The organism is Candidatus Poriferisocius sp. (assembly GCF_965219775.1).
GTDB lineage: Bacteria > Actinomycetota > Acidimicrobiia > Acidimicrobiales > Bin134 > Poriferisocius.
Genome location: NZ_OZ244793.1, coordinates 576,715 through 690,984, shown reverse-complemented (window position 1 = coordinate 690,984; position 114,270 = coordinate 576,715). Strand labels below are relative to the sequence as shown.

The 114,270-nt window shown below is 69.0% G+C and carries 108 protein-coding genes, 1 tRNA gene and 1 pseudogene (2 of these 110 cut by a window edge); 51 read left to right on the top strand and 59 right to left on the bottom strand.

Annotation, left to right across the window (positions count from 1 at the left end; all coding sequences use genetic code 11):
• The 3 genes in view from ACOQPQ_RS03110 to ACOQPQ_RS03100 are tightly spaced (at most 3 nt apart) and all read left to right on the top strand, a layout consistent with a single transcriptional unit that may run on beyond the window.
• Positions 1-325, top strand: the 3' portion of a protein-coding gene (locus ACOQPQ_RS03110; protein ID WP_420637984.1) for a CoA transferase subunit A. The gene continues 548 nt to the left of window position 1, outside the view; only the last 325 of its 873 coding nucleotides appear in the window; its start codon lies beyond the left edge, outside the window; the stop codon is at positions 323-325.
• Positions 322-1,119 carry a CoA-transferase subunit beta gene (locus ACOQPQ_RS03105; RefSeq protein WP_420637983.1) on the top strand — a complete coding sequence of 266 codons (798 nt, stop codon included), beginning with the start codon at positions 322-324 and terminating at the stop codon, positions 1,117-1,119. The genes ACOQPQ_RS03110 and ACOQPQ_RS03105 overlap by 4 nt, the downstream gene beginning before the upstream one ends.
• A gap of 3 nt (positions 1,120-1,122) precedes the next feature.
• Complete coding sequence (locus ACOQPQ_RS03100; protein WP_420637982.1) at positions 1,123-1,893, top strand: SDR family NAD(P)-dependent oxidoreductase; 771 nt, start codon at positions 1,123-1,125, stop codon at positions 1,891-1,893.
• Positions 1,894-2,014: 121 nt separating this feature from the next.
• Here the strand turns inward: ACOQPQ_RS03100 and ACOQPQ_RS03095 are convergent, their stop codons facing one another.
• From ACOQPQ_RS03095 to ACOQPQ_RS03080, 4 genes are all read right to left on the bottom strand, one after another.
• Positions 2,015-3,091 carry an ABC transporter ATP-binding protein gene (locus tag ACOQPQ_RS03095; protein ID WP_420637981.1) on the bottom strand — a complete coding sequence of 359 codons (1,077 nt, stop codon included), beginning with the start codon at positions 3,089-3,091 and terminating at the stop codon, positions 2,015-2,017.
• Between the two features lie 99 nt (positions 3,092-3,190).
• Complete coding sequence (locus ACOQPQ_RS03090) at positions 3,191-4,048, bottom strand: carbohydrate ABC transporter permease (RefSeq protein ID WP_420637980.1); 858 nt, start codon at positions 4,046-4,048, stop codon at positions 3,191-3,193.
• Complete coding sequence (locus tag ACOQPQ_RS03085) at positions 4,045-4,959, bottom strand: carbohydrate ABC transporter permease (protein ID WP_420637979.1); 915 nt, start codon at positions 4,957-4,959, stop codon at positions 4,045-4,047. The genes ACOQPQ_RS03090 and ACOQPQ_RS03085 overlap by 4 nt, the downstream gene beginning before the upstream one ends.
• Before the next feature lie 117 nt (positions 4,960-5,076).
• Positions 5,077-6,531 carry an ABC transporter substrate-binding protein gene (locus ACOQPQ_RS03080; protein ID WP_420637978.1) on the bottom strand — a complete coding sequence of 485 codons (1,455 nt, stop codon included), beginning with the start codon at positions 6,529-6,531 and terminating at the stop codon, positions 5,077-5,079.
• A gap of 173 nt (positions 6,532-6,704) precedes the next feature.
• On the opposite strand from ACOQPQ_RS03080, the gene ACOQPQ_RS03075 reads away from it, so the two are divergent.
• The 3 genes from ACOQPQ_RS03075 to ACOQPQ_RS03065 are packed head-to-tail and all read left to right on the top strand — an operon-like array spanning position 6,705 to position 9,764.
• Positions 6,705-8,198, top strand: coding sequence for a mannitol dehydrogenase family protein (locus ACOQPQ_RS03075; protein WP_420637977.1), 1,494 nt, complete (start codon positions 6,705-6,707; stop codon positions 8,196-8,198).
• The gene (locus ACOQPQ_RS03070; RefSeq protein WP_420637976.1) at positions 8,182-8,976 is read left to right on the top strand and encodes a DeoR/GlpR family DNA-binding transcription regulator; all 795 of its coding nucleotides are present in this window, start codon (positions 8,182-8,184) and stop codon (positions 8,974-8,976) included. Before ACOQPQ_RS03075 ends, ACOQPQ_RS03070 begins: the two co-directional genes overlap by 17 nt.
• A complete protein-coding gene (locus tag ACOQPQ_RS03065; protein WP_420637975.1) occupies positions 8,973-9,764 on the top strand; it encodes an inositol monophosphatase family protein in 792 nt (263 codons plus the stop codon). Before ACOQPQ_RS03070 ends, ACOQPQ_RS03065 begins: the two co-directional genes overlap by 4 nt.
• On the opposite strand, the gene ACOQPQ_RS03060 is transcribed toward ACOQPQ_RS03065, so the two are convergent.
• From ACOQPQ_RS03060 to ACOQPQ_RS03040, 5 genes are read right to left on the bottom strand one after another with little or no spacing between them, the layout of a single operon-like run.
• Entirely contained in the window at positions 9,748-10,572 is an 825-nt protein-coding gene (locus ACOQPQ_RS03060; protein WP_420637974.1) for a phosphotransferase enzyme family protein, read from the bottom strand. The genes ACOQPQ_RS03065 and ACOQPQ_RS03060 overlap by 17 nt on opposite strands.
• A gap of 7 nt (positions 10,573-10,579) precedes the next feature.
• Positions 10,580-11,338, bottom strand: a complete 759-nt coding sequence (locus ACOQPQ_RS03055; protein WP_420637973.1) for an SDR family NAD(P)-dependent oxidoreductase — start codon at positions 11,336-11,338, stop codon at positions 10,580-10,582.
• 18 nt (positions 11,339-11,356) lie between these two features.
• Entirely contained in the window at positions 11,357-12,598 is a 1,242-nt protein-coding gene (locus ACOQPQ_RS03050; protein ID WP_420637972.1) for a cytochrome P450, read from the bottom strand.
• A gap of 10 nt (positions 12,599-12,608) precedes the next feature.
• Positions 12,609-13,769, bottom strand: coding sequence for a thiolase family protein (locus ACOQPQ_RS03045; protein ID WP_420637971.1), 1,161 nt, complete (start codon positions 13,767-13,769; stop codon positions 12,609-12,611).
• A 47-nt stretch (positions 13,770-13,816) separates the two neighbouring features.
• Positions 13,817-14,215: a Zn-ribbon domain-containing OB-fold protein gene (locus ACOQPQ_RS03040; RefSeq protein WP_420637970.1), complete on the bottom strand. Its 399-nt coding sequence runs from the start codon at positions 14,213-14,215 to the stop codon at positions 13,817-13,819.
• 120 nt (positions 14,216-14,335) lie between these two features.
• Between ACOQPQ_RS03040 and ACOQPQ_RS03035 the strand changes: the two genes are divergently transcribed.
• Genes ACOQPQ_RS03035 through ACOQPQ_RS03025 form a run of 3 tightly spaced genes read left to right on the top strand, consistent with a single transcriptional unit; the run spans position 14,336 to position 17,133 of the window.
• Entirely contained in the window at positions 14,336-15,148 is an 813-nt protein-coding gene (locus tag ACOQPQ_RS03035) for an SDR family NAD(P)-dependent oxidoreductase (protein ID WP_420637969.1), read from the top strand.
• A 4-nt stretch (positions 15,149-15,152) separates the two neighbouring features.
• Positions 15,153-15,560, top strand: coding sequence for a nuclear transport factor 2 family protein (locus ACOQPQ_RS03030; protein ID WP_420637968.1), 408 nt, complete (start codon positions 15,153-15,155; stop codon positions 15,558-15,560).
• 13 nt (positions 15,561-15,573) lie between these two features.
• Positions 15,574-17,133, top strand: a complete 1,560-nt coding sequence (locus ACOQPQ_RS03025; protein WP_420637967.1) for an AMP-binding protein — start codon at positions 15,574-15,576, stop codon at positions 17,131-17,133.
• 80 nt (positions 17,134-17,213) lie between these two features.
• On the opposite strand, the gene ACOQPQ_RS03020 is transcribed toward ACOQPQ_RS03025, so the two are convergent.
• The 7 genes from ACOQPQ_RS03020 to ACOQPQ_RS02990 all read right to left on the bottom strand — a co-directional run bounded on the left by ACOQPQ_RS03020 (position 17,214) and on the right by ACOQPQ_RS02990 (position 26,610).
• Positions 17,214-20,216 carry a M16 family metallopeptidase gene (locus ACOQPQ_RS03020; RefSeq protein ID WP_420637966.1) on the bottom strand — a complete coding sequence of 1,001 codons (3,003 nt, stop codon included), beginning with the start codon at positions 20,214-20,216 and terminating at the stop codon, positions 17,214-17,216.
• Positions 20,217-20,225: 9 nt separating this feature from the next.
• Entirely contained in the window at positions 20,226-21,770 is a 1,545-nt protein-coding gene (locus ACOQPQ_RS03015) for a sugar ABC transporter ATP-binding protein (protein WP_420637965.1), read from the bottom strand.
• Positions 21,767-22,801, bottom strand: coding sequence for an ABC transporter permease (locus tag ACOQPQ_RS03010; protein ID WP_420637964.1), 1,035 nt, complete (start codon positions 22,799-22,801; stop codon positions 21,767-21,769). Before ACOQPQ_RS03010 ends, ACOQPQ_RS03015 begins: the two co-directional genes overlap by 4 nt.
• A 115-nt stretch (positions 22,802-22,916) precedes the next feature.
• Positions 22,917-23,993 carry a sugar ABC transporter substrate-binding protein gene (locus ACOQPQ_RS03005; protein ID WP_420637963.1) on the bottom strand — a complete coding sequence of 359 codons (1,077 nt, stop codon included), beginning with the start codon at positions 23,991-23,993 and terminating at the stop codon, positions 22,917-22,919.
• Between the two features lie 159 nt (positions 23,994-24,152).
• On the bottom strand, positions 24,153-25,340 hold the full coding sequence (locus tag ACOQPQ_RS03000) for a lipid-transfer protein (protein ID WP_420637962.1): 1,188 nt from the start codon (positions 25,338-25,340) through the stop codon (positions 24,153-24,155).
• Positions 25,340-25,801, bottom strand: coding sequence for a Zn-ribbon domain-containing OB-fold protein (locus ACOQPQ_RS02995; protein WP_420637961.1), 462 nt, complete (start codon positions 25,799-25,801; stop codon positions 25,340-25,342). The genes ACOQPQ_RS03000 and ACOQPQ_RS02995 overlap by 1 nt, the downstream gene beginning before the upstream one ends.
• 47 nt (positions 25,802-25,848) lie before the next feature.
• Positions 25,849-26,610 carry an SDR family NAD(P)-dependent oxidoreductase gene (locus ACOQPQ_RS02990; protein ID WP_420637960.1) on the bottom strand — a complete coding sequence of 254 codons (762 nt, stop codon included), beginning with the start codon at positions 26,608-26,610 and terminating at the stop codon, positions 25,849-25,851.
• A gap of 73 nt (positions 26,611-26,683) precedes the next feature.
• On the opposite strand from ACOQPQ_RS02990, the gene ACOQPQ_RS02985 reads away from it, so the two are divergent.
• The 8 genes from ACOQPQ_RS02985 to ACOQPQ_RS02950 all read left to right on the top strand — a co-directional run bounded on the left by ACOQPQ_RS02985 (position 26,684) and on the right by ACOQPQ_RS02950 (position 37,659).
• Entirely contained in the window at positions 26,684-27,781 is a 1,098-nt protein-coding gene (locus ACOQPQ_RS02985; RefSeq protein ID WP_420637959.1) for a hypothetical protein, read from the top strand.
• Between the two features lie 66 nt (positions 27,782-27,847).
• A complete protein-coding gene (gcvP, locus tag ACOQPQ_RS02980) occupies positions 27,848-30,745 on the top strand; it encodes an aminomethyl-transferring glycine dehydrogenase (protein ID WP_420637958.1) in 2,898 nt (965 codons plus the stop codon).
• 92 nt (positions 30,746-30,837) lie between these two features.
• A complete protein-coding gene (locus tag ACOQPQ_RS02975; protein WP_420637957.1) occupies positions 30,838-31,638 on the top strand; it encodes a crotonase/enoyl-CoA hydratase family protein in 801 nt (266 codons plus the stop codon).
• A gap of 45 nt (positions 31,639-31,683) precedes the next feature.
• Positions 31,684-32,514, top strand: a complete 831-nt coding sequence (locus tag ACOQPQ_RS02970; protein ID WP_420637956.1) for an amidohydrolase family protein — start codon at positions 31,684-31,686, stop codon at positions 32,512-32,514.
• A complete protein-coding gene (locus tag ACOQPQ_RS02965) occupies positions 32,511-34,397 on the top strand; it encodes a peptidoglycan-binding protein (protein ID WP_420637955.1) in 1,887 nt (628 codons plus the stop codon). Before ACOQPQ_RS02970 ends, ACOQPQ_RS02965 begins: the two co-directional genes overlap by 4 nt.
• Before the next feature lie 36 nt (positions 34,398-34,433).
• Entirely contained in the window at positions 34,434-35,129 is a 696-nt protein-coding gene (locus ACOQPQ_RS02960) for an ABC transporter ATP-binding protein (protein WP_420637954.1), read from the top strand.
• Positions 35,130-35,201: 72 nt separating this feature from the next.
• Complete coding sequence (locus tag ACOQPQ_RS02955; RefSeq protein ID WP_420637953.1) at positions 35,202-36,404, top strand: ABC transporter permease; 1,203 nt, start codon at positions 35,202-35,204, stop codon at positions 36,402-36,404.
• A 52-nt stretch (positions 36,405-36,456) separates the two neighbouring features.
• Positions 36,457-37,659 (top strand): acyl-CoA dehydrogenase family protein, encoded by a 1,203-nt coding sequence (locus tag ACOQPQ_RS02950; RefSeq protein ID WP_420637952.1) that lies wholly within the window; start codon positions 36,457-36,459, stop codon positions 37,657-37,659.
• A 55-nt stretch (positions 37,660-37,714) separates the two neighbouring features.
• Here ACOQPQ_RS02950 and coaE read toward each other — a convergent pair whose 3' ends face one another.
• Positions 37,715-38,326, bottom strand: a complete 612-nt coding sequence (gene coaE / locus ACOQPQ_RS02945; RefSeq protein ID WP_420637951.1) for a dephospho-CoA kinase — start codon at positions 38,324-38,326, stop codon at positions 37,715-37,717.
• Between the two features lie 65 nt (positions 38,327-38,391).
• On the opposite strand from coaE, the gene ACOQPQ_RS02940 reads away from it, so the two are divergent.
• Positions 38,392-39,579, top strand: coding sequence for an acyl-CoA dehydrogenase family protein (locus ACOQPQ_RS02940; RefSeq protein WP_420637950.1), 1,188 nt, complete (start codon positions 38,392-38,394; stop codon positions 39,577-39,579).
• Between the two features lie 20 nt (positions 39,580-39,599).
• A complete protein-coding gene (locus ACOQPQ_RS02935; protein ID WP_420637949.1) occupies positions 39,600-40,709 on the top strand; it encodes an acyl-CoA dehydrogenase family protein in 1,110 nt (369 codons plus the stop codon).
• Positions 40,710-40,808: 99 nt separating this feature from the next.
• Here the strand turns inward: ACOQPQ_RS02935 and ACOQPQ_RS02930 are convergent, their stop codons facing one another.
• From ACOQPQ_RS02930 to ACOQPQ_RS02900, 7 genes are all read right to left on the bottom strand, one after another.
• The gene (locus ACOQPQ_RS02930; RefSeq protein ID WP_420637948.1) at positions 40,809-41,849 is read right to left on the bottom strand and encodes a D-2-hydroxyacid dehydrogenase; all 1,041 of its coding nucleotides are present in this window, start codon (positions 41,847-41,849) and stop codon (positions 40,809-40,811) included.
• Between the two features lie 88 nt (positions 41,850-41,937).
• A complete protein-coding gene (locus ACOQPQ_RS02925; RefSeq protein WP_420637947.1) occupies positions 41,938-43,053 on the bottom strand; it encodes a polyamine ABC transporter substrate-binding protein in 1,116 nt (371 codons plus the stop codon).
• Positions 43,054-43,080: 27 nt separating this feature from the next.
• The gene (locus tag ACOQPQ_RS02920; RefSeq protein WP_420637946.1) at positions 43,081-43,962 is read right to left on the bottom strand and encodes an ABC transporter permease; all 882 of its coding nucleotides are present in this window, start codon (positions 43,960-43,962) and stop codon (positions 43,081-43,083) included.
• Positions 43,959-44,864 (bottom strand): ABC transporter permease, encoded by a 906-nt coding sequence (locus tag ACOQPQ_RS02915; protein WP_420637945.1) that lies wholly within the window; start codon positions 44,862-44,864, stop codon positions 43,959-43,961. Before ACOQPQ_RS02915 ends, ACOQPQ_RS02920 begins: the two co-directional genes overlap by 4 nt.
• A complete protein-coding gene (locus ACOQPQ_RS02910) occupies positions 44,861-45,910 on the bottom strand; it encodes an ABC transporter ATP-binding protein (protein WP_420640348.1) in 1,050 nt (349 codons plus the stop codon). The genes ACOQPQ_RS02915 and ACOQPQ_RS02910 overlap by 4 nt, the downstream gene beginning before the upstream one ends.
• 110 nt (positions 45,911-46,020) lie before the next feature.
• Positions 46,021-46,479: an Lrp/AsnC family transcriptional regulator gene (locus tag ACOQPQ_RS02905; RefSeq protein WP_420637944.1), complete on the bottom strand. Its 459-nt coding sequence runs from the start codon at positions 46,477-46,479 to the stop codon at positions 46,021-46,023.
• A 12-nt stretch (positions 46,480-46,491) separates the two neighbouring features.
• Positions 46,492-47,853: an aspartate aminotransferase family protein gene (locus ACOQPQ_RS02900; protein ID WP_420637943.1), complete on the bottom strand. Its 1,362-nt coding sequence runs from the start codon at positions 47,851-47,853 to the stop codon at positions 46,492-46,494.
• 154 nt (positions 47,854-48,007) lie between these two features.
• Here ACOQPQ_RS02900 and ACOQPQ_RS02895 point away from each other — a divergent pair, with 154 nt between their 5' ends.
• The 5 genes from ACOQPQ_RS02895 (at position 48,008) to ACOQPQ_RS02875 (ending at position 54,789) form a co-directional block, all read left to right on the top strand.
• Complete coding sequence (locus ACOQPQ_RS02895) at positions 48,008-49,468, top strand: gamma-aminobutyraldehyde dehydrogenase (RefSeq protein ID WP_420637942.1); 1,461 nt, start codon at positions 48,008-48,010, stop codon at positions 49,466-49,468.
• A gap of 62 nt (positions 49,469-49,530) precedes the next feature.
• Positions 49,531-50,937 (top strand): NAD(P)/FAD-dependent oxidoreductase, encoded by a 1,407-nt coding sequence (locus tag ACOQPQ_RS02890; RefSeq protein WP_420637941.1) that lies wholly within the window; start codon positions 49,531-49,533, stop codon positions 50,935-50,937.
• A 67-nt stretch (positions 50,938-51,004) separates the two neighbouring features.
• Positions 51,005-52,384: an NAD(P)/FAD-dependent oxidoreductase gene (locus tag ACOQPQ_RS02885; protein WP_420637940.1), complete on the top strand. Its 1,380-nt coding sequence runs from the start codon at positions 51,005-51,007 to the stop codon at positions 52,382-52,384.
• Between the two features lie 81 nt (positions 52,385-52,465).
• Complete coding sequence (locus ACOQPQ_RS02880) at positions 52,466-53,356, top strand: SDR family NAD(P)-dependent oxidoreductase (protein WP_420637939.1); 891 nt, start codon at positions 52,466-52,468, stop codon at positions 53,354-53,356.
• Positions 53,357-53,430: 74 nt separating this feature from the next.
• A complete protein-coding gene (locus tag ACOQPQ_RS02875) occupies positions 53,431-54,789 on the top strand; it encodes a mycothione reductase (RefSeq protein WP_420637938.1) in 1,359 nt (452 codons plus the stop codon).
• Here the strand turns inward: ACOQPQ_RS02875 and ACOQPQ_RS02870 are convergent, their stop codons facing one another.
• The gene (locus ACOQPQ_RS02870; RefSeq protein ID WP_420637937.1) at positions 54,790-55,602 is read right to left on the bottom strand and encodes a TauD/TfdA dioxygenase family protein; all 813 of its coding nucleotides are present in this window, start codon (positions 55,600-55,602) and stop codon (positions 54,790-54,792) included.
• Positions 55,603-55,661: 59 nt separating this feature from the next.
• Between ACOQPQ_RS02870 and ACOQPQ_RS02865 the strand changes: the two genes are divergently transcribed.
• The 4 genes from ACOQPQ_RS02865 (at position 55,662) to ACOQPQ_RS02850 (ending at position 59,114) form a co-directional block, all read left to right on the top strand.
• Complete coding sequence (locus tag ACOQPQ_RS02865) at positions 55,662-57,164, top strand: acyl-CoA synthetase (RefSeq protein WP_420637936.1); 1,503 nt, start codon at positions 55,662-55,664, stop codon at positions 57,162-57,164.
• A 106-nt stretch (positions 57,165-57,270) separates the two neighbouring features.
• Positions 57,271-57,507 (top strand): ribbon-helix-helix domain-containing protein, encoded by a 237-nt coding sequence (locus ACOQPQ_RS02860; protein WP_420637935.1) that lies wholly within the window; start codon positions 57,271-57,273, stop codon positions 57,505-57,507.
• Positions 57,504-57,932, top strand: a complete 429-nt coding sequence (locus ACOQPQ_RS02855; RefSeq protein ID WP_420637934.1) for a PIN domain-containing protein — start codon at positions 57,504-57,506, stop codon at positions 57,930-57,932. Before ACOQPQ_RS02860 ends, ACOQPQ_RS02855 begins: the two co-directional genes overlap by 4 nt.
• A 21-nt stretch (positions 57,933-57,953) precedes the next feature.
• Complete coding sequence (locus tag ACOQPQ_RS02850; RefSeq protein WP_420637933.1) at positions 57,954-59,114, top strand: CaiB/BaiF CoA transferase family protein; 1,161 nt, start codon at positions 57,954-57,956, stop codon at positions 59,112-59,114.
• Between the two features lie 41 nt (positions 59,115-59,155).
• Here ACOQPQ_RS02850 and ACOQPQ_RS02845 read toward each other — a convergent pair whose 3' ends face one another.
• The 3 genes from ACOQPQ_RS02845 to ACOQPQ_RS02835 all read right to left on the bottom strand — a co-directional run bounded on the left by ACOQPQ_RS02845 (position 59,156) and on the right by ACOQPQ_RS02835 (position 62,545).
• Positions 59,156-60,679: a class I adenylate-forming enzyme family protein gene (locus ACOQPQ_RS02845; RefSeq protein WP_420637932.1), complete on the bottom strand. Its 1,524-nt coding sequence runs from the start codon at positions 60,677-60,679 to the stop codon at positions 59,156-59,158.
• A 6-nt stretch (positions 60,680-60,685) separates the two neighbouring features.
• Complete coding sequence (locus tag ACOQPQ_RS02840) at positions 60,686-61,648, bottom strand: alpha/beta hydrolase (protein ID WP_420637931.1); 963 nt, start codon at positions 61,646-61,648, stop codon at positions 60,686-60,688.
• A 114-nt stretch (positions 61,649-61,762) separates the two neighbouring features.
• Positions 61,763-62,545 carry an SDR family NAD(P)-dependent oxidoreductase gene (locus ACOQPQ_RS02835; protein WP_420637930.1) on the bottom strand — a complete coding sequence of 261 codons (783 nt, stop codon included), beginning with the start codon at positions 62,543-62,545 and terminating at the stop codon, positions 61,763-61,765.
• Positions 62,546-62,580: 35 nt separating this feature from the next.
• On the opposite strand from ACOQPQ_RS02835, the gene aroC reads away from it, so the two are divergent.
• The gene (gene aroC, locus ACOQPQ_RS02830; RefSeq protein ID WP_420637929.1) at positions 62,581-63,675 is read left to right on the top strand and encodes a chorismate synthase; all 1,095 of its coding nucleotides are present in this window, start codon (positions 62,581-62,583) and stop codon (positions 63,673-63,675) included.
• A 6-nt stretch (positions 63,676-63,681) separates the two neighbouring features.
• Positions 63,682-64,473, top strand: a complete 792-nt coding sequence (locus ACOQPQ_RS02825) for an enoyl-CoA hydratase (protein WP_420637928.1) — start codon at positions 63,682-63,684, stop codon at positions 64,471-64,473.
• Between the two features lie 29 nt (positions 64,474-64,502).
• Here the strand turns inward: ACOQPQ_RS02825 and ACOQPQ_RS02820 are convergent, their stop codons facing one another.
• Positions 64,503-65,321, bottom strand: coding sequence for a hypothetical protein (locus ACOQPQ_RS02820; protein ID WP_420637927.1), 819 nt, complete (start codon positions 65,319-65,321; stop codon positions 64,503-64,505).
• 162 nt (positions 65,322-65,483) lie between these two features.
• Between ACOQPQ_RS02820 and ACOQPQ_RS02815 the strand changes: the two genes are divergently transcribed.
• On the top strand, positions 65,484-66,194 hold the full coding sequence (locus ACOQPQ_RS02815) for an indole-3-glycerol phosphate synthase TrpC (protein WP_420637926.1): 711 nt from the start codon (positions 65,484-65,486) through the stop codon (positions 66,192-66,194).
• 63 nt (positions 66,195-66,257) lie between these two features.
• On the opposite strand, the gene ACOQPQ_RS02810 is transcribed toward ACOQPQ_RS02815, so the two are convergent.
• Positions 66,258-67,217 (bottom strand): quinone oxidoreductase family protein, encoded by a 960-nt coding sequence (locus tag ACOQPQ_RS02810; protein ID WP_420637925.1) that lies wholly within the window; start codon positions 67,215-67,217, stop codon positions 66,258-66,260.
• Positions 67,217-67,846, bottom strand: coding sequence for a nuclear transport factor 2 family protein (locus tag ACOQPQ_RS02805; protein WP_420637924.1), 630 nt, complete (start codon positions 67,844-67,846; stop codon positions 67,217-67,219). The genes ACOQPQ_RS02810 and ACOQPQ_RS02805 overlap by 1 nt, the downstream gene beginning before the upstream one ends.
• A gap of 97 nt (positions 67,847-67,943) precedes the next feature.
• Between ACOQPQ_RS02805 and ACOQPQ_RS02800 the strand changes: the two genes are divergently transcribed.
• Positions 67,944-68,642, top strand: a complete 699-nt coding sequence (locus ACOQPQ_RS02800; RefSeq protein ID WP_420637923.1) for an alpha/beta fold hydrolase — start codon at positions 67,944-67,946, stop codon at positions 68,640-68,642.
• Between the two features lie 34 nt (positions 68,643-68,676).
• Entirely contained in the window at positions 68,677-69,708 is a 1,032-nt protein-coding gene (locus ACOQPQ_RS02795; protein WP_420637922.1) for an aldo/keto reductase, read from the top strand.
• A gap of 15 nt (positions 69,709-69,723) precedes the next feature.
• On the opposite strand, the gene ACOQPQ_RS02790 is transcribed toward ACOQPQ_RS02795, so the two are convergent.
• The 3 genes from ACOQPQ_RS02790 to ACOQPQ_RS02780 are packed head-to-tail and all read right to left on the bottom strand — an operon-like array spanning position 69,724 to position 75,266.
• Positions 69,724-70,053 carry a hypothetical protein gene (locus ACOQPQ_RS02790; protein WP_420637921.1) on the bottom strand — a complete coding sequence of 110 codons (330 nt, stop codon included), beginning with the start codon at positions 70,051-70,053 and terminating at the stop codon, positions 69,724-69,726.
• A gap of 58 nt (positions 70,054-70,111) precedes the next feature.
• Complete coding sequence (locus tag ACOQPQ_RS02785; RefSeq protein ID WP_420637920.1) at positions 70,112-72,976, bottom strand: ABC transporter permease subunit; 2,865 nt, start codon at positions 72,974-72,976, stop codon at positions 70,112-70,114.
• Between the two features lie 49 nt (positions 72,977-73,025).
• Positions 73,026-75,266, bottom strand: a complete 2,241-nt coding sequence (locus ACOQPQ_RS02780; protein WP_420637919.1) for an ATP-binding protein — start codon at positions 75,264-75,266, stop codon at positions 73,026-73,028.
• Positions 75,267-75,399: 133 nt separating this feature from the next.
• Here ACOQPQ_RS02780 and ACOQPQ_RS02775 point away from each other — a divergent pair, with 133 nt between their 5' ends.
• The 3 genes and pseudogenes from ACOQPQ_RS02775 to ACOQPQ_RS02765 all read left to right on the top strand — a co-directional run.
• Positions 75,400-77,115 carry a hypothetical protein gene (locus ACOQPQ_RS02775; RefSeq protein WP_420637918.1) on the top strand — a complete coding sequence of 572 codons (1,716 nt, stop codon included), beginning with the start codon at positions 75,400-75,402 and terminating at the stop codon, positions 77,113-77,115.
• Positions 77,116-77,151: 36 nt separating this feature from the next.
• Complete coding sequence (locus ACOQPQ_RS02770) at positions 77,152-77,622, top strand: hypothetical protein (protein WP_420637917.1); 471 nt, start codon at positions 77,152-77,154, stop codon at positions 77,620-77,622.
• Positions 77,623-77,634: 12 nt separating this feature from the next.
• Positions 77,635-77,913, top strand: a pseudogene (locus tag ACOQPQ_RS02765) (TlpA family protein disulfide reductase); the annotation flags it as partial.
• Between the two features lie 52 nt (positions 77,914-77,965).
• Here ACOQPQ_RS02765 and gcvT read toward each other — a convergent pair.
• From gcvT to ACOQPQ_RS02720, 9 genes are all read right to left on the bottom strand, one after another.
• The gene (gene gcvT, locus ACOQPQ_RS02760; RefSeq protein WP_420637916.1) at positions 77,966-79,030 is read right to left on the bottom strand and encodes a glycine cleavage system aminomethyltransferase GcvT; all 1,065 of its coding nucleotides are present in this window, start codon (positions 79,028-79,030) and stop codon (positions 77,966-77,968) included.
• A gap of 8 nt (positions 79,031-79,038) precedes the next feature.
• Positions 79,039-79,398 (bottom strand): hypothetical protein, encoded by a 360-nt coding sequence (locus ACOQPQ_RS02755; RefSeq protein ID WP_420637915.1) that lies wholly within the window; start codon positions 79,396-79,398, stop codon positions 79,039-79,041.
• A gap of 30 nt (positions 79,399-79,428) precedes the next feature.
• On the bottom strand, positions 79,429-79,923 hold the full coding sequence (locus ACOQPQ_RS02750) for a MerR family transcriptional regulator (RefSeq protein WP_420637914.1): 495 nt from the start codon (positions 79,921-79,923) through the stop codon (positions 79,429-79,431).
• 119 nt (positions 79,924-80,042) lie between these two features.
• Positions 80,043-80,543, bottom strand: coding sequence for a bifunctional nuclease family protein (locus tag ACOQPQ_RS02745; RefSeq protein WP_420640347.1), 501 nt, complete (start codon positions 80,541-80,543; stop codon positions 80,043-80,045).
• Positions 80,544-80,582: 39 nt separating this feature from the next.
• A complete protein-coding gene (gene hpt / locus ACOQPQ_RS02740; RefSeq protein ID WP_420637913.1) occupies positions 80,583-81,140 on the bottom strand; it encodes a hypoxanthine phosphoribosyltransferase in 558 nt (185 codons plus the stop codon).
• Positions 81,141-81,144: 4 nt separating this feature from the next.
• Positions 81,145-81,873 carry a MerR family transcriptional regulator gene (locus ACOQPQ_RS02735; protein WP_420637912.1) on the bottom strand — a complete coding sequence of 243 codons (729 nt, stop codon included), beginning with the start codon at positions 81,871-81,873 and terminating at the stop codon, positions 81,145-81,147.
• The gene (locus tag ACOQPQ_RS02730; RefSeq protein WP_420637911.1) at positions 81,870-82,349 is read right to left on the bottom strand and encodes an FHA domain-containing protein; all 480 of its coding nucleotides are present in this window, start codon (positions 82,347-82,349) and stop codon (positions 81,870-81,872) included. Before ACOQPQ_RS02730 ends, ACOQPQ_RS02735 begins: the two co-directional genes overlap by 4 nt.
• A 5-nt stretch (positions 82,350-82,354) precedes the next feature.
• Positions 82,355-82,741, bottom strand: a complete 387-nt coding sequence (gene gcvH, locus ACOQPQ_RS02725) for a glycine cleavage system protein GcvH (protein WP_420637910.1) — start codon at positions 82,739-82,741, stop codon at positions 82,355-82,357.
• Positions 82,742-82,779: 38 nt separating this feature from the next.
• Positions 82,780-83,403 (bottom strand): CDP-alcohol phosphatidyltransferase family protein, encoded by a 624-nt coding sequence (locus ACOQPQ_RS02720; protein WP_420637909.1) that lies wholly within the window; start codon positions 83,401-83,403, stop codon positions 82,780-82,782.
• Positions 83,404-83,452: 49 nt separating this feature from the next.
• On the opposite strand from ACOQPQ_RS02720, the gene ACOQPQ_RS02715 reads away from it, so the two are divergent.
• On the top strand, positions 83,453-83,851 hold the full coding sequence (locus ACOQPQ_RS02715) for an HIT family protein (RefSeq protein WP_420637908.1): 399 nt from the start codon (positions 83,453-83,455) through the stop codon (positions 83,849-83,851).
• A 43-nt stretch (positions 83,852-83,894) separates the two neighbouring features.
• On the opposite strand, the gene ACOQPQ_RS02710 is transcribed toward ACOQPQ_RS02715, so the two are convergent.
• Positions 83,895-85,418: a DUF2079 domain-containing protein gene (locus tag ACOQPQ_RS02710; protein WP_420637907.1), complete on the bottom strand. Its 1,524-nt coding sequence runs from the start codon at positions 85,416-85,418 to the stop codon at positions 83,895-83,897.
• A gap of 16 nt (positions 85,419-85,434) precedes the next feature.
• Positions 85,435-87,156 (bottom strand): N-acyl-D-amino-acid deacylase family protein, encoded by a 1,722-nt coding sequence (locus tag ACOQPQ_RS02705; RefSeq protein WP_420637906.1) that lies wholly within the window; start codon positions 87,154-87,156, stop codon positions 85,435-85,437.
• A 63-nt stretch (positions 87,157-87,219) separates the two neighbouring features.
• Here ACOQPQ_RS02705 and ACOQPQ_RS02700 point away from each other — a divergent pair.
• Positions 87,220-87,297: transfer RNA gene (locus ACOQPQ_RS02700), tRNA-Pro, on the top strand.
• An 89-nt stretch (positions 87,298-87,386) separates the two neighbouring features.
• On the opposite strand, the gene ACOQPQ_RS02695 is transcribed toward ACOQPQ_RS02700, so the two are convergent.
• Positions 87,387-87,599, bottom strand: a complete 213-nt coding sequence (locus tag ACOQPQ_RS02695; RefSeq protein WP_420637905.1) for a hypothetical protein — start codon at positions 87,597-87,599, stop codon at positions 87,387-87,389.
• A gap of 142 nt (positions 87,600-87,741) precedes the next feature.
• Here ACOQPQ_RS02695 and ACOQPQ_RS02690 point away from each other — a divergent pair, with 142 nt between their 5' ends.
• From ACOQPQ_RS02690 to ACOQPQ_RS02680, 3 genes are all read left to right on the top strand, one after another.
• Complete coding sequence (locus ACOQPQ_RS02690; RefSeq protein WP_420637904.1) at positions 87,742-89,208, top strand: ABC transporter substrate-binding protein; 1,467 nt, start codon at positions 87,742-87,744, stop codon at positions 89,206-89,208.
• A gap of 172 nt (positions 89,209-89,380) precedes the next feature.
• The gene (locus tag ACOQPQ_RS02685; protein ID WP_420637903.1) at positions 89,381-91,003 is read left to right on the top strand and encodes a carbohydrate ABC transporter permease; all 1,623 of its coding nucleotides are present in this window, start codon (positions 89,381-89,383) and stop codon (positions 91,001-91,003) included.
• 47 nt (positions 91,004-91,050) lie between these two features.
• The gene (locus tag ACOQPQ_RS02680) at positions 91,051-91,935 is read left to right on the top strand and encodes a carbohydrate ABC transporter permease (protein ID WP_420637902.1); all 885 of its coding nucleotides are present in this window, start codon (positions 91,051-91,053) and stop codon (positions 91,933-91,935) included.
• Between the two features lie 50 nt (positions 91,936-91,985).
• Here the strand turns inward: ACOQPQ_RS02680 and ACOQPQ_RS02675 are convergent, their stop codons facing one another.
• Positions 91,986-93,059 carry a Gfo/Idh/MocA family protein gene (locus tag ACOQPQ_RS02675; RefSeq protein WP_420637901.1) on the bottom strand — a complete coding sequence of 358 codons (1,074 nt, stop codon included), beginning with the start codon at positions 93,057-93,059 and terminating at the stop codon, positions 91,986-91,988.
• A 103-nt stretch (positions 93,060-93,162) separates the two neighbouring features.
• On the opposite strand from ACOQPQ_RS02675, the gene ACOQPQ_RS02670 reads away from it, so the two are divergent.
• Both ACOQPQ_RS02670 and ACOQPQ_RS02665 read left to right on the top strand, forming a co-directional pair.
• A complete protein-coding gene (locus ACOQPQ_RS02670; RefSeq protein ID WP_420637900.1) occupies positions 93,163-94,068 on the top strand; it encodes an aldo/keto reductase in 906 nt (301 codons plus the stop codon).
• Positions 94,069-94,102: 34 nt separating this feature from the next.
• On the top strand, positions 94,103-95,176 hold the full coding sequence (locus ACOQPQ_RS02665) for an LLM class flavin-dependent oxidoreductase (protein ID WP_420637899.1): 1,074 nt from the start codon (positions 94,103-94,105) through the stop codon (positions 95,174-95,176).
• Between the two features lie 42 nt (positions 95,177-95,218).
• On the opposite strand, the gene ACOQPQ_RS02660 is transcribed toward ACOQPQ_RS02665, so the two are convergent.
• From ACOQPQ_RS02660 to ACOQPQ_RS02645, 4 genes are all read right to left on the bottom strand, one after another.
• On the bottom strand, positions 95,219-96,403 hold the full coding sequence (locus ACOQPQ_RS02660; protein ID WP_420637898.1) for an ABC transporter ATP-binding protein: 1,185 nt from the start codon (positions 96,401-96,403) through the stop codon (positions 95,219-95,221).
• A gap of 77 nt (positions 96,404-96,480) precedes the next feature.
• Positions 96,481-97,590 carry a PP2C family protein-serine/threonine phosphatase gene (locus ACOQPQ_RS02655; RefSeq protein ID WP_420637897.1) on the bottom strand — a complete coding sequence of 370 codons (1,110 nt, stop codon included), beginning with the start codon at positions 97,588-97,590 and terminating at the stop codon, positions 96,481-96,483.
• Positions 97,591-97,703: 113 nt separating this feature from the next.
• Complete coding sequence (gene der, locus ACOQPQ_RS02650; protein ID WP_420637896.1) at positions 97,704-99,113, bottom strand: ribosome biogenesis GTPase Der; 1,410 nt, start codon at positions 99,111-99,113, stop codon at positions 97,704-97,706.
• Positions 99,106-100,506: a DUF512 domain-containing protein gene (locus tag ACOQPQ_RS02645; protein ID WP_420637895.1), complete on the bottom strand. Its 1,401-nt coding sequence runs from the start codon at positions 100,504-100,506 to the stop codon at positions 99,106-99,108. Before ACOQPQ_RS02645 ends, der begins: the two co-directional genes overlap by 8 nt.
• A 49-nt stretch (positions 100,507-100,555) precedes the next feature.
• On the opposite strand from ACOQPQ_RS02645, the gene ispH reads away from it, so the two are divergent.
• On the top strand, positions 100,556-101,593 hold the full coding sequence (ispH, locus tag ACOQPQ_RS02640) for a 4-hydroxy-3-methylbut-2-enyl diphosphate reductase (protein ID WP_420637894.1): 1,038 nt from the start codon (positions 100,556-100,558) through the stop codon (positions 101,591-101,593).
• 21 nt (positions 101,594-101,614) lie between these two features.
• On the opposite strand, the gene ACOQPQ_RS02635 is transcribed toward ispH, so the two are convergent.
• The 8 genes from ACOQPQ_RS02635 to ACOQPQ_RS02600 are packed head-to-tail and all read right to left on the bottom strand — an operon-like array spanning position 101,615 to position 107,948.
• Positions 101,615-102,358, bottom strand: coding sequence for a lysophospholipid acyltransferase family protein (locus ACOQPQ_RS02635; RefSeq protein ID WP_420637893.1), 744 nt, complete (start codon positions 102,356-102,358; stop codon positions 101,615-101,617).
• Positions 102,355-103,029, bottom strand: coding sequence for a (d)CMP kinase (gene cmk, locus ACOQPQ_RS02630; RefSeq protein ID WP_420637892.1), 675 nt, complete (start codon positions 103,027-103,029; stop codon positions 102,355-102,357). The genes ACOQPQ_RS02635 and cmk overlap by 4 nt, the downstream gene beginning before the upstream one ends.
• Positions 103,017-104,300, bottom strand: a complete 1,284-nt coding sequence (aroA, locus tag ACOQPQ_RS02625) for a 3-phosphoshikimate 1-carboxyvinyltransferase (protein WP_420637891.1) — start codon at positions 104,298-104,300, stop codon at positions 103,017-103,019. The genes cmk and aroA overlap by 13 nt, the downstream gene beginning before the upstream one ends.
• On the bottom strand, positions 104,297-105,370 hold the full coding sequence (locus ACOQPQ_RS02620) for a prephenate dehydrogenase/arogenate dehydrogenase family protein (protein WP_420637890.1): 1,074 nt from the start codon (positions 105,368-105,370) through the stop codon (positions 104,297-104,299). The genes aroA and ACOQPQ_RS02620 overlap by 4 nt, the downstream gene beginning before the upstream one ends.
• On the bottom strand, positions 105,370-105,738 hold the full coding sequence (gene aroH, locus ACOQPQ_RS02615; RefSeq protein WP_420637889.1) for a chorismate mutase: 369 nt from the start codon (positions 105,736-105,738) through the stop codon (positions 105,370-105,372). Before aroH ends, ACOQPQ_RS02620 begins: the two co-directional genes overlap by 1 nt.
• A 43-nt stretch (positions 105,739-105,781) precedes the next feature.
• The gene (locus ACOQPQ_RS02610) at positions 105,782-106,516 is read right to left on the bottom strand and encodes a pseudouridine synthase (protein WP_420637888.1); all 735 of its coding nucleotides are present in this window, start codon (positions 106,514-106,516) and stop codon (positions 105,782-105,784) included.
• A gap of 1 nt (position 106,517) precedes the next feature.
• Positions 106,518-107,132, bottom strand: a complete 615-nt coding sequence (gene scpB, locus ACOQPQ_RS02605; RefSeq protein ID WP_420637887.1) for an SMC-Scp complex subunit ScpB — start codon at positions 107,130-107,132, stop codon at positions 106,518-106,520.
• A gap of 6 nt (positions 107,133-107,138) precedes the next feature.
• Positions 107,139-107,948 carry a segregation and condensation protein A gene (locus ACOQPQ_RS02600; RefSeq protein ID WP_420637886.1) on the bottom strand — a complete coding sequence of 270 codons (810 nt, stop codon included), beginning with the start codon at positions 107,946-107,948 and terminating at the stop codon, positions 107,139-107,141.
• Between the two features lie 161 nt (positions 107,949-108,109).
• Here ACOQPQ_RS02600 and trpS point away from each other — a divergent pair, with 161 nt between their 5' ends.
• The 7 genes from trpS to ACOQPQ_RS02565 form a co-directional block, all read left to right on the top strand.
• Positions 108,110-109,096 carry a tryptophan--tRNA ligase gene (trpS, locus tag ACOQPQ_RS02595; RefSeq protein WP_420637885.1) on the top strand — a complete coding sequence of 329 codons (987 nt, stop codon included), beginning with the start codon at positions 108,110-108,112 and terminating at the stop codon, positions 109,094-109,096.
• Positions 109,097-109,132: 36 nt separating this feature from the next.
• Positions 109,133-110,254 carry an epoxide hydrolase family protein gene (locus tag ACOQPQ_RS02590; RefSeq protein WP_420640346.1) on the top strand — a complete coding sequence of 374 codons (1,122 nt, stop codon included), beginning with the start codon at positions 109,133-109,135 and terminating at the stop codon, positions 110,252-110,254.
• A 51-nt stretch (positions 110,255-110,305) separates the two neighbouring features.
• The gene (locus ACOQPQ_RS02585) at positions 110,306-111,676 is read left to right on the top strand and encodes a MurT ligase domain-containing protein (RefSeq protein WP_420637884.1); all 1,371 of its coding nucleotides are present in this window, start codon (positions 110,306-110,308) and stop codon (positions 111,674-111,676) included.
• A complete protein-coding gene (locus ACOQPQ_RS02580) occupies positions 111,673-112,419 on the top strand; it encodes a type 1 glutamine amidotransferase (RefSeq protein WP_420637883.1) in 747 nt (248 codons plus the stop codon). The genes ACOQPQ_RS02585 and ACOQPQ_RS02580 overlap by 4 nt, the downstream gene beginning before the upstream one ends.
• A 79-nt stretch (positions 112,420-112,498) precedes the next feature.
• Positions 112,499-113,446: a nucleoside hydrolase gene (locus ACOQPQ_RS02575; RefSeq protein WP_420637882.1), complete on the top strand. Its 948-nt coding sequence runs from the start codon at positions 112,499-112,501 to the stop codon at positions 113,444-113,446.
• An 85-nt stretch (positions 113,447-113,531) separates the two neighbouring features.
• Positions 113,532-114,194: a hypothetical protein gene (locus ACOQPQ_RS02570; protein ID WP_420637881.1), complete on the top strand. Its 663-nt coding sequence runs from the start codon at positions 113,532-113,534 to the stop codon at positions 114,192-114,194.
• Positions 114,195-114,266: 72 nt separating this feature from the next.
• Positions 114,267-114,270, top strand: the 5' end (the start) of a protein-coding gene (locus tag ACOQPQ_RS02565) for a hypothetical protein (protein WP_420637880.1). The gene runs 458 nt beyond the window's last position; 4 of the gene's 462 nt are visible here — the first part of the coding sequence; its start codon is at positions 114,267-114,269; the stop codon falls past the right edge of the window.

Below are 114,270 nucleotides of genomic sequence, written 5' to 3'. Positions count from 1 at the left end.
GGACAACGAGATCGTCAACGCGGCCACCCGCACGGTGGCCTCCGTCGAGCGGGTGGTGGACACCGCCGAGTTCTCCGGGGCGCCGGAGCGCACCACCTACCCCCGCTTCATGATCGACGCGGTGGCCCCCGCCCTGCAGGGGGCCTACCCCAGCTCCTGCTTCCCCGAGTACCGCCACGACTCGGGGTTCTTCGAGGCCTACTCCCGGGCCGCGCGTGATCCCGAGGGGTTTGCCCGGTTCTTCCGGGAGCAGGTGGTGGAGCCGCCCCACTGGGAGGACTTCCTGGCGGCCAACGGCGCCTCGGCGGCGGGGGCCCGTCCATGAGCGCCCCGGTGCCCGGCTACGACTGCACCGTCGACGAGCTGATGGTGGTGGCCTTCTCCCGGGCCATGGCCAACGACACCCGGGCCTTCAACGGGGCGGTGTCGTTCATCCCCGTGTGCGGCTACCTGCTGGCCCGCCGCACCCACGCCCCCGAGCTGGTGTGGGCGGCCAGCTCCATCGCCGTCGACGCCGACCCCGACGAGATCGGCGACTCCACCCTGTCGGACTCCCTGTGGGGCGGGGCCACCATGCTGAGCAACTCCCCGTTCGACTTCTGGGCCTACGCCCAGGGCGCCCGCTACAACACCTTCGCCTTCCGGGGGGCGCAGATGGACGCCTACGGCAACGTCAACAACACGGTGATCGGCCCCTACGACGCCCCCAAGGTCCGGTTGCCCGGCGGTGGCGGCATGGCCGACCTCGGGGCCATGATCCACCGGATCTTCCTGTGGTCGTCCACCCACAACCCCCGCACCTTCGTGGAGCGCCTCGACTTCCGCTCCGGCATGGGCTGGGGCGACGGCGGCGACCACCGGCAGCGCCTGGGCATGCCGGGGGGACCCCGGTTGTGCATCACCAACCTGTGCGTATTCGACTTCGAGCCGCACACCAAGCGGATGCGGCTGGCCTCGCTGCATCCCGGCGTGACCGCCGAGCAGGTGCAGGAAGCCACCGGATTCGAGGTGACCATGCCCCAGGGGGAGATTCCCGTGACCGCCCGTCCCAGCGACCGGGAACTGCACCTCCTGCGCACCGAGGTGGACCCCACCGGCGCCCGCCTCCGGGAGTTCTGAGCCATGCGGGTCTCGGAATCGGTTGCGCTGGTCACCGGTGGCGCGTCGGGCCTGGGGGCGGGCGTGGTGAGGACGCTCGTAGACCAAGGCGGTCGAGCGGTGGTGCTGGACCTGCCCACCTCGGCGGGCCAGGAGATGGCCGACGACCTGGGCGACGCGGTGGCCTTCGTGGCCGTGGACGTCACCGATCCCGACGACGTGGCCCGGGCGGTCCCGGAGGCGGCAAGGGCCCACGGCCGGGTCGACGTGCTGGTGAGCTGTGCGGGCATCAGCTCGGGCCAGCGAATCGTGTCGCGCGACGGCACCCCCCGGCCCCTGGAGCACTTCCGCCGCCACATCGACGTGAACCTGGTGGGGCTGTTCGACGTGGCCCGCCACACGGTGTCGGCCATGACGGGCAACGAGCCCAACGCCGAGGGCGAGCGGGGGCTCATCGTGAACATCGCCTCCATCGCCGGTTACGAGGGCCAGATCGGGCAGGCGTCCTACGGGGCCTCCAAGGCGGGGGTGATCGGGCTGACCCTGCCCATGGCCCGTGATCTGGCCGTGTGGGGCATCCGGGTGATGGCCATCGCCCCCGGCACCATGGACACCCCCATGCTGGCCACCCTCAACGAGGAGTTCATCGACAAGCTGGTGGCCGACAACATCTTCCCCCACCGCCTGGGCACGCCCGGCGATGTGGGCGCACTGGTGGCCCACTTCATGGAGAACACCTTCTTGAACGGCGAGGTCGTCCGCCTCGACGCCGGCCTCCGCCTCACCACCAACTGAACCGACCGGCCGAAGCGGAACTCGCCACCAACTGAACCGACCGGAGACGAGTCACCGCCGGCAAGCGGCGGCCGAGGCAGGGAGGGGAAATCGCCCCGGCCGCCGGTTGCTGTTCAGCGCATCACCCGCCGATGCGCTCTCCGCCGGGGCCGAAAACGTGGATCGGGCCCCGACACCCCACCATGACGTTGTCACCCCGCTGGATCATCGTTTCCCCTTCGGCCCGAACGACGAGGACCAAGGGGTCGCCCTGATGCTGGATGGTGACGTGGACATACGACTCGGAACCCAGCTCCTCCACCACCGAAACCTCACCCGGAATACCCGCATCGCAGAGGTGAAGATGCTCGGGTCGGATTCCCACCGTGTAGGCGCCCGCAGCGGCAAGATCCCGGGCCACCGTCTCCTCGAGCGAGAGGGCGAGTGACCCAAGGCGGACTGCCCGGCCTTCGCCGACCTCCACCTCCACCAGATTCATGGCCGGCGAACCGATGAAGCCGGCCACGAACAGATTGGCCGGGCGGCTGTAGAGCGTGCGCGGCCGGTCGACTTGCTGCAGGATCCCGTCCTTGAGCACGGCAACCCGGTGGCCCATGGTCATGGCCTCCACCTGATCGTGGGTGACGTACACGGTGGTGACGCCCAACCTGGCCTGGAGATCGGCCAGCTCCGTCCGGGTCTGGACTCTCAGTTTGGCGTCGAGGTTGGAGAGTGGCTCGTCCATCAGGAACACCTGCGGGCGACGCACGATGGCGCGACCCATGGCCACCCGCTGTCGCTGGCCACCCGAGAGGTGCTTCGGCTTGCGCTGCAGGAACGGCTCCAGGTCGAGAATGCGGGCGGCTTCTCGCACCCTGGTGGCCCGGTCCGGTTTGGCGATCCCCTGTTGCTTCAAGGCGAATCCCATGTTCGCCTCCACGGTCATGTTCGGGTAGAGGGCATAGTTCTGAAAGACCATGGCGATGTCACGGTCCTGCGGCGGCATCAAGGTCACGTCCTCGCCGCCGATGAACACGCTGCCCTTGTCGATGAACTCCAGCCCCGCCAGCATCCGCAGCGCGGTGGACTTCCCCGAGCCCGACGGGCCCACCAGCACCAGCAACTCGCCGTCGGGGATCTCCAGGTCGAGCGCCGACACCGCGGCGATGTCGGTACCCGGGTAGATCCGGCTGGCGTTCTCGTATCGGACCTCAGCCATGGGCGCACTCCCTTCGGCACTGGTTTCGGCACTGGCCGGCCACCTCCGCCGCCGAGGCCGACCACGGCGATGACCATGGGGCTCGTCGTTGCGTCCCCCTCATTTGATGGCCCCCATCGAGAGGCCGCGTATCATTCGCTTCTGGGCCACCCACCCGGCCAGCACGACAGGAAGCGTGGCCAGCGTGGAGGCGGCCGACAGTTTGGCCAGGAAGTTTCCCCGGGTACTGACGTTGGAGGTCACCCAGATGGGAATCGTGGAACCGTCCACGGGATTGAGCTGAACGGCGAGAAAGAACTCGTTCCACGCGAAGATCACGCACAGCAACGCGGTGGCCGCCAATCCGGGGGCGACGATGGGCAGGATGACCGAGGTGATTTGCCCTCGGAGCTTGGCTCCGTCGATCTGCGCCGCCTCGATGAGTTCTCTGGGCACCTCGCTGAAGAAGGAACGGAGCATCCACACGGCCAAGGGCAGATTCATGGCGGTGTAGAGCAGGACCAGCACCAGGCGAGTGTTCAGCAGGTCGAGTTCGCGGGCGATGATCCACAGCGGCAAGATGGCCGCCACCACGGGCAGGAACTTCGTGGAGATGAAGAAGAACAGCACATCGCGCCACTTGGCCACCGGCTTGATAGCGAGGGCATACGCCGCGGGCACGGCGAGAATCAGCACCAAGACCGTCGAGATCGAGACCGCCCAGAAGGAGTTCATGAAGGCCTCGCGAAAGCCGAGAAGGCCCTGGGTCTGTGAGGTCACCTCGTCGAAGCGGTCGAGGGTCGGATCGAAGATCAGTTTGGGGTCGGTGTTGGCGTCGATCTCCTCCTTGAAGCCGTTCAGCACCATCCAGAAGATGGGGAAGAAGAACACCAGCGCGATCACCCAGCTCAACAGCCCCAAGACGAACGAGGTCGCCTGGTTGCGACCCACCTCGACCCCGGTGGCACCCGCCCTCACGGCTTCTCCCCCTCGAGAAGGTTGGACAGGACGCGCAGGCCGAAGGTGGCGATGATGATCGAGGCGATGACCACGACGATGCTGTAGGCCGATGCCTGCCCGAATTGCCACCCGCCGCCGATGGAGCGTTGAAACACGAAGTAGGGCACGTTGGTGGAATCAGGTCCCCCGCCGGTGATCACGTCCACGTAGTCGAACACCTGGATCAGATAGATCGATCCCAACAGGATGCCGAGTTCGAGATAGGGTCGAAGCTGCGGCAGCGTGATCTGGAAGAACATGGCCCTGCTGGAGGCGCCGTCCACCCGGGCTGCCTCCAGGACGGACTGGTCCTGGCCCTGCAATCCCGCCAGCACGATGAGCATCATGAACGGGGTCCACTGCCACACCAGCACGGCCACGATCGACCAGAGCGGCCAGCGGGTCACGAACTCGATCCGCTCGAATCCGACGACGTCGAGCAGCCAATTCAACACACCGAAGGAGGAGCTGAAGACCTGCGTCTTCCACACCAGCCCCGCCACCACCGGCATGACCAAGAACGGGGTGATCAGCAGCGTCCGCACAAACCCCTGCCCGAAGAACTTCCGGTCGAGCAGTAAGGCGAGCAGGGTGCCCAGCAGCAGGGAGAGCAACACCGCGGAAACCGTCATCAGCACGCTGGTCCACACCGCCTCGCGGAAGAACCGGTTGTCGAGCAGATCGACGTAGTTGTCGAAGCCGATGAACGTCCGCGGCTCGGGGGGGACGATCTTCCACTCGGTCAGGCTGTACCAAAGGCTCAGCAGAAACGGCACCTGGGTGACGACGATGGTGAACAGCAGTGCCGGGATCAGGGGGAGACGGCGCCGCCATCCCTCTCGCCGCTGCAGCTTCTTGAGCTGCTCCTCGCGATCGGTTGACTGCGACACCAGACCCCCCTTCCCGCTGATTGCGTTCACGTCACCCTAAGCCGTGGCTGCCACCACATTTGCCGGAACCCCACCGGCGGTGTCGCGGGCGGGGTTCCGGCCATGTGACCCAAGTGGCTAGCTGCTCACCTCCGAGGCGATGTCCTGGCAGGCGCTGAGCGCGGCGTCGACACTGATCGACCCGGCGATGGCCGCCGAGAACTGCTCGGTGCAACGAGTGCCCACGTCCTGGAACTCGGGAACCCCTACGTACTGCACGCCGGGCAGGCCGGGACGGGGCGTGGTACCCGGATTGTCAATGGGTGCGGCCAACATGGCGTCCAGGGTCTTCTGGGCGAAGGCGGCGGCCGCAGCCTGATAGTTCGGGTTGGCATACGTGGACTCGCGGGTTCCCGGCGGAACCGCGGCCCAACCACCGGGCAGCGTTTCGCCGGCCGCGTTGATGTACTCCTCGCTGGTGGCCCAGCTCACGTACTCCCACGCAGTGTCGGCATCCGAGGCGTTCTGAGGAATGGCCAGCGCCCAGGCCCACAGCCAGCCGGAGGCGTCGGTGACCTTGGTCGGCGCCAAGGCGAAGCCGTTCAGTCCCTGCACGGGGCTGTCGTCGGCCTCGAGGATGCCGGCCGCCACCGTGGCGTCGTACCACATGGCTACTTCGCCGTTCTGGTAGAGGCTCAAGCACTCGTTGAAGCTGGCGTTGGCGGCGTCGTCCTGCCCGGCGTCCTCGATGAGTTGGACGTAGAACTCCAAGGCCTCGCGGAACTCGGGTCGGTCGACCTGCGCCTCACCGATGGAGCCGTCGGCGTTGGCCAGCCACCACGTGCCCCCGAACGTGTTGAGCACCGTGGTGAAGGAAGCACCCAGATCACCCCAACCCGGCTTGCCCCGGAGGCAAATGCCCGCCATCTCGTCGGAATCCACGGAACGGGCGATCTCGGCCAGCTCTTCCCAGGTGGGTGCGGCGGGCATGGTCAACCCGGCCGCGTCGATGACGTCCTGGCGGTACATGACGAAGGAAGACTCGGCGTAGAACGGCGCGGCGTACAGGCTGCCCTCGAACGAGAGCCCGCCTCGAACCGCGGGGATGATGTCGTCCACGTTCCACTCGGGTGTCCGGGAGGCGAACTCGTTGAGGTCGTAGAGCCAGCCGTTGGCTCCGAATTGGGGAGCCTCGAACATGCCGATCATGACCACGTCGAACTGCTCGCCGCCCGCACCCACATCACGGGTGACGATCTCCCGGAGCGTCTGCTCCTCCAAGAACGTGTAGTTGACGGCGATGCCGGTCGAGGCCGTAAACAGATCGGGGGTGAGGCTGGCGATGTCCTCCATTTGCGGGTTGCCCACGATGGCGACGTTGATCGAGCGATCCTGGTCGACCACGGCGGGTTCCTCGGAGCCCGAATCGTCGTCCGACGGGGCCGGCGCCGCGGGAGTCTCCTGCGAGACGGCGTCACTCGGTGCCTCGGCATCGTCGTCGTCACCGCACGCGGCGGCGATCAGGGCAATCGAGGCCAGCACGCTCAACACCATGAGCCATGCGCCCCGTCCCCTTCGGCTGGTTCTGTTCATTGATCCTCCCCCTTGGGTAGCAACCGGCAAGAGACAACCCTGCCGGCGGTCATTCTGCGGCAGAGTAGTTGGGTTTGCTTGGATTTGCAAGCTTTTGTGTTGGAATAGCGGCCATAACAGGGCGAATAGGTAATTGTGAGACCTTTGTTTATGTTGGTGTAGGCTGCGTGGCCGTGCCCGTGCAACGGACTGCCGTCGCCCTTCGTGCGAACTCGCTGCGCCGCCTGAGCCCGTCGGTGGACGTGCCCACCTATGACCGGAGCCGACTTCAACGCAGCGTGATCCACATCGGCGTGGGGGGCTTCCACCGCTCTCACCTGGCCACCTACATACACGAGCTGTGCCAGGCCGGCCATCGGGACTGGTCGATCATCGGCGCCGGCGTGCTGGCCGACGATCAGGCCATGGCCGAGGTCCTCGGTGCGCAGGATTGCCTCTACACCCTCATCACGCGGGCTCCCCTGTCCACCGAAGTCGAGATCATCGGCAGCATCGTCGATTACGTGCACGCCGTTCCCCGGGCCGACCGCCTGATCGCATCCATCGCCGATCCGGCCACGCAGATCGTGTCCCTGACCATCACCGAGGGCGGCTATCCTGTGGACGACCTCTCCGGCGCCTTCCTGCCCGAATCCCCCACGGCGGGGGCCGATTCCGCCTTCGGCATTCTCGCCGCCGGTCTCCACCAGCGCTACCTGCAGGGTGGCCCCGGCCTCACGGTGTTGAGCTGTGACAACATCGCGGGCAACGGTGGGGTGAGCCGTACCGCCACCCTGGGCGAAGCCCACCGCGTGAGCGACGCCCTGGCGGACTGGATTGACCGTTCGGTCTCGTTTCCCAACAGCATGGTCGACCGCATCACACCGGCGACCACCGACGCCGACCGGGACTGGCTGGCAACCGACGTCGGCGTCATCGACGGTTGGCCGGTGGTCGCCGAGAGCTTTCGACAGTGGGTGCTCGAAGATGAATTCGCAGGCGGTCGCCCACCCCTGGAACAGCTCGACGTGTTGACCACCACCGATGCCCGCCCTTATGAGCTGATGAAGCTCCGACTGCTCAACGCCGCCCACTCCTGTGTCGCCTACCTCGCCGCCCTCGATCGGGCGGAGACGTTGGACGCGGCCATGGCCGTCCCCGAGTTGCACGCCTACACCCACGAATTCCTCACCCGAGAGGCCTGTCCCGTCTTGCCCCCGGTTTCGGGGATCGACCTCAACGACTACATCGACTCGGTCATCGAACGCTTTTCCAACGCCGCCATCGGCGACCAGATTGCCCGCCTGTGTTTGGACGGATCGGCGAAGTTCCCCAAGTTCTTGCTGCCGACACTGCGCTCCCAACTGCAGGCGGGCGGGCCAATTGAGTTGGGGGCCTTGGCCTTGGCCGCCTGGTGCCACTACCTGGGGGGAGCCACGGATGGTACTGAGAATGTCGCAGCCGACCCGATGCTCGAAAGAGCCGTCGATCACGCTCGCCGGGCCCGACACAACCCGACGGCCTTCCTGCAATTCGCCGAGGTGTTCGGGGACGATCTGCCGCGGTCGCCGCGGCTGCTCGATGCCTTCACCCGGGCGTACCGTTCATTGCAGGCCAACGGGGTACGCTCTGCCGTAGACGCCGCCCTCCTCAGAACCAGAGGCCACCCCCATGAACCGGACGAATGATCCGCCCTCCCCCGCCCTGTTCCAGACAGAGCGACAGCGGGAGATCATGGGCATGACGCTGCAGCACGGACGGGTGGAAGTGGGAGAGTTGGCCGATCGATTCGGAGTGACCACCGAGACCATTCGCCGAGATCTGTCCGACCTCCAGCACCAGCGGGTCGTTCGCCGGGTCCACGGCGGGGCGATCCCCTGGGAAACAGCCGGCTTCGAACCCCTCCTGTCGGTGCGCGCCGACCAGCATGACGCCGAGAAGCGCAGGCTGGCCCAAGCGGCCCTGAACGAGCTTCCCGATTCAGGGGCCATCATCATCGACTCGGGCAGCACCCTGACCCGGTTCGCCGAGGTGCTCCCGCGGGGCTGCGACCTCAGGGTGGTGACCAACTCCCTCCTCACCGCTCAGGCGCTGGCCGACCACGAGTCGGTGGACGTCATCGTCATCGGCGGCAAGCTCCGTAAGAACACCCTGGCCATGGTCGACGCCGACGCCATCGGGGCCGTTTTGCCCTTGACCGTGGACACGTTGTTCATCAGCAGCGACGGCCTGTCGGCGGCCAACGGCTTGACCACGCCGTACCGGGAGGAAGCCGCCCTGAAGCAGGCCATGATCCACGCTGCCCGGCGCGTGGTCGCCCTCGTGGATCACTCCAAGGTCGGACACGACCACTTCGTCCGCTTCGCCGATTGGACCGATGTGGATGTGCTGATCACCAACCGCGAGGTGGACCCGGAAGTGGTCACCTCGATCGAGTCGGGTGGCACCACCGTGCTGCTGGCGTGACCCTTTCCGCAGAATCAGCCCGGGCCCGCCATCTCGAGACCGTTGCCATCGAGGTTGCCTCCACGGCCGCGGACTACGTTCGGAGTCGCAGTGGCCAGGCGACGCCGGCCAGGACCAAATCCTCTCCGACCGACGTGGTCACCCACACCGACATGGAGTGCGAGCAACTCATCCGCTCCGAACTCCTGGCCCGCACTCCGGGATCATCGATTGTCGGAGAGGAGTTCGAAGACGACAGTGGCGGCAACAACGTGGGCTGGATCGTCGACCCCATAGACGGGACGGTCAACTTCCTCTACGACCTTCCGGTCGTTTCCGTCAGCATTGCGGCCACCATCGAGGGGCGGACCGTCGCCGGTGCCGTGGCCGACATCCACCGGGACGAGGTGTTCTCGGCCGCCCGGGATGCGGGGGCCCGATGTGCGGGTGAACCCATCTCGCCCACCGGGATCGGCGATCTCCGGAATGCGCTGGTGGCCACCGGCTTCGCCTATGACGCCGAGCTGCGGGCCGCTCAGGCGGTGGTCCTGACCCGCCTGCTGCCCGTTTGCCGCGACATCCGCTGCATGGGCTCCGCCGCCTTGAACCTGTGCTGGGTCGGGTGTGGTCGCCTCGATGCCTACTTCGAGCGTGACCTGAAGCTGTACGACTATGCCGCGGGCATCCTGATCGCCGCCGAAGCCGGAGCCGGTGTCGAGCCCCCCTCCGAGCGGGCCGGCAACCTCACTATGGTCGCCACCCCCGGTCTCTTCGACTCGCTCAGCAGGGTGCTCAACCGGGCCAGGTAGCGGACCTCGGGGTGTGCCTCCCCCTCCACAGGGCCAACAGCGACGAGTCGTCCGCTTCCGCCTCCTCGGCCAGCCGGCTGACCGCGACCACCGCCTCCCACCGGTGCAACTCTTCGGGGCACCCGGCCAGGACATCGCCCATGGCGCCCAGATAGGACTCGTGGAGGGCTCGCAGGACGGGCGGTGCCATCCGAGGCAGGTGGGGCCTCTCCGCCGAATGGTCAAAGGGACGAATCAGGAGCGACGACCGAACGACGTCGGCCACCGGATGACCGACCGCGGCATCGAACCAATCAATGGCCACCGGCCCCGACGGGCTCATGAGGACGTTGCCCGGGTGGAGATCACCGTGCAGAAGGGCCGCGCCGCGGGGAAGCCCCTCCAGTGCCCGCTGGGCCTCGGCCCGCTCGTCGGCGGCCAGTTGCTTGAGTTCCGCGACCTTTGTCGTCATTCTCTCCACCAGGGCAGGCACCTCCAGCGGAAGTCCGGCTCGCAAAATGCTCCCGTGGACGTCAGCCAGCTCTTGGCCGAATGCGGCGGGCGGGCGGGCCTCCTCCACGATCAGCTCCCACATCGACGGCCCCTCCACCCTCTCGAAGACGATGGCATCCCGACCGTCCACCTGCACGACCTCCAAGACCGCCGGGGCAGGCGCGCCCAGTTCGCGCACCGCGGCGGTGAACGCCGCCTCTTGGCGGGCCCAATGCCCGGGCACCGCGGGTCGGGGGACCTTCACCACCGCACCCGGTCCGCAGTGAAACACGTCCGACGTCCGGCCCACCGCCAGTAGCGACCCCGGCCGCATCATCGGTCGCTCAGGCCAGCATGCCGCCGTCGATGACCAGCACGGCGCCGGTGATGTAGGAGGCGGCGGGCGAGGCCAGAAAGGCCACCGGCAGGGCCACCTCGTCGGGGGTGGCCCAACGGCCCAACGGGATGCCGAGGCCGGCCTCGGCCACCACCTCGTCCTTGTCGTAGCTGTCCCAACCGCTGGTGTCCACGAATCCGGGGGCCACGGCGTTGACCCGCACGCCGTGGGGGGCCCACTCCCGGGCCAGGGCCTTGGTCTGCTGGAACAGCCCGCCCTTGGCCGCCGAGTAGGCCGCCATGCCCGGCAGGTGGCGCAACCCCGACAGGGAGCCCACGTTGACGATGCTGCCCGATCCCCGCTCGATCATCGTGCGGCCGAACGCCTGGGACACCAGAAACGGCGCCGTCAGGTTGAGGGCCACTGTCTTGGACCAACCCGGCTCGGCAATGTCCTGGGCCGGGGCGGTGAACCGGGCCCCACCGGCGTTGTTCACCACCACGTCCACCGGGCCGATCGCCCCGGTGACGTGTTCGGCCGCGGCGGCCACCGCGTCGGCGTCGGTGACGTCGCAGGGGGCGATGGCCACCTCGGCCCCGCTTGTTCGCAGTTGCCGGGCCAGCTCTTCCAGTCGATCGGCCCGGCGAGCGATCAACCCCACGCGGGCCCCCTGGGCGGCCAGCACCCGGGCGATGGCCCCGCCGATGTCGCCCGAGGCCCCCGTGACCACCGCGCCCCTGCCCTCCAGCGGGCGTGGCGTGCTCATGTCAGCCTCATGTGACGCTCATGTGAGGCTCACCGGGAGGTGCTCCAGGCCCCGGCTCAGCATGGTGGGGACCCACACCTCGGGTTCGGGGCCCAGCTCCAGGTTGGGCAGGCGGCGGACCAGGGCGTCCAGGGCGATGGTGCCCTCCAGGCGGGCCACCGACGCCCCCAGGCAGAAATGCAGGCCGAAGCCGAAGCCGATGTGGTGGTTGGGCTCCCGGGTGATGTCGAACCGGTCGGGCTCGGCGAACACCTCGGGGTCCCGGTTGGCGGCGTGCTGCACCAGGTACACCATGTCGCCGGCGGGCAACGTCTTGTCGCCCATCTCCACCGCGTCCACCAGGGTCCGCACCTCCATCTTGGACGGTCCGTCGAACCGGAGGATCTCCTCCACCGCCGGCTTGATGAGCCCCGGTTCGGCCCGCAGGCGGGCGAGCTGGTCGGGATGCCCCAACAGCACCCGCATCCCGTTGCCGATCAGGTTGGTGGTGGTCTCGTGCCCGCCGAACAGGAACAACACGCAGTTGGCCACGATCTCGGGGTCGGCCAGGGCATCGTCGCCCTCGGTGGCCTCCACCAGGTTGGAGATGATGTTGTCGGCCGGCCGGCGGCGGTAGTGGTCCACCAGCTCCCCCAGGTAGGCGGCCAGTTCGATCAGCCCCTGCTGGGCCCGGGCCCGCCGGTCTCCCACCCCCCGGGCGCCGAACACCAGGATCATCACGTCGTCGGACCAGTCCTTGAAACGGTCGCGGTCGTCGGCGGGCACCCCCATCATCTCGGCAATGACCACCGCGGGGATGGGGTAGGCGAAGTCCTCGATGAGGTCGAATCCGGACCGGGTGGCCAAACCGTCGATCAGCTCGTCGACCACCTCCACCACCCGCGCCCGCCAGGCCTCCACCGCCCGGGGGGTGAACGCCCGGCTCACCAGGCGGCGCAACCGGGTGTGGTCGGGCGGATCCCGGAACACCAGCCAGTCCATCAGCACGTCGTAGGTGGGTTGGCGCTGGGCCCTTTGTTCCTCGGTCAGCCGGTCGTAGGCCGGCCGGATGCGCTCGGAGGAGAAGCGGTCATCCCGCAGGGCGTCCAGCACGTGGTCGTAGCGGTGGATGAACCACGCCCGGTACTGCTCGTTCCAGTGCACGGGGTCGTGGGTGCGCAGGGCGGCGAAGTAGGGGTGGGGGTCGGCGATTCGCTCGGGCGAGAGAACCTCGTCGTCGGGGATGGCCGTTGGCCGGTCGTCGGTCGGCGGATTGCTCATCGGGCTTCGCTCACGACCGGGCTCCGGGGCCCTCAAGCACGGTCACCACGCAAGCGTTGCCGTCGATGCCCGCCGTGCCCCCGCCCATGGTCTCCACCGCGCCCAGGCGCGCGCCGGGCACCTGCCGGTCGCCTGCCTGCCCCCGGAGCTGCCACACGATCTCGGCGATCTGGGCCAACCCGGTGGCCCCCAGCGGATGCCCCCGCGACAGCAGCCCTCCCGAGGGATTCACCGGCTGGGCTCCCCCCAGGGTGGTGTGGCCGGAGGCCACCAGCGGGCCACCCTCCCCCAGCCCGCACAGGCCCAGGGCCTCGGTGGTGATGATCTCGCCGATGGTGAAGGCGTCGTGGACCTCGAACACCTCGATGTCGCCCGGCCCCACCCCGGCGGCCTCGTAGGCCCCGGCGGCGGTGTCGGCCACGATGTCCCAGCCCCACACCTTGTCGGTGGTGTGGTCCCACAACCGGCCCGAGCGCAGCGCGCTGGACCGGATGACCACCTCGCCGGCCGGCTCCGGCGAGCCCCGCCGGGGTCCGATCACCGCGGCGGCAGCGGCGTCGGCAATCGAGCAGCACTGGAACAGCGTGATCGGGTCGGCCACCAGGCGGCTGCCCAGCACCTGTTCAAGGGTGACGGCCTTGCGGTGCTGGGCCCGGGGGTTGCCCACCGCGTGGCCCCGGTTCTTGACCGCCACCGACGCCATCTGCTCGGGGGTTGTGCCGAACTCGTGCTGGTAGCGGGTGGCCGACATGCCGTAGATGCTGGGCATGGCGAAGCCCTGGGCTCCGTCGGGATCGGAGGCGATGGGGCTGATGGCGCCGTCGAAATGGGCGGTCATGGTCTCGATGCCGAAGGCCAGCACCCGCTCGTAGCGGCCGGTGTCCACCGCCAGGCGGGCCTCGTGGAACGCGGTGGTGCCGCTGGCGCAGGCGTTCTCGATGGTGACCACCGGCACCTCCACGATGCCGATCTGCTGGAGGCTGCGGGTGACGGTGCCGGGATCACCGAACACCGTGCCCGCGTACACCGCCTCAATGTCGCCTGCGGCCAGGCCGGCGTCGTCCAACGCCTCGACGGTGGCCTGCCAGGCCAGCCGGGGGCCGCCCAGGGAGGTCTGCTTGCCGAAGGCCGACGTCCCCACCCCCCAGATGGCCGAATTCGCCAAGGTCATAGCGTCGCGGCGGTCATAGCGTCGCGGCGGTCATAGCGTCGCCGGGGTCATGGCGTCGTTCGGGTCACGACGGGATCGCCGTGGCCATTCCATCCGGCCAACCTCACCCGACAGCCGGGGACCAGGGCCTCGTCGGGGCCGTGGACATGGGCCAGGATGCGGGGCCCGTCGTCCACATCCACGTAGGCCAGGGTGAACGGTGGCGGGCGACCGGGCACCGGTATCCGCAAGACAGTGGAGCTGAAGACCGTGGCGGCGGGGCCGAAGTCGGCGGGCGCCATCACCTCGTGACCGCACACCGGGCACCGGGGCGGTGAGGTGGCCATGGGGTGGCCGCACCGGTGGCAACGGGAACCCACCAACACCACCGCGTCATCGCGGACGGCCAGCTCGGGACGGGGGTCGGCCCCGGTCCGCTCCGGCGGGGTGGTGGTCACCACGGGCACGGGGGCAATCTACCAAGCGCCCTGGCCGGGCTTGCGACTTGGGCTCGCGCCCCTCATCGTTTTACAGCCCCCGCCGTTGCCGCCTACGCTGCGGGCCGTATCGCTCGCCAGGGGGTATCCATGGGCATCGAAGGACTGCGTTTCGTCATCACCGGCTCGGCCACCGGCATCGGGGCGGCCACCGCCCAGGTGGCCGCCGACAAGGGGGCCAAGGTGATGGTGTCGGACCTCAACGACGACCAGGGCCGGGCCGTGGCCGACGAGATCAACGCCTCCGGCGGCACCGCGGCCTACACCCACTGCGACGTCACCGACCCCGCCGAGGTGGACGCCCTGATGGCCGCCACCGCCGAGGCCTTCGGCGGCATCGACGTGCTCCACAACAACGCCGGCATCCACGAGACCGGGCTGGCCTCCCCCGAACAGTGCAGCCTGGAGGGCATGCCCCTGGACGTGTTCAAGAAGGTGGTCGAGGTGAACGCCGTGGCCCCGTGGATCTGCTCGAAGGCCGCCCTGCCCTACCTCAAGGAGAGCGACTGGCCGTCGATCATCAACGCCGCCTCCACCGGCGCCCAGTCGGCCTATCCCAACAACTCGGCCTACGGCACCTCCAAGGGCGGCATCCGGTTGCAGACCCAGAATCTGGCCGTGGACCTGGCCCCGCTGGGTATCCGGGTGAACTGCTACGGCCCCACCGCCATCGCCACCGACATGGTCACCGAGTTCGTCAAGCAGTCCGACGACCCGGTGGCCTTCGAGCGGTCGCTGATCGCCACCTCGCTCATCCCCCGGCTGGGCCTGCCCTCCGAGGTGGGTGAGCTGGTGTGCTTCTTGGCCTCCCGGGAGGCCGGTTTCATCAACGGTGCGTACATCTTGATCGACGGTGGCTCGCTGGCCTGGCGGGGCACCGTGGACCAACTGGGAATGGAGTGATCCAATGGCAGACAAGCAAGCAGTGACCGAGCTGTTGAACCACGCCGGGGTGGCCTACGACGTGGGCGACAGCGACTTTCTGATCGGGATGTTCGCTCCCGACGACCCGGTCTTCGAGATGACCATCGCGGGCGGTGATCCGATCACCTTCGAGGGCACCGAGGCCATCGCCGGCCTGTTCAGCGGAGCCATGGAGGAGCAGACCGACCAGCGCCGCCACGTGGTCACCAACCTCTACTTCGAGAACGAGACCAAGAAGTCGGTGACCGCCGTCAGCTACCTGGTGCTGATCACCGTGGAGAACGGCCAACTCACCGTGCTCTCCAGCGGCGTCTACACCGACGACTGCGTGCGGGTGGGCAAGGAGTGGAAGATCAAGAAGCGGTCCTTGGCCCTCGACCTGCCCTACTAGCAGGGGGCCGGCCATGAACATCGGCCAGATCCCGGCCAAGTGGGCCCGCCAGAAACCCGACGGTGAGGCCGTCATCGACGCCACCACCGGCACGAGGGTCACCTTCGCCGCCTTCGACGAGCACGTGCGGCGGCTGGCCAATGGCCTGGTCGGGCTGGGCCTGCAGCGGGGCGACCGGGTGGGCATCTTGAGCCAGAACTCGGTGGAGTACGCCGCCCTGTACTTCGCCTGCGGCCGGTCCGGCCTGGTGGCCCAGCCCATGAACTGGCGGTTGTCGGCCCCCGAGCTGGCCAAGATCGTGAACAACGGGGAACCCCGGGCCTACATCACGCAGGGGGCCTACGCCGCCGAGGCGGCTGAGCTGTCGGGCCTGGTGGGTTCGGTGGAGCACTGGCTGCAGTACGGCGACGGCGGCGACGGCACCTACGAGGAGCTGGTGGCCGGAGCGTCGGACGCTGAACCCGAGGCCTCCTTCGAGGTGGGCGGCGACGACCCCCTGTTCATCCTCTACACCGGGGGCACCACCGGGGAGTCCAAGGGGGCGCTGCACAGCCACCGCAGCGTGTGGTTCGGGATGCTCAACCAGACGGTGGCCGAGCGGATCGTGCCCAGCGACGTGTACATGCTCACCGGCCAGATGTTCCACATCCCGGTGGTGCTGGCCATGAACTACCTGGCCCACGGTTGCCCGCTGGTGCTGATGAACTTCGACGCCACCTTGGCCCTGGAACTCATCCAGGCCGAGCGGGTGTCGGCTTTTCTGGGCGTCACCACCATGTTGAACTGGATGATGGCGGTGGAGGGGTTCGACACCTACGACATCTCCAGCCTGCGCAACATCCAGTACGGCGGGGGGCCCATGCCCTCTCGGGTCATCACCGAGGCCATGGACAAGTTCCCCTGCACCCTCATTCAGGGGTACGGCCAGACCGAGGGCACCACCATGTGCTTCTTGTCCCAGGAGGACCACATCCGCGCCATCCGCGACGGCCATCGCCCCGAGCGGCTGCGTTCGTGCGGCCGGGAGGGCTTTGTGACGTCGGTGCGGGTGGTGGACGAGAACGGCGTGGACGTGCCCGGTGACGGAAAAACTCCGGGCCAGATCATCGTGCGCTCCGAGGCCAACATGCTGGGCTATTTCCGCCGCCCCGACCTGACCGCCGACACCATCAAGAACGGCTGGATGTGGACCGGCGACATCGCCACCTGGGACGAGGAGCGTTACGTGTCCATCGTGGATCGGGCCAAGGACATGATCATCTCCGGCGGCGAGAACATCTACTCGGTGCAAGTGGAAGAGGCCATCGCCACCCACCAGGCCGTGCTGGAGACGGCGGTGATCGGCGTGCCCGACGACACGTGGGGCGAGTCGGTGATGGCCTACGTGGTGCTCAAACCGGGCACGAGCGCCACCGAGGAGGAGATCATCGACGCCGCCCGCCGGAACCTGGCCTCCTACCAGAAGCCCCGCACGGTGGAGTTCGTGGACGAACTGCCCAAGGCCCCCACCGGCAAGATCCTGAAGCGGGTGCTGCGCGACCCCCACTGGACCGACCAGGAACGCCAGGTCTGACGGCCCGGCCTAGGGCAATTCCCGGCCGGCCTCGGTAGGGGCCCGTCCTAGGGCGGGTTCTGCATCCCTTCGGTCTTGACCTAGGGCAGAATCCGGGCGACCTGAATGTGTTGGTCGGGGTCGAACAGCAGCCCGGCCAGGGCCTGCACATCGGCCAGGTCCAGATCGGCCAGTTCGTCGGTGAGCCGCTGGGGTGTGGGCGGATCCCCGTCGCCTTGCACGGCCCGCCACAGCAACATGGTGATCAGCTCGTCGTTGGTGACCACGTCGTAGTCGTCGGCCACCACCGAGCGGGCCTGCTCGAAGGCCGCCTCGTCGATGTCGCCCGCAAAGATGTCGGCCAGCACCCTGGCCATCTCCGCTTCAATGGTGCCCATCTGCTCGGGGTCACCCGATGCCGTCACCTCGGAGGAAACCCCCTGCTCCGGGGTGAGTTGGAGCCGTATCTGGGCGGACACGGCGTAGCTTTCGCCCCCTTGTTCCTGGATGACGTCGTTCAGTCGGGCGTCCACCAACGCCTCCAGCACGTCGGCGGTTGCTTGCAGGGCGGGGCTCAGCGCCGTGGGGGCCTCGTAGTAGTAGGTGGCCTCCGTCGCCTGGTTGTCGGGGCCGAGCACCACCTCGCGCCGGATCACCCCATCGGGTTCGGGGGATCGCCGATTCACGAAGCTGTCGGCTTCTCCGGCGGGCAGTGTTCCCACGTAGGTGCGGACGAGGAGATCGACGGTGTCGAGGTCCACGTCGCCCACGATGAGCACCACCAGGTCGTCCACGTCGCCCAGGCGTTGGCGATAAAGGTCGAGCAGCCCGCCTGGGGTGAGCGAATCCAGGGTCGCCGGGGAGGTGTCCAGGTCGAACCAGCCGAAAGCGTCGCCGTGGCGGGCCTCCAGGTAGGCCAGGTGCTCCTGCCAGTCCGGGTCGGTCGTCTTCAGGGAGCCGATGATGTCCCCCACGTTGGCCGCCTCGTCGAACGCCTGCTCATCCACCCGGGCCGCGGTCTTGTACAGGTGGACGAGCTGCAGCAGGGTCCGGAGGTCTCCGGAATCGGAGCTGCCGATCACGCCCTCCCTGGTCTCACGGATGAAGGGCTGGACCTGCACATTGCGGTCATCCAGGTAGCGGGAGATCTGGCTCGGGCTCAATTCCCCGAGACCACTGTTGCCCACCGCCCGGGGGGCCAGGTACTGGGCCACCAGTCGATCCCCCTCGGACAGGATCGAATAGCCTCCCCAGGAGAAGGCCTGCACGCTGACCTCGTTCCGGGTGGAGTCGGATTGGACGAACATGGCTCGGGCTCCGTTGGCGAACGACCACTCGTAGGCCTGCTCCAGCTCTTCCGCCACGGACGGGATCGGGCCGGAACTCACAGGGTCGACCGGCGAGGGCGAGAGCACCAGCTCGTCCACCTCGACCACCGCCGCGGGCAGGTCCCCCGGTTCGGCCGCCGCCACCGCCGCCTGCATCTCCTCAACGGTGGGCACGTCGGCCGGATCGGCCCCTACCGCGATGAGGATCAAGCCACTGGTGTCCAGCAGGCCTCGGTAGCGGTCGGTGAGGTCGTCGGCCCGCAACTCCTCGAGCAGGGCGCTGACCCGCTCCACCCGGGCCGACACCGGGCCGATGTCGCCGCCGCTCAGGAAATGGGACGCGTACGACGCGGCGTAATCGGAGTGGAGGGTGCCCGACTCGGCCAGCAGCGCCGATTCCAGATCGGCACGGATGGCAGTCGCCGCCCGAGCCAGATGCTCGTCGGTGAACCCGTGCTCTCGAATGCTGTGCAGGAGGGAGATATAAGCGGTGAGGGCGGCCGAGAAGTCGTCGGCCCGCAGGTTGGTCCCGTAGTACCGCAGGCCCTGGGTGTAGTTGAAGTCGTCCAGGAAGGTCGGGTCGATTTGGGCCAGCATGCCCTGCTCGTAGCCGTCGGCCAGGATGTTCTCCACCATGATGGCCATGACCTCCTCGGTCCACAGCCGTCGGTCGCCGTCGATGGTGCTCGGATCCCAGGACGGCACCCGGACGTCCAGCGAAAGGTAGGAGTAGGCCTGCTCCGGGGTGGTGGCCACGGCAAACTCCGGTGTCGGATTCAGCGCTGAGTCCTGATCGGGGGCCGGGGGCGACTGGCCGCCGGGGATGTCGCAGAAGTACGCCACCACCAGCTCCTCCAGCCGGTCGAGGGGAAGATCGCCGACCGCCACCACCGCCATGTTGGACGGCACGTACCACGCGTCGTAGAAGTCCCGCAGCTCCTCGGCGGTGGTGGTCTCGATGCCTTCCACGGTGCCGATGGGCAACCGCCCCTCGTAGGGCGTGCCCTGGGTGTACACCCGGTCGAAGACGGCCACGATCGTGCCGAAGCCGGTCTCCACCCTCCGGCGATACTCGTCGCGGACGATGCCCCGTTCCTTCTCCACGTCGTCGGGGCTGAGGGTGGCGGCGTGGGCCCACTGGGAGAGCACGTGGAAGGCGGTGTCCACCGATTGCTCGGCCTCGTCAATGACCAAATCGAGTTCGTAGACGGTCTCGTCGTGGGTGGCGCGGGCGTTGACGTCGGGACCGAACTCCACCCCGATGCTCTGCAGTGCCTCGGTGAGCTCGTTGCCGGGGTAGTCCTCGGTGCCGTCGAACAACATGTACTCCACGAAATTGGCGTGGCCCGCTCCGGGGTAGGGATCGTGCAGCGACCCGGCATCCACCACCAGCCGCAGGGAGAGGTTGTCGGCGGGGTACGGGTTGGACCGCAGGTAGAAGGTGAGCCCGTTGCCCAGCGTGCCGATCCGCACGGCGGGGTCGATGGGCAGCATCCCCGCCTCCGCCCCATCTCCCGTGTCGAGGAGATCCACCTGGCACAGTTGGTGAACTTCTTCAGGCGCTTCGGGCTCAGTGGCCCCTTCGGCGCCTGTCGTGGTGTCGCCGGAGCCATCCTCCTCGGGCACGACCTCGGCGGCCTCGCCGGTGTCCGACCCGTCGGCCGCGGCATCCTCACCGCCGTCAGTCGGACCGGCAAGCGGGTCGTCCGAGTAGCTGTCGGAGCACGCGGCCCCAACCAGGGCCGCGCTCAACAACAGGGCCAGTAGCTTCTTCATGCCCACCTCTCAGTGCTGGCTGTAGCAGACCTCGATGATGGCCGGCTCGGTGACGGCATCGCCCTCCAGTTCGCCGACGATGCGCCCTTCGCTGAGCACCAGCACCCGGTGGCAGACGCCGACCAACTCGGAGAACTCCGAGGAGATGAACACCACCCCCTTACCCTGGCCGGCCAACTCCTCCATGATGTCGTAGATCTCCTCCTTGCCGTCCACGTCCACCCCGATGGTCGGCTCGTCGAAGATCAATACATCGGCACCCTGTTCCAGCCACTTGGCGATCACCACCTTTTGCTGGTTTCCCCCCGACAGGAGGCGTACAAGCTGCCGGTCGTGGGGGGTGGCGATGCTCAGGCGGTTAATCTGCCGGTCGGCCGCCTGCTTCTCCGACTGGGTGGAGGGCATCGGTATGCGGGCGCGGCCCCGGTGGCGGTCCAATGAGGCCAGCGTCACGTTGTCACGCACGCTGAAGTCCATGATGTTGCCCTGGGTCTTGCGCTCTTCGGGCAACAGGGCCAAGCCGGCGGCCATCGACTTGGCGGGATGCCCGCCCTCCACCTCGGTGCCGTGGACCCGCACGGTTCCCGTCCGGCGTTGATCGGCCCCGAACACCGCCCGTACCAGCTCGGATCGCCCGCTGCCCATCAGCCCGCCGAGGCCGAGGATCTCCCCCCGGCGCACGTCGAAGGTGCAGTCGTGGATGCCGGTGTCGGCACTCACGCCTTCCACGTCGAGCACCACGTCGCCTTCGGGTCGGCCACCCACGCCGCGGCTGGCCCGTCGCTCCACCGCGGTCTGGGCGTGCTCGTGACCGGTGATGTGCGAGATGAGACCGGAGCGGTTGAGCGAGGCCGTGGGTTCGTCGGCCACCACCCGGCCGTTGCGCATGACCACTACCCGCTCGGTGAGCTCGAAGATCTCCTCCAGGCGATGCGACACGTAGACCACGGTTATCCCGTCGTCCCGTAGCCGTCGCACCACGGTGAACAAGTGCTCGATCTCCTCGTCGGTGAGCGACGCGCTGGGTTCGTCCAGCACCAGGAGCCGGGCGTCCTGGGCCAGGCCCCGGGCGATCACCACCAGCCGCTGCTGGGCCACGCTCAGGTCTCCCACCGGTTGGCGGGGGTCGATGTCGGCCTCCAGGCGGGCCAGGGGCTCTGCCGCGCGGCGGCGCAGTTCCGCCCAGTCCACCAAACAGCCCAGCCGCCGGGGGTAGCCGAGGCCCAGCATCACGTTTTCGGCCACCGACAAATCGCCCACGTCCTGCAGGTCCTGGTGCACGAAAGCCAGCCCGGCCACGGTGGCGTCGTGAGGTCGATGCAGCTCGAGCGGGGCTCCGTGCAAGCGCAGGCTGCCCTCGTCGGCCCGCTCGGCGCCGGCAATGATCTTGATCAGCGTGCTCTTGCCCGCGCCGTTCTTTCCCACCAGCCCGACGATCTGGCCCGCCTGCAGCGAGAGGGATACGTTGTCCACCGCCAGCACACCCGGATAGCGCTTGGTGACGGCGGCCACCTCCAACAGCGGTGCGGGAGCCGCCGGAGCGGTTGCGGTCATCGGCGTTGGGCTCCCAGCCTGGTCAAGAACATGGCCAAGACCAGGATGGAACCCCGGGAGATATTCAGGACGTCGCGGTCGTAGCCCAGAATGGTGAGCCCCGACTGCACGGTTTGCAGGAATATCACGCCCAGCACCGTGCCCGGAATATTGAACTGCCCCCTCCCGGAGGCGGCGGCCCCCAGGAAGGCGGCCGCATAAGCCGACAAGAGCAGCGAAATGCCCACTCCAGGGATGGAGGAGGCGGTACGAGCGGTCTGCAACACGGCGGCTATTACGGCAACAAAGCCGACGATGACGAAACCCAGGGCCCGAAGGGCCTTCACGTTGATGCCCGACAGTCGGGCGGCTTCGGGGTTTCCCCCGATGGCGTACATGTACCGCCCCAGCTCGGTCCGCGACATCATCACCCACAAGATGATGGCCAGCCCGGCGGCAATCCACACCGGCGAGGTGAACTCGGTCCACGGCTCGGGCTTGCCGACGCCGAGATCCCGGTAGAGGTCGGGCATATCGGCGGCGCCGGTGATGTTCCGCCCGTCGCTGATGGCGTACTCGACGCCCAACAGGATGAGGAAGGTGGCCAGCGTGGTGATGAACGAGGGCATCTCCATGTAGGACACCAACAGGCCGTTGACGGCCCCGATCACCAGACCCAGCACCATACCGGCGAGCACGGCCAAGCCCCAGGGCCAGTCGTGGTTCACTATCAGCACCACGATCAGGGCCCCGCCGGCCGAGAGGGTACCGGCGATGGACAAATCGAAATCTTCCATGGCCAGCACCACCGTCAGCCCCAGCGACAGCATCAGCAGGGGAGCGGCCAGCCCGAGCTGGGTCCGCAGGTTGTCGATCTCGGCGAAGTCATTGTCGAGCACCGAGAAGAGCACCACACACCCCACCAGGGTGATGAACACCCCGAAAGTGGAGATGAACGACAAGAGATCGAACGACGACCGCGAACCCTCGGATCCCGGTGGAATTGCCCCAGGCGGCGGGGGTGGCACCCCGGCAGTGCTTGTTTCGGCCATTTCCTACCTCCTGTCGGACGAAACTAGCCCAACAACGCGATTGAGCCGGTGACCGCTCGTGGCGTCACCGGCTCAATCATGGTCTCCATTGCACCAAGGGTGCAGAATCAGGACCTCAGCAGTTGGGCAGACCGCTGTACTGGTCGCACCACTTGTTGCGGAAGTACTCCTCGTAGTCCCCTGGCGGGTCGGGAGCGGGCACCTCGGTGCTGTCGGCGGGCATGGCGTTCACCGTGTCGATGGTGACCACCTGACGGACCGAGAAGTTCCGGCCGTCGTAGTCGGGGGCCCGTTCCTGGCTGGGCATGGTGCCGTCCTCCAGCCACGCGGCCACCGCGTCCACCTGAGCCCAGCTCTGCCACTCCAGCTTCTCGTCCACCGCGGCGTCCACCCGACCGGTGCGGATGTCGTTGACCGTGGTGGGGTTGGCGTAGAAGGTCAGCAACTGCGGACGCTCGGGATCGTCGGCGTCGTACAAGGCCCCGATGGCCTGGGCGGCGCCGATGGAGGCCACCGAGAAGTTGATCCAAACGGCGTCGATGTCGTCGAACTGCTGCAGCTTGGTGGTCACATCGGCCTCGGTGCCGGCCACCAGGTCGTTGAAGTCGCCTTCCCACAGGTCCACGATCTCGATGTTGTTGCCCTGGATAACCGAGTTCAGCCCCTCGATGCGCTTGTCGCTCCACGCAGTAGGAACCTCTTGGGCAATGATGCGGGCCCCGTCGGGGAACTGGTCCACCAGGTAGTTGGCCAACTGGACGCCGAGGTCGGTGTCGTCGGAGGCGAAGCTGGAGATGTAGAAGTCACGGGGCTCCACTTCCCCTCCGGCCGAGAGCACGGGAACACCCTCTTCGGCGGCCCGCTCCAGCACATCGGTGATGAACGCCTCGGGGATGCCGTCGGTGAGCATCACGTCGATGTCCTTGTCCAAGAGCTGGTTGCCGCACACCGGCATCTGGGCCGGGTCGCCCGCCGCGTCGCAGGTCTCGTAGCTCCACCCAAAGAAGTCCACCGCCTCCTTGGCCGCGTCCTCGATGCGCTTGCCCGCCTCGTCGGCGTAGATCCACTGCAGGTAGCCGATGGTGATGTCGGAACCTGCGCTTACGTCGCTGTCGTCGTCGTTGCCGCAGGCCCCGGCGACCAGCGCCAAGGCCAGCAGGCCCGCCGACAGCTTCAACAGAGTGCGTTTCATGCTTGTGTCCCCTCTCTCGCAGCCCGCCGTTCGCGCCGCTGCCCGGTTTCCTCCGGGAATGCTAGGCAGTTCACCCCCCGCCCCACCAATCTCCCTCGCCCTCAGGCACCCCTGCCTCCCTACCCCTGAGCGGCGGCCTTTGCCTATCTCGATTTGCTGCTAGCGGGTGCAGATGACGGAGGAGCCGTGGCCGAACATGCCGTGGTTGACGGACAGGCCCACCTTGGCCCCTTCCACCTGGCGGTGGCCGGCGGTGCCCCGGAGTTGCCAGACCATCTCGCACACCTGGGCGATGGCCTGGGCGGGAACGGCCTCGCCGAAGGCCCCCAGCCCCCCGGAGGGGTTCACGGGGATCCGGCCCCCGAGGGCGGTGTCGCCGTTGCGCAACAGCTTGGCGGCCTCGCCCCGCTCGCACAGGCCGATGTGCTCGTACCAGTCCAGCTCGTAGGCCGACGACAGGTCGTAGACCTCGGCGAAGTCCAGATCCTCGGGCGACACCGAGGCCTCCTCGTAGGCCCGACCGGTGATGTCGTCCTTGAAGGTCATGGTCTCGTCGCCGGCCGCCGCCCACGAGTCCGACGCCAGGTAGGGCAGCTCGATCACGCTGTTGGGGTAGGTGGGGCTCACCGTGGAGATGCCCGCGACCCGCACCGGGTTGTCCACCCCCCGGGCGGCCGCCCACTCCAGGCTGGACACCACCAGTGCGGCACCGCCGTCGGAGGTGGCGCAGATCTCCAGCAGGCGCAGCGGGTCGGCCACCATCGGGGAGTTGGCGATGTCGTCGACGTCGTACTCCTTGGTGTAGCGGGCGTTGGGGTTGAACACCCCGTGCCGGGAGTTCTTCACCTTGACGGCGGCGAAGTCCTCGGGGGTGTCGCCGTACAGCTCCATGCGCCGCCGGGCGTACAGGGCGAAGTACGTGGGGTTGGTGGCCCCCACCAGATGGAAGCGCAGCCAGTCGGGGTCGTCGTGGCGCTCGCCGGCGTTGGGGGCGAAGAACCCCTTGGGGGTGGACTCGGCACCCACCACCAGGGCCACATCGCACACCCCGGCCAGGATCTGGGCCCGGGCGATGCTCAGCGCGGTGGCCCCCGAGGCGCAGGCGGCGTAGGAACTGGCCAACTGGCACCCGGTGAACCCCAGGGCGTTGGCGAACGTGGATCCCGACACATAACCGGGGTAGCCGCAACGCACGCTGTTGGCCCCGGAGACGAACTGGATCTCCGCCCAGCCCACCTCGGCGTCGGCCAGCGCGTCGCGGGCCGCCTTCACGCCGTAGTCCACGAAGTTGCGACCCCACTTGCCCCAGGGGTGCATTCCGGCACCGAGAATGGCGATGTCCTCCATCAGTCGCTCCCGTTCTGGTTCTGGGGGCCCACCGGGGCCCACTTCCACACCAGGTAGTCGTGCTCGTCGTCGGAATGGAGCACGCCCAGCGCCAACTCCATCTCCATGCCCACCGCCAGATCGTCCACCGACACCCCCGGCACCACCTGGCCCAGCACCACCAGGCGCTCCTCGGCCAGCTCCACCGCGGCCACCACGTAGGGCTCGAAGGCGTCGCCGGGGATGACGTACGGCGCCGGCGGGGCGTACTCCCCGGTGGTGAACGACCACAGGCGACCGGTGCGGCTCAGCAGCACTTCGTCGATCTCGTCTCCGAAGCAGGCCGGGTCCGCCCCGGCCAGTTCCTTGGGGAAGAAGTAGGAGCCGCGGCGCCGGGCCCGACCGCCGATCAGCCGGGGCTCGTCGGCGTCGAGGGTGAACAGCCCCTCCACCGCGGCCACCGGCGTCCTCATCTGAGCCATTCCCGCAGCCTAACGGCCCACGGGCCGACGGCCCATGCGCCGAGAGGTCAGCGGCACACCATGCCGCCGTCCACCACCATGGTGTCGCCCGACACCCAGCGGGCCTCGTCGCTGCACAACCACACCGCCGCCTCGGCCACTTCTTCGGGCAGGCCCAGGCGTTGGCCGGGCATCTGCTGGATGACCGCGTCGGCCATCTCCGGGCTGGATTCCCGCCACGCGGCCACCATGGGGGTGTCGATCATGCCCGGACACACGGCGTTGACCCGGATGCCCTCGTTGCCCAGCTCGTCGGCCGCATGGGTGGTCAACCCCAGCACCCCCCGCTTGGCCGCGGTGTAGTGGGGTTGGCCGGGGGCGGGCACAATGGCCGCACCCGACGCGTTGTTGACGATGGCCCCGCCGCCCTGGGCCCGCATCTGGATGATCTCGTGCTTCATGCACAGGAACACCGAGGTGAGATTGACGGCGATCATCTCGTCCCACTGCTCCAACGTCAGTTCGTGGAACAGCCGGGACGGATGGGTGATCCCCGCGTTGTTGAAGGCGCAGTCCAAGCGCCCGAACGCCGACACGGTGGACGCCACCACCCCGGCCACCTGCTCCTCGTCGGTCACGTCCACGGCGGCGAACCGGGCCTCCCCGCCTTCGGCCTGGATCAGCCGCTGCGTCTCGGCCCCGCCTTCGGCATTGCGGTCGGCCACCATGACCCGGACGCCCCGGCGGGCGAACAACACCGCGGCCGAACGTCCGATGCCGCTGGCCCCTCCGGTGACCAACGCCACCTTGTTTTCCATCATCGTGCTCATGGCCACCTAAGGTAGGCGCACCGAGCCGCCGACCGAGGGCAATCCCGAGGCCCCGAGCACCGAAAGGTCACCGATGAGCATTTCGTCGTGGGACGAGTTCCCCGTCCACCAGTCCCCCAACTGGATCCGTCACGCCGCCACCTCCGATCGGAACTTCTACGACCGGAACTACTTCTGCATGCACGCCTCCAGCGACGAGCTGTTCGCCATCTTCGGCATGGGCCAATACCCCAACCTGGGGGTCCACGACGCCTTCTGCTGTGTCCGCCGGGGCGACAAGCACCACGTGGTGCGGGGCTCCCGTCCGCTCACCGACCGCATGGACATGTCGGTCGGCCCCATGCGCATCGAGGTCATCGAGCCGCTGCAGAAAGTGCGCTTCATCGTGGAGCCCACCGAGCACTCCATCGCCATGGACGTCACCTGGGACGCCTCCATCCGGGCCATCGAGGAACCCAACCAGTTCATTCGCAGCCTGGGTCGGGTGGTGTTCAACACCCAGCGATTCGCCCAACTGGGCCGGTGGTCGGGCACCCTGTCGGTGGGTGGTGAGGACTTCGCCGTCACCCCCGACCGATGGGGCGGGGCCCGCGACCGCTCCTGGGGCATCCGCCCGGTGGGAGAGCCGGAAGGCGACGGCATCCGCCAGGGCGTCAACGTCATGTCCGGGATGTGGAACTACTTCCCCATGATGTTCGACGACCACGCCATCTTGTACATGAACAACGAGGCCGACGACGGCACCCGGCGACTGGTGGAGGGCAAGCGGGTGTGGGTCGACGGCCGCCCCGACGAAGACCTGGGCCGACCCGAACACGACCACACCTTCGAATCGGGCACCCGGGTGCTCACCCACTCCACCATCACCTTCCCCGAGACCGGGGTGGAGATCGACTGCCAACCCCTGTTGGTGAACTTCGTGTCGGTGGGCACCGGCTACGGGATGGACGCCGACTGGCGCCACGGCATGTACCAGGGGCCCGATCTGGTGGTGCAGGGCAAGGTCATGGACGTGGACACCGAGGTCAAGCCCATCGGGCAGTACGGGGTGATCGACCACGTGGGCCGCTACACCTACGACGGCAACGTGGGCTACGGCCTCTACGAGCAAGGATTCTTCGGGGCCTTCAACCGCTACGGCCTGACCGACGGCGCCGTGGGAGCCCCCTAGATGGCCCCGCACTCCCCCACCACGGGATCACCGGTCTCGGCGGGCCGGAGCACGGGAGCCCCCTAGATGGCTCCGCACGCTCCGGGCGACCTGGCCACCCTCGAGAATCCCGAGGAGTTCCGGGCCCGCCACATCGGGCCCGGCGCGGCCGACACCGCGGCCATGCTGGCCGCACTGGGCTATGACTCCCTGTCGCATCTGGTCGACGCGGCGGTGCCCCCCAACATCCGCGACCACGATCCGCTGGGGTTGCCCCCCGGCACAACCGAGACGGCCACCACGGAGAAGCTGCGGGCCCTGGCCGACCGCAACACGGTGCTCACGTCGCTCATCGGCATGGGCTACCACGACACCATCACCCCGCCGGTGATACGGCGCAACGTGCTGGAGAATCCCGCCTGGTACACCGCCTACACCCCCTACCAACCGGAGATATCCCAAGGCCGCCTGGAGGCCCTCATCAACTTCCAGACCATGGTCACCGACCTGTGCGCCATGGGCATGGCCAACGCCTCCCTGCTGGACGAGGGCACCGCGGCGGCCGAGGCCATGACCCTGTTGCGGCGGCTCAACCGCAAGGCCCCCGACGACCGCTTCATCGTGGACGCCGACACCCACCCCCAGACCATCGACGTGGTGGCCACCCGAGCCGAACCCCTGGGCATCGAGGTGGTGGTCGCCGACCTGGAGTCGGAGAACGTCGAAGAGCTGGCCGAGGGGGCCTTCGGCCTCCTGGTGTCCTATCCGGCCAGCTCCGGGCGCATCGGCGACCTGAGCGCCGTCATCGCCGCCGCCCACAACGTGAACGCCCTGGTGGCGGTCACCACCGACCTGCTGGCGCTGTGCGTGCTCACCCCGCCCGGCGAGCTGGGGGCCGACGTGGTGGTGGGCTCGTCGCAGCGGTTCGGGGTGCCGCTCGGTTTCGGCGGCCCCCACGCCGGCTTCATCGCCGTGCCCGAATCGGCTATGCGCTCGCTGCCCGGCCGCCTGGCCGGGGTGTCGGTGGACGACGCCGGGGCGGTGGCCTACCGCCTCACCCTGCAGACCCGCGAGCAGCACATCCGCCGGGAGCGGGCCACCAGCAACATCTGCACCGCCCAGGTGCTCTTGGCGGTGATGGCCGCCATGTACGCCGTGTACCACGGTCCCGAGGGCTTGGCCCGCATCGCCCGCCGGGTCCACCGCCTGACCGCCATCGCGGCCGCCGGGCTGCGCCGTGGAGGCCACGACCTGACCGCCGAGCACTTCTTCGACACGGTCACCGTCCGGGTTCCCGGTCGGGGCCCGTCGATCGTGGCCGCCGCCGTGGCCGAGGGCCTGAACCTGCGGGCGGTGGACGACGACACCGTGGCGTTCTCCCTGGACGAGACCACCACCCGATCCACGCTGGCCGCGCTGTGGCGGGCGTTCGGCGTCGACCCCGACGCCACCGACATCGACGCCCTCGACGCCTCCACCCCCGACGCCATCCCCGCCGACGCGTTGCGCACCAGCGCCTACCTGGACCACCCCACGTTCCACCGCTACCACAGCGAGACCGAGATGCTGCGCTACCTGCGCCATCTGGCCTCCAAGGATCTCGCCCTCGACCGAACCATGATCCCGCTGGGCTCGTGCACCATGAAGCTCAACGCCACCACCCAGATGGAGCCGGTGAGCTGGCCCGAGTTCGCCCGGATGCACCCGTTCGCCCCCACCGACCAGACCGAGGGGTACCGGGCGATGATCGCCGAGCTGGAGGAGATGCTGGTGACCATCACCGGTTACGCCGCGGTGTCGCTGCAACCCAACGCCGGCTCCCAGGGTGAGCTGGCCGGACTCTTGGCCATCCGGGGCTACCACGCCGCCCGGGGGGAAACCGGACGCGACATCTGCTTGATCCCCGCCTCGGCCCACGGCACCAACGCGGCCAGCGCGGTCATGGCCGGGATGCGGGTGGTGGTGGTGAAGTGCGACGACGACGGCAACGTGGACATGGTCGACCTGCAGGCCAAGCTCGCCGAGCACGGGGACAAGCTCAGCTCCTTGATGATCACCTACCCCTCCACCCACGGGGTGTACGAGGCCACCGTCACCGAGGTGTGCGACCTCATCCACGCCCACGGGGGGCAGGTGTACCTGGACGGGGCCAACCTGAACGCCCTGGTGGGGGTGGCCCGCCCCGGTCGCTTCGGCGCCGACGTCTCCCATCTGAACCTGCACAAGACGTTCTGCATCCCCCACGGCGGCGGCGGCCCGGGGGTGGGGCCGGTGGCGGTGGGGGCCCACCTGGCCCCGTACCTCCCCAACCACCCGGTGGTGGCCGAGGCCGGGCCGGCCACCGGCGTGGGCGCGGTGTCGGCCGCTCCGTGGGGTTCGGCGGGGATCCTGCCCATCTCCTGGGCCTACATCACCGCCATGGGCGCCGACGGCCTCACCGAGGCCACCGGCATGGCCCTGCTCAACGCCAACTACCTGGCCGCCCGCCTCCACCCCCTGTTCCCGGTGCTCTACACCGGGGAGAACGGCCTGGTGGCCCACGAGTGCATCCTGGATTTGCGCCCCCTCAACGCCGAGGTCGGCGTCACCGTGGACGACGTGGCCAAGCGGCTGATCGACTTCGGCTTCCACGCCCCCACGGTGTCGTTCCCGGTGGCCGGAACCCTGATGATCGAACCCACCGAATCGGAGTCCAAGGTGGAGTTGGACCGCTTCGTGGCCGCCATGACCGCCATTCGGGCCGAGATCCAGCAGGTGGCCGACGGGGACATCGCCATGGGGGACAGCCCCCTGCGCCGGGCCCCCCACACCGCCGCCGCGGTGACCGCCGGCGACTGGGACCGCCCCTACAGCCGCCACCAGGCCCTGTATCCCTTGCCCGAGCTCCACGAGCGCAAGTACTGGCCGCCCATCGGTCGCATCGACGCCGCCCACGGCGACAAGAACGTGTTCTGCGCCTGTCCGCCCATCGAAGACCTGGCCTGACCGGCGCACCGGCCGAACCCACAAACCCGCTGAACGACATCCGCCAACGACCGACACACCACCGACAACCCCACCACAAAGGAGACCCCAACGTGCCTGACGCCATCGTGGAACGAGAGGGCCACTCGATCATCATCACCATGAACCGCCCCGAGCGCTACAACGCCCTGTCGGGGGCCATGCTGGTGCGGATGCTGGACGCCTATGAGGAGGCGTCCAACGACGACGACATCCGCTGCATCATCGTCACCGGGGCCGAGGGCAACTTCAGCTCGGGGGCCGACCTGAAGGCCATGAGCGGCAACGCGGGCAACGCCGACCCCGAGATCGACGTGGCCGCCCGCCAGGCCGCCGACCCCGATCTGCACTGGAAGGCGCTGTTGCGCAACTACCGGCCCACCAAGCCGATCATCGCCGCGGTGGAGGGGGTGGCCATCGCCGGGGGCACCGAGATCCTGCAGGCCATGGACATCCGGGTGGCCGGGGAGAGCGCCCGCTTCGGGGTGTCGGAGGCCCGCTGGTCGCTGTACCCGATGGGCGGCTCCGCGGTGCGGCTGCGACGCCAGATCCCCTACACCCAAGCGGCGGAGATCCTGCTCACCGGCAAGCACATCACCGCGGCCGAGGCAAAGGAGATCGGCCTCATCGGCCAGGTGGTGCCCGACGGCCAGGCCCTGGCCAAAGCCAAGGAGATCGCGGCCACCATCTGCGAGAACGGCCCGCTGGCCGTGGAGGCCATCCTGCGCACCCTGCACGAGACCGACGGCATGACCGAAGAAGAGGCCCTGGCCCACGAGTTCGAGTACGGCATGGCGGTGTTCCGAAGCGAGGACTCCAAGGAGGGCCCGCTGGCCTTCAGCCAAAAGCGCAAGCCCGAATTCAAGCGCCGCTAGGCCCACCCCGGCCCCGCGGGCAACACCCCCACTTGCGAGGTAGCCATGTCCGACCTCTTCGTCTTCGACGTCCATCACCACGTGGGTGACGCCTCGGGTGCGCTGGGCCTGCCTCCCGACGAGACCCCCGATCCCGAGGCCTACGCCGCCCTGGAGCTGGCCAAGCGCATCGAGATCATGGACGCCGGGGGCGTGGACCAGGCGGCGGTGATCCCCGGCCACGGGTACCTGCGGCCCAACGGTCACGCCGACACCCGGGCCACCAACGACGCCATCGCCGCCTACCGCGACGCCACCCCCGACCGGTTCCCGGTGGCCATCGGCATCGTGGAGCCCCGCGACGGCGCGCGCAGCCTGGGCGAGTTGGAGCGAGCCGCCGGGCCGCTCGGCCTGGTGGGCATGAGCTTCCACACCCGCTTCCAGGGGGTGAGCATCGACAACCACTGGGTGTCCACCTACGTGGGGGCCATGGGCGAACTCGGGCTGTTGCCGGTGATCCACGCCCTGGACGAATCGGCCGAGGAGTCGCTGTGGAAGGTGGGCCAGCTCGCCTCCCGCCATCCCGAGCTCACCTTTCTGGTGCTCGACGGCTACGCCACCCACGAGGGCACCAAGCACTGCGGCCACCTGGCCGCCACCTACCCCAATCTGGTGTTCGATTGCAGCCTCTCCTACAATTTCGACTTCATTGCCCACCACGTGCGCCAGTTCGGCGCGCACCGCTATGTCTACGGAACCGACCTGTATTCCTGGCCGCTGGGACGGCGCATCAGCCACATCCTGGGCCAGTTGCTGGAGTCGGACCTGAGCGACGATGACAAAGCCGCGGTAGCGGGAGGCACCGCCCGCCGCCTGTTTGGACTGGTTCAACCATGAGACTCCCCGCCCTCCCCTCCACCCCCCTGCGCCTAGCCGTCGCCTCGCTGGCTGTGGCCTTGGCCATGGTGGCGGCCTGCGGCCCGGCCGCCGACAACGGCAACGAGGTGGCCACCACCGACCCGTCCGAGCTTCTGCCCGACGGCCTGTTCGACGCCCTGGAACGCATCGACGGCATGGACGTCCCCGAGAACCCCGCGGAGCCCCCGGCGACGCCGGCCCCCGAGCCCGACGACAACGCAGCCGAGGACGGCCAAACCCTGGTTCCCGCCCAGGCGGACACCGAGGACGGGCAATCCCCCTCGGAGACGTCGCAGGAGGAGTTGCTCCGGCTGCGCGACGAGGCCTTCGTGGACTTCTCCCGCTGCATCCGCGAGGAGGGGTTCACCGACTTCCCCGACATCGACAGCTCCCAGGTGGTGGACCAGGCCAGCTTCCTGCAGGCCATGCAGGACGCCGGGGTCAGCTTCACCCAGGCCGGGCTGGGCCAGGCCCTCCAGGCCTGCGCCAGTGTGTTCAGCGAGCTGATCGCCCTGGCCCCCCAGCAGGACGGCAACGTGCAGCAGGTGGAGCAGGAGGAGAACGCGCTGGCCTTCGCCCGGTGCATGCGCGACCAGGGGCTCGACGATTTCCCCGACCCCGACTTCAACCAGTTCCCCAACACCGGCTTCAACACGGGGGGCAACAACGCCGCCAACCTGGACGACGAGACCCAGGCCGCCCTGGAGGTCTGCCTGCCGACCTTCGGGGGCGGCGAGCCCAACCGGACGACGGCCACCCCCGGCGAGGCGTCGGGGGCCGACACCCCCGCAACAGCATCGGCCACCCCGGCCACCGCGGCCTCCACCCAAGCGCCCGAGGCCACCACCACCCAGGCCCCGTCCCCCGACCCGGCCACGACCGCCGCCATCTTGCGCGACACCGAGGAGCTGAACACCGCGGAGGTGGTCCGCCGTGACCTCATCGACACCGAGGAGTTCAGCGGCACCCTGGGTTTCGGCGACCCCGAGCCGCTGTACACCAACTCCTCGGGCATCGTCACCGGTCGCCTTCCCGAAGAAGGGGACATCCTCGACGTGGGCGACACCCTGTTCGAAGTCAGCGGCCACCCGGTGATTCTTCTGCGGGGCGACCGCCCCATGTACCGGGACTTCCACCGCGACATGGAGGACGGCCCCGACGTGGAGCAGCTCGAACAAGCCCTGGTGGACATGGACATCCCCGGCTGGGACGGCATGACCGTCGACCACAACTTCACCCCGGTCACCGAGGACGTGGTGGAGGAGTGGCAGAACCGCCTGGGCGTGGAGGAGACCGGCGAGGTCCGGATGGGCCAGATCGTGTTCATCGAGGAACCCATCCGCATCTCGGCGGTGAACGTGACCGTGGGCCAGTCGGTGTCCGCCCAACAGGCGGCCTTCACCGTCACCGGCCAGTACCAGGAGATCACCAGCGACATCGACCCCGGCGACGCCGACATCGTGAACCGCCTCGACCCGGTGGAGGTGGAGCTGCCCGACGGCCGGTTGACCCCCGGCGTGGTGTCGGAGGTGGCCCGGGTGGCCACCCGGCTGCCCAATGCCCAGACCGGGGCGCCGGGCGATCCCACCATCGAGGTCGTCATCGTGTTGCTCGACGACGAGGCCTCCTCCCGCTTCGACGCCGCCCCGGTCAACTGGACCATCACCAAGGAGGTCACCCGCAACGCGCTGGTGGTGCCCGCCTCGGCGCTGATCGCCACCGTGGACGGCGGCTTCTCCGTGGAGGTGGTCCACGACGGATCGACCACCCTGGTGCCGGTGGAGGTGGGCACGTTCGTGGACGCCTTCGTGCAGATCACCGGGGGCGATCTCGACGTGGGCGACCAGGTGCGCATCCCGTAGCGGACCGACTCTCGGCCCCATCCGGGAACCCCAGTGATGTCGTCGCCGCCCCAGCGGGTGCTGGAGTTGCGCCAGGTGGTCAAGCACTACCCGGGCACCCCCCCGGTGCGGGCTCTCGACGGCGTGGATCTGGTGGTCCACGCCGGGGAGCTGGTGGCGGTGGTCGGCCCGTCGGGATCGGGCAAGAGCACCATGTTGAACATGATGGGGGCCCTGGACCGCCCCAGCTCGGGGGATGTGGTGGTGGACGGCCAGACCCTGTCGCAAATCCGTGACCGCGAGGTGGCCGACGTGCGGGGTCGGCGCATCGGGTTCGTCTTTCAGCAGTTCCACCTGTTGGAGGGGCTGACCGCGCTCGACAACGTGGCCACCGGCTGCCTCTACCAGGGCATCCGGGTGCGCCGGAGACGGGAGATGGCCCGCGATGCCCTGGAGCGGGTGGGGCTCGGCCACCGTATGGGTCACCGGCCCGGAACGCTCTCGGGCGGGGAACGCCAGCGGGTGGCCATCGCCCGGGCGCTGTTGGGCGACCCGGCCATCGTGCTGGCCGACGAGCCCACCGGCAACCTCGACTCCCAGACCACCGAGGAGATCATCGACCTCTTCCTCGAACTCAACCGGGCAGGGTCCACCATCGTGATCATCACCCACGACCGGGAGCTGGCCGCCCGCATGCCCCGCTCGGTGGCGATCCTCGACGGCCGCATCAGCCACGACTCGGCGAGGCCCTGAGGTGGCGGGCGGCGAGCGGCGGGCGTCGCGGGGTCGGGAACCTCGTGAAGGACCGCGTGAGGAGCGTCGGCCATGAGCCGCAGCAAGCTGCGGGCGCGCGACTCGCTGTCGCTCGGCACCCTGGGGTTGCGAACCCGCAAGGGCCGCACCTTCATGGCCGCCGTCGGCATCGCCATCGGCGTGGCCGCCCTGGTGGCGCTGGTCGGCATCATCAACTCGGGGGAAGCCGACGCCCAGCGGGACCTGCTGGACCAGGGGATCGACGTGCTGGAGTTGACCCCTGGCACCTCGTTCGCCGATGACCCCGAGCTGTTGCCCGGTGCGGCCGCGGCCATCGACACCCACATGCGAGACCAAGTGCTGAGGGTGGCATCCATCCGCCGGGTGCCCGCCACCGTTCGCAAGACCGACCTCATTCCCACCGTGGAGACCGGGGGCATCCGGCTGTTCGCGGTGGACCAGGACGATCTCGACCTGTTGGTCCCCCTGCGGGGCAGCGTGGCCCACGGCCGCTTCCACGACGCCGCCACCGTGCAGGTGCCCACGGTGGTGTTGGGGTCCGACACCGCCGGAGTGCTGGGCTTCGACCGGCTCTACGCCAACCCCACCGTCCACATCTCCGGCCACGAGTTCGCGGTGATCGGCGTCCTGGACCCCTTCACCATCAGCCAGGGGCTCACGTTGAACCGGGCGGCCCTCATCGGGTTCCCGGTGGCCGAGGAACTCTACGACGCCGACGCCAACCCCGAGCGCATCTGGGTGCAGACCGACCTGGACGTGATCGAGCAGGTCCGTGAGCTGCTGCCCCGCCAGGCCAACCCCGAGGCCCCCGGTGAGGTCTCGGTGTCGTCGCTCGACCTGGAGGCCCGGGAGATCATCAGCGAGAACTTCGAGTCGCTGCTCAGCCTGCTGGTGGTGGTCATCATCGTGGTGGGCGCCATCGGGGTGGGCAACATCATGTTGATCTCGGTGTTGGAGCGTCGGGGCGAGATCGGGGTTCGTCGGGCGCTCGGGGCCCAGAAGATGCACATCGCCGTGCAGTTCCTCATCGAGTCGATGCTGTTGACCCTGCTCGGCGGCCTGGCCGGCATCGCCCTGGGGCTGGGGGTGGTGGCCGCCACCACCCAGGTGCTGGATTGGCCCATGACCGTGGAGCTGTCCTTCATCGCCATCGGCTTGGCGGTGACCCTGGGCGTGGGGCTGGTGGCGGGCATGTACCCGTCGTGGCGGGCGTCGCGCATGGATCCCGCCGAAGCGGTGCGACCGCTGGCCTGAACCCCGTTCTTCGGCGTTACCGCCGTCGGCCAAGTGCACCTAGTCTCTGACCATGACCGTCACCCTGGATGAGTTCCGCCGGCGGGCCGCCGACTTCCTGGCGGCCAACGCCGTGGCCCGCGACGAGCCGCCGGTGGAGTGGTCCGAAACCGAACGGGTGGCCGAGTGCCGTCGGTTCCACGGGGCGCTGGCCGACGCCGGACTGGGGGGCATCACCTACCCGGTGGAGTACGGCGGCCAGGGGCTGGACAAGTCCTACCTGGAGGCGTTCAACCGGGAGCTGTCCGGTTACCAGGCCCCCCTGCTCCCGGTGACCATCTCCCACGGCATGTGCCTACCGGTGATCAACGACTTCGGCACGCCCGAGCAGCGGGCTCGCCACCAGGCCCGCATCATCCGCGCCGACGAGATCTGGTGCCAGATGTTCTCCGAGCCCGGCGCGGGTTCCGATGTGGCCTCCCTGGCCACCCGGGCGGTACGCGACGGTGACCAGTGGGTGCTGAACGGCCAGAAAGTGTGGACGTCGGGCGCCCAGTACTGCGACTTCGGGCTGTGCGTGGCCCGCACCGACCCCTCCCAGCCCAAGCACCGGGGGCTGTCCATGTTCATCGTCGACCTGTCCCTGCCCGGCGTGGACATCCGACCCCTGCGCCAGATGAACGGGAGCTCGCACTTCAACGAGATCTACCTCACCGACGTACAGGTGGGCCACGACTGCCTGGTGGGGGGCGAGGGCCAGGGCTGGAACGTGGCCGTGGCCATGTTGATGTACGAGCGGGTGGCCATCGGCGCCGCCGACAACGGGGCCATGGGCAGCAGAATGGGCAGCACCCTGCTCATCGACGAGGCCCGCCGGCGGGGCCTCCACACCGACGCGGTGACCCGCGACGCCCTGGCCGACCTCTACATCCGCGAGCGCGTCCAGTCGTTCATCGGCATGCGCATCCGCCAGGCCGCGGCGCAGGGCCGGGCCCCCGGGCCGGAGGGTTCCATCGCCAAGCTGAACGCCGCCATCCTCAGCCGCCGCACCGCCGACGTGGCCATCGGCCTGACCGGGGCCTCGGGTCAGGCGTGGGAGGCGGGCGACGACGACGCCGGCCAGTGGGCCGACGGGGTGGTCGGCGCGCCCGGCATGGGCATCGCCGGGGGCACCAACGAGGTACAGCGCAACATCATCGGCGAACGGGTGCTGGGCCTGCCCAAAGAGCCCGACCCCTACAAGGGCCAACCCTGGGAGGCCATCCCCCGCTCCTAGCGGCCCACGCGGCGGCCTGCTCCGCCGGCCCTGGCCGGCCTCCCACCAAGAGCGGCTACGGGCCGACCAGTTGCTGCCACACCCGATCCACCGCGGCGGCGAGTTCTGTGGGGGATCCGTCGTTGGCGATCACGTGGTCGGCCAGCGCCCGGCGTTGGGCGTCGGTGGCCTGGCTGGCCATGCGGGCTCGAGCCTGGTCTTCGGTGAGCCCCCGCTGGATGAGCCGGGGCAACCGAACCGCCTCGGGGGCCTCCACCACCACCACTTGGGTGTAGCCCCGACCGGAGTCCAATTGGCCCAGCCGGCTCTCGGCCAGAACCGCCATGTCCAGCACCACCACCTGGGCCTCTCCCCCGTCGGCCAACTCCTGGAGCCTCAGCTCCAGTTCGGCGTTGATGGCCGGGTGGCTGACCGCTTCCAGGGCGGCCAGCCGGTCGGGTCGGCCGAACACCTCGGCGGCCACCTTGGCCCGGTCGATGTGACCCTGTTCGTCGAGCACCTCCGGGCCCAGCGCGTCCACCACCGCTTGTTCGGCCCGCCCGCCGGGCGCCAACACCTCCCGGCCGATGGCGTCCACGTCGATGACGTGGGCCCCCAGCTCGCCGAATCGGGCGGCCGCGGTGGACTTGCCCGCCCCGATTCCCCCGGTCAACCCCACAACCAGCACGAGGCCCGATGTTAGGCAGGGTGCGGGGGTAGCCCCGAGTCGGTGCCGGCTGACACACTGTGACCATGCGAGTTGAGCTGACCGCCGACCAACTGTCACTCCAGCAGGAGTTGCGCACCTACTTCGCCAATCTCATGACCGACGAGGTGCGGGCCAAGATCCGCCACACCGAGACCGAGGCCAACGAGGATTACAAGGCCCTGATCCGCCAAATCGGCGCCGACGGCTGGTTGGGCGTGGGCTGGCCGGTGGAGTACGGCGGGAAGGGGTTCACCCCCATCGAGCAGTACATCTTCTTCAACGAGGCCTGGGCCGCCCAGGTGCCGGTGCCCTTCCTCACCATCAACACGGTGGGCCCCACCATCCGGGAATACGGCACCGACCGCCAGCGGGAGTTCTTCTTGAAGAAGATCCTGGCCGGTGAGATGCACTTCTCCATCGGCTATTCCGAGCCCACCGCGGGCACCGACCTGGCCGCCCTCAAGACCAAGGCGGTGCGCGACGGCGACGAGTGGATCGTGAACGGCCAGAAGATGTTCACCAGCCTGGCCTACGACGCCGACTACGTGTGGCTGGCGGCCCGCACCGATCCCGACGCCCCGGCCCACAAGGGCATCACCATGTTCCTGGTCCCCACCGACGATCCCGGCTTCGACATCCAGCCGTTCATCACCATGGGCAACAGCCACACCACCGCCACGTTCTACGACAACGCTCGAGTGCCCGACTGGCTGCGGGTGGGCGAGATCAACGGGGGTTGGGGGCTCATCACCAACCAGCTCAACCACGAGCGGGTGTCGCTGTGCGCCTCCGGGGGCATCGCCAACCTGGTGGACCAGGCGGTGGACTGGGCCAAGGAGGCCAAGCTGCCCGACGGCCGCCGGGTGATCGACCAGGAGTGGGTGCAGATGAAGCTGGCCGAGTGCCGGGCCCGGGTGGAGTTCCTCGACCTGTTGAACTGGAAAGTGGCCCACGAATCCACCGTGGGCAACAACGTGAGCCCGGCCCTGGCGTCCACCATCAAGGTGTGGGGCTCCGAGTCGATGCACCTCATCTACTCCGGGCTCACCGAGGTGGTGGGGGCCACCGGGCACCTGAAGAAGGGCTCCCCCCACGCCGAGTTTTCCCACCGCATGGAGGAGTCCTACCGGGGTTGTTGGATTCTGACCTTCGGCGGGGGCACCAACGAGATCCAACGCGACATCATCGGCATGGCCGGTCTCGGCCTGCCCCGCGAGAAGCGCCGCAAGTAGGCGCGGGCCGGAGCACCACCATGGATTTCACCCTCACCGAAGAACAGCAAGCCGTGGCCGAACTGGCCGACCAGATCATGGGCGACCGCTGCGACATGGAGCGGCTGATGGAGATTGAGGCCGCCGGGGAGTGGTTCGACCGCGACCTCTACCGTGAACTGGCCGACGCCGGTCTGGTGGGCATCGGCCTGGGCGAGGACGTGGGCGGCGGGGGCCTGGACCTGGTCGCCGTCGGCCAACTCCTCGAAGCCCAGGGACGTCACGTGGCCCCGCTGCCGTTGTGGAGCGGCGGGTTGGCCGCGCTGGCGGTGGACACCTTCGGCTCCGACGAGCAGCGTCAACGGGAACTGCCGGGCTTTACGGCGGGGTCCAACCTGTTGACCGTGGGCCTGCAGGAGTACCTGAACGACGACATCACCCAGCCGATGTCACGGGTGGTGGACGGCAAGCTGGTGGGCACCAAGGAGGTGGTGGAGTTCACCGCCGAATCGGCCAAGATCGTGGTGGTGGCCGGCCTGGACGACGGCACCGACAACGGCACCACCAGCGGGACCGGGCTGTTCTTGGCCGATCTGTCCGACCCGGCGGTGACCACCGAAGCGGGCGTGTCCACCCGGTTCCAACCCGTACACCAGGTGAGCTTCTACGGCGCACCGTGCGAGCCGCTGGGGCCCGCCGATGGCGCCTCGGCCAAGTGGCTGGCCGACCGGGCGGTGGCGCTGTTGTGCGCCACCCAGGTGGGCGTGGTGGACCGGGCCCTGCGCCTGGCCGCCGATTACACCACCGAGCGCGAGCAGTTCGGCCGACCGGTGGCCACCTTCCAGGCGGTCACCCAGCGCCTGGCCGACCAGTTCATGCACGTGGAGGCGGTGCGGCTGTGCGCCTACGCCGCCCTCTACGACCTGGCCACCGGCAACGACGCCTCCCTGCGGCTGCCCATCGCCAAGTGGTACGCCTCCCACTGGGCCCACGACGTGGCCCACGCCACCCAGCACGTCCATGGCGGCATGGGGGTGAGCGTGGACTACCCGCTGCACCGCTACACCCTGTGGAACAAGCACATCGAGTGCTCCCTGGGGGCCGGTACCCAACAGCTCCGCACCCTCGGCGCGCAACTGGCCGCGAGCTGAATCAGTCCCCGCCCGGCCGGGGATGACACCGACCGACTGCGAGCGGCGCCGGTCCCCCACCCGGCCCCGGAACCGGTGGCCGGGCTCTCGCCTTGGTGCTCAGTAGCCCCGGTCGGGGTCGACCACGTTGCGGAGGGGCTCACCCGCCACGTAGCGACCGAGGTTGTCGCGGAACAGCTCCAGCAAGGCCTCGTTGTAGCCCTCCCGGGCGGTGGAGCAATGGGGCGACAGGTACATGTTGGGGGCGTCCCACAGGGGGCTGTCGGCGGGGAGCGGCTCCTGGCGGGTGACGTCCAAAATGGCGGCGCCCACGTGCCCCGACTCGAGGGCCGCCACCAGGGCGGTCTCGTCGAGAATCGAGCCCCGCCCCACGTTCACCACCACCGCCCCCGGCTTCAGCCGGGCCAGACGGTCGGCGTCCAACAGGTCCATCGTCTCGGGGGTGTGGGGGGCGCACAGGACCACGGCGTCGCTGCGGGCCAGCATGTCGTCCAGCCCGTCGGGGCCGAACAGCTCGTCCACGTCGGGATCGGTGTCGCCGGGTCGAGCCGACCGCCGGTTGGCCAACACCGTCATCTCAAAGGCCCGAGCCCGCCGGGCCACGTCCCGGCCGATGGCGCCGAGGCCCACGATGCCCAGCGTGCGGCCCTTCACCAACAGGCCCTGGTGCATCTGCCATTGCCGGTCGCGCTGTTGGCGCTCCAGGACGCGGATGTCCTTCCAAACCTCCAGCAGGCGGCCGATGGCGAACTCGGCGATGGGCACCGAAGCCACCCCGGCGGCGTTGGTCAAGGCGATGCCGTTGGCCTTGAGGTTGGCGGGCTCCAATTGGCCGACGCCCGCCCCGATGGCCTGCACCCACGCCAACCGCGGCGCCCAACCGATGATCCCCGGGGGCAGGTCGAGGGCCATCAACACGTCGGCCTCGGCGATCACCGCCCGTTCGGCGTCCGACAGCGGCGGCGCGGTGGCCAACAGTTCGTCGGTCACCCGACCCTTGGCCTTGGCGTCCCGCAAGCCGTGGGGCTCGATGTAGCCGATGTTGTCGAACCGCACACCGGGGAACTCCCGGCCCAGCCCCTCCAGGGTGGCCCGGTCCATCCCCGGCGGGAACATCAACACCGCACGACACTCGCTCATCGTGCGAACCCTAGTGGTGCCCGCACCGCCGGCGGTGGCTGACGGAGGCGGTGGCGAGGACGAAGCCCCACCACCGCCTCGCTTGCGATCAGCCCTTGGCCTCGATGAAGGCGTCGGAGTACTTGATCTCGAAGTCGCCGGTGTCCACCAGTTCTTCCAGGACTTCCACCGGGGCCACGTCCCGGGAGGTCACGAATACCCGCAGTTCCTCGTCCAGCCCGTCCACCGCGGCGGTGTTGGGCGTGGCGTAATAGTTGTAGTTCGACAGGGCGGCGCCCTGCTCGCCGTTCAGCAGCCAGTTGATGAACGTGTGGGCCGTACACCGGCTGCCGGCGTCGAACGGGATGGCCATATTGTCGATCCAGCGGGTACCGCCCTCCTCGGGCACGAAGTACACGTACCGGGAGGGGTCGTCGGTGTCTAGGAACTGGGTGAACATGTCGCCGGAGTAGCCGTGGGCGATCGCCGTCTCCCCGGTGGTGAGGAACTCGTCGGCCGAGTCGGTGTTGAACGCGGCCAGCCGATCACGGGTGCTGGCCACCAGGTCGGTGGCCTCCTGCAGCTCGCCTTCATCGGTGGTGTTCAGCGAGTACCCCAGGTACTTGAGGGCGGCGCCCAGCGTCTCCCGGGGATCGTTGAGCAGGGAGATGGAGCCGCTGTACTGGTCGGCGATCGCCGGGTCGAACACCAAGCCCCACGTCCGGGGGAAATCGGCGCCCACCACCGCGGTGTCCACCGCCAGACCGGTGGTGCCCCACTGGTAGGGCACCGAGTAGTCACCGGCGGGGTCGTAGATCAGATTCTGGAAGTCGCTGGAGATGTTGGACAGGTTGGGGATGGCGTCTTTCTGCAGGGGTTGGATGGTGCCCCCGGCGATCAGGATGGCCACCATGTAGTCCGACGGCACGATGAGGTCGAAGCCCGAATTGCCCGCGGCGATGATCGGCTGCATCGCCTCGTTGGAGTCGTAGACGTCCATCGTCACGCTCACGCCGAACTCCTGCTCGAAGTCCTCGAGCAGCTCCGGGTCGATGTACTCGGCCCAGTTGTAGATGGCCAGATCGCCGTCGGTCTCATTGACCTCGCAGGCGGCCGCCTCACCGCCGTCGTCGTCATCACCCCCGCAGGCCGTGGCCACCAGGGCAATGGGCAAGAGCAGGGACAGCAGCCAGAACAGTCGGCTGCGCTTGTGGGATACCTTCATGGAAACTCCTTTGGGTAATGGGTCAGGTTAGGTGGATTGGCGAATACGGAGACGGCGGACCCGGTCGACCAACGACCGGGGGCCGCGATCGCTCATCTGCTGGGCCAACAGCGAGAGGGCCACCAGGAAGATCGACGCCGCCAGCATGATCACCGAGGTGGCGTTGATGAGCGGGGTGACGCCCCGGCGTATGAGGCCGAAGACGTAGACCGGCAGGGTGGTGGCGCCGGGACCGGCCACGAACTGCGTGACCACCACGTCGTCCAACGACACGGTGAGGGCGAGCAGGGCGCCGCCGGCCACGCCGGGGATGATCTGGGGGAAGGTCACGAACAAGAAGGTCTTCCACCGGGTGGCGTACAGATCCAGCGCTGCCTCTTCGAGCACCTCGCTCATGCCCGCCAATCGGGCCCGAACCACCACCGACACGAAGCTGATGTTGAAGGCGATGTGGCTGAGGGTGATGGTCTCGAACCCCTTTTGGAGGTTGAAGCCGAACAGGGCTTCCACCACGTCGAAGGCCTCGGCGAAGAACAACAAGAGCGTCACCGCCATGGTCACGTCGGGAATGATGATCGGCAGGTAGAGCAGGGCGTCGAAGGCCTTCTTGCCCCGGAAGGTGAACCGCTCCAGGGCCAACGCCGACAACGTGCCCAGCACCACCGAGACCACCGTGGACAACACCGCCACCCGGATCGACACCCACAGCGCACTCTGCACCGGCTCGCTGTCGATGAACCCCTGGTACCAGTCGAGGGTGAAGCCTCCCCAGCGGCCCACGTTGCGACTCCTGCTGAACGAGAAGATGAACAAGACGATGATCGGCGCGAAGAAGAACAGGTAGACGAGCCAGGCGTGGGCGGCGAGCAGGGCTCGGGTCGCCCCCCGGGGCTGGGCGGTGCTGCTCACAGGTTCCTCCCGCCGGTTCGGAAGTACACCAGGGTGGCCACCAACATGACCGCCATCAGCACGAAGGAGGCGGACGCCCCCAGCGGCCAGTTCCGGGCGGTGAGGAACTGGGTGACGATGAAGCTGCCCAGCAGGGTGGTCTTGGCCCCACCCAGGATCTCCGGGGTGACGTAGGCCCCCAGGCTGGGCACGAACACCAGGATCGAGCCGCCGATCACCCCGGGCATGGACAGCGGCAACAGCACCCGCCGAAACGTCTGGAACCCGGAGGCGTACAGATCGCGTCCGGCTTCGATCAGGCTGCGATCGATGCGCTCGATGGCGGCGTACAGGGGCAGGATCATGAACGGCAAAAAGCCGTACACCAGCCCGATCATGACCGCACTGGCGGTGAACAGCAGCTCGTTCTCGCCCAGGCCGATGGCTTCGGTGATGTTGGTGAACAACCCGTCGTTGCCCAACAACACCCGCCAGGCGAAGTTGCGGACCAAGAAATTGGACCAGAACGGGATCATCACGAAGACCAGCATCAGGTTGCGGACAACCGGCGGTCGGGTGGCCATGTAGTAGGCGAACGGATAGGCCACCACCAAGCAGATCAACGTGGTCAAAAGGGCCATCCACAACGACCGGTACAAGATGTCGCGCACCAGGGGCTCGCCCAGCTTGCGGTAGGAGTCCAGGTTCCATCCCGAGAGCTCGGTGCTCCCGAACCGGTTGCGGGTGGCGAACGAGTAGATGAACACGATCACCAGCGGGATGGCGAAGAACAGGATCAGATAGCTGTAGGCGGGCAGAGCCAGCAGGAAGCCCCGGCGCGACTTGGCGCGCTCGGCCGCCCTTTCCAGCTTGGGGGTGGCGACCTTGGCCGCGTCCACGTCGGGCTCGTGGACCAGGGTCATGTCCTCACCACCGACACCGTGTCGGGATCCCACGACACCGCCACCGCCTCGCCCACCGAGGGCCGGTAGCCGAGCGCCTGCTGCTCCCGGCGGACCTCGAGTTGCATCCACTCCAAGTCCACCGTGTACACCAAGGCGTTGCCCAGATAGGTCACGCCCTGGAGTCGACCCGACACCGAGGGCCGGTCGGCGGGCACCTCGTCCACCGGGTGCAGTTCCGCCCGCTCCGGGCGCAGGCACACGGCCACCTGGGTGCCGGTGGAAAAGTCCGACGGGCCGGGGATGTGGGCACCGGTGGCCAAACACACCGTGTCCTTGGACACCACGAAGGCGTCGAGAAGGTTGGTCTGGCCGATGAAGTCGGCCACGAACCGGTTCACCGGTCGCTCGTAGATCTCCTCGGGGGTGCCCACCTGCAACAACTCGCCCTCGGACATCACCCCGATGCGGTCGGCCATGGTCAAGGCCTCCTCCTGGTCGTGGGTGACGAACACGAAGGTGATGCCCACCTCCCGCTGCAGGGCCTTCAGCTCCCGCTGCATCTCCTGGCGCAACTTCAAATCAAGCGCGCCCAGGGGCTCGTCCAGCAACAGCACCTTGGGCTGGTTGACCAGGGCCCGGGCCAACGCCACCCGCTGTCGCTGGCCACCCGAGAGCTGCTGGGATCGGCGTTGCCCGAAGCCCTCGAGCCGAACCAGGCTGATGGCCTCCTCGACCCGGGTGGCAATCTGGGCCTTGGGAACCCGCCGCATCTTGAGTCCGAAGGCCACGTTGGCCTGCACCGTCATGTGGGGGAACAGGGCGTAGTCCTGGAAGACGGTATTGACCGGACGCTTGTTGGGCGGCAGGGTGCCTGTCTCGCTGCCGAATATCTTGAGGCTGCCCTCGGTTGGGAACTCCAGCCCGGCAATCATGCGCAAGGTGGTGGTCTTTCCGCAGCCCGATGGTCCCAGCAGGGCGAAGAACTCCCCGTCGTCGATTGTCAGGTCCACCGAATCCACCGCCACCACCTCGCCGAAGCGCTTGGTGATGCCGGCCAGCTCCACGGCTGTCGGCTTCGTGTTCGTGGGCGGTCGGGTGGCGGCCTCGGCGACGGAAGGGCCGGCGGTTGCTGGTGTCCGGTCGCTCACGTGATCATCCCCCCTCGGCTCAACGGTCAGCCCGTGCCCCAGTTGTAGGACTGCTTGACCAACCGCAGGTAGTACAGCGTTTCCAGTCCGACCACCCCGGGGATGGATCGGATGCGGTCGTTGACCACCGACATGAACTCGTCGCTGCCGGTACACACAATCTCGGCCATCACGTCGAAGCGCCCGGCCACCACCACCACGTAGTCGGCTTCCTCGATCTCGGCCAGGGCCTCGGCCACCACCCGGGCGTCGCCCGACACCGTCACCCCGATCCACGCCTGATAGCCCACCCCCAAGGCCACCGGGTCGGTCACGGCCACTACCTGGATGACCCCTCGCTCGATCAGGCGGTTGACCCGCTGGCGGGTGGCGGTCTGGGAGAGGCCAACCATGGGGGCGAGCTTGGCGTGGGGCAGCCGCCCGTCCACCTGCAGCTCGCGGATGATGGCCTTGTCGGTCTCGTCCAGGTCGTACACCGCCGTCATCGCCCCGCTCCCCTACAACACCTGGGCCTGGGCCTCGGTCAACGCGGTGCGCAGAATCTGGTTGATCCGGTCGAACTCGTCGGGACCGGCGATGAGCGGCGGGGAGAGCTGGATGACCGGTTCACCCCGGTCGTCGGCCCGACAGATCAGGCCCAGCTCCAGCAGCCGATTGGACAGAAAGCCCCGCAACAGCCAGTCGGACTCCTCCTCGGTGAACGTCTCCTTCGTTTCTCGGTCCTTCACCAACTCGATGCCGTAGAAGTAGCCCATGCCCCTCACCTCTCCGACGATGGGCAGATCGGTCAGGTCATCGAGGGCGGCCCGGAACCGGTCTTCGTTGGCCTGCACGTGGCCGATCAGGTCCTCCTTCTCGAAGATGTCGAGATTGGCCATGGCCACCGCGCAACTGACCGGATGGCCGGCAAACGTGAATCCGTGGAGGAACGACTCTCCGGTGCCCACGAACGGCTCGGCCACCCGGTCGCTGGCGATCATTGCCCCCAGCGGGGCGTACCCCGAGGTCAGACCCTTGGCGCAGGTGATGATGTCGGGCTGGTAGCCCAGCCGGGCCGAGCCGAACATCTCGCCCAGGCGTCCGAACGAACAGATCACCTCGTCGGACACCAGCAGGATGCCGTGCCGGTCACAGATCTCACGCAGGCGGGCGAAGTACCCGTCGGGGGGAACGAAGCAACCGCCGGCGTTCTGCACCGGCTCCACGAACACGGCGGCCACCGTTTCGGGATCCTGGGCCTCGATGACCTGTTCGATGTCGTCGGCACAGGCCAGGGTGCAGGCTGCGTCTCCGGCGCACCACGAGCAGCGATAGCGATTGGTGTTGGCGGCGTGGCAAGCGCCGGGCACCAGGGGCTCGAACGGCTCGCGGAGCGCCTGCAGCCCGGTGATCGACAGGGCGCCCAGGGAGGTGCCGTGGTACGACAGGTTGCGGCTGATCACCTTGTGGCGCTTGGGCTGGCCCACCGCCTTGAAGTACTGGCGGGCCAGCTTCCAGGCCGACTCCACCGCTTCGGAGCCACCCGAGGTGAAGAACACCCGATTCAGGTCGCCGGGCGTCATGCCCGCCAGGCGGGCGGCCAACTCCACCGCACCGGGATGGGCGTACGTCCAGATCGGGAAGTAGCCCAGCTTGGCCGCCTGGTCCCCGGCCGCCTCGGCCAGTTCCCGGCGCCCGTGGCCCACCTGGGTCACGAACAGGCCGGCCAGCCCGTCGATGTACTGGTTGCCCTGGCTGTCCCACACATGGCAGCCGTCGCCCCGCTCCATGATGCGCATGCCGTCGACGGTGCTGCCGATGGTGGTGAAGTGGCCCCACAGGTGCCGGTTGGCCAGCTCGACCAGCCCGTCATGTTGCATCGCGGCCCGCCCTTCCCTCCGAGGTGTGGCTGCTACGGGTAACCGATTTAGCACATGATATGGGATGGAAGCAACCAAATCTGTTGCTGTTCAAGAGTTTGTAACTGAAATCGCTGCAAAAGGAGACTTGATTGTGCGGGTTCAGCACTGCAATATGTCGGTATCCGAGGAAGGTGACCAGGAGGGTGATCAGATGCTGAAGGACAACTACATCAACGGCAAGATGACACCGGCCATCGAGGGCGCCACCGACACGGTGGTGAACCCGGCCACCGGCGAGATGATCGGTGAGGTGGCCTCCAGTTCGGCCGCCGACGTGGATGCGGCGGTCACCGCGGCGGCGGCCGCGTTCGAGGATTGGTCCACCAAGTCACCCCGGGAACGCAGCGAGATTCTCCACAAGGCGGCCGACGTGATCGAGGAGAACGTGGCCGAGTTGTCCCGATTGGAATGCGAGAACGTGGGCAAGCCGGTGTCCATCATCGAGTTCGAGATGGACCTGACCTGCGACAACTGGCGGTTCTTCGCCTCGGCCGGGCGCTTTCTCGAGGGAAAGGCCGCCGGGGAGTACATGGACGGGTACACGTCGATGATCCGCCGCGACCCTCTCGGGGTGATCGGCTCCATCGCCCCGTGGAACTACCCGCTGAACATGGCCACGTGGAAGCTGGGACCGGCGCTGGCCGCGGGCAACACTGTGGTGCTCAAGCCGTCCGAACTCACCCCCTACACCGCCCTGCGGCTGGCCGAACTGCTGGATGACGTGTTGCCCCCCGGCGTGCTCAACGTGGTGTGCGGACGGGGAGAAACGGCGGGGGTGGCCCTGGTGGAGCATCCCGGTGTGGCCATGGTGTCGCTCACCGGTTCGGTGGCCGCCGGCCAATCGGTGGCCCGCGCGGCCGCCACCACCCTCAAGCGGGTTCACCTGGAGTTGGGCGGCAAGGCGCCGGTGATCGTGTTCGACGATGCCGACATCGACGCGGTGGTGGGCAACCTGCGGGAAACCAGTTTCTACAACTCCGGGCAGGATTGCACCGCCCCCTGTCGGGTGATCGCCGGTGCCCGCGTACACGACCGGTTGGTGTCCGATCTCACCGACGCGGTGGGCTCCATCGTCACCGGCGACCCCATGGACAGCGACACCGAGATGGGCCCATTGGTGTCCGGCAGCCAGCTCGAGCGGGTGTCGGGTTTCGTCGACCGAGCGGCCGAGGCCGGGGCAGAGGTCACCATCGGGGGCACCCGGCGCGACACCGGCGGTTTCTTCTACGAGCCTTCCGTGGTGGTCGGGGTGGACCAGGCCTCGGAGATCGTGCAGCGGGAGGTGTTCGGGCCGGTGATCACCGTGCAGTCGGCCCCCGACGAGCACACGGCCCTGGCCTGGGCCAACGACTGCGACTACGGGCTGGCCTCCAGCGTGTGGACCGCCGACGTGGGGCGGGCCATGCGGATGGCCCGGGGACTGCAGTTCGGCACGGTGTGGGTGAACGACCACATTCCCATCGTGTCGGAGATGCCTCACGGCGGGTTCAAGCAGTCGGGCTACGGCAAGGACATGTCGATGTACGCGGTGGAGCACTACACCGAGGTGAAGCACGTCATGGTGAAGCACTGAGCTTCCCATGGCGAGCCACGGCCACAACGCCAGGCTGACGGTGGCGACCACCATGGGTCCCCATGGGTGGTGAGGGTTGGGCCGCCCAAGCCCTGGCCGCAGCCGAACCGGCGGTGTTCTGGACCGACCGCCCCGACGCTCCCCCCGCCGGTGCTGCCCTGGCCGAGACCATCGAGGTGGACCTGGCCGTGGTCGGCGGCGGCTACACCGGCTTGTGGGCCGCCCTGCAGGCCTTGGAGGACCAGCCCGGCCGCCGGGTGGTGGTGTTGGAGGCGGACCACTGCGGTTTCGGGGCCAGCTCCCGCAACGGCGGGTTCTGCGATTCCTCGCTGACCCATGGCCTGGCCAACGGCCTGTCCCACTGGCCCGATGAGATCGAGACCCTGGTCAGGCTGGGACGCCAGAACCTGGCCGATCTGGCCGCCACGCTGGACCGGTACGGCATCGACGCCGACTACTGGCCGGTTCCCGAAGTCGGAGTGGCCACTGAGCCGTGGCACCTCGAGGATCTGGCCGAGGAGATCGACCACCACCGAGCCGTCGGTGACGACGTGGACCTCCTCGACGCCGATCAGATGCAAACCCTGGTGCGCTCCCCCACCTACCTGGGCGGGCTCATCCGGCGCAACGACGTGGCCCTGGTCGATCCTGCCGCTTTGGGGTGGGGCCTGCGGGCAGCCGCTCAGTCTTTGGGGGCCGAGGTGTACGACAGCACCCCGGCCACCGCCCTTCGTGGCCATCGCCGCGGCATCGAGATCAACACCCCCGGCGGCCGGGTCCGGGCCGCCCAGGCCGTGGTGGCCACCAACGCCTATCCCGGGCCCCTCAAGCGGCCCCGGCGCTACACCATCCCGGTGTACGACCACGTGCTGGTGACCGAGCCCCTCTCCGCCGAACAGCGGCAGTCCATCGGCTGGGGCGGCCGTGAGGGCATGGGCGACGTGTCCAACCAGTTCCACTACTACCGGCTGACCGCCGATGGTCGCATTCTGTGGGGCGGCTACGACGCCACCTACCACTTCAACAACGGGGTGGCCGCCCGCCACGATCAGAGCCCCCCGGTACACGCCAAGCTGGCCGATCACTTCTTCGCCACGTTTCCCCAGCTCGAGGGACTCTCCTTCAGCCACCGGTGGGGCGGACCGATCGGCACCACCACCCGGTTCACCGCCGCCTGGGGCACCGCCCATCGCGGGCGGCTGGTCTGGGTGGGCGGCTATACCGGCTTGGGGGTGGGGGCCAGCCGATTCGGCGCCCGGGTGGCTCTCGATCTGCTGCACGGCGCCCCCACCGAGCGCACCGAACTGGCCATGGTGCGCACCAAGCCGGTCCCGTTCCCGCCGGAGCCCGCCCGGTGGGCGGGGGTGCAGCTCACCCGCCGGGCCCTGCAGCGGGCCGATGCCCGACAGGGCCGACGAGGCCCGTGGCTGCGCCTGCTCGACCGGTTCGGCGTCGGCTTCGACTCGTGAACGCCGAGGACCACCGTGGCCGGATCCCCCGTGGGTGGTACTGCGAACTCCAGGTCGGTGTCCCCCGGTGAGCGATCGCTACCGCAGTCGGTCGTTCTGGCTGGACACTCTGCCGCACCCTTTGGTGCCTCGCCCGGCCCTCAGTGGCGACACCACGGCGGACGTGGCCATCGTCGGGGGCGGCTACACCGGGCTGTGGACGGCCTACTACCTGCTGTCGATGGATCCGTCGCTGCGGGTGCTGGTGATCGAGCGCGACATCACCGGGTTCGGGGCGTCGGGTCGCAACGGCGGCTGGTGCGTGGGAGAGTTGGCGGCCGGGCCCGCCCGCCACGAGAGGGTCGCGGGCAACGAAGGGGCTCGCAGGATGCTGCACGCCCTGTTCGACGCGGTGGACGAGGTGGGCCGGGTGGCCCGCCGGGAGGACATCGACTGCCAGTACGCCAAGGGGGGCACCATCCGGTTGGCCCGCAACCGAGCCCAACTGACCCGCCAGCGGGCCGAAGTGGAGCATCACCAGCAGGCCTACGGACTGACCGATGACGACCTGCGGCTGCTCGATGCCGACGAGGCGGGTGGCCACCTGAGCGCCACCGAAGTGATGGGCGGTCTGTTCTTCGCCCACACCGCCGCCCTCCAGCCGGCCCGGCTGGTTCGAGGGCTGGCCGAGGCGGTGGAGCGGCGGGGAGGCACCATCGTGGAGGGCACCACCGCCACCGCCATGGGGCCCGGTCTCGTGGTCACCGACTGCGGCCGCGTCCGGGCCGAGGTCACCGTGCGGGCCCTGGAGGGATACACCGGTTCGCTTGAGGGGCACCGCCGATCGCTGGCCCCGCTGTACTCGCTGATGGTGGCCACCGAACCGCTGGACGACGCCACCTGGGACACCATTGGCCTGCACCAGCGTCAGACGTTTGCCGACGACCGGTATCTGGTGATCTACGGGCAGCGGACCGCCGACGGGCGGATCGCGTTCGGGGGCCGGGGGGCGCCCTACAACTTCGGATCGAGAATCCTGCCTTCGGTGGAGCAGCGGTCGCGCACCCACGACCGGGTGGCCCGCACCTTGGTCGAGCTTTTGCCCGTGCTGAAGGACACCGCCATCACCCATCGCTGGGGCGGGGTCATCGGCGTCCCCCGCGACTGGTTTCCGTCGGTGGGCTACGACCGCCCGAGCGGATTGGCGTGGGCCGGTGGCTACGTGGGTGAGGGGGTGGCGGCGGCCAATCTGGCGGGCCGCACCCTGGCCGAACTCATCACCGACACCGACTCCCCCCGCACCGACCTGCACTGGGTGGGACACCGATCCCGGCGCTGGGCGCCCGAGCCGCTGCGGTGGCTCGGCATCAACGCCGCCCTGGCCGCCATGGACGTGGCCGACCGCTCCGAGGCCCGAACCGGCAAACCCTCCCGCCTCGCCTCAGTCACCCAGTCCCTCCTCCGCTGATCCCACCCCCGCACACCCAACCTCTGCGAGGAGGAGCTGTTCGTCGGGGAAGTGGTTGCTCGGAGGGGGTAGCGTCGGGGCATGGACACTTTCGAGGGCAAAGCAGCAGTCATCACCGGCGGGGCCAGCGGGATGGGCCGGGCCATGGCCGACCGGTTCGGCGCCGCCGGGGCCCGCCTCATGATCGCCGACGTGGAGGGCCCGGCCCTGGACGCCGCGGTGGCCGAGTTGAGCGACGCCGGGGTGGACGCGGTGGGGGTGCTCACCGATGTGAGTTCCGAAGGGGACATGGACGATCTGGCCGAGCAGGCCCTTTCCCGGTTCGGGCAGGTGAACGTGGTGTGCAACAACGCCGGGGTGGGCAGCGGCGCCCCGATGGAAACCCTCACCACCGCCGACTGGAAGTGGATTCTGGACGTCAACCTGTGGGGGGTGATCCACGGGATCCGGGTGTTCCTCCCCCACCTGTTGGAGCACGGCGACGGCCACATCGTCAACACCGGCTCGGTGGCGGGCCACACCTCCTATCCCAACATCGGCCCCTACAACGCCTCCAAGCACGCGGTGGTGAGCATCTCCGAGACCCTCTACAACGAGCTTCAGGAGCGGGGCTCCTCGGTGGGCGTCTCGGTGCTTTGCCCGGGCCTGGTGTCCACCAACATCATCAACTCCGAGCGCAACCGCCCCGAGTCGCTGCGCTCGCCCATCATTCCGCCCGACCCCACCCCCGAGGACGAGGAGCGGCGGCAGTTCATGCTGGGGCTCTACGAGCAGGCGGTCAAGCCTCCGGAGGTGGCCGAACTGGTGTACCGGGCGGTGCTCGACAATCAGTTCTACATCTGGACCGACTACGTGTACGCCGAGGCCATCCAGCAGCGCCACGAGGACATCCGCTTGGGTCGCAACCCCAGTCGCCGGAGCCAACTCGTGGAGGAGGACCAATCGGTCAAGGCACCACCCTCGTCCGGTTGAGCCCTCCCGTGGCCCTGTCCTTCCCACAACCGGCAACGCGGCCGAACCGCTCTTCGGGCTGAGCGCCGAGGGCCATGGCCGATACCGTCGAACGCTACGACTTGGTGGTGGTGGGCACCGGTTCGGGCAACAGCGTGCTCACCCCCGACTTCGACGGCTGGCGGGTGGCGCTCGTCGAGCGGGACGTGTTCGGCGGCACCTGCCTGAACCGGGGGTGCATCCCCTCCAAGATGTTCGTCTACGCCGCCGACGTGGCCCACCAGGCCGGTCGCACCGGGCATCTGGGGGTGGACAGCTCCCTCGACGGGGTGCGCTGGCCCGAGATCGTTCGCCGGGTGTTCGGTCGCATCGACCCCATCGCCCAGGGGGGTGAGGACTACCGCCACAGCCTCGACAACGTGAACGTCGTCAAGGGTGATGCCCGGTTCTGCGGCCACAAGCTGCTGGAGGTGGGCGGACGAAGCATCACCGGCGACCACATCGTGCTGGCCGCCGGCGCCCGGCCCTTCATCCCCCCGATCCCCGGCCTGGCCGAGGTGCCCTTCCACACCTCCGACTCCATCATGCGGCTGGAGTCTTTGCCCGACCGGTTGGTGATCCTCGGCGGGGGTTACATCGCCGCCGAGCTGGGCCATGTGTTCGACGCCCTGGGTACCGAGGTCACCATCGTGAACCGGTCCGAGCGGCTGCTGCGGGCCGCCGACGAGGACGTGTCGGCGACTTTCACCGACATCGTGTCGGCCCGCATGAGCTGCGTGTTGGGCTCACCCGTCCGGGAGGTGGCCCGCCGGGGTTCGCAGATCGTCGTGCGTACGGAAACCCGTGACGTTGTCGGCGACGCCCTGTTGGTGGCCACCGGGCGGGTGCCCAACGGCGCCCAGCTCGGCGTGGAGCAATCCGGGGTGGCCCTCGACGCCGGCGGCTACGTGGTGGTGGATCGTCATCTGCGCACCGGCGTGGACGGGGTGTGGGCGCTGGGTGACATCTGCAATCCGGCCCAGCTCAAGCACACCGCCAACGAGGACACCCGGGTGGTGGCCCACAACATCGCCCATCCCGACGACCTGCGCTCCCCCGACCACTCGGGCACCCCCTATGCCGTGTTCGCCTCCCCCCAGGTGGGGGCCGTCGGGCTGACCGAACAAGAGCTGCGATCCGGTGGTCGGCGCTATCTGCGGGCCGTGCGGCACTACTCCGACACCGCCTACGGCTGGGCCATGGAGGACACCACCAGCTTCGCCAAAGTGCTGGCCGACCCCGACACCCGCCTGCTCCTCGGGGCCCACATCATCGGCCCCCAAGCCCCCACTCTGGTGCAACAGCTCGTGCAGGGCATGCAGTTCGGCCTGACCGTGGACGAGATGGCCCGAGGCCAGATCTACATCCACCCCGCCCTCACCGAGGTGGTGGAACAAGCCCTGCTGGAGCTCTGATCACCCCAGAGGGGGTGCGGCCACCGGACCGGCCCCGGAGGGGTCGTAGATGGTCACCCGGTGGATGCGGCGGTGGTGGTCGCCGTAGTCGTTGATGGCGTAGTGCATGGTGCAGCGGTTGTCCCACAAGGCGGCGTCGCCGTCGCTCCACCGCCACCGCACGGTGAACTCGGGACGCTCCATGTGGTCACACAGCAGGGTGAGCAGGCGGCTGCTCTCGATGGCGCTCAAGTCGTTGAGCGACGAGGTCCACCCCCGGTTCACGAAGAGAATCCGTTGGCCGGTCTCGGGATGGACGGTCACCACCGGGTGATCGGTGAAATCGGTCAACCCGGCCCGGCCGTGCCGGGCCGTGAGGCCGTCGATGGCCCGGCGGATGGGTTCGGACAACCCCTCATAGGCCGCCTGGGTGTTGGCCCACATGGTGTCGCCTCCCGCCGGAGGGGAGACTTTCATCGACAACAGCGATCCCAACGGTGGCTGGCGGGCGAACGTCACGTCGGTGTGCCAGTAGGCGGCCCGGGTCATGGGTTGGGAGGAGTCCAGCACCAGGATCCGCCCCTCGTCGTCCACCGTGTCGTGACGGCGGTGATCGGTGTCGTCGTTGCTGACCGCGGCCAGATCGCCGAACACCGACCCCAGCGCCAAGTGCTGCTCATCGGTCAGGTGGATGGCGGGGAAGAACAGCACCTTGTGCGCCCAAAAGGCCTCCCGGAGTTCGTCGGCCACGCCGTTGCCCTCCAGGCGCCCGGCATCCAGTCCCTCCACGGTGGCCCCCAGTGCGGCCCCCAACGGTGTCACCTTGATCGTCATGGGCCCATCTTGCCAGATCGAGCCCGGATCAGCGGGCACAAGTGTGGCAGGATCACCCGATGGGCACGGTGGGTGCGTCTGATCAGGTCCACTTCCCCGCCGGGACCGACCCCGCCACGGTGGATCTGGTGGCCGGGACCAGTCTGCCCGCGGTGTGGGCGGCGCGGTGGGCCGACGAGCCCCAGCGGCCGGTGCTGTGGGACGGCCCGACCGGGTGGCTGACGGCAGGGGAGCTGGCCCGGCGCACCGAGGTCGCCGCCGGACGACTCTACGGCGCGGGCCTTCGCAAGGGCGACCGGGTCGTCCTGTCGGCGGCGCCGTCCATCGACCTGGTGGTGGCCCACGTGGCCGCCCTTCGGCTGGGGCTCATCGTGGTGCCGGTGAACGGGGCCTACCAGCAGGGCGAGCTGGCCCATATCGTCGGCGACGCCGCTCCTCGGGCCGCGGTGGTGGATCAGCCCCCCTGGGTGCGGTGGCTGGCGGAGCTGGCCCCCGAGTTGCTGGTGGTCTCCCCTCGGTTGGATCTGGCCGACGCCACCGCTCTCAGTCTGGATCAGCTCGCCGGGGGCGACCCCGCCCTGTTGGGCTACACCTCGGGCACCACCGGTGCGCCCAAGGGGGCGGTGCTGACCCACGCCAACCTGCTGGCCGGGGCCCGGTCGGTGGGCATCGCCTGGCGATGGACCCCCGAGGACCGCCTGGTGTTGGCCCTGCCCCTGTTCCACATGCACGGGCTGGGCGTAGGGCTGCACGGCACGCTGTTGGCCGGGGCCTCCGCGGTGCTGGTGCCGGGCTTTTCGCCGGACGCGGTGCTCGACGCCGCCCAGGCCCATGACGCCACCCTGTTCTTCGGCGTGCCCACCATGTACTCCCGACTGGCCCAATCGCCGCGGGTGGCGGGGTTGTCCCGGCTGCGGCTGTGCGTCTCGGGTTCGGCGCCCTTGCCCGCCGACCTGCATCACCGTCTGGGGCAGAAGGCCGGGGTGCGGGTGTTGGAACGCTACGGGATGACCGAGACCATCATGTTGGTGTCGAACCCCTACGACGGTGAGCGCCGGGCGGGCACGGTGGGGTTTCCCCTGCCCGGCGTGGAACTCCGCCTGGCCCCCGAAACCGGCGAGGTACAGGTGAGAGGGCCCAACGTGTTCCCCGGGTACTGGCGTCGCCCCGAGGCCACCGCCGCTGCCTTCGATGCCGACGGCTGGTTCCGCACCGGCGACCTGGGGGCATTCGACTCCGACGGCTACCTGGTGCTGCAGGGACGGGCCACCGAACTGGTCATCTCGGGCGGGCTGAACGTGTATCCCCGCGAGGTGGAGGACGCCCTGCGCTCCCACCCCGACGTCGAAGACGTGGCCGTGACCGGCACCCCCGACGACGAGTGGGGGGAGTTGGTCACCGCCTGGGTGGTGGCCGCCGGCAAGGACGCTCCCACGCTCGAGCAGCTTCGACACCACCTCGACGGCGTCTGCGCCCCCTTCAAGCACCCCCGCATCCTCCATCTGGTGGGCGAACTCCCCCGCAACGCCCTCGGAAAAGTACAAAAACACCTCCTGGCCTGACCCTCGCCCGAGTGGTGCCCCAGTTGTACAAGGCCTGATGCAAGGCTTGATACAAGGCCTATTGCATGTAGCGCCTAATGCAATACCTTGTACAATACCTTGTATCATGCTGCGCATGCGTCAGACCACTGTCTACCTTCCCGATGATCTCAAGCAGCGACTGGAACAGGCCGCCCATCAGGATCGTCGGAGCGAGGCCTCCATCGTGCGCGAGGCCCTTCAAGAAGCACTTGACCGGCGAGTGGTCACGCCGACGGCTCCGTTGTTCGAGACCGGCTGGGGCGAACCGACCATTGCGGAACGCGTGGACGAGTTGCTCGACGAAACCGGTTTCGGCTCGTGATCCTCGACACGAGCTTCCTGCTGTCGGCATTCGTCCCCGATCAGACCCACCACCACGCCTGCGCTCGAATCCTCGCCTCCCGCAGACCGCTCGTCGTGTCGCCCTTCGTGCTGGCCGAACTGGACTACCTGACGGCCAAGCTGGCCGGCAGCGATGCTCAGTCAAGGCTGTTGAGGGAACTCTCATCCGGCGCTTATGAGATCGCGGTGTTCGATCAGTCGGACCTGCTGCAGTCGAGCCGCATTGTCGAGCGCTACCAGGACCAGCAGATCGGACTGGCCGACGCCTCGCTGATCCTGCTGGCCGACCGGTACGGCACCGATACCATTGCCACCCTGGACCAGCGGCACTTTCGCGTGGTCAGGTCATTGGACGGACGCCCCTTCACCATCCTGCCTTCGGATGCGCAAGCCTCTCAAGGCTGACGGATGGGGTACGTTGCCCCCGTGAGCACGGGGAGGCCGCTGGACGGGGTGTTGGTCGTGTCGGTGGAGCAGGCGGTGGCCGCGCCATTGGCGTCGTGTCGTCTGGCCGACGCCGGGGCCCGGGTCATCAAGGTGGAACGTCCCGGCGGTGACTTCGCCCGGGGCTACGACTCGGCCGCGGGAGACGGTTTGTCCAGCTATTTCGCCTGGCTGAACCGGGGCAAGGAGTCCATCGTCTTGAACCTCAAGGACGACGACGACCGGTCGTTGTTGGCCCGCATGGTGGCCCGGGCCGACGTGTTCATCCAGAACCTGGCCGTGGGGGTGGCCGACCGCTTGGGGTTCGGCTCCGCCGCCCTGCGGGAACGGCACCCCCGGCTGGTGGCCTGCGACATCTCGGGCTACGGAGCCTCGGGTTCCTATGCCCACATGAAGGCCTACGACCTGTTGATCCAGGCCGAGAGCGGCCTGATCTCGGTTTCAGGGGCGCCGGGGCCCCTGGGCCGGGTGGGGGTGTCGGTGGCCGACATCGCCACCGGCGAAGCCGCCGCCCGGGCCATCAGCCAGGCCCTGGTGCGCCAGGCCCGCAGCGGCCAGGGGGCCCGCATCGAGACCTCCCTGTTCGCCACCATGGCCGAATGGATGACCGTGCCCCTGTTGCACCACGACGGGCTGGGTCGGGCCCCTGAGCGGGTGGGGCTGGCCCACCCGTCCATCGCCCCCTACGGCGGCTTCGAGACCGCCGACGGCACCACCCTGCTCATCGCCGTGCAGTCCGACGGCGAGTGGCGCACCCTGTGCCGCCTGGTGCTGGACCGACCCGAGTTGGCCGACGACCCCCGGTTTGCCACCAACCGGGCCCGGGTGACCAACCGGGCCGACACCGACGGGGTGGTGGCCGAGGTGTTCTCCCGACACAGCACCGAACAGCTTCACCGACTGCTGGGCGACAGCCGCATGGCCTTCAGCACGGTCAACGACGTGGCCGGCCTGTCAGCCCACCCCCAACTCCGCCGCAGGGCCGTCGCCCACGCCGACACCACCGTTGACCTGCCCGCCCCCGCCACCACCGCCGACTGGGATGCCTTCGACACCGACCCGCCACCGTCGCTCCCCACCCTGGACCAACACCGAGCTCAACTCCGGGAGGAATTCGCCCAGGACGCCCCGCCGGCGCCCTGACTACGGAGCGCCCTGCTGAAGGCAGGAGCGGTTTCCCGTTCTTACGCCCCGGTGAAGTGTTGGCGCAGGCGGAACTTCTCGACCTTGCCGGTGCCGGTGCGGGGGAGTTTGTCGATGGCTTCGATGGTGGTGGGCAACTTGTAGGGGGCCAGCTCCCCGTCGGTGTGGGCCCGTAGCTCGTCCTCGGTGGGCAGGTCGCAGCCGTCGGCCACCACCACGAAGGCGGCCACCGTTTCCCCCAGCACCTGGTCGGGCCGGGCCACCACGGCCACGTCGGCCACCGCCGGGTGAGTCCGCAGGGCGGTCTCCACCTCCACGGTGGACAGGTTCTCGCCCCCCCGGCGCACGATGTCCTTCTGGCGGTCCACGAAGTACAGGTAGCCGTCATCGTCCACGTAGCCCAAATCGCCGGTGCGGAACCAGTCTCCGGAGATGGCGGCGTCGGTGGCCTCGGCATCCTCGATGTAGCCCCGAAAACCGATGCTGGACCGCAGAAAGCAGATCTCACCCGGCTCGCCGGTGGGGGCCTCCGAGCCGTCGGGCAGGAAGATGCGCAGCACCGAGCCCTCGAAGGGCTTGCCCACCGACCCCGGTCGGCGGGGCTCGTCCAGGCGGGTGTAGGTGCCCGACCCGGCCTCGGTCATCCCGTACCAGTCCATGCACGGCACCCCGTAACGCTCCTCGATCTGATCGATGATCGGGGCGCACCCCAGCGGGATCATCACCCGCAGCGAGTGTGACCGCTCGATGGGGCTCGGCGGCAGCGTCATCAAGATGTTGACGATGGGCACCAGGGTGAGGAAATAGGTAGGGCGGTACAAATCCACCAGATCCCAGAACCGCGACACCGAGAACTTCCGCTGCATCACCACCCCGGCCCCCCGGCTGAGCGCCGACATGGCGCCCCCCATGGCGTTGCCGTGGAACAGCGGGGTCACCACCAGGGACCGGTCGGCGTGGCTCAACCCGAACATCTCCTCGTAGGGGATGGCCCCGCCCGCGAACAGCTCGGGGCTCATGGGCACCGCCTTGGGCCGCCCGGTGGTGGTGCCCGAGGTGTACAGGACGTTGCCCTCCACGAAACCGTCCACCGGCGGGAGATCGAGCCCGGCCCCCTCGGGGGCCTCGCCGATGAGGTCGGCCAAGAGCAGGGCGCCGTCCACGGGCTCGTCCACGCTGACCACCGCGTCCACCGAATCGACGGCAGCGGCCAGGGCCACCGCCCGCTCAGCCCGTTCCGCCTCGGTGAAGATGATCCGGCTGCGGGAGTGGCCCAGCACGAACTCCAGCTCGGCGTCGGACCATTCCGGGTTGGTGGGCACCCCGGCCAGGCCCACCGCCTGCATGCCCAGTTGGCACTCGATGTACTGGGGCCGGTTCCGCATCCAGATGCAGGCCCGGTCGCCCAGTCCGAAGCCGAACCGGTGTTGGAACTGGTGGGCGACGGCGCCGCCGTGGGCGGCCAGTTCCCCGTAGGTGCGATGGCCGTCGTCCTGGGTGAGAATGGCCTGCTTGTCGGGCCACATCCGACTGAAGTCCCGGACAACGTCAAACAGGGTGGGCATGGCCGCTCAGCCGTTCAGCGCCCGGTTGAGGGCCCGGATCGAGTCGGCGTGGTCGCGCCGCGACACGTCCGCGTTGCCGAAGATGGCCGAGCCGTGAAACGTGCCCGGATAAGAGTGCAGCTCCACCTGCACCCCGTCGCGCATCAGATCCATGGCGTACTGAATGCCCTCGTCCCGCAGCGGATCGAACTCCATGGTGGTGACGTAGGCGGGTGGCAGCCCGCTCAGATCCTGACAACGGGACGGCGCGGCGTAGTAGGGCACATCGTCGGCGCCGTAGAGGTCGCCCAGATAGTGCTTCCAACTCCACACCGCATTGGGGCGGTTCCACAGGGGGGTGTCGGTGAACTGGGTCATGGACGGGGTCTGCAGGCGGTCGTCCAGTTCGGGGATCTGGAGGAGCTGGAAGCACAGGGCCGGCCCGCCTCGGTCGCGGGCCATGAGCGCCACCGCGGCCGACAGGCCGCCACCGGCGGATCCCCCGCCCACCGCGATCCGGGCCGGGTCCACACCGAGTTCGCCGGCATGGGCGGCCGTCCACACCAACGCGGCGTAGCAGTCCTCCACCCCGGCGGGATAGGGATCCTCCGGAGCCAGCCGGTACTCCACCGATACGACAACGGCGTCCAATTCCTGGGCGTACTCCTGACAGGCGGCGTCGAACATGTCCACGGAGCCGAGCATGAACCCCCCGCCGTGGATGTACACCAGCGCGCCCCGCAGGCCATCGGCCTCGGCCTTCGGGTGATACACCCGCACCGGCACCTCCGGGTCACCGTCGCGGCCGGGAACGGTGAGGTCGCGCTTGGCCACCCCTTCCCGATCGGGCTGCTCGCCGAGCAAATTCGCCATGCCCGAGGTGCGGGACTCTCGGATGGCGCCGGGATCGCTCAGGTCGCCCAACTGGGTGGGCAATGCGGCAATGAGGTCGGTGAATTCGGGATCGAAGGCGTACTTCAGATTGGCCATGCCCCGACGGTACCGCTTCTCGGGGTGTGGCCGCGGCTTTCACCCATTCGGGGGGCCTCGGCGGGCACAGTACTCAACGGTGTCGGCAGGCCGGGTGCCGCCGGTGCTACGAGGTCAGGTCACCACGCCGGTGGCCCCGCCGTCGATGCGCAGGTGAGCGGCGTTGATCGAGCCTGCCCGGTGCCCGCAGACGAACGCCACCAAGGCGCCCACCTCCTCCACGGTGGCGATGTGCCCGCTCAGCGTGGGCATCTGCTCGGTGGCCACGTGGCGCTCCACCTCGGACCACTCGGTGGAGCGGCCCTCGCGCTCGGCTTGGCGGGTCCACATCTCCACCAACTCGGGGGTGGCGATGGCACCGGGGCTGACGCAGTTGACCGTGACCCCGCTCCCGGCCAGTTCCCGGGCCAGGCTCACCGTCACGGCGGGGAGCGCTCCCTTTGCCGCGTAGTAGCCCGGAATGCGTTCCCCCGGTCGGGTGGCCCCCACGGTGGAGACCAGCACAATGCGGCCCCAACCCTGGGTGCGCATGGCCGGTGACAGCAGCCGCGTCATCCGCACCGCGCTGAGCACGTTGCGGTTGTACGCCTCGATCCACACCTCGGGGTCGTCCTCAGCCCAGGAGGAGCCCACCGGCACCCCGTAGTTGTTGATCAGAATGTCGACGGGGCCGCCCTGCTCGGCCACCGCCGCCGCCCCCGCATCGGTGCAGATGTCACCCCACACCGAGCGGGTCGGAGCCCCCAACTCGGCGCTCAACCAATCGGCCTGCCCGTGCTCGAATCCGTGGACGAGCACCTCGGCGCCCTCGGCGGCCAGGGTGCGGGCGATCCCGCTTCCCGTACCCCGGTGGCTGCCGGTCACCAACGCCACCCGTCCGGTCAGTCCCAACTCCATGCCCCGATGCTGCCAGCCAATAGAGTGAGACGGCAATGGGCAGCACGACCGGGCGGTTCTTCCGGGTCACCACATTCGGGGAGTCTCACGGGGGCGGGATCGGCGCCGTGGTGGACGGGTGCCCCCCTCGGCTGCCACTGACCGCCGAGATGGTGCAGCACGACCTCGATCGGCGCCGACCCGGCCAGAGCCGCCTCACCACCCAGCGGGACGAGGCCGACCGGGTGGAGATTCTGTCCGGGGTGTTCGACGGATCGACCCTGGGTTCGCCCATCGCCCTTCTGGTGGGCAACGCCGATGCCCGGCCCGCCGCCTATGAGGACCTCAAGGACGTCTACCGGCCGTCCCACGCCGACTACACCACCGAGGCCAAGTACGGCATCCGCAACTGGCAAGGGGGCGGACGAGCCAGCGCCCGGGAGACCATCGGCCGGGTGGCCGCGGGCGCAGTGGCCCGCCAACTCCTCACCACGGTGGCCTCCATCGAGGTACTGGCCTGGGTGCAACAGGTGGGGACCATTGCCGCCGACATCGACCCAGAGACGGTGACGTTGGCCGACGTGGAAGCCCATCCCACCCGTTGCCCCTCGCCCGAACAGGCCACGGCCATGGCCGAGGCCATCGAGTCGGCCCGGCGGGACGGCAATTCGCTTGGTGGGGTCGTGGCGTGCGTGGCCCGAGGGGTGCCGCCCGGCTTGGGTGAACCGGTGTTCGACAAACTCGACGCCGATTTGGCCAAGGCCGTGGTGTCGCTGCCAGCGGCCAAGGGCTTCGAAATCGGCTCGGGCTTCGCCGGAGCGGCCTTGACCGGACGGGACCACAACGACCCCTTCGTGCCCGGCGACGACGGTCGGCCCCGCACGGCGGCCAACCGGTCGGGCGGCGTGCAGGGCGGCATCAGCAACGGGGAGGACATCCTGCTGCGGGTGGCGTTCAAGCCCACCGCAACCATCGCCTCGGCCCAGGAGACGGTGGACCGGGACAACAACCCGGTGGTCCTGGCCGCCAAGGGGCGCCACGACCCGTGCGTGCTGCCCCGGGCCGTGCCCATGGTGGAGGCCCAGGTGCTGCTGGTGCTGGCCGACCACTGGCTGCGTCAACGGGCAACCGACGTGATCGCCGGCCCCTGACCGGCCATGGCCGACCGCTCCGACACCGCCGTCACCCCCGAAGAGTTACGGCTGCTGGTCCAGGTGGGCGAGCGCATCGCCACCATCGCGTTGAACCGGCCCGAGGCCCGCAACGCCATGACCAAGCGGATGCGCAACGACCTGTGCGCCGCCCTGCGATCGGCCGACGCCGACGACGGGGTGGACGCCATCATCCTTACCGGTACCGACCCGGTGTTCACCGGCGGCGTGGACCTGCGGGAGGTGGCGGCCGACGGGGCCTCGGGCAACCTCGGAACCGACAAGCGCCAAGCCGAGGATCCGGCCCAGGCTTGTCGGGACACGGCCAAGCCCCTGATCGCCGCGGTGAACGGCACCTGCGTCACCGGGGGTTTGGAGATCGCCCTGAGCTGTGACTTCATCGTGGCCTCCGAGCAGGCCCGCTTCGCCGACACCCACGCCAAGATCGGGGTGATCCCCGCCTGGGGCATGAGCGCGCTGCTGCCGCGGGCGGTGGGCAAACGGATGGCCAAGGAGATGTCCGCCACCGCCCGGTTCGTGCCCGCCGAGGAGGCCCTGCGCATCGGAATGGTCAACCACGTGGTACCGCACCAAGAGTTGTCGGCCCGGGCTCGGGCGCTGGCCCATCAGATCGTGGCGGCCACCACCCCGGCCACCGGGGCCACCATGGCACTCTACGACGACGGCGAAGGGCTGAGCTTCGCCGACGCCAAGGCGCTCGAAGACCGGGTCATGGGGTCATGGACGGTGGACACCGACGACATGGCCCGCCGCGGTCTGGGGCCGCCTGCGAGCTGACGGCAGGCCGCCCCGGCGTGTCAACCCCCTCAGTCGGACACCACCCCCAGCATTCGCTTGCGCCGGTACAGGATGATCCCGGCGGCCGAGAGGGCCGCGGCCAGAAGCCCGAGAATGGCCACGGCCACCGTCTGGCCCAGCCCCCAACCGCCGCCACAATCACCGTGGCCGTCGGTCTGGGCCACCAGCGCGTCCGGAGGATCAAGCAGGTTGACGTCCCAGAAGAACGTGGTGGCGTCGCACGCGGTGCGCACCCGGTCGGCGTTGTGATCGAGGGGCCCGCCCGGCAACGTGGCGTTGACCATCAGCGACACGTCGAACAGACTCGTGAACGCTCCCGCCAACTCATCGGCTGCACCCGACCCCAACGCGTCATCGCTGATGTCGTCCATGGGCAGCACCAGGCTCCAGCCGTCGGGTCCGACCCGCCGGATCAGGATGTCCTCCCCAGCGGACATTTGCTCGAAGGCGACATCGGCGGATTCCTTGGACCAGGCGACGCGAACGGTGGCGCCGCAACGCCCGCCGTCGTCGATGAGAGTCGATTCCACCTCAACCCCTTCCGGCGGGGCGTCTGAGCCGTCGGAATCCCCGGCGGCATCCAAGTCGAATTCACCCAGAAGTTCTTCACAATCCAAGGAGAGGGAATCCTCGTCGCCACCCGGCTCCTGGCCCATCCCTCCGAATGCACCCAGGGTGTCGAGGAACTCCTGGGTCACCTCGAGGCCGACCTCGTAGGAACCACTGCCGTCCTCGTTGACGACCAAGTCCAGGGTGGCATTCAGGCACCCGGTGGCCCCGATCACCAGTGAGGCCACCAGCACCGACATGCCGACGCTCTTCCTCACTCGATGCTTCCGCACTCGATGCATGGTCCTCCCTCGGTTCAGGTTCCCCGCTCGGGTCCCGGTCATCACTCGGAGCACCCTACTGGCCGGTGAGGACCGTTCCCGGTCATCCCGGTCCGTTGCCTTCTCCGACCTGGGGGCGTGGTCGTATCATCGCCCGTCATGGCAGCCGAGGACCAGCAACGCGCCGGGGGTCGATTCAAGCAGGCCCTGGTGGCCGGAGACGAGGTGGCCGTCATCGCCGAGATCAAGCGCCGGTCGCCGTCGCGGGGTGATCTGAACGCCGACTTGGACCCCGCCACTATGGCAGTGGCCTACCGTAACGGGGGGGCTGCCTGCTTGTCGGTGCTCACCAACCAGGCCATGTTCGGCGGCTCCGGCGACGATCTGGCCGCTGCGGCCCACGCCTCCGGGTTGCCCGTACTGCGCAAGGACTTCATCGCCACCGCCCGAGACGTCCGGGAGTCCCAGGCCATGGGGGCGGACGCGCTGTTGTTGATCGTCGCCGATCTCTCGGCCCCCGATCTGGCCGAGTTGCACCACCTGGCCGTGTCGCTGGGCTTGGACGTGCTCACCGAGGTCAAGTCGGAATCCGAGCTGGCCACCGCCCTCGAGGCCGGGGCCGACATCATCGGGGTCAACCAGCGGGAGAAGCCCAAGAGTGCGGCCTTCACCATGGACTACCAACGGGCCGAGCGGTTGGCACCCCTGATTCCCGACCACGTGGTGAAGGTGGCTGAATCAGGGATCGCCGTGCCCGGCGGTACCACCATGGCCGAGGTGCGCGCCGCGGGCTACGACGCCGCCCTGGTGGGCGAGGCCCTGGTCACCGCCGACGATCCGGTGCGGGCGCTGAAGCAGTTGTTGGCCTGAGCATCTCTCCGCTCAGGGCATCAGAACGCTCCGGGCACCAGCACACCAGGGAATCCCGAACTCTCAGGGCACCAGCACGATCTTGCCGAAGAAGTCGGAGCTCTCCATCAGCCGATGGGCCTCGGCAATCTCCTCCAGCGGAAACACCGCCGCCACCACTGGGGTGACCTCGCCCCGCTCGATCATGGCCAGAAGAGCCCGCATGGTGGCGGCGATGCGGCCGTTGTCGGGGCGGCCCACCCCCATGAGGCTGATGCCCTTCACGAACAGTTGGCCCAGGTGCAACTCTCCCTTGTGCCCCGCGGTCACCCCGCAGGCCACGAACCGGCCCTCCGGGGCCAACGAGCGCACGGCGGCGGCAAGCACCGGGGCGCCCACGTGGTCGAGCACCACATCCACCCCCCGGCCACCGGTGGCAGTCTGCACGGCGGCGGCAATGTCCTCGGCGTAGTGGTCGATGGCTACTTTGGCCCCCAACTCCCGCGCCTGTGCCCGTTTCGGGGGTGTGCCCGCGGTGGCGATGACCCGGCACCCCGCTGCTCGGGCGATCTGCACCCCGAAGCTGCCCACCCCCGATCCCGCCGCCGTCACCAAGACCCACTCACCGGCCCGAATGGCCGCCTTCTCCACAAGGGCCTGGTGGGCGGAGCGGCCTGCTGTGGGTGTGGCCCCGGCGGCCTCGAAGCTGATCCCCTCAGCCAGGGGGAACACCAGCTCGGCCGGGGCCACCGCCAGCTCGGCGTGGGCACGATCCCCCGATGCCACCACCCGGTCGCCCACGGCCACCGACGCCACCTGGGGGCCGACGGCGACCACCTCCCCGGCGATGTCCCGGCCTCCCACGTGTTGCGGGCCCCGCAGGCGCATCCCGTGCGACCCCTCCCGCCAGTACACGTCCACCCGGTCGAGGGAGGTGGCCCGCACCCCGATGAGCACCTCCCCGCGGCCGGGCTCGGGATCGGCCACCTCCCCCACCCGCAACACGTCGAGGCCCCCTTGGGACTCGTGATAGGCGGCCCGCATCAGCGCACCCGCACCCGGGGCAGGTCCTCGTCCCGGCCCCGCAAGTGGGTCAGGAACTCCCCCACCGGCGCTGGTTCGGCCACATCGGCGGGTCCGTCCAGCCGGGCCTCCCAAAACTCCCGATACGTCGGCCAGAAGGTGTGCCACGCGCCCTCGTAGGGGGCCTCGTCGGGCCAGCGCATCTTGTTTTCGCCGATCGGCGGGGCGTTCAGATCGGTCGCGTACCAATACAGGGGGAGCCGGCGGCGGAAGTACCAGCGACCGTCGATGCGCTCGTAGTCGTCCCAGTACATCATGGTCATGATCACCCACGCCTCGCCGGTCTCGTGCTCGTTGCGGGAGTAGACCACCCCCCGGGCCCGATCGGGATGGTCGAATTCGATGATGTGGTTACCGGTCACGTGCGCGGTGCCGGTGAAGGGACCGCCCATCGTCTCCCGGAACCACTCGGCCAACGCCGCCCGGCCGGACCGCCCCCGGCCCACCTGCACGTCGGCGGGAAACAAGCCCACCCAGGCGTCCACCGCCCGCATGTCCAGCGCCAGGCAGTAGCGGGCCACCAGGTTGCGGATCTCCTCGATGGACTCCAATCGTTCAAGTCGCTCTTCTGGGGCCGGCACCGCTTTCATGGCGGGCAACCTACCCGCCCGACGCCCCTCCCGGTGGCCTGGCCGACATCCCCGCCTCCTCAGTGAACGGGGCGACGCTCCGCTAGAGTGCGGCGGAATGACGGCCGGCGTAGTGTTCGCCCACGGAGCCTTCCACGGCCCGTGGTGTTGGGAGCGGGTGCAGGCCCTGCTGGAGAACCAGGGCGTGGCCACCCACGCATCCGACCTGGGCCGCTACACCACGGCCGAGGACATCGCCGTCTTTCAGGAGAACGTCGACCACATGCGATCCCGGCTGGACGGCCAGGGGCCGGTCATCGCCGTCGGTCACTCCCTGGGGGGCTTGGCCCTGTCCGGACTCCGAGCCGACACGGTGGATCACCTGCTGTACGTGGTGGCCATCCTGGGTGGCGACGACAGCGGCGAGGACAACCCGCCCGACATCAGCGAGGCGGTCATCCCGGAGAACTTCTACCCCGCCCTCGAACCCGGCGAGGACGGCTACACCTCGGTGAATCCCCTCATGGCCGGGGACCTCTTCTACCACGACTGCTCGGCCGAGGATGTCGCCCGAGCGGTAACCCTGCTCCGTCCCCAGCGCTTGGGCCAGCCGCCGCACCCCTGCGCCCGGGCGGCCTGGCGGGACGTGGACGCCACCTACGTGGTGTGCAACGACGACCGCACCCTGCGGGCCGAATACCTGTGGAGCTGTGCCGAACTGGTCGGCAACACGGTGGAGTTCGAGGGCAGCCACTCCCCGCCGCTGGCCCAACCCGAGACCTTGGTGGCGTTGATCACGCGCATCGCCGGGCAGTAGCCCAACCCGAGCCTGCCAACCCAGAGGAGTACCCATGGAATACCGCACGCTGGGAGCCACCGGAGTCCAGGTGAGCACGTTGTGCCTGGGGGCGATGATGTACGGCCCCATTGGCAACAACGACGAGGCCGAGTGTGCGGCCATGACCCACCGGGCGCTCGACGCCGGGATCAACTTCATCGACACCGCCGACCGCTACAGCATGGGCATTTCCGAGGAATTCGTGGGACGAGCCCTCAAGGGGCGGCGCGACGAGGTGGTGGTGGCCACCAAGTTCTACGGCCCGATGGGTGATGATCCCAACATGCAGGGTGGCTCCCGTCGCTGGGTGGTCCGGGCGGTGGAGGACAGCCTGCGCCGGCTCGACACCGACTACATCGACCTGTACCAGATGCACCGGCCCGACCCCCGCACCGACTTCGGCGACACCCTGGCCGCGCTCACCGACCTGGTCCGCGACGGCAAGATCCGCATGATCGGCACCTCCACGTTCCCCGCCGAACTCATCGTGGAGGGCCAGTGGGCGGCCGAGCGTCGGGGATTGGAGCGGGTCCGCTGCGAGCAACCGCCCTACTCCATCTTCACCCGTGAGATCGAGCGGGCGGTGCTGCCCACCTGTTTGGCCTACGGCATGGGGACCATCGTGTGGAGTCCGCTCAACGGCGGCTGGCTCGCCGGGAAGTACCGCAAGGACGCCGAGTGGCCGAAGGACTCCCGGGCCGCCCGCAACCTGCTCCCCGCGGCGCGTTGGGACCGCACCAACCCGGTGGTGCAGCACAAGCTCGATCTGGTGGAGGAACTGGATGCGCTGGCCGCCGAGGTGGGCTGTTCCATGGCCGGGCTGGCCTACGCCTTCACCCTGGCGCACCCGGCGGTGACGTCCACCATCATCGGCCCCCGCACCCCCGAGCAGCTCGAAGCCGCCCTGGAGCACGCCGACCTGCGCCTTTCGTCCGACGTGCTCGATCGCATTGACGAACTGGTCCCGCCGGGCACCGACCTCAACCCCGACGACGCCTTCTACGTCTCCTCGGCTATTGCGGAGGCCACCCTCCGCCGCCGCTAGCGGTGTACCAGCGAACTAGGCCGCCTTGGCCTCACCGTCGCCGTCGGGCGGCGAGATCCTCAAGTGGCCCTCGATGCGGGCCACCCGCTCGCGAAGATCCCCCAGGCTGTGGCCCAGTTCCCTGAAGTTCCCATCGCAGTCGGATCGCAACTGGTCGATGCGATCGCGCAGATTCTCAATCGAGAGGTCGATACGGTCGATGGTCTTGGTGCTGTCCACGTGCTGGTAGCGCATAATGGCGACGCCCATGGCGAGCACCGGCCCCAGCACCGCAGCCAACACCGGCGCCAGGTCTCCAAACGTCACCGTTTCCACGTCCCCACCGTAGCCCCCCAACTCGAACACTGCAACTATTGTGCTCTTTCAGTATATTCCAGTTTTCTCTGCTGCCCGCGAAACGCCTCTACGACGTCGAGGTGCGCTTGCCAGAGCGTTCGATGGCGCGTACGTCGGTGCCCAGGTAGGAGGCGATGACCAGGGGGTCGTTACGCACCTCCTCGGGGGTGCCCTCGGAGATCACCGCCCCGGCCTCCAGGCAGTACACCCGGTCGGAGATGCTCATCACCAGCGGCATGTCGTGCTCGATCACCACCACGGCGGCGTCCAACTCGGCCTGAATGCGCCGGATGAGCGGCCCGAAGGCCTCGCTCTCCCGCTGGGCCACCCCGCCGGTGGGCTCGTCCAACAAGAGCACCTTGGCGTCCACCGCCAACAAGCTGGCCAACTCCACGATGCGGCGGGTGCCAGTGGACAAATTGGCGATGAAGTGGTCGGCGTAGCGCCCCAACCCCACGAAATCCATGAGGTTGTCCACGTCGGACCGTTTGCGTCGCTCCTGGCCGGGCGACGGCGGCAACCCCAACAGCGACGGCACCAACAGCGACCGGTCCCGGGCCTCCATGGCCACCATCAACGCCTCCCGCACCGTAAGGTCGGGATACAGCCGAGCGTGCTGGAAGCCCCGGCCCAAGCCGCCCCGGTGGCGGCGGTAGGACGGCAGCCGGGAGATGTCCCGACCCAACACCTCCACCTGACCGCGGAAGGGCACGAACCCGCTCACCGCGTTCATCAGGGTCGACTTCCCGGCCCCGTTGGAGCCGATCAAGCCCACCAGCTCGCCCTGGTGCACTTCGATGGACACGTCGTCCACCGCCACCTTGCCGCCGAAATGCACCTGCACGTCTCGCACCGCCAGCCACGGCCGGCCGGAGGCCAGCTCCACCGATCGCTGGGTGGTGAACGGCACCGGCTTGGTCAGCGCCGGGGCGGGCTCGACGATGTCGCTGTCGGCCAGCCGACGGTCGGCCAGCTCCAACAGAAAGTCACGCAGCTTGTAGAGCAACTGCATGATCCCGCCGGGGAAGTACATCAACAGCAACAACAATCCCACCCCGGAGGTCAACAGGCGCACCTCGTCGCTGGCCCCGAAGATGGCCGGGATGCCCTTCACCCACAGGACGCCCAACAACGGCCCGGCAATCGACCCCAGCCCGCCGATGATGGCGATGGCGATGACGTTGACCGACTCGTTGGCGTTGAACAGCACCTGAGGATTGATGGTGGGCTCCCCGGTGATGATCAGCCCCCCGCCCAATGCGGCCAATCCCCCGGCCAGCGTGAACGAGATGAGCTTGATCCGACTGCCCGACACGGTGGACGCCGCTGCCATGTCCTCGTTGTCGCGCACCGCGATCATCATGCGCCCGATACCGGTCTTGCGCAGGTGGGCCACCAGTCCCACCGCCAGGGCCAAGAGCACCAGCACGAGGAAGAAGTACGACTTGCGGGAGGCGGTGAAATCGAACGGCCCCCACACCGGCGGCACCACCTTGGGGGTGTTCGTGGACCCCTGGGTGAACACGTCCTGCACGAAGATCCACGACATGGCGGCGATGGCGAACGCCAGGGTGGTCACCGCCAGCATCAGTCCCTTCACCCGCAGGGCGGGGATCCCGATGATCAGGGCGGTGAGCATGCCCACGGCCACCGCGATCACCATGGCCACCCCCCAGGGCAGGTCGAACGACCAGTCCCACCAGTCGAAGGGAATGGGAAGGTCGCCGCTCTCGGTCAATGTCACCACGGTCAGGCCACCGACCCCGGCAAAGGCGAACTGGCCAAGCGAGAGCTGGCCGGCCCATCCGGTGAGCATGGACACCGACAGGGCAACCAGGGCGAACCCCAGGATGCGGGTCCAGGTGTAGAGGTTGGAGTTCTTGGTCAAGAAGGCCCCGAGCAGCACCAAGCCGCCGAACAAGGCCGCGAACCCGAACACCGGCAGATTGCGGATGTACCACAGGCGGCGGAGTCGCTCGGGAATGGCCTTCACCTTGGGCGACAGCGACCACTCCCCTTCGTCCTCGGTACCCCGGCGGGCGATGAGCACGGTGATCACCAAGATGGCGACGAAGAAGATGACGTCCACCGCCTCGCGGATGTCCCGATCCACGTTGCCCTGGAACAAGCGTTGGAAGATCCCCAACCCCACCCCGGCGATCAGAGTGACCCACAGCGACCGCATCCGGGCGATGAGGGCCACCAACAGCACCCGCAACAACAGTCCCGGCCCGAGGCTGGCCGTCCCGGCGTCCGCGGCGCTCACCCGGAAGGGAGCCAACAGGATGAGCGTGACCCCGGCCAGCGCCCCGCCGATGGTCCACACCATGGTGGACACCCGCCGCACGCTGATCCCGAACAGCCGCCCGGTGTCGGCGTTCTCGGCCGAGGCCCGGATGGCCAGCCCGTAGCGGGTGCGGCCCAGGAACAGGGCCAGGATCACGATCACCAGGGGCACCACGATCACCACCAGCAGCTCCCGGCCCCCGATGCGCAGGTGGTCGGTCACCTCCCAGCGGAACTCCTGGGCGGTGAGCTTGGGGGGCAGGGGGAACGGACCCGGTCGGGACACGTCGGGCAGCTCGATGGCGGCGAAGACGGCCAACTGGGCCACCCCCAGCGTGGCGATGAACAACACCAGGCGCGGCGAGTTGAACAGCCGCCGCACCACCACCAGCTCGGTGACCATGGCAAACCCGGCGGCCGCCCCGATGGACAAGAAGAAGGCCAGCCAGTAGGGCACGTCGTAGCGGAAGGTGAGCATGGCCATCAGGGCCACGCCGAAGCTGCCGATCTCGGCGTGGGCAAAGTTCAGCACCCCGGTGGAGCGATAGATGAGGACGAAGCCCGCGGCCAACGCGGCCACGATGAGGCCCTGCACGGAGCCGGAGAACAGGTCCTGCTGGGATATCTCCCAGCCGATGTCGATCACGGCCCGCCCACGCGACGACGGCCACGACCGGAGTCAGCCCAGCCCACGCTCAGCCGCCCTCGGCCCCGAGGAACACCGCCCGGACCAGATCGTCCCGCTGGGCCAGCTCCTGGGCCGGCCCCTCGAAGCGCACCCGGCCCTTCTCCATGAACACCGCCCGCTCGGCCACGCTGAGGGCCACGTTCAACGACTGTTCCACGATGATCATGGTCAACCCGGTGGCCTTCAGGTCTTCCACCACCTCCAGCAATTCCTGCACCACCACCGGGGCCAACCCCAGCGACAACTCGTCGATGAGCAACACCTCGGGGTCGTGCATGAGGCCCATGCCGAAGGCCAGCATCTGCTGTTGCCCCCCCGAGAGCTCGCCCGCCGGTTGGGAGCGCTTCTCCCGCAAGGCCCCGAACACCTCGTACACCTTCTCCACCCGCCGGAACACCTCGGCCCTGTCCTGCTTGGTGCTCAACATGGCAGCCAGCAGGTTCTCCTCCACCGTCAAGCCGGGAAACACCCCGGTGCCCCCCCGCACCTGCACGATCCCCTGCTTGAAGCGCAACTCAGCGTCGGCGTAGGTGATGGTGCGCCCGTTCAGCCGGATGGCCCCCCGATCGGGCACCCCCAAGCCGCTGACCGCCCGCAACAGGGTGGACTTGCCGGCGCCGTTGGTGCCCAACAGGGCGAGCGTCTCGCCCCGACGCACTTCCAACCCGCAGTCGAACAGCACCTGCACCGGGCCGTAGCTGTAGTCCAGCCCGCGTACCTGCAGCACGGGGATGTCGTCGGGGTGCTCCGACATCCGGCGCATCTCCTCCTGTTCCTCCATCAGCTCGTTCACCGCCAGCGAGATGTCGCGCTTGATGTAGCGGGAGCCGTAGGCCACCAAGAGTCCCCCGATGATCGACGCGGGCGGGGCCACCACGCTGATGGCCAGTCGCTCGCCGTGGGCGTCGCTGATGGTGCCCGCGATGATGCTGCCCATGAAGCCGCCCATCAGGAAGATGAACACCGGGAGCAGGGCAAAGGCCTGGGCCCGCATCCGGTAGGGGGCCACCGCGCCGATGGTGGGGGCGGCGGCCACGAAGGAGGCCGATGTGCAGCCGTTGGCCAGGCTGATGCCGAAGATCATGATGACCGGATCGTGGAAGCGCATGGCCATCAGCACCAACACGCCCGACATGATGATCAGCGCGCCCGCGGTGCGCACCATCTTGGCCGGGTCCTCCCGGAACATGCCGTCGAAGATCACGCCGGAGATGGGGATGGCCACCAGACTGGCCAGCCACACCAGCGAGGTCACCCAGCCCCGCTGAAAGGCCTCGTAGCCGTACTCGTCCTCCAGCATCAGGTTGAGCTGGCTGGGCAGGGTCACCAGGGCAAAGCCCAGGGTCCCCACCCCCACCGCCAGGAAGTAGAACGTCTTGACCTTCTTCAGACGGGCGAAGGCGGTGGACATTGACACCGGCAGGTCCGACCCGATGGGAGGCATCTCGTACTGCTCGCCCAGGATGGCCTGCTGCTCGTTGCCCGCCCGAGGGGGCTCCTTCAACAGGAGGGCCACCAGGGCCAGCACCGCCGGGGGCAGGGCGAAGATGAAAAACGCCCACCGCCACCCGTCGTCCCCGCCCGCGACAGAAGCGATGGTCCCGGCCAGCACCGGGCCGATGAGCAGGCCAATGGGCCGACCCATGCCCTCGAAGGCGAAAATCCGGGCCCGGGCGGGAATGGGGTAGGTGTCGGTCAGCAGCGAGGAGTGCACCGGGAGGCGGTTGGCCTGGCCCACCCCGGTGAGCACCCGGGTCCAGAAGTACTGGAACGGATTCCTCACCAGGCCGGTGAGGAACACGCTCACCGCCCACCCGGCGGTGGCCACCGGCACGATGAGGGTCCGCTTCACCCGGTCGGCCAGCCAGGCCAGCGGCACCGCCCCCAGCACCAGGGCCACCCCGCCGAACGAGGAAATGCCCAGAATCACGGTGTCGGACACCCCGAAGGCGTCCTGGAGGTCGGGCAGCAACACGGCGATGGCCACCCGGTCGAACTCATCGATCACGTTGAGGGCGAACAGCACCAGCACCATGCTCAACCCGCCGGCCCGGATGCCCTGGCGCAGCGTCATGGGCTCGTCGCCCACACCGGGCAGCAGATCGTCGGGCAGCACCACCACTTCCGACTTGGCCTCCTGCTCGGCCAGGCGTTTGGCCTCCTCCTCGAAGACGGCCGAGGCAAGGCTGGCCGGATCACCGCCGCCGGGTCGGTTCAGTCGGGACGTACCGACCTTCGACTCATCCACTGTTGCCCCTCATCGGGCCCAGACCCTAGGGCATGGGTGCGACACCCTGCACGAACCCGGCTCGAGTGGGTCGGTACCCATCGGGTTCTTCCATCGGCTACGGTCTCGCGCCAGGATTCCGAGAGGGGTAGCCATGACGAATGCAACGCGGTGGCAGAAGACACTGAAGATCTGGGCAGCACTGCTGGCCCTGGCCATGGTGGCCGCGGCCTGTGGCGGCGGCAACGACGATGACGACAGCACCGCCGACCCCGCGCCCGCCGAGCCCACCGCCGCCCCGGCGACCGGCGACGGGGATGCGCCCGACGATGCCGGAGACTCCGACCAACCGGCGCCGGCGGACACCGATGGCCCGGCCGACCCGGCACCGGACGACTCCGGGGACCAGGCCGACGAACCGGCCGACCCGGCCCCGGCCGAGCCCGTGGACATCGGTTTCGACGAGCCCCGCGGCGATTTCTTCGTGGACTTCCACCGGACTATCGATCGCTCGCACCCGTTCCAGCCGCTGAACACCTTCTGCACCGCCACCCCCGATCCCGACTCCCCGCCGCAGGCCACCGATGTGGGCATCACCGAGGACGCCATCACCGTGGTTCACCTGCGCACCAAGCTGGAGGAACTGGAGGGCATCGGCTTCGCCGTGCCGGTAGGCGACACCATCGACATGTTCGAGGCGTACACCAAGGTGATCAACGAGGACTGCAACGGCATCTGGGGGCGCAGCATCGATCTGCAGTTGGTGGAGGTCTCCGCCCTGGGCGGCGGCGGTGAGGACATCGACACCCTGCGCAACCAGGCGTGCATCGAGGCCACCGAGGACAGAAACGCGGTGATCGTGGTCAACACCACCGGCTTCCAGGGCTCGGCCACGCTGTGCATCGCCGATGACCACGAAACACTGTTCCTCACCACCCAAGGCAACCCCCGCCAATTCCACGAGCAGGCCGACGGGCGCCTGTACTCGCTCAGTCCGGTGGCCGAGGACTCAGTGGTCAATATGACCCGAGCCATCATCGACACCGGCGCCCTGGACGGTAAGACCATCGGGGTGGTTTGGCCCGACACCCCCGGGCAGCCGGAAACCATCCAGGCCGGCATCATCGACATCCTGGAGGGGGCCGGCTACGAGGTGGCCGTGGCCGAGCAGATCGGCTGCGACGGGGCCACCACCTGCCGCAACGGCACCGACATTGCCGTGGAACAAATGCTGGACGAGGGGGTGGACGTGCTCTTCCCAGCACTCAACGTGCTCAGCCTGCCCATCTTCATCGGCGAGATGGTCAGCCAGGGCTTCGCCCCCGGCGACGTGCAGTTCTTCAACTCCGACTTCAACAGCCAGGCCGGCGATCTGGTGTCGGGCAAGGTGGCCGAGTTCGGGGGCGACGCCGCCGGCGCGATGTACAACGGCACCATCATCATCGACGACGCCCCTACCGGTAACTTCCGGGTCACCGAGAATCCGGCGTTGAGCTTCAACGCCCCCCTCAACATCATGTGCAATGAGACCTACGCGGCCAACAGCCCCCGCGGTTACAGCCACCAGCGGGAGGTGTACGGCAGCTACGACAGCTCCTACGGCATGACCTCCTCGGTGTGTACCGAGATGCGGATGGTGGCCCGGGCCATCTACGACGCCGGCCCCAACCCCACCCGCCAGGACATCTACGACGCCTTCGCCAACCTGGGCCCGGTGGACATTCAGCATCAGCTTCCGGCCAGCTACGGTCCCGACAAGTTCGGCGCCCCCGACGTGGTCACCCAGTTGATCTTCCAGTACCCCTGCCCCCGTGATCCCGACATCCCCACCTGCGTGGAGCAGACCCATCCGTATCGGCTCATCGACTGACGTCGCTACCGGCCGTAGCAGGGGTAGCATCACCGCGTGAGCATTCGCCGGTTTCTTCCCCACGGCTACGGCCGTCCGATGGCCTTAGCCTTGGCGGTGGTACTGCTGGTGGCGGCCTGCGGGGGGAGCGAGCCGTCGGCCACCGATCGGGCACCCTCTGCGGGCGCGGCCAACGCGGACGCAACCCAAACGGACGCGCCCACCACCCCGTCGTCGCCCTCGGCCGCCCCGGCGGAGGGCGGCTCCTCAGGGGCCAGCCAGACAGCTCCTGACGCCGACCCTCCGGCCACCGCCGCTACCGGGGCCGAAACCGGCGAGGCCGCGCCATCAAGCGACGCCCCCACCACCTCGGCGCCGGCCGCTCCGGCCCCCGAACCGACTCCCCTGCCGGCGTCGGAGTTGCCGTCGGTGACGGTGGTGAACGTGGCCACCGGGGCCGACACCGACCTGGCCGACCTGGCCCCCGCCGACCGGCCCCTCGTGTTGTGGTTCTGGGCGCCCCATTGACCCACCTGTCGCCGGGAAGCCCCCGGCGTCGAGCAGTTTGCTCGAGACAACGCCGAAACCCTCACCGTGGTGGGCGTGGGCACCCAGGACGACCTCGAGCTGGCCGAACAGTTCGTGGAGTCCACCGGGGTGACCTTCACCATGCTGTGGGACCCCACTTTCCAGTCGTGGGGCCAGCTCGGCATCACCGGCCAACCGGCGGGCATGCTCTTGAACCGCTACGGGCAGATTCTCGACCAGTGGCGGGGGGACATCCCCCACGACCGGGTGCTGGAGGCCATCGGGGCCTAGGGGTGCCTTGCGGGCAATCCTGTGGCCGAGGGCAAAGGCCCGACCGCCCCTGCTAGCCCACGAACGGGAGCTTCACCACGGTGGCGGGCACCGGCGTGCCCCGCAGGTCAACGGCCAGCTCGTCGCCGATGGTCACGTCGGGGGAAACCAAGGCCAACGCGATACCGGCCTCGAGCACCGGCGAGAAGTTGCCCGACGTGACCTCTCCCACCACGTCGCCGTCCCGCAACACAGCCTGGCCGGACCGGGGCGGGCGCCGACCCTCGATGCGCAACCCCCGCAGCCTCCGGGCCACACCCCGCTCCCGTTCGACGGCCAACGCCGCCTTGCCCGCAAACGACGGCTTGTCCCACCGCACCACCCAGCCCAGCCCGGCTTGCAGTGGCGTGATGCCCGGCCCCAATTCGTGGCCGTGCAGCGGCAAGCCTGCTTCCAGGCGCAGGGTGTCGCGGGCCCCCAGACCGGCCGGGGTGATTCCCGCGGCGGTCACCGCATCCCAGAGCGACCCGGCGTGGTCAGCAGGCACGGCGATCTCCACACCGTCTTCGCCGGTGTACCCGGTGCCCGCCACCGTGAGGGCGATACCGTCCCACCCCACCGCCTCCACACAATTGCGGGCCACTGCGGCGGCCTCCGGCGAGATGGTCGCCAGTCGACCACGGGCCTCGGGGCCCTGCACGGCCAGCACCGCCCGGTCGGCGGTCACATCTTCGGCCCGGAGGCCCCCGTCGGAACCGGCGCCGGCCAAGGCGAGCCGTACCCGGTCGGTGTTGGAGGCGTTGGGCATCACCTCGAAACTCTCATCGTCCACCCACCACACGATGATGTCGTCCAGCACCGAGCCGTCCTCGTCCAGCAAGTGGGTGTACTGGGTACGTCCGGGGCCGATGCGAGCCAGATCGTTGGTGAACGCCTGCTGCAGCCGGTCGTACGCCTCCGGCCCGGTCACCCGCAGCGTGCCCAAATGGCTCACGTCGAAGACCACCGCATCGGTTCGACAGGCCCGGTGCTCGGCCAGGGTGCCCGTGGGGTACGACAAGGGCATGTCCCAGCCACCGAAGGGAACCAACTTGGCCCCCAACCGGCGATGGCGGTCCTCCAGGGGTGACGAGCGCACGGTACCGCTCAGCCGGCCCCGGCCCCGGTGCGGGTCAAATCACCCTGGCCTCCCGAGGCATCCTCGAAGCCGTACTTGCCGAGCAACCTCCGGTAGTCCCGCCGACTCAGCACCACCACGTCCACGTCGGGATAGCACTCCCGCAGCCGCCGCACCTTGGCGTTCTTGCCGGTGATGTGCTTCTGGTGGACCGTGGTGATCTCCACGTAGCGGTCGAATCGGGGCAGGTAGAAGTCGGGGGAGAAGGCCTCGGTCACCTCGCCCGACGCATTGCGAGCCAGCACGAACGTCCGGGGTTCGTAGCGCCACTCCACCCCGTAGAAGTCGAGCAACTCGGCGAACTGCCGCTCGGAACGGTGGGCGAACACGCGCCTGCCGGCCTCTCCCGAGTACCGCTCCTACGTGCCGGTCCGGGCGACGCTGTCGGATTGCGGCTCGGAGGAACCCACCGGCAGAGCCTCTTGAACGGGCAACTCCCGCACGGCGGCGTCCACCTCTTCCACCAGGCCCTCCATCCGAAGGTAGAGCGCCCCCTGCCCTTGGCGCAGCGCATCCAGCAACTGCTCGTCGGTTCTGACCAGTAGCGAGCGGTTGCCGTGGATCACCAGATCGGCGCTGGCCACGTTCTCACCCAATTCCTCGCGCAGATACTCGAACACCTCGCGCACCCGGCGAAGGCCGATCCCCTCGTCCAGGAGCCGCTTGATGAGCTTCAGCTCCAGCAGGTCGTTGTAGGAGTACCGGCGGCGGCTTCCGCTGCCGTCGGCCTCTTGGGCCGTCGACCGCACCAAGCCGGTGCGGGTCCAGTAGTCGAGCTGACGGTAGGTGATGCCGACGATCTCGATGGTCTGCGGTGAGCTGAAATCGCCGACTACCGGTCTCTGATCGCTCATCTGATGCTCCCATGCCGGGGCGCGTCACCCACACGGACTGTTACACCGGGGAAACTACGCCATTGAACTTCCACAGCCTACGACTCACCCTGTGGATTGTCAAGGATGGGGGCAATCGGTCAGCCGTTGAAATCCTCGGGGCTCACCTGGTCCAGGAACTCCCGGAACTCGTCCAGGACCTCCTCGGCGGGCTGCTCCTCCCCCGTGGATTCCCCGGCGTCCACGGTGTGGCCGGCCGCCTCCAGCACGGACTCGTCGGCGAAGATGGGTGCTCCGGTCCGCACGGCCAGTGCCACCGCATCCGAGGGGCGACTGGAGATCCGCCGGGCCCCATTGTTCCCGGCCAACTCCAGCTCGGCGTAAAACGTGCGGTCGCGCAACTCGGTCACCACGATGCACTCCAGCCGCACGCCCAGGTCGTCCAGCACGTTCTTGAACAGATCGTGGGTCATGGGACGGGGCGTCTCCACTTCCTCCATGGCCAGGGCAATGGCCTGCGCCTCGGCGCCACCGATGAAGATGGGCAACAACCGGCCCGCGCCGTCGGTCTCCCGCAACAGAACGATCGGGGCGTTGGAGGGCAACTCGATCCGCACCCCGATCAACTCCATCTTTTTCATATCGTCCTTCTTCATTGCGCCGCCCTCAATGCGCCCACGCTAGTAGAGCATAGGGACATAGTGGTCGGGATCGTGGGCCAGACGGTCCGGATCACCGATGATCAGCCGGTCGAGGTTCCGGTAACGACCCGCCCAGTCCAGGCCGTATCCCAAGAAGAACTGGTCAGGGGCTTCGAATCCCACGTAATCGGGCTCGATGGGCAGGATGCGTCGAGCCCGCCGATTCAACAGGGCGGCCACCGCCACCGAGGCGGCCGACCGGCGGTGCAGCTCTCCCATCAGGTAGCCCAGGCTGAGCCCGGTGTCCACCACGTCTTCCACCAACACCACCTGGCGTCCGGTCACGTCGCAATCCAGATCCTTGACCAGCTTGACCCGGCCCGAGTCCGGGGCGAATCGGGAGAGGGCCATGAAGTCCACCTCCACCTCGACGTCCAGCCTGCGCACCAGGTCGGCCAGGAACGGCACGCTGCCCTTGAGCACGGCCACCAGCACGGTCCCCGGCGAGCACCTCTGCGACATTTCCGAGGCCACCCGGGTCACCGCCTGTTCGATGGCCTCCCGCCCGGCGAACAGCTCGGGCTCCACCCGGCCCACGCCGCTACTGGTGCGTCCGGGTGTGATGGGCCAGCGCCCCCCGAAGGAGAGCAAGCCGCAGTTCGGTGCCCAGGTTGGTCATCTCCCCCAACGTGTCCTGGGACAGTCGGCGGGCCTCGGCGGTGCGCTGCATCACCAGCGGCATGATCCGCTGTTCCATGAGCCCCGCCTCCCGCTCGGCGGCCGACTTGTAGGCCCGCAGATGGCGAGGCTCCACCCCGTGGGCCAGGAACCCGGCCGCCACCGTGGCCACGTCCAGGGCCTCTCGGCCGTAGTGGGCCAGCGCCCCGTCGTCCAGAGGCTCGATCAGGCCGAATTGCTGCAGCTCCAGGAGCTTGGCCGGGCTCAGGCCGCTGGCCGAGGCCAGTTCGTCCAGGGTCAGCGATACCGGGGCGGCACCCGGATCGAGCGGGTTCGGCTTCCGACCGGCCCGGGCGGCCGAGCACGCCCCCCCGGTGGGGGCCGCGTGGCCGCCGTCGGACGGGGGGAACTCCTCACGCTCGATGCGCTCCTTGATCACCTTCAGGGGCAGGAAGTGGTCCCGCTGCTGTTCCAGGATCCAACGCAACCGCTGAACATCGGCTTCGGTGAACTTCCGGTAGCCCGACGGGTTGCGCTGGGGGTCGATGAGGCCCTGGCTCTCCAGGAAGCGGATCTTGGAGATGCTGATGTCGGCGAACTCACCCTTGAGCACGTCCAACACCTGGCCGATGGACTGGTGCTGGTCGCTCATGGGCCGGTCCCGTCGTAGTAGACCAGCTTGAAGCGGCCCACCTGGAGTTCGTCGCCGTTCTTCAACCCGGCCTCCTCCACCCGGCGGCCGTTCAGATAGGTGCCGTTCAACGAGCCCTTGTCCCTCACCCGTCGGACCAGGCCCTCGCGGGTCACCTCGGCGTGGCGGCGCGACACGGTGATGTCGTCCAGGAAGATCTCCGAGTCGGGATGGCGACCCACCGTGACCGGGGAATGCGACAGCTCGAACCGGCTGCCCGCCGCCGGTCCCTGCGTCGCCACCAGCACGGCCGGGTGCGCCGGCAGGTCGATCTCCAGGACCAGTTCGGTGGTCGGCTCATCCGCCGAGGCCGCAACTTCGGCGGCTCCCGGCGGTCCCAGGCGCCGACCGCAGGCCGCACAAAAGTTGGCCCCCGACGCGGCGTTGACCACGCACTGCGAGCAGCCGTCCGGGCCGCCGGGGCCTTCCGTGGGCACCGACGTCAATCCACACCCTCGGTCAGGTCGGTATAGGCGCCGGCGTCCAACAGGGCGTCCAGCTCGGACACGTCGGCCGCATCGATGACGCAGATCCACCCGTCGCCGTAGGGATCCTCGTTCAACCGCTCGGGGTGGTCGATCAGATCGGTGTTCACCTCCACCACCACCCCGGTGACCGGCGAGTAAATCTCCGACACCGACTTGGTGGACTCCACCTCGCTGAAGGCCTGGCCGCAGGTCACCTCGGTGCCCACCGGGGGCAGCTCGATGTAGACGATGTCGCCCAGCGCGTCCTGGGCGTAGTCGGTGATGCCCAGCCAGATCCGGCTGCCTTCGACCTTGGCCCATTCGTGGTCTTCGGAATAGCGGAGCTCTGCGGGGGTGTTCATCGCCCCCACCGTATCGGGTAGGGGAAAAACTCTCAACCTCAGCTTGAGGCTGGGGCTCGCCCTTCGATCAGGGCCCGGCGGGCCCGGGGGATGTACTCCACCGCGGCGTAGTAGCTGAGCACCAGGGAAGGGATGCCCAAACCCCAGCCGATGCCCCGCAGCACCAGGCCCCCGCCCACCGAGGAGTCGCCCAGCAAGAGGAAGGGCAGCGCGAACATGAGGCCGAAGGTGGCCGCCTTCCCGGTGAAGGTCACGTCGATCCGGCGGGCCCCCAACCCGGCCAGCACCACCACCACCAGCGAGACCAGCCCCTCCCGCACCAGCATGGGCACTCCGAAGGCCGCATGCAGGGAACCGTCCACCATCATCACCACCACCGCGGCCAGGAACATCAGCCGATCAGCGGCGGGATCCAGGATCTTGCCCAACTCCGACACCTGGTCGAACCGACGGGCGAGGTAGCCGTCCACCCAGTCGGTGGCCCCCAGCACCCCCAGCAGGATGGCCGCCCCCGCCCGGTTGCCCATGCCCAGCACCAGGACGCAGAACACCGGCACGCACCCCAGCCGGAGCACGGATATGGCGTTGGGTACCGTCAGGATCCGGGTACCGGTCGCCGAGGACGGACTCCTCTCCGGGGGTGTGTCCACGTGGTCCTCCATGGGCGCAGACACTAGGGGATTCGGCCACGGGGGCGTCTACCATCAGGGCATGGCCGGCGTCTTCACCAAGATCATCAATCGGGAACTGCCCGGACACTTTGTGTGGGAGGACGACGACTGCGTGGCCTTCCTGTCCATCAACCCCATACAGACCGGTCACACCCTGGTGGTGCCTCGGGCCGAGATCGACCACTGGCTGGACGTCCCCCCCGACCTGGCCGCCCACCTCATGGTGGTGGCCCAATCGGTGGGCACCGCCCAAATGGCGGCCTTCTCCCCCCCTCGGGTTGGCCTGATCATCGCGGGCCACGAGGTGCCGCACACCCATCTGCACGTGATCCCCACCTTCGACATCGGCGATTTGAGCTTCGCCAATGCCCGATCCTCCGTCCCCCCCGAGGAGCTGGCCGCCGCCGCCGACCTCCTGCGCTCCCACCTGGCCGGCTAGCCGGCTCCGATCGGCACGGGCCCCGATCGGCATCGGGCCCTGATCAGCTCCGGGTGACGTTGCGGCGCTGATAGACCCGCAAGCCGGCCTCCTGGTGCTCCAGCTCGAAGCGCTCGAAGCCGGTTCGGCGCACGTCCAGATCGAAGCTCTCGATGTCCAGGGGGCTCCACTCGGGGGCCGCTGCCGTGTCGAACACGATCCACTCCACCCGGGGGGTGGCGGCCAACGCCGCGCTGTCGGGGTCGTCGGTGGTGTTCAGCACGTACAGTCGGGTCCGATCCGACAGCAGGGGCAGCACCTGGTCGGAGGCCCGCACCGAGGCGTCCTCCGGAATGGCGTCGGCCGCCTCCCGGCGGGCCACGTCCATGGTGTCGCGCCGACCCCAGTCCCAGGGCTCCTGGTAGAGCGAGCTGGGGGCGTCCCACATGAAGAACAGGCTGGCGGCCAGCACCAATGCGGTGAGATAGCGGCGGTCCACGTTCACCCGCTCCACCAGCACCCGTCCGGACCGGGCCAGGGCCAACACGGTGGCGGTGAACACGAACGGGATCATCGGCACGGTCTGGGAGGCCTCCAACAGTTGGCCGGGGGGCACGTCGGCCACCAGGTACACCGCGAACAGCGGCAATGCGGGCAGCACGTAGCGGGGCGCCACCAACGGCAGGAGCATCACCGGGGCCAGGAGCAACACGATCACCTGGAAGTTGGCCTGCGACATGGCGTCGGCCACCACCTGATGAGGTGCGGAGATGAAGCCCCACAGCACCGATCCCGGATGTCCCCCGCCGAAGTCGGAAAACGCCTCGATGTGGGGGAACCGGCCCCCGTTGAACCGGGGTTGGACGGCGGTCAGAGACACCAATCCGTAGGCCAACCCCCCCCAGAAGATGGCCGCGCCGGGGCGGCGCCGACCCTCCACCATCACCATCAGGCCCAACCCGGCCAGGGCGAAGGCCAGATCGGACCGGCAGGTCACGCTCAACAGGGCGAACACCCCGAACCAGTTCCACTGGCCCCGCAACGAGGTGAGCACGGCGGCGAACAGGGCGGGCACGGCCAGCGCCTCCGGGTGGAAGTCGGCCAGGTTCACCGCGTGGACGGCCGGATAGGCGCTGTAGGCGAAGATCACCGCCGCGGCGGTGCCGGACTTGAGTCGGCCGATGTCGCGGGCGATCCGCCACAGCGGCACCACGGCCAGCGCCAAGGCGGCGGCTTGCAGGGCCAGCAGGGTGGGTTGGGCCGGAAACAGCGCGGTGAGCCCGGCCACCGGGTAGAGGATGTAGGCGGCTTGTTCCCACAGCAGGTTGTGGCCGGCCACGCTGGACAGCGGTTCGTACCCCTCGCCGATGAGCCACACCCCTTGGAGGTAGCTGGACAGGTCGGCCCCGGCGTCCAGTTGGCGGGCTCGGGCCAACGACAGACCCGACAGGGCGCCCCCCAGAAACAGGGCGATCACCCAGGGGACGGCTCGGTCCACCTGCGCCGTGTCGAGCCGGGCCTGCCAGCGCAGGGAGAAGATCTCCAGCCGCCGTTGGAGCACGGCGAGCCTGGCCGCGGCCCCACCCATCCCTGGTGCTCCTCCGCTACCCGACCAGAACCGTGTGGGTGTCGCGCCCCGAACGCAGCAGGGTCCCGGGCCGGGCGTCGGTGGCATGGCCGCCGCTGACGATGATTTGGCCGTTCACCACCACGTGGTCCACCCCGGTTGCGTCGGCGAACAGCCGGGCCGTGCCGCCGGGCAGATCGTTCACCATGCGCATGGCCCCAGCGTCCACCGTTTCGGGGTCGAAGACCACCAGATCGGCGTGCCACCCCGGCTGGATGCGGCCCCGTTCCCGCAGCCCGAACAGGCGGGCAGGGGCGTCGGTCAGCATCTGGATGGCCGACTCCAGCGACGCCAGTCGACGGCCCCGCAGGCAGTCGGCCAGAAAGGCGGTGGTGTAGGGGGCGCCGCACATCCGGTCCAGATGGGCGCCCGCGTCGGAGCCGCCCAACAGGGTGTGCTCGCTCTGCCACGCCTCGGCCCGAAGCCGCCAGCTCTCCTCGTCGTCGTCGGTGGGTGCCGGCCACAACACGGTGCGCAGCTCGTCGGCCAGCACGATGTCCACCAGGGTGTCGAAGGGCTGGGTGCCCCGCTCGGCGGCGATCTCGGCCACGGTGCGCCCGGTGCAACCCTGGTTGGCCGGGCTGAACGTGTCGCCGATGCGGTAGCCGCCCCAGCCGGTGAGCCTGCTGAACACCCCGGCGTCCGGGGAGGATGCCCGCTCGGCCAAATGCGCCCGAGTGCGGGGTTCGGCCAGGCGGGCCATGCGTTCGGGCACGGGAAGACCGAGCACCTCGCCCCAGTCCGGCAGCATGTTGAGGGCGCAGTAGTTCAGAAAGCTCATGTTCATGCCCACCAGCACCGGCATGGTGAGCGCCACCACCCGGGCGCCCTGCTCGGCCGCCCGCACCGACGCCCCGAGCTGGGCCCGGTAGCGGTCGGGGTCGGCGGAGTCGATGGTGAGCACGTTCCAGTTGAGCGGGCGGCGGGCCGCCCGGGACATGGCCACCATCAGTTCCAGCTCTTCTTCGGTGAAGCCCTGCATGCAGCCGTCGGTCACGTACTCCAACGTGGTGCCTTCGTGCTCAGCCACCACCGAGCACAGCGCCACCACCTCGTCGTTGTCGGCGAAGCGGGAGGCCACCGGGGCGCCGTCGCCGTCGTTGTGGGTGTAGGACAGCGAGGTGGAGAAGCCCAGCCCGCCCGCGGCAATGCCCTCGGCCAAGAGCGACTTCATGGCCTCCAGTTGGCCGGGGTCGGCCTGGTGGCCGGTGGCCTCGGCCCCCATGACCGCCCGGCGGATGGCACAGTGACCCACCAGGAAACCGGCGTTGACCCCGAGCGTGCCGTCCAAGCGAGCCAGGTAGTCGCCGAAAGTGCGCCACGACCAGTCCAGGCCCGACTCCAAGGCCGAGAGGGGCATGCCCTCCACCTTGGCCATCATGCGCTGCAGGTAGGGGGCATCGCCGGGGTTGAGGGGGGCCAGGGTGAAGCCGCAGTTGCCCCCGATCACGGTGGTCACGCCGTGCAGGTTGGAGGGGGAGGCAACTGGGTCCCAGAAGAGCTGGGCGTCGTAGTGGGTGTGGGGGTCGACAAAACCGGGGCACACCACCCGATCGGTGGCGTCGATCTCCGTGCGCCCGTCATCGGCCACCTCACCGATGGCCACGATGCGGCCCGCGTCCACGCCCAGGTCGCCGCTTCGGCCGGGGCCGCCGGTGCCGTCGACGATGGTGCCGTTGCGAAAGACCAGGTCCAGCACGGCTGCCACCCTACTCATTCGGGTGGGGTGGCCCCACGCCGCCCCGCTATGGTTGGGCGTCCACGGGCTGTGGCGCAGCTTGGTTAGCGCGTCGGTCTGGGGGACCGAAGGTCCCGGGTTCAAATCCCGGCAGCCCGACCACCTCTCCCCTCTCGGCAAATTCCCCTCACGACCACCTCTCCCCTCTCGGGAATTTCCCCTCACGGCAAATTCCCCCCGCAGAAGCTCCCTCAGAGCAGCAGCGCAATGCCCTGGACGGCCCGCCAGGCCAGGTAGGCAGCGGCCGCGGCCAGCACCACCCAGAAGTGCCACGGGGCCCGCACCCGGCGAGGCGCCGACCGGGACAACGGGCCGGCCACGACCGCCCCGCAGGTGGGGCACGCGCCGTCGGCGGTCACCGACCCGGGATTCCAGAAACGCTCGCAGGGCTCGCACCAGGGCACGCCCCTAGCTTGCCACCGCCGGCAATGCCGTCGGACGGCCCACGGCGCGTTGTCTCCCTGGTTGCCCAAGCGTTACTTTGGTCCATTCCACCAGCCACCTGCTGATGGACCAGCCTGCTGACAAGGAAGGGAATCCCCAGCAATGAAATTGAAGCCCAAACTGCTCGCGCTCCTTGCCGCACTCTTCGCCTTGGCCCTGGTGGCCGGAGCCTGCGGCAATGACGACGACGACAGCACCCCCGCGCCGGCGGACTCGGCCCCCGCCGACGATTCGACGGACGGTGGCTCCATGGACGATGACGAGCCCATGGACGACGACGAGCCCATGGACGACGAGCCCATGGACGACGCCGAACCCATGGACGACGAGCCCATGGACGACGCCGAACCCATGGACGACGACATGAGCCTGGCGGGCACGGTGGTCAACATTCTGGGCCCGGAGACCGGTGCCGAGGCCGAGGGCTTCCTGGCCGGCTTCGAGCCGCTGACGGAGAGCACCGGCATCGAGGTGCAGTACTCGGGCACCCGCGACGCCACCACCGAGTTGAACCTGGCCCTGGAGGGCGGTAATCCCCCGGACATCGTGATCATCCCCCAGCCGGGCCGGATCATCCAGTTCGGCGAGTCCGGCGACGCCGTGGCCCTGCCGCAGTCGTTGCTCGACAACATCGCCGGGTCGTACGACCCCTTCTGGTTCGATTTGGTCACCACCGGTGGGCAGGTCTACGGCGTGCCCAACAAGGGTGATGTGAAGAGCCTGGTGTGGTACAGCCCACCCGTGTTCGCCGACAACGGCTACGAGATCCCCGGAACCTGGGACGAGCTCGAAGCTCTGGTGGAGCAGATCAAGGCCGACGGCCACGTTCCCTGGTGCATCGGCATCGGGTCGGGCGACGCCACCGGCTGGGTGTTCACCGACTGGATGGAGGACATGATGCTTCGCATCCAGGGTCCCGACGTCTACGACCAGTGGGTGTCCCATGAGATCCCGTTCAACGATCCCCGGGTGGTCGAAGTGGCCGAGTTCGTGGGCGACATCTGGTTCGAAGACGGCAACGTGCTCGGCGGTCGCGACCTGATCGCCGCCACCGGCTTCCGGGAGTCCGCCCTGCCGCTGCTGGACGGCGACTGCGTGCTGCACCGCCAGGCCAACTTCGCCGGTGCGTTCTTCACCGAAGCGGGCGCCTCCCTCGGCCCCGACGGCGACATCAACGTCTTCTACCTGCCGACCATCTCCGATGAGTTCGGTACCGTCGTGCTCGGCGCGGGCACCCACGCGGTGGCCTTCACCGACAAGCCCGAGACCATGGCCGTGATGGAGCACATCGGCACCGCGGCGTTCGCCAACGCCCGGATCATGGCCGACAAGGGTGGGTTCCTCTCCCCCAACCGGGACCACGACACCTCGCTCTACAGCTCGGACTTCGACCGCGGCCTGGCCGAGATCCTGGTGAGCGCCGATCCCTTCCGGTTCGACGCCTCCGACCTCATGCCCGGCGAAGTGGGTGCCGGTGAGTTCTGGCGTTCGGGCACCGACTACGTGTCGGGCTCGAAGTCGGCCCAGGAGTTCGCCGACGACACCGAGGACGCTTGGCCGTCCTCATAGGCTGAGGGCCTGATCGCCGGCCACTCGGCCGGCTCGATCGAACTATCGGGGCCGGGAGCGACGAGTTCGCTCCCGGCCCCGGCGCGTCCCGGCAAGTGAACGGCCAGGGCGGCGGCGGAAGCTTGCGGCATTCCTGCACCCGGTCCGCCTCGCCGCCTAAGGTACGGGGGCCATGGGCCAGATCGTCACCATGCTGGTCAGCGTCATCGGGGCGCTGGCGGTCACCGCCGTGTTGTTCGTCGGCGCCGACCGGACGGCAACGGCCGCCCTCAACCGCTGGCCCGCCTTCGCCGCCAGCATCGGGGGGGTAGTGGGTCTGATCGTCGGGGCCGTGCTCCAGCACAACGACTGGGTGCCCCGAGGCCCGGCCCTGGGGGGTCCGTTCGACGAAGGGTGGCTGGCCATCGTGATCGCCGGCGTCATCGGCGCCGCCCTCGGCAACGGGGCCGGCCGTGGCGTGGTGCCCGCCCTGGACCGCCGCATCCGTCTGGAGGCCCGGCTGCGACCGTGGGTGTTCGTGGGCCCCGGCCTGCTCTTCGTGACCGGGGGCTTGGTCATCCCCGGTTTCCGCACGTTGTGGCTGTCGTTCAAGAGCGGGACGCGGGGCCAAGAGCCCGGGTTCACCATCCAGTACTACGAGGAGATCTTCACCGATCGCACCTTCTTCTCCGTCGAAGGTTGGAGTTCGATCTTCACCAGCCGGCTGTTCATCGTCGGGCTGGCCGCCGCCACCGTGGCCGCGGTGGCCGCGTGGGCCAGCGCCTCCCGGATCGTGGGCGGTCCTCTGCGGGTACACCTGGCGGGCAGGGCCATGCGCCTCCTGGGCACGGTCGCCGTGCTGTTGGGGGGGGCCGCCCTGGTCGGGTTCTTCGAGTCGATCATTCGCGAACCCAATCGCTCCGCCATCGTGGACGCCCTCACCGTGCTGGTGTCCAGCCGGATCACCCTCGTCGTCGTGGTCGGCGTAGCCGCTGTCCTCCTCGTCGTCTGGCTGCTTGCCCGCATGAGTGGCGGGGACATCGAGATGGACTGGGGGTCCCCCGCGTCGTCCACCCTGTTTGTGCTGGCCATCGGCATGGCCATCTTCGCGGCGCTCTCCACGCTGCAGGGGGTCGTCTGGAACAACATCTGGTGGGTGGTCACCGTGGCCGGACTGTCCACCGTGTTGGGGCTGCTCTTGGCCATCCTGGCCGAGCGGGCCCAAGGCGAGCGGGTGGCCAAGACCCTGATCTTCATGCCCATGGCCATCTCCATGGTGGGCGCCGCGGTGATCTGGGACTTCATGTACGAGGTGCAGCCCACCGGCAACCAAACCGGTCTGCTGAACGCCATCCTGCAGGGCCTGGGATTCGAGGCCCGGGGCTTCTTCATCAACTCCTCGATGATCCCGTGGAACAACTTCTGGATCATGTTCATCATGGTGTGGATCCAGACCGGTTTCGCCATGGTGGTGCTGTCGGCCGCCATCCGGGCCGTGCCCGAGGAACTCACCGAGGCCGCCCGGGTGGACGGGGCCAATGAGATCCAGGTCTTCTGGCGGGTAATCGTCCCCCAGATCCGTCCCACCATCATCGTGGTGGTGACCACCCTCATGGTGATCGTCACCAAGGTGTTCGACCTGGTGAAGGCCACCACCGGCGGCGCCAACCGCACCAACGTGCTGGCCAACGAGATGTTCGACCAGCTCCGCGACCGCAACTTCACCTCCAGCAGCGCGTTCGCAGTGGTGCTCCTGGCGTTGGTGTTGCCGGTGATGATCTACAACATCCGCCGACTCCAATCGGAGCTGAAGTGACCTCCGCTGACACCGCCACGCTGCCAACGGGCCTCAGGATTCGGCGCTTGGCCGCGGGCATCCCGACCTGGGCCATGTGGCTCATCGTGGTGATCTGGACGGTGCCCTCCTTCGGGCTGTTCGTCTCCTCGTTCCGCAAGGTGCCCGACATCGAGAGCAACGGCTGGTGGACGACCTGGAACGATCTCGACAACCTGACCCTGCAGAACTACCGCGACATCTTCCGGGAGAGCGCGGCCCAGCCGTCCATGTGGGAGTTCGCCCTCAACTCCCTGGCCATCGTGGTTCCGGCCACCATCATCCCCATCGCCATCGCCGCCTTCGCCGCCTACGGTTTTGCCTGGATCGACTTTCGGGGGCGCAACTGGCTGTTCATCGCCCTGGTCTCCATGATCGCCCTGCCCAACCAGATGGCCTTCGTGCCGCTGTTGCAACTCTTCAACAACGGGGCCCGACTGACCATCCCCGGCGTGGACTGGACGTTCGTGCTCATCCCCGACGTGGGCATCGCCAATACCGCCGCCGCGGTGTGGATCACCCACACCGCCTTCGGCCTGCCCCTGGCCGTGCTGTTGCTGCACAACTTCATCAGCCAACTCCCCCGCGAGGTGTTCGAAGCGGCCCGCATCGACGGGGCCAGCCACTTCACCATCTTCTGGCGCCTGGTGGTGCCCCTGGCCCGGCCGGCCCTGGCCGCCTTTGCCGTGTTCCAGTTCCTGTGGACCTGGAACGACTACCTGATCGCCGTGGTGTTCCTCACCGACAACGAGCCCATGACGGTGGCGCTGGTCAACCTGGTCGGCGAACGGGGCTCCAACTTCCAGCTCCGCTTCGCCTCGGCCTTCGTGATCATGATCGTGCCGCTGATCGTGTTCTTCAGCCTCCAGCGGCACTTCGTGCGAGGACTCCTGGCGGGCTCCGTCAAGGGTTGACGCCGGCTCCGACGGTCACGGGGCCTCGTTGCTGACGCAGCCTCTGCCGACTACAAGACGTCGCTGACGGCCACCGGGATCCCACTGGTCATCGACTGTTGGCCGGCCACCCCCATGGCCACGCACAACAGGGCGGCTTCCAGGGCCTGACGGGACTGGGCCGTCGCCTCGGGCCGGCCGGCGGCGTCAATGGCCTCCAGAAACCGCTGGTGCTCCACGAAGCTGGAACCGTGGTGATGCCCCTCGTACGGGGCGGTCACCGGTGTCGGTTCGACCCGCACCGCGCCGATGGAGTGCTCGCCCCGCCGCCCGATGCGCACGATGTGTTCAGGCACCAGGGCCTCGATCTTGCCGGCGTCGCCCATTACGGCGAACTCCTGCTGGTTGTGGGTGGCCTCGGCGAACATGCACAGGTCCAGCATCGCCCGAGCGCCGTCGTCGTATTCCACCACCACGTAGGCGTGATCGGCGATGTCGGGCGCGCAGCCCCCGTAGCGCTCGTCGCGGTGGTTGACCGCTTGGCCCCCGGAGGCGAACACCCGCTCGGGTCGCCCCGGCATCACCAGGTTCATCAGGTCGAAGAAGTGGCAGCACTTCTCCACCAGCGTCCCCCCGGTGTTGTGGTCGAACCGGTTCCAGTCCCCCACCTTGGACAGAAACGGGAACCGGTGCTCCCGCATCGACACCATGCGGATCCGACCGACGCTGCCGGCGTCGACCTCCTCGATGAGCCGGGCGAACGGGGCCATGTAGCGGTACTCCAATCCCACTCGGATCACCCCCCGAGACCGGGAGGCGGCCTCGATGATCCGCCGGCAGTCGGCCACCGAGATACCCAGCGGCTTTTCCACCAGCACGTGCAGGTCGGCCTCCAACACGTCGCCCAGGACGTCGGCGTGGGTCATGTTGGGGGTGGCGATGACCACCGCATCGCACCTCCGGGACGCCAGGAGTTCCCGGTAGTCGACGAATTGCCGGGCTGCGGGGGCCATCGCCGCGGCCTTCTGGCGGGAGGGGCCGTGGGGGTCGGCCACCGCCACCACCTCCGCGCCGGACAGATGAGCGATGTTGGCGATGTGCTCCCGACCCATCATGCCGGTTCCTATGACGCCGTAGCGGATCACCCTGCTTCTCCCCGATGGGTCGTGCCACGCCCGCCGCGCGGCACCTCGGGGCGAGTACGCCCAGTGCTTCCCGGCCGGCGGCTTCACAAGATAGCTTGGCCAGGTGCCAAGCGGCCTCATCGACCCCGCACCCGTCTCGCTCGGACCCGACCTGGAGGTCGGACGCCTGGGGTTCGGCTGCTGGCGCCTGGTCGGGGGCTCCCCCTCCGAGTATCACGAGGTGCTGGAGGCCGCCCTGGGTCACGGTATGAACCTGGTGGACACCGCCGACGTCTACGGCCTGGACTGGGGCGGGACCGCCTTCGGCCAGGCCGAGAGCAACCTGGGCCAGGTGCTGGCCGCCGCCCCCGGCCTGCGGGACCGGATGGTCCTGGCCACCAAGGGGGGCATCACCCCGCCCACCCCCTACAACGCCAGTGCGGCTGCCATTACCGCCGCCTGCGAGGCCTCACTCGGACGCCTCGGGGTGGACACCGTGGACCTCTACCAGATCCACCGGCCCGACCTGTTCGTCCATCCGGCCGAGTTGGCCGAGGCCCTCACCGGGCTGCGCGACCAGGGCAAGATCCGAGAAGTGGGCGTGTCCAACTTCACCCCCGCCCAACACGAGGCGTTGGCCGCCCACCTGCCGTTCCCGCTGGTGGCCACCCAGCCCGAGTACTCGGCGGCCGCCCTGGGCGCGCTGCGCGACGGCACCTTGGACCTGTGCATGCGCGACGGCGTGGTCCCGCTGGCGTGGAGCCCGCTGGCCGGGGGTCGCCTGGCCACGGGTACCGACGTCCGCCCCGAGCTGATCGCCACCCTCGATCGCCTGGCCGAGCGTCACGGCACCAGCCGGACCACGCTGGCGGTGGCCTTCGTGCTGGCCCACCCCTCTCGCCCGGTGGCCATCCTGGGAACACAGAAGCCCGAGCGACTGGCCGAGGCGGCCGCCGCCGCACACGTCCCCCTGGAGCGGGAGGACGTGTACGCCGTCATCGAGGCCTCCGAAGGCGTACCCCTGCCGTGAACGGCTCCGCGCCCGTCGAAGTCGTGCCCCGGCCGTGAGCGGTTCGTCGCCGGTCGAGGTGGCGTGGTTCGGCGCATTGTGTGACGACGACTACGAGTTCCTCGGGGTGGCCGACCCGGAACTGGCAAGTAGTTGGGAACACTGCCGCGACATCACCTTGGCCGCCGATGGTCACGGCTTCGACAACATCCTGTTGCCCTCGGGCTACACCCTGGGGATCGACGCCACCGCGTTCGCCGCCGGGGTGGCCCCGCTCACCTCCCGCATCCAACTCCTGCTGGCGGTGCGGATGGGCGAGCTCTGGCTCCCCCAACTCGCCCGACAGCTCGCCACCGTGGATCGGATGCTCCACGGGCGGCTCACCGTCAACATCATCTCCAGCGACATCCCCGGCGAGACCCTGGAATCGGCGCCCCGCTACCGGCGGACCCTGGAGTGGATGCAGGTGCTGCGCACCCTGCTCGACGGCCGGCCGGTGGACTTCCACGGGGAGTTCGTCACGCTGACCCTCGATCCCCCCCGCGCCACCACCACCTCGGGGCGCTGCCCTCCCTTCTACTTCGGCGGCTTCTCCGAGGCGGCCAAGGAAACCGCCGCGGCGGCCGCCGACGTGTTCCTCACCTGGCCCGACACGGTGGCGGGGGTGGCCGACACGGTGGCCGACATGAAGGCCCGGTCCGAACGCCACGGACGCACCCTGCGCTTCGGGCTGCGCAGCCACGTGATCGTGCGGGCCACGTCCGCCGAGGCCCGGGCGGCCGCTGACCGGCTGGTCAGCCGACTCGACGACCGGACCGGGGCCGCCATCCGGGGGCGGTCACTGGACGCCGCCTCTGCCGGGGTGCAACGCCAGGCCGAGCTGCGAGAGACGAGCGACGCCGACGGGTACGCCGAGGAGAACCTCTGGACCGGGATCGGTCGGGCCCGCTCCGGGGCCGGGGCCGCCATCGTGGGGTCCGGCGAAGAAGTGCGGGCCAAGCTGGAGGCCTACCGGCGGGTGGGCATCGACGCCTTCATCCTTTCGGGCTATCCCCACCTGCCCGAATGCGAGCGGGTGGGCAACCTGGTGCTGCCCCACCTGGACCACGCCCCGCTGGTCCGGAGCTGACCGCACCCTCGGGTGCGGCCATCCCGGCGGAAGCCGGGCCGGTCAGTCCCGGATGGCCAGACCGGTCTCCAGATCGAAGAAGTGGGCGTTCTCCATGGACACCGCCACCTCGATGGAGTCGCCGGGCCGTACCGCGGTGGTGGGCCGGAAGCGAGCGTGGACCCGGGCGGAGCTGCGCTCGGCGTCGGCCACCTGGTCCTCGGTCAGCTCCAGCGCCTCCCGGGCGATGACCGGCTTGGCGTCCAGATCGAAGTAGGCGATCACCTCGTACCCGAGGGCCTCGATGTGGGTGACCTGGGCCCGCAGCCGCTGATCGGCGGGATGGTCGGTCACCAGGGCAGCATCCTCGAAGTCCTTGGGCCGTAGTCCCACCGCCACCGTGGACCCCAGATGGCCCTCCAGGGCGGGCCGGCGGGTGAGCAGGGATTCGGGAACGGCCAACTGCTGACTGCCCAACTGCATGGTCAGCCCGGAATCGCGGCGCTGGACCACCGCTTCCATCAGGTTCATCGACGGCGAGCCGATGAAGGCGGCCACGAAGATGTTGTCGGGCTCGTTGAACAGCTTCATCGGGCTGTCCACCTGCTGCAGGATGCCCTGGTGAATCACGGCCACCCGGTCGGCCATGGTCATGGCCTCCACCTGGTCGTGGGTGACGTAGAAGGTGGTCACCCCCACCTGGCGCTGCAACTCGGTGATCTCGGCCCGCATCTGCACCCGCAACTTGGCGTCCAGATTGGACAGGGGCTCGTCGAGCAGGAACACCCGGGGGCGGCGGACGATGGCCCGGCCCATGGCCACCCGCTGACGCTGGCCCCCCGACAATTGCCCCGGCCGCTTGTCGAGCTGGTTCTCCAATTCCAGGATGCGGGCCGCCTCGTTCACCCGCTCCTTGATCTCCGCTCGGGGCCGTTGGGCCAGCTTCAGGGAGAAGGCAATGTTGTCGAACACGTTCATGTGGGGGTACAAGGCGTAGTTCTGGAAGACCATGGCGATGTCCCGGTCCTTGGGGGCCAGGGTGTTGACCACCCGGCCGCCGATCCGCAACTCCCCCGAGGTGATGTCCTCCAGGCCGGCGATCATCCGCAGCGTGGTCGACTTGCCGCACCCCGACGGGCCCACCATCACCAGGAACTCGCCCTCGTTGATCTGCAGGTTCAGATCGCTGACCGCCCTGAAGCCGTTGCTGTACTCCTTGTTGAGTTCCTCGAGAACCACGTCGGCCATCGGGCCTCCCCCTTGTGCTTCCGGTTGTTGGTCCGGGCTGCCGCCCAACTGAGCGGCCCCATGGTAGTCGGCCGGGGTCAGGCCCGGCGGACCGCCAGGATGGCCACGTCGTCGGAGATGGTGCCGTCGGCGAAATCCCGGGCGGACTCCAGCAGCGTCTTGCACAGGACGTCGGGCGACACGGTGGGGTCGCGGCGCAGATGCTGGGCGATCCGGTCCTCGCCGAACTGGGCGTCGCCGTAGCGCACCTCGGCCAGGCCGTCGGTGTACATCAGCACCATGTCGCCCGACTCCAGGGGGATTTCCCGGCTGAAGTAGGTGCTGTTGGGGTCGAGCATCAACAACGCGCCGGTGGCCCGCAACGGCTGCACCTCCCGCTCGTGCCACAACCAGGCCGCCGGGTGCCCGGCCGAGGCGTAGCGCATGGTCTGCGCCTCGGTGTCGAACACCACCACGACCACCGAGATGAACTCCTCGGCCCGCTCGATGGACGACATCTGGGCGTTCAACTCCTCGAGAGCCTGGGCCGGGTCGCGGAACTGCCGGAGGAACACCCGAAGGAGGTATTTGGCCTGGAACGCGGTGATGGACGACTCGATGCCCCGTCCGGCCACATCGCCGATCACCGCGGCCACCCGGGTGGGTCCCACCCGGAACACGTCGAAGAAGTCGCCCGCCATGACCCCTTCGCCCGCCTGGTAGACCCGGCCCATTTCGTAGCCCGCGAAGTCGGGCAGGTCGTCGGGGGCCAGCCGACCGGCCCAGGCCAGCGGAGCCAGGTCGCCCTGGCTCAGGGTTTGCTCGGCCCGCCGTTCGATCTCGAAGCGCTCCTGGGTGAGCCGGGCGTCGGACACCGCCTTTCGCCCCCACCACAGCGGGAACAGCGCGGGCAGCACCACCACGGCCAACAGGGCGGCCACCGCCCGCGACTCGGCCGCCGCCGTCACCGCGGCCACCACCGTGAGGGCGGCGTAGAGCACGGCGGCATGGGCGTCACGGCGGAAGCTGGACTGGGCCAGCGTGTGGGCGGCCTCGTAGGCGCTCACCCCTTCCTCGTCGTACCCCTCCCCGGCGTGGGTGTGCTCGATTCGGAGCAGGAACCGGTAGCGGTGCCGGGCCGCCCGCACGAACACCCCGGAAGCAAACGCGCACACCCCGGCGGTCAGCACCAAAAGGAGCGACTCCATCGCCCAAGGCTACCCCGCCCGGTCACGGTGGACGGGGCCAAGGGCGACTCACCTCGAGCTTGAGCGGCGGAAGCAGCCCAGGGCCGGAGGCGGCAGGCCTCGGGGGCGTTGGCTCAGCGGCGGCGCACGCGCAGCTTGACCGGGACCGATCCCAGGTCGAAGGCCTCCCGGAGGCGACGCTCCAGGAAGCGCAGGTAGGTACGGGGCAGTTCCCGGTTGGCGAACAGTGTGAAGGTGGGGGGGTCGGCCGCCCCCTGGGTGCCGTACAGCACCCGGGCGCCGTCGGGGGCGGGATGAGCGGCCTGGGCGTCGCGCAGCACCCGGTTCACCGCCTGGGTGGGGATGCGCCGCCGGTACTCGGCGATCACGCCCCGCAACTCGGGCAGCAGTCGGTTCACCCCCTTGCCCGACTGGGCGCTCACCCGGAGCACGGCCGCCTCCCCCAAGAAGTGGAGCCGGCGGTCGATTTCGCCCGCGATTGCCTCCCGCGCCTCGGTGTCGAGCAGGTCCCACTTGTTGAGCAGCACCACGATGGGACACCCCGCCCCGTCGATGCGCTCGGCCAGGCGTTGATCCTGGTGGGTGACCCCCACGGTGGCGTCGATCACCAACAGGGCGATGTCGGAGCGGTCCACCGCGGCCAGGGCCCGCAACAGCGAGTAGTACTCGGTGGCCTGATCGATTCGGGCCCGTCGGCGCATGCCCGCGGTGTCCACGAAGCGAATCGGCCCCAGCTCGGAGGCCACCACCGTGTCGATGGCGTCGCGGGTGGTGCCCGGCTGATCGTGGACCACCGCGCGGTCATCACCGATCAGGCGGTTGAACAGGGTGGACTTGCCCGCGTTGGGTCGCCCCACGATGGCCACCGACACGGTGGCCCCGTCCTCCTCCGAGCCCGACGCCGACCCGGTGGCCGCGTCCTGCTCCGACCCCGGCGCCGACCCGCCGGCCGTCTCCTCGTCCGGTTCCGGGTGTTGTTCGGGCAGGGCGGCCAGCACCGCGTCCAGCAGGTCGCCCACCCCCCGACCGTGGAGCGCGCTCACCGGAAACGGATCGCCCAGCCCCAGCCCGACGAACTCCCAGATGAGGCTCTCGTGGACTTCGTCGTCCACCTTGTTGACCGCCACCAGCACCGGTCCGGCTCGTCCCCGCAGTCGGGCGGCCACCCCCTCGTCGTCGCCGGTGATGCCCGCCTGGGAGTCCACCACCATCACCACCACATCGGCCTCGGTCATCGACTTCTCGCTCTGGGCCGACACCTTGGCATCCATGGCCGCATCGGCCCCGGCGCCGGGGGGCAACCAGCCCCCGGTGTCCACCACCGTGAAGGCCCGACCCTGCCAGGAGGCCGCCATCTCCTTGCGGTCGCGGGTCACCCCGGGCTGCTCGGCCACGATGGCCTCCCGGCGACCGAGCACCCGGTTCATGAGGGTGGACTTGCCCACGTTGGGTCGCCCGACGATGGCCACCGTGGGCCGTCGCTCCCTCGGGGCCGCGTGTTGCGAGGGGCCGGGGTCAGCCATCGAGCGCCCGGCGCAAGGCCACCCCGTCGGTGGGCACCACCTCCACCGGTCGGGGGAGATCGCCGGGGGTGGTGCCGTCCAGGAACCGCCCCCCCGAAAGGCACACGTCGGGTAGCAGGTAGCGGTGCCCCTCGGGCTGGGCGTCCAGGGTGGCGGCGATGTCCTCACCGACCAACAGGCCGGCCACCGCGGTGGTGCCCCCGAAAAACCGGTTCTCCACCGCCACGATGCGCACGTCGTCGCGACCCAGCGTGGCCACCAGCGGGGCCAGCACCTCCGCGCCGTAGCGGCCGGTGAGCACCCCGATGGGGGCGTCGGGCCGGGGCCGCAGCCCGATGGGGGTGCCCCGTTCCCTGCCGGAGGTCGAAGACAGGGCCGGGTCGGGCCCCTCGGTGCGGGGGGCGCGGTAGCCGGTGGCCGGGGCCCCTTCCACCCAGGCGAAGAACCCCGGTCGGGTCCCGGTGACCTCGTCGGTGTGACCGAGGAACTCCCGGCGCAGGGTGGCCACCATGCCCACCCCGTCCTCGTGCATGGGGAATCCCTCGTAGGTCTCGGCCGACGGGAAGTCGATGCCGGCCAGCAGGTAGTACTCGTCGGCGGCAAACACCACCCGACGACCCAGCAGTTGCCGGTTGATCTCTTGCCACTGGTGGACGGCCTCCACCACCGCGGCCGCCTCGGCCCCGGTATGGGGCCGCAGCCGAGGCTCGTCGGAATGGCGGGACACCCCCAGGGGCACCACGCACACGCTGGCCAGCTCGGGGTATTCGTCGGCCACGCCGGCCAGGGTGTCCTCCAGGACCTCGCCGTCGTTGACGCCGGGGCACACCACCACCTGCCCGTGGATCTCGATGCCGTGGTCGAGCAGGGCCCGCAGCCAGCGCAAGCTGGTGGCGCCCCGACGGTTCCGCAGCATGGCGGCCCGTATGTCGGGATCAGTGGCGTGGATGCTCACGTTCAGCGGGGAGAGCCGCTCGGTGACCACCCGCTCCAGGTCGGCTTCGGTGAAGCGGGTGAGGGTGGTGAAGTTTCCGTACAAGAACGAGAGCCGGTAATCGTCGTCCTTCAGGTACAGGCTGGACCGCAGGCCCGGGGGAAGCTGGTAAATGAAGCAGAACTCGCAGTGGTTGTCGCAGGTCCGCACCCGGTCGAACAGGGCGGAGTCCACCTGCATCCCCAAGGGCTCACCGGCCCGCTTGTGTACCTCCACCTCCAACACCAGGCCGTCGCGGCGGATGTCGAGGCTCAGCTCGGGCTCATCCACCAGTTGCTGGTACTCGATCACGTCGGTGGGAACGCGGCCGTTGACCGACAGGAGTTCGTCGCCGGCCTTCAGGCCGAACTTCTGAGCCACCGAATCGGGGGCCACCGCGGTCACCCGAGGGGCGGACATGACGCCAAGGATACGGGCCGCCAAACCACCAACGGGGTAGATTGACCTCGTGTACGTGGAGAAGGTGATCCTGGCCGCCCCGCGGGGGTTCTGTGCCGGCGTGGAAATGGCCATCAAGGCGTTGGCCTGGTTGGTCCGCACCTTCGACAAACCGGTGTACTGCTACCACGAGATCGTGCACAACAAGCTGGTGGTACGCCGTTTCGAGCAGCTCGGGGTGGTGTTCGTGGACGACATCGCCGAAGTTCCCCCCGGCCGCCCGATCATGTTGTCGGCCCACGGCTCGGCCCCCGAAGTGGTGGCCGCCGCCTCGGAGCGGGCCAGCTACATGGTGGACGCGGTGTGCCCTTTGGTCACCAAGGTGCACCACGAGGTGAAGGTTCGGGCCAACAAGGGGTACCGCATCATCTACGTGGGCCACGAGGACCACGAGGAGGCCGTGGGCACCATGGCGGTGGCCCCCATGGCCATCCACCCGGTGGACGACATCGACGGCGTGGAGGCGCTGCCCGACTTCGAGGAGCCGGTGGCCCTTCTCGCCCAAACCACCCTGTCGCACCGCGACTGGGAGGGGGTGCTGCACGCCGCCCGGGACCGGTTCCCCGACATGTGGACGCCGGGACGCAGCGACCTGTGCTTTGCCACCACCAACCGGCAGGCCGCGCTGACCGCCATCGCCGAGCAATGCGACACGGTGGTCATCGTCGGTTCGGCCAACTCCTCCAACACCCGGGCCCTGGAGAAACTGGCCCGGGAACTGGGTTGCGAACGGGTGTTCCGGGTCAACCGGGCCTCGGAGCTGCCCGACGACATCTCCGGCGTGGTGGGACTCACCGCCGGAGCCTCGGCCCCCGAGGAGCTGATCAACGAGGTGCTCGACCGCCTCAACCCGACCGAGGGCATCGAGGAGGTGTCGATCACCGACGAGGACGAGTACTTCCCCCCGCCCCGGAATCTGCGTGATCTGATCGAGGCCTCGGGCACGTTGGTCTCGTTCAGCCTGGGGGGAACGCCGTCGCCCGCCCCCATGATCGACCGCCAAGTGGCGGCCAGCGACGTCCTGGACGACCTGATCGCCGGCCGCTGAGCGCGCCGGAAGTCAGGGGCGCTACTCCGCTTCGGGGTCGCCGGGCGTCCACACCGGGATGCCCAGCCTGCGTTGCACGTCGTCGAACATGTTCTGGAGCACCTCGCGGAGTTCCTCGGAGTAGGCCCGCAACCCGTCCCGGCTGATGCGACCCCGATCGTCCACCGCGGGGGGAGCCAGAGGCTCACCCCACACCAGGCGCACCGCCCGCGGGCGGGGCATGCGCACCCCGATGCCCATGGCCCGCTCGGTCCCCCCGATGGCCACCGGCACCACCGGCACCTGGGCCTTGGCCGCCAGCCACGCGGCCCCGTCCAACAGGGGATGGATCCGGGTACCGGACTTGCGCTCCCCCTCCGGGAACACCACCAGCGGCTGACCGGCCTCCAGCACGGCCAACGCGGCCTTCAGCGCGCTGCGGTCCACCATGTCCCGCCGAACGGGAAAGCCTCCCATGACCACCACGATCCAGGTGGTGATCGGCCCCCGGAACAACCCGCTCTTGGCGAAGTAGCGCAACGGCCGGCGGGCCGAGGCGCCGACCATGGGGGTGTCCAGATTGGAGCGGTGGGTGGGGGCGATGATGACCGCCCCGCTGGGGGGCAAGTTCCGCCGCCCTCGGGTGAAGCAGCGGAAGTAGGCCCCGAACACGGCTCGGGCCAGCCGCTGGATGAAGAAGTGAAACACCACCGCGGCCACCCGGCCCTTGGCCTCCAGCTCCTCCGGGCGGAGCTGGTCGGGGTGGTCCGGTTCCGCCGGGCTCATCGCAGCCGGGCCAGCAACTGATCGACCACCTCGTCCACGGTGAGATCGGTGGTGTCGATGACCACCGCGTCGGGCGCCTGGGCCAGGGGATCGTGCTGCCGGGTGGAGTCGGCCGCATCCCGGGCGGCCAGGTCGGCGGCCACCGTCTCGTAGTCGAGGGCGCTCACCTCACCGGCCCGGCGCTCGGCCCGGGTCCGGGCGGAAGCGCTCAGGTACACCTTCAGCTCGGCGTCGGGAAACACCACCGTGCCGATGTCCCGCCCCTCCAGCACCCCGCCGCCTCGGGCCGTCACCCACGCTCGCTGACGCAGCCGCAGCACGTCGCGCACCCCGGAGATGGCGGCCACCGTGCTCACCGACCGGGTGACCTCGGGGCCCCGGATCTGGGTGGTGGCGTCCACCCCGTCGACGGTGACCGAGGTGCTCTCCACCCGGATGTCGCTGGTCCGGGCCAACTCCACGATGGCCTCGGTGTCGGCCAAGTCCACCTCCCGGGCCATGGCGGCGAAGGCCACCGACCGGTACATGGCCCCGGTGTCCAGATACTCCAGACCCAGCCGCTCGGCCAGCCGCCGGGCCACGGTCGACTTGCCCGAGCCGGCGGGCCCGTCGATGGCGATCACCCTCGGGGCGGCACCCGGCGGACGGCCACTGGGGGTCACGGGGCCCACCCGGTGACCCGGCTCAGGTCGGCGGCAAAACCCGGATAACTGGTGCGGGTGGCGTCGAAGCCCTCGATGGTCACCGACCCGCCCCCCGCCGCCCCGGCGATGGCTGCGGCCATGGCCATCCGATGGTCACCACGGCAGGCCACCGTACCGGGGCGAAACTTCTCGGCGGAACCGGCGCCGTCCACCTCCAGGGCATTGCCATGGACGCGACCGCGGACCCCGAGGCTGTCAAGCAGTCCGGTGATGGCCGCCACCCGGTCGGTCTCTTTGACCCGCAACTCGGCGATCCCCTCGAACACCGTCACCCCGTGGGCGGCGGCGGCCGCCACCGCCAGGATCGGCACCTCGTCGATGCAACCCGGCAGTTCCTCGGCCGTCACGCGGGTGGCCGCCAACTCGCCGGTGCGGGCCCGCACATCACCGGAGGACCGGTCGGCGGTGATGTCGGCCCCCATGCGGGCCAACACCTTCACGAAGCCACCGCGGGCCTGGCCCAGGTACACGTTCTCCACGGTGAGATCGCTGTTCGGCGCCAGACACGCCCCCACCAGCCAGAAGGCGGCCTGGGAGGGGTCGCCGGGGACCTCCACGTCGGGGGGCGTCACCTCCCCCGGCCAGACGGTCACCGAATGGCCCTCACGCTGTACCCGGACCCCGGCTGCGGCCAGCATCTCCTCGGTGTGAGCCCGGGTGGCCACCGACTCGCGCACCGTGGTGGGGCCCTCGGCCCGCAGGCCAGCCAACAAAACCGCGCCCTTCACCTGGGCCGAGGCCACCGGCAGGGTGTACTCGATGCCCCGAAGCCCGCCGCCGCGAATGGTCAGCGGGGCTCTCGTACCGCCGGCCCCCTGACCCTGAACCGACGCCCCCATGGCCGACAGGGGGGCGATGATGCGATCCATGGGTCGGCTCCGAATCGAGTCGTCCCCGTCCAGCGTGGTGGTGAAATCGAAACCGGCCACCAGCCCGGCCAGAAGCCGGATGCCGGTACCGGAGTTGCCCAGGTAGATGGGAGCGTCGGCCCCGGTGAGCCCCCCGGTGATGGTCACCGTGGCGGCATCACCCCCGCTCCCCTCCTCCACCCGGGCACCCAGCGCCTCGACGGCCCGACGGGTGTCGGCCACGTCCTCACCGTCGGACAGGCCCCGAACGGTACACGGTCGGTTTCCCAGGGCGGCGAGCATCAGGGCCCGGTGGGAGATCGACTTGTCGCCCGGTACCCGGAGGCGCCCGGTGAAGCGGCGGGGGCCGTCGACGGTGACCACGCTCACGACAACGGTCTCGACGAGGGGGCGTATCCCTGGGCCCGCAGGGCCTCCAGCAACCGGTGGACGGCCTCGTCGTTGACCACCACGATGGCCACCCCCTGGCCCCCCTCCACCGAGTGGGCGATCTCCAGGTCGTAGATGTTCACGCTGATGTCGGTGGTCAGGCTGGTGATGCGGGCCAGCTCGCCGGGCCGGTCGAACACCGGGATGCGCACCTCGGCCAGCGACACGTCCCGATCCATGCCGTAGGGCAAGTGGGCCCGGGCCTCTCGGGCCTGCTCCAGCAAGCCCAGCAGACCGGGGCGGTCCCCCTCGGCCACCAGGGCACGAACTTCGCCCAGCGCGGCGATGAACCGGTCGAGGACCGCGCAGATGGCGTCGGCGTTTTCCCGGCAGATGTCGGGCCAGATGCCGGGATGGCCGGAGGCGATACGGGTCATGTCCCGAAATCCGCCGGCCGCCAGCCGCAGCATGGTCCGGTGCTCCTCGGAGCGCTCGTCGGCCAAGGCCATCAAGGTGGCCGCGGTGAGGTGGGGCACGTGCGACACCACCGCTACCAGGGCGTCGTGGCGGTCGGGGGGCAGCGACACCACGTCGGCGCCCAGCGAGGCCACCACCGACCGGATTCGCACGAGGGTGCCGTCGTCGGTTTGGTCGGTGGGGGTCAACACCCACACCGCGTTCTGAAACAGATCGGCTCGCGCCCCGGCCACCCCCTCCTGTTCGCTGCCCGCCATGGGGTGCCCGCCCACGAAACGGCGATCGTCCACCGCGGCCACGATGGGGGCTTTCACCCCGCCCACATCGGTCACCACCCCGTGGCCGGTGGCCAACGCCCGGCGGACCTCGGTGGCCACCGACCCCACCGGGGTGGCCACAAAAGTGATGTCGGCCTCGGGTGCCACCCCCACGGCATCCAGGGCGCCGCGACGCAGGGCCTCGTGGGCCGCGGCCTCGTCTTGATCGGTGCCCACCACCCACCAGCCCCGCTCCCGCAGGGCTAATCCGATGGAGCCGCCGATCAGACCGGTGCCGACAATGGCCGCCCGAGAAGGGGGGTCACGGTCCGGCATCATTCAGGAAGGTCGTCGCGCAGTCCCCGGGCCCGTTCCAGGTACACGTGGTGCAACTCCTGGCGGCCCCGGTCGGTGACCAGGTGGATGAGCACCCGCAGGCACAGGGGTTCCCCGCCGTCGATCTCCAGCTCCTGGGCGCAGAGCAGGGGCACGTCGCCCAAGCCGAACTTGCGGGCGGCCGCCGCCGGAAAGGCCGAGTTGATGTCGGAGGTGGCCGTGAAGAAGACGCTGATGAGGTCGTCGTGGTGGATGTCGTTTCGCTCGAACATGGCCGTCAAGAGCGCAATCATCCGCTCTTGGATCTGCTCGGGGGTGTCGGCGTCGACGGTGGTGGCCCCTCGCAGGGCGCGTACAGCGCGGCTCACGGCCCGGATTGTACCGAGCGGTCGTGCCCAATCCCGTCTCGGATCACCCTCGGCCCCCGCCGGAGCGCTCCAGGGCCCGCACCTCCGATCGGGTCACCTCCCGCCAGGTTCCCGGCGCCAGCGTGCGGTCGGCCAGCGAGCCGATGCGGGTGCGGACCAGGCGGATCACCCGATGGCCCACCGCTTCGCACATCCGCCGCACCAGGCGGTTGCGGCCCTCGTGAACCACGATGCGCAACACCGACGGCTCGAGCCTCGACACCGCCACCGCCCGGGCCGGGCCGTCCTCCAGTTCCACCCCCTCGCGCAGCGTTCGTAGGGCCCCGCGCGCGGGGCGGCCCTCCACGTGGACCAGGTACTCCTTGTCGATCCCGAAGGACGGATGGGTAAGGCGGTGGGTGAGGTCCCCGTCGTTGGTGAGTACCAGCAGACCCTCGCTGTCGGCGTCCAGGCGTCCCACCGGGAACACCCGGGGATGGTCGGGAACCATGGCCACCACGGTGGGACGACCCTGCGGGTCGGCGGCGGTGGCCACCACCCCGGTCGGCTTGTTCAGCAGGTAGTACACCAAATCGGCCCGCAACCCGACGGCAATGCCGTCCACCTCCACCGTGTCACGGTCGGGATCCACCCGCTGACCCAACCGGGCCGGGTGCCCGTTGACCCTGATCCGGCCCTCGGTCACCATCTGCTCCACCGCCCGCCGACTGGCCACACCGGCCGCGGCCAGTACCTTTTGGATTCGCTCCGCGTCTTGGATTCGCTCTGCCTCGCTCACCTCAGGGGGTGTTAGCCGAGGGGCCGTCGGCGGCGGCCACCGGGCGGCTGTCGGCCATCAGGCTGGTCTCCAACGCCTCGATCACCTCGGTGCCGGGCACGAAATCCACCAGCGGGGGCAACTCGTCGAGGGAGTCCAGGCCCAGCCGCTCCAAGAAAGTCGGCGTGGTGGCGAACAGCCGAGCGTTGCCCGGACCGGGGTCGCGGCCCACCTCCTGGATCAAACCGCGTTGTTGGAGCGTGCGCATGGCCCCCTCGGCGTTCACCCCCCGGATGGCCGACACCTGGGCCCGCGACAGCGGCTGCTTGTAAGCCACGATGGCCAGCGTCTCCAGGGCCGCCGACGATAGTCGGGCGCTCTGACCGCTGACCACGAAGCGCTTCACGTAGGGCTCCGCGTCGGGATGGCTGCGGTAGCGATAGCCCCCGGCTACCCGGATCAGCTCGAATCCCCGCCCTTCGGTCCGGTATTCCTCGGCCAACTGGGCACAGATGGCCTCCACCCGGTCGGTGGGGATCTCCATGAGCTGAGCCATGATTCCCGGCGGCACCGGCTCGTCGGCCACCATCACGATGGCCTCGACCGCCTGGCGGGCCTCGAGGCTGTCGCCGGTCATGGGCGCCTAGCCGTCATAGGCGTCCACCCCCACCAGGGGCTCCAGTTCGTCGGGAGCCCCGCTCCAGGTGATGGCAATGCGGCCGAATGTGGTGGCCTGGGCCACCTCCACCAAACCCCGCTTGTACAGCTCCAGCACGGCCAGGAAGTAGACCACCACCTCGATGCTCGTCTCCAGGTCCTCGGTCAGCTCTCGGAACCCCACCGTCCCCATGTCGGGCAGGCGGGACACCAACTCGGTGGTGACCTGGTCCACACTGATGGGGATGTCGGTGATGTGGCTGACGTTCACCCGCACAACCGGTCGCGACGCGGTGGCCCGTACGAAGGCGGCTCGGAGATCTTCGGGACCGACCCCGGCCAGAAAGTCCGGCACCAGGTCCAGGTAGCGCTCGTCGGGTCCGGCCCGGCGGGGAACGCCCCGCCCCGCCATTGCGGCCAGCCCTTCCAGGGCTTGGGCGGCAGCCTTGAAGGTCTGGCACTCCAGCAGGCGGGCCAGCAGCAGGTCGCGCTCCGACCACAGGGCCAACTCCTCGTCCAGATCGGGGGTCTCGCTGTCGGGCAGCAGGCGGCTGCTCTTGAGCTGGACCAAGGTGGCGGCGATCAACACGAACTCGGTGGCCACCTCCAGGCTGAGCTGCTCCATGCGGTCGAGTTCAGCCAGGTAGGCGTCCACGATGTCGCCCACCATTACCTCGTACAGGTCCACCTCGTGGCGCAAGATCAGGTGCAGCAGCAGGTCGAAGGGGCCCTCGAACACGTCGGTTCGCACTTCGAACGGCTCGCGGCCCGCCGGCGCAGCCACCAAAGCAGTCACCGGCCAAGTGTAGAACCCACCTGGGGCCCCTGTGGGCATTTGGGCGGCATCGCCTTGAGAGCGACCACCACCTCGATGCGCAGCACCCGCCCCCGGTCCCTGCGGGCATTTGGGAATACTTGACACAGAGAGCCGGCCACCCAACGGGTAGCTTGGCCGGCGTGGCTCGTGTGTTCTCCGGCATCCAGCCCTCCGGCGGGATGCACCTGGGCAACTTGCTGGGCGCGCTGCGCAATTGGGTGGCCTACCAGCAGGATCACGAGGCGGTGTACTGCGTGGTGGATCTCCACGCCCTGACCACCGCTCCCGACCCGGCCGAGCTGCGGGACAACACCATGGCGGCGGCCACCATGCTCCTGTCGGTCGGCATCGACCCGGAACGGTCCACGCTGTTCGTGCAGAGCGCGGTGGCCGAGCACGCCGAGTTGGCCTGGATGATGGAATGCACGGTGGGCTTCGGGGAGCTGCGCCGCATGACCCAGTTCAAGGACAAGTCCGACCGGTCCGACTTCGTGTCGGCCGGGTTGTTCACCTACCCGGCCCTGCAGGCCGCCGACATCTTGTTGTACGACACCGACCTGGTGCCGGTGGGCGACGATCAACGCCAGCACATCGAGCTGTGCCGTGACATCGCCGAGCGCTTCAACCGTCGCTACGGGGACACCTTTGCCGTACCCGCGCCGGTGATTCCCAAGGCCGGGGCCCGGGTCATGGACCTCCAGCGACCCACCGACAAGATGTCCAAGTCGCTGGAGTCGGCCGGCACCATCGGGGTGCTGGAGGAGCCCGACAGCGTGACCCGGAAGTTCAAGCGGGCGGTCACCGACAGCGACAACGACGCCCGCTACGACCCCGACACCAAGCCGGGGGTGTCCAACCTGCTGGGCATCTTGGCCTCGGTCACCGGGAGGACCCCGCAGGCGGTGGCCGACGACTACACCCAGTACGGGCCGCTCAAGGCCGACACCGCCGACGCCGTCAACGAGCTGCTCGATCCCATCCGCCGCCGATACCAAGAGTTGTCCTCCGACCCGGCCGAGATCAGCCGCCTGCTCCAAGCCGGCGCCGACAAGGCCCGGACGGTGGCCACCACCACCTTGGAACGGGCCCGAACCAACGCCGGGCTGATCCCCCGCTCCCCCACCTGAGCCGATACCGAGACCCGGAGGAGATCCGTGACCGACATCACCCCATTCACCGTTGACATCCCCGATGCGGCCATCGCCGACCTGAAGCGGCGCCTGGCCGAGGCCCGCTGGCCCGACCAGCTCCCCGACACCGGATGGGACTACGGCGCCGACGAGGCCTACATCCGGGAACTGGCCCGCTACTGGGCCGAGGACTACGACTGGCGGGCCGCCGAGGCCGAGCTGAACGAGCTGGATCACTTCACCACCACCATCGACGGCCAGAACATTCACTTCATCCACCAGCGCTCGCCCCACCCCGACGCCTACCCTCTGATCATCAGCCACGGGTGGCCCGGCTCGGTGGTGGAGTTCCTCGACATCATCGGCCGGCTGACCCATCCCGACGATCCGGCCGACGCCTTCCACGTGATCGCCCCGTCTCTGCCCGGCTACGGCTTCTCCGGCCCGACCACCGACCGGGGGTGGGATGCCGTGCGCACGGCCCAGGCGTTCGCCCGCCTCATGGAGCGGCTGGGCTACTCGCGCTACGGCGCCCAGGGGGGCGACTGGGGGTCGTTCATCTCCCAGAACATCGGCCGCCACGACCCCGACCACTGCCAGGCGGTCCACGTGAACTTCCTGTTCGCCACCGCCCCCGACGACGGACCGGGCGACCTCACCGAGGCCGAACAGGCGGGGCTGGCCCGCAGCAACATCTACTTCAGCGAGGGCGCGGGGTACATGCAGATCCAGAGCACCAAGCCCCAAACCCTGGCCTACGGCCTGACCGACTCCGCCATCGGCCAGTTGGCCTGGATCGCCGAGAAGTTCCTGGCCTGGACCGACAACGACGGCACCATCGAGTCGGCCGTCAGCCGCGACCGGCTGCTGACCAACATCTCCCTGTACTGGTTCACCGCCACCGCCGGGTCGTCGGCCCGCATGTACTACGAGATGATGCACTCCGGGGCCGCGGGCCTGACCGACCGGCTCGACACCCCCATCGGGGTGGCCAACTTTCCCATGGAGATCCTGCAGGCCCCCCGGCACTGGATGGAGGACCGCTACAACATCGTCCACTGGTCCGACATGGCCGAAGGGGGCCACTTCGCCGCCATGGAGGAGCCCGAGGCCCTGGCCCGCGACATCGCCGCCTTCTTCCGCCGCTTCCGGTGAGGCCCACCCCGGCCCGGAGCCCGGAGCCCTGAGACGGTGAGAGTGCCGTCGTTGCCCCCGGGGCCCGCCGGGTGGGCCGCCCGCCGGGCCGGGCGGTTGTCGCGGCTGACGGGACGGGGAGGCGGCACCACCTTGCCCGGCCTGGTGCTCAACCGGTTGCGCCCCGAGTCCACCGCGGAGATGGCCCGGTCGCTGCCCGACGGCGTGGCGCTCATCTCGGGCACCAACGGCAAGACCACCACCGCCCGCCTGGTACGGGCCGCCCTGGATGCCTCGGGATCTCACGTGGTGGCCAACACCGCCGGGGCCAATCTGGAGCGAGGGGTGGCCACCGCCTTGCTCGACGCTCCCGACGCCCAACTGGGCCTGTTCGAGGTGGACGAAGCTGCCCTGCCGGGACTGATGGCCAAGGTGCGGCCCCGGTCCGTCACCTTGATGAACCTGTTCCGGGACCAACTGGACCGCTACGGCGAGCTGGAGCATCTGGCCCGCCGCTGGGGGGACGCGGTGGCCGCGCTCGAGCCCGGTACCACCGTGATCTACAACGCCGACGATCCCGCGGTGGCCGACATCGTGGCCGACCATCCCGCCACCGTCTCCTACGGCATCGACGACCCCCGAACCGGTCGCCCTCACCTCCCCCACGCCGCCGACTCGTCACAATGCCGCCGCTGTGGAACTCCCCTCGAATACGACCTGATCACCATTGCCCACCTCGGGCGGTGGTCGTGCCCGGCCTGCGGCCTGTCCCGCGGTCGGCCCCAGGTGCGGGCGACCAGGGTGGCGATGCACGGCCTGGACGGGCAACGGCTGGCCATGGCCACCCCCGGCGGTCCCATCGAGTTGTCCCTGCGCCTGCCCGGCATGCACAACTCCTACAACGCCCTGGCCGCCACGGCCACCGCGCTGGCCCTCGACCTCACCCCGGAGGTCATCGGACCGGCGCTGGCCCACCGGCAGGCCGCCTTCGGTCGGGCCGAACGCACCCTCGTCGACGACGTGCGGGTCACCACGCTTCTGGCCAAGAACCCGGCCGGGGCCAACGAGAACATTCACACCCTGCTCCTGGAAGGCGGGCCCCTCCACCTGCTGGTGCTGCTCAACGACCGCACCGCCGACGGGCAGGACGTGTCGTGGATCTGGGACGTGGACTACGAGCTGTTGCCCGCAAACGGCCGTTTGGCCTCGCTCACCCTGGCGGGCGACCGGGCCTTCGACCTGGCCCTCCGGTTCCGCTACGCCGGCTTCGATCCCGACAAGATGTCGGTGGTGCCCTCGGTGGCCGACGCCCTCGACGCCGCCCTGGGGCATGCCCGCCCCGACGGCGACCTCTACGTGCTGCCCACCTACACCGCCCTGTTGGAGTTTCGGGCCGTACTGGTGGAACGGGGGCTGGTGCCCGCCTTCTGGGAGGACCAGTGAGCCCCAATCCCCCACCGGTGCGGGTCGGCCACCTCTACCCGGAGCGGATGAACATCTACGCCGACCGGGGCAACATCGCCGTGCTGCGCCGTCGCCTGGAGTGGCGGGAGCTCTCCATGACGGTGGTCGAAGTCGGACCGGCCGATCCCATCCCCGACGACTGCCACCTCTACTACCTGGGCGGCGGGCAGGATCGCGATCAGGCCATGGTGGCCGACGACCTGGCCCGCAAGGCCGACCCCCTGCGCCGGGCCGCGGCGCAGGGCGCGGTGGTGCTGGGGGTGTGCGGCGGGTACCAATTGTTGGGCCACGGCTACACCAGCACCGACGGTCGGCGACTGGCGGGCATCGGCCTGCTGGACGCCGACACCACCGCAGGAGACAGCCGGCTGATCGGCGACGTGGTCATGGAGGCCACCCTGGACGGGCGGACCGACACGGTGGTCGGCTACGAGAACCACGCCGGTCGCACCCATCTGGGCGCGGGATGCACCCCGCTCGGCCGGGTGCGGCGGGGTCACGGCAACAACGGAAGCGACGGCGGCGAGGGAGCGGTGGCAGGGCGGGTACTGGGCACCTACCTCCACGGCCCGCTGCTGCCCAAGAACCCCGGGCTGGCCGACACCCTGCTGGCCTGGGCCCTGGCCTACGCCGGAAGCCCGGTCGAGCTGACGCCCCTCGACGACCATCTGGAGCGCGCCGCCCACGCGGTGGCCGCCACCCGAGCAGGGCGGCGACGATGACGGTTCCGGCGATGCCCTGTCGCCGGAACCCTGCCCGGCCCGACCCCCCAAACCCACCCGCCAACCCAGGAGCATCACCGTGAGCGACCGCCCCCGTCCCATCATCATCGACACCGACCCCGGCCAGGACGACGCCATCGCCATCCTGGCCGCGTTGGCCGCCCCCGAACTGGACGTCCTGGGCATCACCGCGGTGGCGGGCAACGTGCCCCTGGAGTTGACCGCCCGCAACGCCCGCATGATCTGCGAGCTGGCGGGCCGCCACGACGTACCCGTCTTCGCGGGCTGCGATCGCCCGTTGCGCCGGGAGCTGGTCACCGCCGAGCACGTCCACGGCCACACGGGCATCGACGGTGCCGACCTGCCCGAGCCGGTCACCAACCTGGGGCCCCAACACGCCGTGGACTGGATGACCGAGACCCTGTTGGGCGCCGAGGAGCGGCAGATCACCATCTGTCCGGTGGGGCCCCTCACCAACGTGGCCACCGTGTTGGAGAACGCCCCCGAGACGGCGGGAAAGATCCGGGAGATCGTGTGCATGGGGGGAGGCTTCTTCGAGGGCGGCAACACCACACCCACCGCCGAGTTCAACATCTACGTGGATCCCGACGCCGCCAAGGTGGTGCTCGGCAGTGGGGCACCGGTCACGATGTTTCCGCTGGACGTGACCCACAAGGCGCTGATGACCGACGCCTGGATCGAGCAGATCCGGGGGCTGGGCACCCGCACCGGTGCCGCCGCGGCGGGCATGCTCGACTTCTACGAGCGTTTCGACGTGGACAAGTACGGCATGTTCGGGGGCCCGCTGCACGATCCCAACGTGATCGCCTACCTGCTGCGCCCCGACCTCTACCAGGGCCGCCACTGCAACGTGGAGGTGGAAACCGACTCCCCGCTCACCCTGGGCATGACCGTGGTGGACTGGTGGGACGTCACCGACCGCCCGGCCAACTGCCAGTACATCACCGAGGTGGACGCCGACGGCTTCTACGAACTGCTCCTGATGCTGCTGGCCCGCCTACCCTGACCACCCCGGCCCCGACCCCCCTCGCCCCCCGTACGTCCGGCCCCCGGCCCTGTAGCGTTGGGCGTACAATCGGCCCTGCAGCCCTATGTCCTCGGTCGCCACCTTCTTCGTCTTCGTGCTGGTCATGCTGGCGTTGGCCGCATTGGCCATCATCTTGGACTGGATGGGCAAACCCATTCGCCGGTCGTTTCGACCCCGCACCACGGGCACCCCGGCCTGGCTGTTGGCCGATGTCACCGGTACCCCAGCCCCCTCAGCCCCCCCGTACCTCCCGGACCCGGCGCAGGCCCCTGCACAAGACGGCTCCCCGCCGGACGCCGCCCGAATGCTCGCCCAGGCATCCGAAGACCCGCCTTCCGGCTCCCCGGTCCCGGGAGCCGACTCCCCGCTTCCCGGGCATGCGGCCCCCGACCCCGGATCTCGGCCCGAGGCAACCCCCGAACCGGGGCCGTGGCAAGCGGGCGAATCCATCTTCAAACTCACGCCCCGGGGTACGCCCCCGTCCATCACCGCGGTGCGCCGCCGCTACTGGAAGAACCTGTCCGAACGGCGGTCGTCGGTGGTGTTCGGCGCCGACAACCAGGCCCTCATGGCCATCGGGAAGGCACCCCAGCGGTTCAACCCCCGCACCGGGACCACCGAGGAGTTGGACCTGCCCGAGCCCATGCTGCGCCACTGCTGGGCCAACCATCGCCGACCGACCCCCACCTGGGGCGACGAGGGCCTCGACCCCTTCCGTCGACCATGACCGAGCCCATGAGACTCGGCCCCTTCTTTCGGCCATGACCGAGCCCATGAGATTCGGCCCCTTCTTTCGGCCATGA

Coding starts and splice junctions, on each gene's coding strand:
- ACOQPQ_RS02940 (WP_420637950.1), top strand. CDS start 38,392: ATGCGAGTTGAGCTGACCGCCGACCAACTGTCACTCCAGCAGGAGTTG.
- ACOQPQ_RS02795 (WP_420637922.1), top strand. CDS start 68,677: ATGGAATACCGCACGCTGGGAGCCACCGGAGTCCAGGTGAGCACGTTG.
- ACOQPQ_RS03010 (WP_420637964.1), bottom strand. CDS start 22,801: ATGGCCGAAACAAGCACTGCCGGGGTGCCACCCCCGCCGCCTGGGGCA.
- ACOQPQ_RS02840 (WP_420637931.1), bottom strand. CDS start 61,648: ATGGCCAATCTGAAGTACGCCTTCGATCCCGAATTCACCGACCTCATT.
- ACOQPQ_RS02965 (WP_420637955.1), top strand. CDS start 32,511: ATGAGACTCCCCGCCCTCCCCTCCACCCCCCTGCGCCTAGCCGTCGCC.
- ACOQPQ_RS02895 (WP_420637942.1), top strand. CDS start 48,008: ATGTCGGTATCCGAGGAAGGTGACCAGGAGGGTGATCAGATGCTGAAG.
- ACOQPQ_RS03035 (WP_420637969.1), top strand. CDS start 14,336: ATGGGCATCGAAGGACTGCGTTTCGTCATCACCGGCTCGGCCACCGGC.
- ACOQPQ_RS03000 (WP_420637962.1), bottom strand. CDS start 25,340: ATGGAGGACATCGCCATTCTCGGTGCCGGAATGCACCCCTGGGGCAAG.
- ACOQPQ_RS02825 (WP_420637928.1), top strand. CDS start 63,682: ATGGCCGACCGCTCCGACACCGCCGTCACCCCCGAAGAGTTACGGCTG.
- ACOQPQ_RS02970 (WP_420637956.1), top strand. CDS start 31,684: ATGTCCGACCTCTTCGTCTTCGACGTCCATCACCACGTGGGTGACGCC.
- ACOQPQ_RS02685 (WP_420637903.1), top strand. CDS start 89,381: ATGGGCCAGATCGTCACCATGCTGGTCAGCGTCATCGGGGCGCTGGCG.
- ACOQPQ_RS03015 (WP_420637965.1), bottom strand. CDS start 21,770: ATGACCGCAACCGCTCCGGCGGCTCCCGCACCGCTGTTGGAGGTGGCC.
- ACOQPQ_RS02890 (WP_420637941.1), top strand. CDS start 49,531: ATGGGTGGTGAGGGTTGGGCCGCCCAAGCCCTGGCCGCAGCCGAACCG.
- ACOQPQ_RS02690 (WP_420637904.1), top strand. CDS start 87,742: ATGAAATTGAAGCCCAAACTGCTCGCGCTCCTTGCCGCACTCTTCGCC.
- ACOQPQ_RS03030 (WP_420637968.1), top strand. CDS start 15,153: ATGGCAGACAAGCAAGCAGTGACCGAGCTGTTGAACCACGCCGGGGTG.
- ACOQPQ_RS03050 (WP_420637972.1), bottom strand. CDS start 12,598: ATGAGCAATCCGCCGACCGACGACCGGCCAACGGCCATCCCCGACGAC.
- ACOQPQ_RS02815 (WP_420637926.1), top strand. CDS start 65,484: ATGGCAGCCGAGGACCAGCAACGCGCCGGGGGTCGATTCAAGCAGGCC.
- ACOQPQ_RS03080 (WP_420637978.1), bottom strand. CDS start 6,531: ATGAACAGAACCAGCCGAAGGGGACGGGGCGCATGGCTCATGGTGTTG.
- ACOQPQ_RS02900 (WP_420637943.1), bottom strand. CDS start 47,853: ATGCAACATGACGGGCTGGTCGAGCTGGCCAACCGGCACCTGTGGGGC.
- ACOQPQ_RS02620 (WP_420637890.1), bottom strand. CDS start 105,370: ATGCCGGACCGTGACCCCCCTTCTCGGGCGGCCATTGTCGGCACCGGT.
- ACOQPQ_RS02775 (WP_420637918.1), top strand. CDS start 75,400: ATGACGAATGCAACGCGGTGGCAGAAGACACTGAAGATCTGGGCAGCA.
- ACOQPQ_RS02950 (WP_420637952.1), top strand. CDS start 36,457: ATGACCGTCACCCTGGATGAGTTCCGCCGGCGGGCCGCCGACTTCCTG.
- ACOQPQ_RS03045 (WP_420637971.1), bottom strand. CDS start 13,769: ATGACCTTGGCGAATTCGGCCATCTGGGGGGTGGGGACGTCGGCCTTC.
- ACOQPQ_RS02915 (WP_420637945.1), bottom strand. CDS start 44,864: ATGACCCTGGTCCACGAGCCCGACGTGGACGCGGCCAAGGTCGCCACC.
- ACOQPQ_RS02715 (WP_420637908.1), top strand. CDS start 83,453: ATGGCCGGCGTCTTCACCAAGATCATCAATCGGGAACTGCCCGGACAC.
- ACOQPQ_RS03055 (WP_420637973.1), bottom strand. CDS start 11,338: ATGAGCACGCCACGCCCGCTGGAGGGCAGGGGCGCGGTGGTCACGGGG.
- der (WP_420637896.1), bottom strand. CDS start 99,113: ATGGCTGACCCCGGCCCCTCGCAACACGCGGCCCCGAGGGAGCGACGG.
- ACOQPQ_RS02810 (WP_420637925.1), bottom strand. CDS start 67,217: ATGCGGGCCGCCTATCACGAGTCCCAAGGGGGCCTCGACGTGTTGCGG.
- ACOQPQ_RS02990 (WP_420637960.1), bottom strand. CDS start 26,610: ATGAGCACGATGATGGAAAACAAGGTGGCGTTGGTCACCGGAGGGGCC.
- ACOQPQ_RS02845 (WP_420637932.1), bottom strand. CDS start 60,679: ATGCCCACCCTGTTTGACGTTGTCCGGGACTTCAGTCGGATGTGGCCC.
- ACOQPQ_RS02645 (WP_420637895.1), bottom strand. CDS start 100,506: ATGTCCGCCCCTCGGGTGACCGCGGTGGCCCCCGATTCGGTGGCTCAG.
- ACOQPQ_RS02935 (WP_420637949.1), top strand. CDS start 39,600: ATGGATTTCACCCTCACCGAAGAACAGCAAGCCGTGGCCGAACTGGCC.
- ACOQPQ_RS03025 (WP_420637967.1), top strand. CDS start 15,574: ATGAACATCGGCCAGATCCCGGCCAAGTGGGCCCGCCAGAAACCCGAC.
- ACOQPQ_RS02835 (WP_420637930.1), bottom strand. CDS start 62,545: ATGGAGTTGGGACTGACCGGACGGGTGGCGTTGGTGACCGGCAGCCAC.
- ACOQPQ_RS02870 (WP_420637937.1), bottom strand. CDS start 55,602: ATGACGATCAAGGTGACACCGTTGGGGGCCGCACTGGGGGCCACCGTG.
- ACOQPQ_RS03105 (WP_420637983.1), top strand. CDS start 322: ATGAGCGCCCCGGTGCCCGGCTACGACTGCACCGTCGACGAGCTGATG.
- ACOQPQ_RS02805 (WP_420637924.1), bottom strand. CDS start 67,846: ATGAAAGCGGTGCCGGCCCCAGAAGAGCGACTTGAACGATTGGAGTCC.
- ACOQPQ_RS03095 (WP_420637981.1), bottom strand. CDS start 3,091: ATGGCTGAGGTCCGATACGAGAACGCCAGCCGGATCTACCCGGGTACC.
- ACOQPQ_RS02955 (WP_420637953.1), top strand. CDS start 35,202: ATGAGCCGCAGCAAGCTGCGGGCGCGCGACTCGCTGTCGCTCGGCACC.
- ACOQPQ_RS02960 (WP_420637954.1), top strand. CDS start 34,434: ATGTCGTCGCCGCCCCAGCGGGTGCTGGAGTTGCGCCAGGTGGTCAAG.
- ACOQPQ_RS02880 (WP_420637939.1), top strand. CDS start 52,466: ATGGACACTTTCGAGGGCAAAGCAGCAGTCATCACCGGCGGGGCCAGC.
- aroC (WP_420637929.1), top strand. CDS start 62,581: ATGGGCAGCACGACCGGGCGGTTCTTCCGGGTCACCACATTCGGGGAG.
- ACOQPQ_RS02925 (WP_420637947.1), bottom strand. CDS start 43,053: ATGAAGGTATCCCACAAGCGCAGCCGACTGTTCTGGCTGCTGTCCCTG.
- ACOQPQ_RS02800 (WP_420637923.1), top strand. CDS start 67,944: ATGACGGCCGGCGTAGTGTTCGCCCACGGAGCCTTCCACGGCCCGTGG.
- gcvH (WP_420637910.1), bottom strand. CDS start 82,741: ATGAACACCCCCGCAGAGCTCCGCTATTCCGAAGACCACGAATGGGCC.
- ACOQPQ_RS02735 (WP_420637912.1), bottom strand. CDS start 81,873: ATGAGCGACCAGCACCAGTCCATCGGCCAGGTGTTGGACGTGCTCAAG.
- ACOQPQ_RS02750 (WP_420637914.1), bottom strand. CDS start 79,923: ATGAGCGATCAGAGACCGGTAGTCGGCGATTTCAGCTCACCGCAGACC.
- ACOQPQ_RS02720 (WP_420637909.1), bottom strand. CDS start 83,403: ATGGAGGACCACGTGGACACACCCCCGGAGAGGAGTCCGTCCTCGGCG.
- ACOQPQ_RS02635 (WP_420637893.1), bottom strand. CDS start 102,358: ATGAGCCCGGCGGAACCGGACCACCCCGACCAGCTCCGCCCGGAGGAG.
- ACOQPQ_RS02905 (WP_420637944.1), bottom strand. CDS start 46,479: ATGACGGCGGTGTACGACCTGGACGAGACCGACAAGGCCATCATCCGC.
- ACOQPQ_RS02995 (WP_420637961.1), bottom strand. CDS start 25,801: ATGGCTCAGATGAGGACGCCGGTGGCCGCGGTGGAGGGGCTGTTCACC.
- ACOQPQ_RS02865 (WP_420637936.1), top strand. CDS start 55,662: ATGGGCACGGTGGGTGCGTCTGATCAGGTCCACTTCCCCGCCGGGACC.
- ACOQPQ_RS02655 (WP_420637897.1), bottom strand. CDS start 97,590: ATGGAGTCGCTCCTTTTGGTGCTGACCGCCGGGGTGTGCGCGTTTGCT.
- ACOQPQ_RS02985 (WP_420637959.1), top strand. CDS start 26,684: ATGAGCATTTCGTCGTGGGACGAGTTCCCCGTCCACCAGTCCCCCAAC.
- ACOQPQ_RS03060 (WP_420637974.1), bottom strand. CDS start 10,572: ATGATGCGGCCGGGGTCGCTACTGGCGGTGGGCCGGACGTCGGACGTG.
- ACOQPQ_RS02570 (WP_420637881.1), top strand. CDS start 113,532: ATGTCCTCGGTCGCCACCTTCTTCGTCTTCGTGCTGGTCATGCTGGCG.
- ACOQPQ_RS02745 (WP_420640347.1), bottom strand. CDS start 80,543: ATGAAAAAGATGGAGTTGATCGGGGTGCGGATCGAGTTGCCCTCCAAC.
- ACOQPQ_RS02710 (WP_420637907.1), bottom strand. CDS start 85,418: ATGGGTGGGGCCGCGGCCAGGCTCGCCGTGCTCCAACGGCGGCTGGAG.
- ACOQPQ_RS02860 (WP_420637935.1), top strand. CDS start 57,271: ATGCTGCGCATGCGTCAGACCACTGTCTACCTTCCCGATGATCTCAAG.
- ACOQPQ_RS02660 (WP_420637898.1), bottom strand. CDS start 96,403: ATGGCCGACGTGGTTCTCGAGGAACTCAACAAGGAGTACAGCAACGGC.
- ACOQPQ_RS03100 (WP_420637982.1), top strand. CDS start 1,123: ATGCGGGTCTCGGAATCGGTTGCGCTGGTCACCGGTGGCGCGTCGGGC.
- gcvP (WP_420637958.1), top strand. CDS start 27,848: ATGGCTCCGCACGCTCCGGGCGACCTGGCCACCCTCGAGAATCCCGAG.
- ACOQPQ_RS02930 (WP_420637948.1), bottom strand. CDS start 41,849: ATGAGCGAGTGTCGTGCGGTGTTGATGTTCCCGCCGGGGATGGACCGG.
- ACOQPQ_RS03070 (WP_420637976.1), top strand. CDS start 8,182: ATGAACCGGACGAATGATCCGCCCTCCCCCGCCCTGTTCCAGACAGAG.
- scpB (WP_420637887.1), bottom strand. CDS start 107,132: ATGACCGGCGACAGCCTCGAGGCCCGCCAGGCGGTCGAGGCCATCGTG.
- ACOQPQ_RS03005 (WP_420637963.1), bottom strand. CDS start 23,993: ATGAAACGCACTCTGTTGAAGCTGTCGGCGGGCCTGCTGGCCTTGGCG.
- ACOQPQ_RS02875 (WP_420637938.1), top strand. CDS start 53,431: ATGGCCGATACCGTCGAACGCTACGACTTGGTGGTGGTGGGCACCGGT.
- ACOQPQ_RS03020 (WP_420637966.1), bottom strand. CDS start 20,216: ATGAAGAAGCTACTGGCCCTGTTGTTGAGCGCGGCCCTGGTTGGGGCC.